Below are 112,538 nucleotides of genomic sequence, written 5' to 3' on the forward strand. Positions count from 1 at the left end.
TCGGACCGGCGGCGACAATGGCGATGCGCTGGCGCACCGACTTGCGATTGAACGCTTGTTCGAGCAGCGCAGGTGGCACATCGCCCTCGCGCTCGTCGAGCATCTTGACGTAGCCGCCCAGGGGAATCGCCGCGACTACGAATTCGGTGCCCTGGCGGTCATGCCAGCGCAGCAGCGGTGTGCCGAAGCCCACCGAGAAACGCAGCACCTTGACCCCGCAACGCCGCGCCACCCAGAAGTGGCCGAACTCGTGGAAGGTGACCAGCACACCCAACGCAATCAGGGTACCGATGATCATGTAGAGCGCAGTCATGTCCAATCTCCGGGTGACGGTCGGCGGAGCCGGCCGCTGGCGTCAGCGGCCGTGGCGCCGCAACCACTCCCGGGACAGTTCCCGGGCACGTTGGTCGGCGGCGAACACCGCCTCGAGCGTGGGCAGTGCGACCACCGGTTCCTGATCGAGTACCTGCTCGATCATACTCGCGATCTCCGGGAAGCGGATGCGCCCACCCAGGAACGCCTCCACTGCCACTTCGTTGGCGGCGTTGAGCACCGCCGGCGCACTGTTGCCTGCCTCGGCAGCCTGACGCGCCAGGCGCAGGCAAGGGAAGCGCTGTTCGTCGGGGGCCTGGAAATCCAGACGGGCGATGGCGAACAGGTCCAGCGGCGCGACGCCCGAATCGATACGCTCCGGCCAGGCCAGGGCGTTGGAAATCGGCGTGCGCATGTCCGGGTTGCCCAGCTGGGCGAGCACCGAACCGTCGATGTAGTCGACCAACGAGTGAATGACGCTCTGCGGGTGCACCACCACTTCCACCTGCGACGGCTTGGCATCGAACAACCAGCACGCCTCGATCAGTTCCAGGCCCTTGTTGAGCATGCTCGCCGAATCGACGGAAATTTTCCGGCCCATGGACCAGTTGGGGTGGGCGCACGCCTGCTCGGGCGTGACATTCAGCAACGCCTCGGCCGGGGTATCGCGGAACGGGCCACCGGAGGCGGTCAGCAGGATCCGCCGCACCCCCACGTTACCCAGGCCACGGGCGAAGTCGCCAGGCATGCACTGGAAGATCGCGTTGTGCTCGCTGTCGATTGGCAACAGCACCGAACCACTGCGGCGTACCGCATCCATGAACAAGGCCCCGGACATCACCAGGGCCTCCTTGTTGGCCAGCAGTACCTTCTTGCCCGCCTCGACTGCCGCCAGGGTCGAACCCAGGCCGGCAGCGCCGACAATGGCCGCCATCACCGCATCCACTTCCGACGCAGCGGCCACTTGGCAGAGCCCGGCCTCGCCTTCCAGCACCTCGGTGGCACAACCTGCCGCCGCCAGGCCTTCACGCAAGCGTGCCGCAGCCTCGGCGCTCGGCACCACGGCAAATACCGGGCGGTGACGCACGCACAGGGCCAGCAGTTCGTCGATGCGCGAATAGCCGCTCAGGGCGAACACCTGATAACGATCAGGGTGCCGGGCAATGACGTCCAGCGTGCTCAGGCCAATGGAGCCGGTGGCCCCAAGCACGGTTATGCGTTGCACGGCACTCACATCACACCCCACTCAGCCGCCCACAGCAGCACGGCAAACATCGGAATCGCCGCAGTCAGGCTGTCAATGCGATCGAGCACGCCGCCATGACCCGGCAGCAGGTTGCTGCTGTCCTTGATGCCTTCGCGGCGCTTGAACATGCTCTCGGTCAGGTCGCCGACCACCGAGGCCATCACCACCACCACCGCGCCCAGCAAGCCCAGCAGGATCTGGCCAAGGCCCCAGTCACGGCCCAGGCCCACGCCCAGGGTGATCAGCAGGCTGACCGCCAGGCCGCCATAGACGCCCTCCCAGCTCTTGCCCGGACTGACGTGCGGCGCCAGCTTGCGCTTGCCGAAGGCACGCCCGGAGAAATAGGCACCGATGTCGGCGGCCCAGACCAGAACCATGACCGCCAGGATCAACCAGTTGCCCAGCGGCCAGTGCTTGAGCAGCACCAGGCCCTGCCAGGCCGGCAGCAGCACCAGCAGGCCGATCAGCAGCCGGCAGGCGGCGCTGGTCCACAGTTCGTTGCTGCGCGGATAAGTCAGCACCAGCCAGGTGGCCAGCGCCCACCAGATCACCGAAGCACCCAGTACCCAGGGCGCCAGGTCCGGCATCAGGTAAAGCAGCATCAGCCCACCGGCCACCACGGCGGCGTAGGCGATACGCAGCGATTGCGCCACCAGACCGGCCAGGCGCGCCCACTCCCATGCCCCGAGCGTGACCACGAAGCCGATGAACAGGGCGAAATCCCCGCCATTGAGCAGGAAGAAACCGCCCAGCGCGATCGGCAACAGGATCAGCGCGGTAATGATGCGTTGTTTAAGCATTAAGCACGGGCTCCAGCCTCGACCTGCTCGCTGGTCTTACCGAAGCGGCGCTGGCGCGAAGCGAAATCGGCCAGCGCGCTGCGCATGGCCTCGTGTTTGAAGTCCGGCCAGTACAGGTCGGAGAAGTACAGCTCGGCATAGGCCAGCTGCCACAGCAGGAAATTACTGATGCGATGTTCGCCGCCGGTGCGGATGCACAGGTCAGGCAGCGGCAGGTCGCCGGTGGCCAGGCAGGTCTGCAACAAGTCGGGGGTGATGTCTTCCGGGCGCAGATGCCCCGCCTGCACTTCCCGCGCCAGGCGTTGCGCGGCCTGGGCGATATCCCACTGGCCACCATAGTTGGCGGCGATCTGCAGGATGAAACGGTTGTTGCCGGCAGTGATGGCTTCCGCCTCGCGCATGGCTGCCTGCAGCTCCGGGTGGAACCGCGAACGATCGCCGATGATGCGCAGGCTGATGTTGTTGTCGTTCAGGCGCTTGGCCTCGCGACGCAGCGCCGAGAAGAACAGCTCCATCAGCGCACCGACCTCTTCGGCGGGGCGCTGCCAGTTCTCGCTGGAGAAGGCGAAGAGCGTGAGCACCTCGACCTTCGCCTCGGCGCACACTTCGATCACCGCACGGACGGCATCGACGCCGGCCTTGTGCCCGGCGACGCCGGGCAGCAGGCGCTTCTTCGCCCAGCGGTTGTTGCCATCCATGATGATCGCGACATGACGCGGCACCGAGGACGGCGCCGCTGGCTTGGTCTTTTCCATTAAAGAGCAACCCTGGCCTCAGACGGCCATCAGGTCCTTTTCCTTGGCCTTGTACGCGGCGTCGACTTCGGCGACGAACTTGTCGGTCAGCTTCTGGATCTCGTCAGCGGCACGACGCTCTTCGTCTTCGCTGATTTCCTTGTCCTTGGTCAGCTTCTTCAGCTCGGCCAGCGCATCGCGGCGCACGTTGCGCACGGCGACCTTGGCGTCCTCGGACACACCGCTGGCCTGTTTGGTGTAACCCTTGCGGGTTTCCTCGGTCAGGGCCGGCATCGGCACGCGGATGGTGGTGCCGGCGCTGGACGGGTTCAGGCCCAGGTCGGAGGTCAGGATGGCCTTCTCGATGGCGGCGCTGAGATTCTTGTCGTGGGCGACGATCTTCAGGGTGCGGGCGTCCTCGACGGTGATCGCGGCCACCTGGTTCAGCGGCATGTCGCTACCCCAGGCCGGGACCTTGACGCTGTCCAGGATGCTCGGGTGGGCGCGACCGGTGCGGATCGCCGCCAGGTTGCGGGCCAGTGCCTCGAGGGACTTGCCCATGCGCTCCTGGGCGTCTTTCTTGATGTCGTTGATCATGCTTGGCCTTCCTCGATCAAAGTACCTTCAGCGCCACCCACCACGATGTTCAGCAGGGCGCCAGGCTTGTTCATGTTGAATACCCGCAATGGCATCTTGTGGTCGCGGCACAGGCAGATTGCGGTCAGGTCCATGACCCCGAGCTTGCGATCCAGCACCTCGTCGTAGGTGAGGTGATCGAACTTCTCGGCGTGTGGATCCTTGAATGGGTCGGCAGTGTACACACCATCGACCTTGGTTGCCTTCAGCACCACATCGGCATCGATTTCGATGGCGCGCAGGCAGGCTGCGGAATCGGTGGTGAAGAACGGGTTGCCGGTACCGGCGGAGAAAATTACCACATCACCGGAGTTGAGGTGACGAATTGCTTTGCGACGATCGTAATGATCGGTGACGCCGACCATGGAAATGGCCGACATGACCAGGGCGGGGATGTTCGAGCGCTCCAGGGCGTCGCGCATGGCCAGGCCGTTCATCACGGTGGCCAGCATGCCCATGTGGTCGCCGGTGACGCGGTCCATGCCGGCTGCGCTGAGCGCGGCGCCGCGGAACAGGTTGCCACCGCCGATGACCAGGCCGACCTGGACACCGATACCGACCAGCTGACCCACTTCGAGGGCCATGCGGTCCAGCACCTTCGGGTCGATCCCGAAGTCTTCCGAGCCCATCAGGGCCTCGCCGCTAAGTTTGAGCAAAATGCGTTTATAGCGAGGTTGGCGACCACTCACCTGCTGAGCCATTGCGAGTCTCTCCTGCGGCGTACTTTTAGAAAATTCCGTGCGGGCTGCTTGCAGCCTGCTAACTGTAGCGTGGCACTGCTTCAGTGCCAGCAAGGTCCGGCTCTATAAACCGTTCCTCGCTTTGACAAAGAGGCTGCGCGCGTGAGCGGGCAGCCTCTTTGGGGCGACAGACGAGTCTGTCTTACTGCTTGGCGGCAGCTACCTGGGCGGCAACTTCGGCAGCGAAGTCGTCAACCGGCTTCTCGATGCCTTCGCCGACCTTGAAGTAGGTGAAGGAAACGATTTCAGCGCCGGCTTTCTTGGCCAGTGCGCCAACTTTGACTTCCGGATCCATCACGAAGGCCTGCTCTTTCAGCGAGGCTTCGGCTTTGAACTTGGAAATACGACCGTTGATCATGTTCTCAACGATGTTTTCCGGCTTGCCGGCGATCTTGTCGGCGTTCAGCTGCAGGAAGACGTTCTTCTCGCGCTCGATGGCCTCGGCGGAGATTTCCGACGCATCCAGGAACTCTGGGTTCGAGGCTGCAACGTGCATGGCGATGTTCTTGGCCAGATCGACGTCGCCGCCTTTCAGGACAACAACGGCACCGATCTTGTTGCCGTGCAGGTAGGCACCGACAACGTCACCTTCAACGCGCACCAGGCGACGGATGTTGACGTTCTCGCCGCACTTGGCAACCAGGGCTTCACGAGCAGCTTCACGCGAGGCGATCAGCGGAGCGGCGTCGGTCAGCTTCTGAGCGAAGGCTTCTTCGAGGCTTTCGGCAACGAAGTTCTTGAAGTCGTCTTGCAGAGCCAGGAAGTCGGTCTGCGAGTTCACTTCCAGCAGGACGGCGGATTTACCGTCGGTCTTGACGGCGATAGCGCCTTCAGCAGCGACGTTGCCAGCCTTCTTGGCGGCCTTGATGGCGCCCGAGGCACGCATGTCGTCAATGGCTTTCTCGATGTCGCCGCCGGCCTTTTCCAGGGCCTTCTTGCAATCCATCATGCCTTCGCCGGTACGCTCGCGCAGTTCTTTGACCAGCGCTGCAGTAATTGCTGCCATTTCAAAATCCTCTTGGAAAGTTTTTCAACCATTCCACCCGCTCGTCACGGGCGTTAAATTCTGCAAATCGCTGCCTTTATATCAGCTCGCCCATGATGCGGGGCCGTTGCTGACAGCAGGATTTCAAGGTGGCAAAAAGGGGGCCAAGCCCCCTTTTTGCGTGCCAAGTAGACGCCAGGCGTCAATTACTCAGCAGCAGGTGCAGCCGCTTCTTCAGCGTAGACTTCAGTGCCGCCGGCAACATTGTTGCGGCCGCGGATGACGGCGTCAGCCATCGAAGTCATGTACAGCTCGATAGCGCGGATGGCGTCATCGTTACCTGGGATGATGTAGTCAACACCTTCCGGGCTGCTGTTGGTATCGACAACGCCGATGACCGGGATGCCCAGCTTGTTGGCTTCGGTGATGGCAATGCGCTCGTGGTCGACGTCGATCACGAACAGGGCATCAGGCAGGCCGCCCATGTCCTTGATACCACCCAGGCTGCGGTCCAGCTTTTCCAGATCGCGCGAACGCATCAGGGCTTCTTTCTTGGTCAGCTTGGCAAAGGTGCCGTCTTCGGCCTGGGTTTCCAGGTCGCGCAGACGCTTGATCGAGGCGCGGATGGTCTTGTAGTTGGTCAGCATGCCGCCCAACCAACGGTGATCAACGTATGGCGAACCGCAACGAGCTGCTTGCTCGGCGACGATCTTGCCGGCGGAACGCTTGGTGCCGACGAACATGATCTTGTTCTTGCCCTGGGCCAGGCGCTCGACGAAGGACAGAGCCTCGTTGAACATCGGCAGGGTTTTTTCCAGGTTGATGATGTGGATCTTGTTACGCGCGCCGAAAATGTACTTGCCCATTTTCGGGTTCCAGTAACGGGTCTGGTGGCCGAAGTGCACACCGGCCTTCAGCATATCGCGCATGTTGACTTGGGACATGATAGTTCCTTGATAAGTCGGGTTGGGCCTCCACGTATCCCAATGACCAACCCGCGCTTGCGAACAAGCGGGGCACCCAGGCCATCGTGTCGACACGTGTGTGGGTTTGAGCTTCGGAGGACCTCCCCCGAAAGCGGCGCATTTTATATCACAGACTGCGCGCGAACGGAACCCGTCAAAGCAGCTTCAAGCCGTAAGCCACAAGCTGCAAGAACAAGCGCCTGCACGCGTGCCGCCCTTTCTTGCAGCTTGCGGCTTGAAACTTGGGGCTTGCTGCCAGTTCGAGACCGCCCTCTGGTAGAATAAGACCTTTCCCGTTTGTTCGCGCCACCCGCGGCGCCGTAGAGAGCCTGTTAATGACCGTCACCATCAAGACCGCAGAAGACATCGAGAAGATGCGCATCGCCGGCCGCCTGGCCGCCGAAGTGCTGGAAATGATCGAGGAACACGTCAAGCCCGGTGTCACCACCGAAGAGCTCGACCGCCTGTGCCACGACTACATCGTCAACGTCCAGCAGGCGATCCCGGCACCGCTCAACTACAAAGGCTTCCCCAAGTCGATCTGCACCTCGATCAACCATGTGGTCTGCCACGGCATCCCCAACGACAAGCCCCTGAAGGACGGCGACACCATCAACATCGATGTCACCGTGATCAAGGACGGCTACCACGGCGACACCAGCCGCATGTACCACGTCGGCACCGTCGCGCCATGGGCCGAGCGCCTGTCGAAAGTCACCCAGGAATGCCTGTACAAGGCCATCGAACTGGTCAAGCCGGGCTGCCGCCTGGGTGACATCGGTGAAGTGATCCAGAAACACGCCGAGAAGAACGGTTTCTCGGTGGTCCGCGAGTTCTGCGGCCACGGTATCGGCAAGGTGTTCCACGAAGAGCCGCAGATCCTCCACTACGGCCGCGCCGGCACCGGCATGGAACTCAAGGAAGGCATGACCTTCACCATCGAGCCGATGATCAACCAAGGCAAGGCCGACACCAAAGTCCTGGGCGACGGCTGGACCGCCATCACCAAGGACCGCAAGCTTTCGGCCCAGTGGGAACACACCCTGGTGGTGACCGCCAACGGCTATGAGATCTTCACCCTGCGCAAGGACGACACTATCCCGCGCACCTCGGCCTGATTTTTACCCCAAAGGAACGCGACTCGATGCCCCAGGTGGATCCCGAGCTGTTCGACCGCGGCCAGTTCCAGGCGGAACTGGCCCTCAAGGCAAGCCCCATCGCTGCTTTCAAGAAAGCCATCCGCATGGCCAGCGAGGTGCTCGACAAGCGTTTTCGCGAGGGCCGGGAAATCCGCCGCCTGATCGAGGACCGCGCCTGGTTCGTCGATAACATCCTGCAGCAGGCCTGGCACCAGTTCGACTGGGGCAACCCCGATGGCATCGCCCTGGTCGCCGTCGGTGGTTACGGTCGCGGTGAACTGCACCCCTACTCCGACATCGACCTGCTGATCCTGCTCGATGCCGCCGAGCACGAGCAGTACCGCGACGCCATCGAGCGTTTCCTCACGCTGTTGTGGGATATCGGCCTGGAAGTCGGCCAGAGCGTGCGCACCGTCGATGAATGCGCCGAACAGGCCCGCGCCGACCTGACGGTCATCACCAACCTGATGGAAAGCCGCACCATCGCCGGCCCCGAGCCCCTGCGCCAGCGCATGCTCGATGCCACCAGCACCGCCCACATGTGGCCAAGCAAGGCGTTCTTCCTGGCCAAACGCGCCGAACTCAAGGCACGCCACCACAAGTACAACGACACCGAGTACAACCTCGAACCGAACGTCAAGGGCGGCCCCGGCGGCCTGCGCGATATCCAGACGGTGCTCTGGGTGGCCCGGCGCCAGTACGGCACCCTCAACCTGCACGCCCTGGCCGGCGAGGACTTCCTGCTGGAAAGCGAGAACGAACTGCTGGCCTCGTCCCAGGCCTTCCTCTGGCGCGTGCGTTATGCCCTGCACATGCTCGCCGGCCGCGCCGAGGACCGCCTGCTGTTCGACCACCAGCGCAGCGTCGCCGCGTTGCTGGGCTACAGCGACGACAACCCCAAGCGCGCCATCGAACAGTTCATGCAGCAGTACTACCGGGTGGTGATGAGCATCAGCCAGCTGTGCGACCTGATCATCCAGCACTTCGAGGAAGTAATCCTCGCCGATGACGACAGTGGCACCACCCAGCCGATAAACGCGCGCTTCCGCCTGCACGACGGCTACATAGAGGCGTCCAGCCCGAACGTCTTCCGCCGCACGCCGTTCGCCATGCTCGAGATCTTCGTGCTGATGGCCCAGCACCCCGAGATCAAGGGCGTGCGCGCCGACACCGTGCGCCTGCTGCGCGAACACCGGCACCTGATCGACGACAAGTTCCGTCACGATATCCGCAACACCAGCCTGTTCATCGAACTGTTCAAGTGCGAAATCGGCATCCACCGCAACCTGCGGCGGATGAACCGCTACGGCATTCTCGGCCGCTACCTGCCGGAGTTCGGCCTGATCGTCGGGCAGATGCAGCACGACCTGTTCCACATCTACACGGTCGACGCGCACACCCTCAACCTGATCAAGCACCTGCGCAAGCTGCAGTACACTCCGGTTTCGGAGAAATTCCCGCTGGCCAGCAAGCTCATGGGCCGCCTGCCCAAGCCCGAGCTGATCTACCTGGCCGGGCTGTACCACGACATCGGCAAGGGCCGCCAGGGCGACCACTCCGAGCTCGGCGCGGTGGATGCGCAAGCGTTCTGCGCGCGCCACCAGTTGCCCGCGTGGGACAGCCGCCTGATCGTCTGGCTGGTGCAGAACCACCTGGTAATGTCCACCACCGCCCAGCGCAAGGACCTCTCCGACCCGCAGGTGATCAACGATTTCGCCCTGCACGTGGGCGACGAGACCCGCCTTGACTACCTCTATGTGCTGACCGTCGCCGATATCAACGCCACCAACCCCAGCCTGTGGAACTCATGGCGCGCCAGCCTGCTGCGCCAGCTCTACACCGAGACCAAGCGCGCCCTGCGCCGGGGCCTGGAGAACCCGCTGGACCGCGAGGAGCAGATCCGCCAGACCCAGAGCGCGGCCCTGGACATCCTCATCCGCGAAGGCACCGACCCGGACGATGTCGAGCAGCTCTGGTCGCAACTGGGCGACGACTACTTCCTCAAGCACACCGCCGCCGACGTGGCCTGGCACAGCGACGCGATCCTCCAGCAGCCGGCCGACGGCGGCCCGCTGGTGCTGATCAAGGAAACCACCCAGCGCGAATTCGAAGGCGGCACGCAGATCTTCATCTACGCACCCGACCAGCACGATTTCTTCGCCGTGACCGTGGCCGCCATGGCCCAGCTCAACCTGAACATCCACGACGCGCGGATCATCACCTCGAGCAGCCAGTTCACCCTCGACACCTACATCGTGCTCGACAACGACGGCGGCTCGATTGGCGACAACCCGCAGCGGGTACGGCAGATCCGCGACGGCCTCAGCGAAGCGCTGCGCAATCCCGAGGACTACCCGACCATCATCCAGCGCCGGGTGCCGCGCCAGCTCAAGCACTTCACCTTCCCGCCACAGGTGACCATCCTCAACGACGCCCAGCGCCCGGTGACCGTGCTGGAGATCACCGCCCCGGACCGCCCCGGCCTGCTGGCGCGGATCGGACGGATCTTCCTGGAGTTCGACATCTCGCTGCAGAACGCCAAGATCGCCACCCTCGGCGAGCGCGTGGAAGACGTGTTCTTCATCACCGACGCCCACAACCAGCCGCTGTCCGACCCGCAGCTGTGCAGCCGCCTGCAGGAGGCCATCGTCCAGCAGTTGCAAGCCGGCCAGGCCAGCGACGCCAGCCCTACCCGCATGACCTTTTGACGATAACGAGACCTTGCGCCGATGAACCACGCCTTGACCCAGCTCCAGCCCTACCCGTTCGAGAAACTGCGCGCCCTGCTGGGCACCGTGAAGCCGGCCGCCGACAAACGCGCCATTGCCCTGTCGATCGGGGAGCCGAAGCATGAATCGCCGGCGTTCGTCGCCAAGGCCCTGGCCGACAACCTCGACAAGCTGGCGGTCTACCCCAGCACCCTGGGCCTGCCCGCACTGCGCCAGGCCATCGGCCAATGGTGCGAACACCGCTTCGGCGTGCCGAGCGGCTGGCTTGACGCCGACCGCCACATCCTGCCGGTCAACGGCACCCGCGAAGCACTGTTCGCCTTCACCCAGGCGGTGGTCAACCGTGCCGACGACGGCCTGGTGGTCAGCCCCAACCCGTTCTACCAGATCTACGAAGGCGCGGCGCTGCTCGCCGGCGCCACCCCGCACTACCTGCCGTGCCTGGAAAGCAACGGCTTCAACCCGGACTTCGACGCCGTGCCGGCCGAGGTCTGGCAGCGCTGCCAGATCCTGTTCCTGTGCTCGCCAGGCAACCCCACTGGCGCCCTGGTGCCGATGGACACGCTGAAGAAACTGATCGCCCTGGCCGACGAGCACGACTTCGTGATCGCCGCCGACGAATGCTACAGCGAGCTGTATTTCGACGAGGACGCCCCACCACCGGGCCTGCTGAGCGCCTGCGCGGAACTTGGCCGCAACGATTTTGCCCGTTGCGTGGTGTTCCACAGCCTGTCCAAGCGCTCCAACCTGCCGGGCCTGCGCTCGGGCTTCGTTGCCGGCGACGCCTCGATCATCAAGCCGTTCCTGCTGTACCGCACCTATCACGGCTGCGCGATGCCGGTGCAGACCCAGCTGGCCAGCGTCGCCGCCTGGCAGGACGAAGCCCATGTACGCGCCAACCGTGACCAGTACCGCGCCAAGTACGATGCCGTGCTCGAGATCCTGCAGCCGGTGCTGGATGTGCAACGCCCGGATGGCAGCTTCTACCTGTGGGCCAAGGTCCCGGGCTGCGATGCCGACTTCACCCGCGACCTGTTCGAAGCCGAGCATGTGACGGTAGTGCCGGGCTCGTACCTGTCCCGCGAAGTCGATGGCGTGAACCCTGGCGCCGGCCGCGTGCGCATGGCGCTGGTCGCGCCACTGGCCGAATGCATCGAGGCGGCAGAGCGCATCCGAGCGTTCCTGAGCCGCTGACACGGCAGCATTATCTACCGCACGCAGGCAGGCCAGCAGCGGAAAACTCCGGGTTTTCAACCGCGGAGTTTTCCCATGCCTGAATTGATCTTTTCCCGCCCCCTGAAGCCTGCAGACCCACATTTCGCCGAACAACTGGCGCGACTGGAGAACCCTGGCAACAGCCCCACGCGTTCCGGTGGCCGACAAAAACGCGCCCTGGCCATCACTCGTAAACTGTGGCGCCCTGGCCGCACGCTGAAGGTGTCATTCCTCGGCAGCCCCGACGCGGCCCTGAAGTCGGCGATTTTCCGTACTGCGTCGCAATGGCTGACACGTTCGGGCGCCAACCTGGCCCTGGCCCTGAGCACGGACAATGACCCACGAGCGCAGATCAGAGTCCGCACCGGCAGATCGCTGCCACGCAACGAGTCCTGCGCCGGAACCGACGCACTGGCCATGCCTGCCGAAACCATGAACCTCAACGTCGAACCCGGCGATGCCGCCTTCGAACATGTTGTCCTGCACGAATTCGGCCATGCCCTGGGGGCGGAACACGAACACCAGCACCCCGAGGCCAGCATTCCATGGAACGTGGAGGCGGTCGTGCACGCGGCCGCTACGCAAAGCGGCTGGACCCGCCAACAGGTAATCGACGAGATGATCGCCAGGCAAGCCGACGTCGGCCTGCTGAGGACCCAATACGATCCTGGCTCGGTCATGCATTACCCGGTTCCCCAGGCGTTCACTCACGGTGACTGGGAGATTGGGCTGAACAGCCACTTGAGCGAAAAGGATCTGGCCTTCATGCGCCGGGCCTACCCGTTTCAGGCAGCTACCTGACCTGGCCCAGATTGGCCTCACTCATGTCCAATTCGCCCAGCACCTGCCTCACCACCTCATCCCCCACCAGGTGCTGGCGATGCAGTTCGTAGAGTTCCAGGCGCTGGGCGCGTAGCGCGCGCACGCGCAAACGGCGTTCCAGCAGGTCCATCTGCTCAGCCAGCGCCCGCGCCTCGGCAGTGTCGTTGTAGCTGTCCAGTTCATCCCGATATTCGGCCATCAGCCGCGCCTTGAGTTCGGTCGCCAGGGTCGCCTGGGCGGCATCCTGTGGCGCGTTGGCGTCGGTCACTTCTTCAGCCTCCAGGGCATGGATGGCCGCCTCGGCGGTGCGCCGCCAGGCCTCCTGGACTTCCTGGCGCAAACGCTCATCCGGGCTCTTGGTCACGCCGCGCAGCAGGATCGGCAAGGCGATCACGGCGCTGACCAGCGACAACAGAATCACCCCGGCGGCAATGAAGATCAGCAGATCGCGCTCGGGAAAGGCCTTGCCGGCGCCCATCAGCAGTGGCACCGACATCACGCCCGCGAGGGTCACCGCCCCGCGTACGCCACCAAAGGTCAACAGCCAGCAGGAACGCGCGGTCGGCATCATCACCAAGGCCGGCTTGCCCCGCCAGCGCCGCACCAGCCCGGTCATGCGCCAAATGCTCTGTACCCAGACGAAACGCAGCATCACCAGGGTGACGAAGATCGCCAGTACATCCAGGCAACGCCAGGCCAGGGTCGGCCAGACAGTCGCCTCGTCGGTGACCACGGCCTTGATGATGTCCGGCAACTGCAGCCCCAACAACAGGAAGATCAGGCCATTGAAGGCAAACTCCAGCAACGACCAGACACTCCGGTTGAGCAGGCGGGTGCTGGTCTGCCGCGGCAGCAGGTCAAGCCAGCTCTGCATCATGCCCGCGGCCACCGCCGAGAGGATGCCCGACACGCCTAGGCGCTCGGCCAGCACGTAGGCGGCGAAGGGCAGCAACAGCATGAACACCACATGGGTGGCCGGGTCGTCCCAGCCCCGAGTGATCATCCACATGCGCAGGCGCCCCACCAGCCAGCTGAGCGCCACGCCCACCGCCAAGCCGCCAAGGGCGACCAGGACAAAGGTCAGGCTGGCTTCGGCCAGCGAGAACACCCCGGTGACGGCCGCCACCAGGGCGAACTTGAACGTCACCAGGCCCGACGCGTCGTTCATCAGCGCCTCGCCCTGGAGCATGCGCATCAATGGGGTTGGCAGGCGATCCTGGGTGATGGCCGATACGGCCACGGCATCAGTGGGCGACAACACCGCCGCCAGGGCGAAGGCCACCGGCAACGGGATGCTGGGCAACAACCAGTGGATGAAATAGCCCGCGCCCACCACGGTGAACAGCACCAACCCCACGGCCAGGCCGACCACTGGCCCGCGCAGGCGCCACAGCTCGCGCTTGGGCATGCGCCAGCCATCGGCGAACAGCAGCGGTGGCAGGAACAGGAACAGGAACAGCTCCGGGTCCAGTGCCACGTGCAGGCCCAGGGTCGGCCAGGCCAACAAGGCGCCAGCGGCGATCTGCACCAGTGGCAACGGCAGTGGCAACAAGCGCCCCACCAGTTTCGACACGCTCACCAGCATCAGCAGGATAAGAACGGTATAGGCTGACTGCATCGGCAAGCTTCCTGTGTAATCCGAAAAACGACAGCGGAGGGCGAGACATCGCCATTGAAACAATATGTTAGCGGTCAGTATCGACAACCGACCGCTGCACGAAGGTCGCAGGCGCAGGGCAAATATGTAACACAATGATACATGGCGACGGCTGCCCCCTGGGCAGCACCGGCTTGAATCACTGAGCGAGCCGCGTATACTTCACCCATAACGAATAACGTTAAGCATTCAGATCGCATGATTCGAAGCTTCCGCTGCGCCGAGACGCAAACCTTGTTCACCACCGGCAAGACCCGCCGCTGGTCGCAGATCAAGTCCATCGCCGAGCGCAAGCTGGCCATGCTCGATGCCGCCAAGGCTCTGCGTGACCTGCGCTCGCCTCCCGGCAACCGCCTCGAACAGTTGTCCGGCGATCGCAGCGGGCAACACAGCATCCGAATCAACGATCAGTGCCGCATCTGCTTCAACTGGAGCGACGAAGGCCCGGCAAACGTTGAAATCATCGACTACCACTGAGGTGCATCATGCTCACTAACGGTATGCGTCCCATCCATCCCGGCGAAGTCCTGCGTGAGGACTTCCAGAAGGAACTGGGCCTGAGCGCCGCCGCCCTGGCACGCGCGCTCGGTGTCGCTACTCCAACCGTCAACAACATCCTGCGCGAACGCGGTGGCGTGTCCGCCGACATGGCGTTGCGCCTGTCGATCTGCCTGGACACCACGCCGGAGTTCTGGCTCAACCTGCAGTCAGCGTTCGATCTGCGCACCGCCCAACAACAGCATGGCGATGAAATCATCGGCTCAGTCCAGCGCCTGGTCGCCTGAGCCCCGCCATGGGCGTGGCGCGGTAACGATCGATACCGCATAATCCAGCAATCATTTTTCGGGAGATTCCGGGGAGGATCTGGGTTGACCAAGCCTTCCCGATGCATTCAATGACGTACACTCTTTACGGCATCAAAGCCTGCGACACCATGAAAAAGGCCCGCACCTGGCTTGAAGAAAAGGCCATCGGCTACGACTTCCACGACTACAAGACCCAAGGCATCGACCGCGACAGCCTCAACCGCTGGTGCGACGAGCACGGCTGGGAAGTCGTGCTGAACCGCGCCGGGACCACCTTCCGCAAGCTCGACGACGCCAGCAAGGCCGACCTCGACCAGGCCAAGGCCGTCGAACTGATGCTCGCCCAACCGTCGATGATCAAGCGCCCGGTGCTCGACCTTGGCGACCGCACCCTGGTCGGCTTCAAGCCCGACCAGTACGCCGCGGCGCTGGCCTGATCCCGCATTACGCTCCCCCCCTTTTCGCACGAGGTAATCGCATGTCTCAATCGCTGTTCAGCCTGGCCTTCGGTGTCGGCACCCAGAACCGCCAGGGCGCCTGGCTGGAAGTCTTCTACGCGCAGCCTGTGCTCAAGCCCTCCGCCGAGCTGGTCGCCGCGATCGCGCCGATCCTTGGTTACGAAGGCGGCAACCAGGCCATCGCCTTCACCACCGCCCAAGCCGCGCAACTGGCTGAAGCCGTGAAGGGCGTCGACGCCGCCCAGGCCGCCCTGCTGACCCGCCTGGCCGAAAGCCACAAGCCGCTGGTCGCCACCGTGCTGGCCGAGGACGCCGCGCTGGCCTCCACGCCAGAGGCCTACCTCAAGCTGCACCTGCTGTCGCACCGCCTGGTCAAGCCGCACGGTGTATCGCTGGCCGGCATTTTCCCGCTGCTGCCGAACGTCGCCTGGACCAACCAGGGCGCCATCGACCTGGCCGAACTGGCCGAACAGCAACTGGAAGCGCGCCTGAAGGGCGAGCTGCTGGAAGTGTTCTCGGTGGACAAGTTCCCGAAGATGACCGACTACGTGGTTCCGGCCGGCGTGCGCATCGCCGACACCGCCCGTGTGCGCCTGGGCGCCTACATCGGCGAAGGCACCACCATCATGCACGAGGGCTTCGTCAACTTTAACGCCGGCACCGAAGGCCCGGGCATGATCGAAGGTCGCGTGTCGGCCGGCGTGTTCGTTGGCAAGGGCTCGGACCTGGGCGGCGGCTGCTCGACCATGGGCACCCTGTCCGGTGGCGGCAACATCGTCATCAAGGTTGGCGAAGGCTGCCTGATCGGCGCCAACGCCGGTATCGGCATCCCGCTGGGCGACCGCAACACCGTCGAGGCCGGCCTGTACATCACCGCCGGCACCAAGGTGAACCTGCTGGATGAAAACAACCAGCTGGTCAAGGTGGTCAAGGCCCGCGACCTGGCCGGCCAGACCGACCTGCTGTTCCGCCGCAACTCGCTCAACGGCGCGGTGGAATGCAAGACCCACAAGTCGGCCATCGAGCTGAACGAGGCACTGCACGCCCACAACTGAGAACGTGCAGGTGTGAAGTGATAAGATCGGGTCTTGCCGTTACGGGCAGACCCGATTTTTCATTCCAGGCCCCCGCGATCATGTTCCAGCCCTCCCCCTGGCGTGCCGATTTTCCCGCCATCGCCGCATTGCACCGGCAGCACCAGACCTATCTGGACAGCGCCGCCACCACGCAGAAACCACAGGCCCTGCTCGACGCCCTGAGCCACTACTATGGCCATGGCGCGGCCAATGTGCACCGTGCCCAGCATCTGCCCGGCGCCCTGGCAACCCAGGCCTTCGAGGCGACCCGCGACAAGACCGCCGCCTGGCTCAACGCCGCCGACGCTCGGCAGATCGTCTTCACCCACGGTGCCACCTCTGCCCTGAACCTGTTGGCCTATGGCCTGGAACACCGCTTCGAGGCCGGCGATGAAATCGCCGTCAGCGCCCTGGAGCATCACGCCAACCTGTTGCCCTGGCAGCAGTTGGCACAGCGGCGCAACCTGCGCCTGGTGGTGCTGCCAGTGAACGATCACGGCCATGTCGACCTGGATCAGGCCCTGCAACTGATCGGCCCGCGCACCCGCCTGCTCGCCATCAGCCAGCTGTCCAACGTGCTGGGCACCTGGCAACCGCTGGCACCGCTGCTCAGCCATGCCCGCGCCCAGGGCGCGCTGAGCGTGGTCGATGGCGCCCAGGGCGTGGTGCATGGCCGTCACGATGTGCAACAGCTGGACTGTGATTTCTACGTGTTCTCCAGCCACAAGCTCTACGGCCCGGAAGGCGTCGGCGTGCTGTATGGCCGTGCCCAGGCACTGGCGCTGCTGCGCCACTGGCAGTTCGGCGGCGAAATGGTCCAGCTGGCGGACTACCAGAGCGCCAGCTTCCGTCCGGCGCCATTGGGATTCGAAGCCGGCACCCCGCCCATCGCCGGGGTGATCGGGCTGGGCGCCACCCTGGACTACCTGGCCAGCCTGGATGCCAATGCCGTCGCCAACCATGAAAGCAGCCTGCACCAACACCTGCTGCGTGGCCTGGCCGATCGCGAGGGCATTCGTGTGCTGGGGGCGCCACAAACAGCGTTGGTCAGTTTCGTCATCGAGGGCGTGCACAATGCCGATATCGCCCACCTGTTGACCGAACAAGGCATTGCCGTGCGTGCCGGGCATCATTGCGCCATGCCCTTGCTCAAGGGGCTGGGGTTGGACGGTGCGATCCGTGTTTCCCTCGGGCTCTATACCGACAGCGATGACCTGCAACGCTTCTTCGACGCACTCGACCAGGGCCTGGAGCTGCTGCGATGAGCTTGTCGGCAGAGGCCAGCCAGGCGCTGGAAAGCTTCCAGCAGGCGCGCGGCTGGGAGCAGCGAGCGCGGTTGTTGATGCAGTGGGGTGATCGGCTGGAACCGCTGGACGACAGCGAGAAGACCGAGGCCAACCAAGTGCACGGCTGTGAAAGCCTGGTATGGCTGGTGGCCCGACAGGAAAATGGTCAATGGCATTACAAAGCCGCTAGTGATGCACGGCTGCTGCGCGGTTTGCTGGCACTACTGCTGGTGCGGGTGCAAGGCCTGGCCAGTGATGAACTGGCCGCAGTCGATCTGGGCGACTGGTTCAGCAGCCTTGGGTTGGAGCGCCAGCTGTCGCCGTCGCGTAGCAATGGGCTGCATGCGGTGCTGTTGAAGATGACCGAGTTGGCGACCGCCCACTAAAGGCAGCACTCGCCCTTGTGGGAGCGGCCTTGCGCCGCGAAAGGGCTGCAAACAGCCCCGGCGATAATGATTACTCCGCAGCAAGGCCGCTCCTAGAGGGCCTTAACCCGCTCCGCCGGTCGCCGCGCCCCGGCCACCAACTTCTCCACCGCCTTGCTCGCCGCCACCATGCCGAAGCTGGCGGTGACCATCATCACCGCGCCAAACCCGCCCGCGCAATCCAGGCGCACCCCCTCGCCAACGAAGCTCTTCTGCAGGCACACGCTGCCATCGCCCTTGGGGTAGCGCAGCTGCTCGCTGGAGAACACACAAGGCACACCATAGTTGCGGCTGGTGTTGCGCGAGAAGTTGTAGTCCCGGCGCAAGGTCGAGCGCACCCGCGAAGCCAACGGGTCGTTGAAGGTCTTGTTCAGGTCGCCGATCTGGATCTGTGTCGGGTCGATCTGCCCACCGGCACCACCGGTGGTGACGACACCGATCTTGCGCCGCCGACACCAGGCGATCAACGCGGCCTTGGCCATCACGCTGTCGATGCAGTCGATGACGTAGTCCAACTGCTCGGTGATGTACTCGGCCATGGTCTCGCGCGTGACGAAATCGGCCACCGCATGCACCGTGCAAGCCGGGTTGATGGCGCGCAGGCGCTCGGCCATCACCTCGACCTTGGCGCGTCCGACCTGGCCCTCGAGGGCATGGGCCTGGCGGTTGGTGTTGCTGACGCAGACATCATCGAGGTCGAACAGGGTGATCTCGCCCACGCCGCTGCGGGCCATGGCTTCGGCCGCCCACGAGCCGACCCCGCCGATTCCGACGATGGCCACATGGGCCTGGCGCAGGCGCTGCAGGCCATCGTCGCCGTAGAGCCGGGCGACGCCGGCGAAGCGTGGGTCTTCTGTGCTCATGGTGCTACCTCGAAAAAACCGGCGCGCATTATAGGCCAAGCCGTCTGATTCGGGGACGGCGTTGGCAAGAGTCCGACCAAGCCTGCTTTAATGTCCTATCACGCAAGAAGATCTGAACGACAATCGAGCAGGCGCAGAACTTCATCCCAAGGCGAAAATCCAACACATGGCCTGCCTTGCCAGTGTAGGACTCGCAGCCCGACGCCCCGCTCCCTCTTCGGAACCAAGAACACCTATGTCATCACGCAAATTCGGTCTCAACCTAGTAGTGGTGCTGGCCATCGCCGCGCTGTTCACCGGGTTCTGGGCCCTGGTCAACCGCCCGGTATCCGCCCCCGCCTGGCCGGAACAGATTTCCGGTTTTTCCTACTCGCCATTCCGCCTGGGGCAAAGCCCGCAAAAGGGCCAGTACCCCAGCGAGGATGAGATTCGCCAGGATCTGGAGCAGCTCAACAAGCTGACCGACAACATCCGTATCTACACCGTCGAGGGCACCCAGGCCGAAGTCCCGCGCCTGGCCGAGGAGCTTGGCCTGCGGGTGACCCTGGGCATCTGGATCAGCAACGACCTGGAGCGCAACGAGCGCGAAATCGAAAAAGCCATCGGCCTGGCCAACACCTCACGCAGCGTGGTGCGGGTGGTGGTCGGCAACGAGGCGCTGTTCCGCGAAGAGGTCACCACCGCGCAGCTGATCGGTTACCTCGACCGGGTCCGCGCCGCGGTCAAGGTGCCAGTGACCACCAGTGAGCAGTGGCATATCTGGAAGGAACACCCCGAGCTGGCCAAGCACGTCGACCTGATCGCCGCGCACATCCTGCCGTACTGGGAATTCGTGCCGATGAAGGACTCGGTGCAGTTCGTCCTCGACCGCGCCCGCGAGCTGCGCAAGCAGTTCCCGCGCAAGCCGCTGCTGCTCTCGGAAGTCGGCTGGCCAAGCAACGGCCGCATGCGCGGCGGCGCCGACGCCACCCAGGCCGACCAGGCCATTTACCTGCGCACCCTGGTCAACACCCTCAACCGCCGTGGCTACAACTACTTCGTCATCGAAGCCTACGACCAACCGTGGAAGGCCAGCGACGAAGGCTCGGTAGGTGCCTACTGGGGCGTATACAACGCCGAGCGCCAGCAGAAATTCAACTTCGAGGGGCCGATCGTGGCGATCCCGCAGTGGCGCGCCCTGGCCGTGGCCTCGGTGGTGCTGGCGATGATCGCCCTGGCCATCCTGCTGATCGACGGCTCGGCGCTGCGCCAGCGTGGGCGGACCTTCCTCACTTTCATCACCTTCCTGTGCGGCTCGGTCCTGGTGTGGATCGCCTACGACTACAGCCAGCAATACAGCACCTGGTTCAGCCTGACCGTGGGCGTGCTGCTGGCGCTCGGCGCCCTGGGCGTGTTCATCGTGCTGCTGACCGAAGCCCATGAGCTGGCCGAGGCGGTGTGGATCCACAAACGTCGCCGGGAGTTCCTGCCGGTGCAGGGCGATAGCGCCTATCGCCCCAAAGTATCTGTGCATGTGCCGTGCTACAACGAGCCGCCAGAGATGGTCAAGCAGACCCTCGACGCCCTCGCCGCCCTGGACTATCCGGACTACGAAGTGCTGGTGATCGACAACAACACCAAGGACCCGGCGGTGTGGGAACCATTGCAGGCCCATTGCGAAAAACTCGGCGAGCGCTTCAAGTTCTTCCATGTCGCGCCCCTGGCCGGCTTCAAGGGCGGCGCGCTGAACTACCTGATCCCGCACACGGCCCAGGATGCCGAGGTGATCGCGGTGATCGACTCGGACTACTGCGTCGACCGCAACTGGCTCAAGCACATGGTGCCGCATTTCGCGGACCCGAAGATCGCCGTGGTGCAATCGCCTCAGGACTACCGCGACCAGCACGAGAGTGCCTTCAAGAAACTGTGCTACAGCGAGTACAAGGGCTTCTTCCATATCGGCATGGTCACCCGCAACGACCGTGACGCGATCATCCAGCACGGCACCATGACCATGACCCGTCGCGCGGTGCTCGAAGAGCTGGGCTGGGCCGAGTGGTGCATCTGCGAGGACGCCGAGCTGGGCCTGCGCGTGTTCGAGAAAGGCTTGTCGGCCGCCTATGCCCACAACAGCTACGGCAAGGGCCTGATGCCCGACACCTTCATCGACTTCAAGAAGCAGCGCTTCCGCTGGGCCTATGGCGCCATCCAGATCATCAAGCACCATGCCGGCGCCTTGCTGCGCGGCAAGGGCAGCGAGCTGACCCGCGGCCAGCGCTACCACTTCCTGGCCGGCTGGCTGCCGTGGATCGCTGACGGCATGAACATCTTCTTCACCGTCGGCGCGCTGCTGTGGTCGGCGGCGATGATCATCGTGCCGCACCGGGTCGATCCGCCACTGATGATGTTCGCCATCCCGCCGCTGGCGTTGTTCTTCTTCAAGGTCGGCAAGATCGTCTTCCTCTACCGCCGCGCGGTGGGGGTCAACATGAAAGATGCCTTCGCCGCCGCGCTGGCGGGGCTGGCGCTGTCGCACACCATCGCCAAGGCGGTGCTGTACGGGTTCTTCACCAGCAGCATGCCGTTCTTCCGCACACCGAAGAACGCCGACAGCCATGGGCTGCTGGTGGCGATTTCCGAGGCCCGCGAAGAGCTGTTCATCATGTTGTTGCTGTGGGGCGCGGCGCTGGGGATCTACCTGGTGCAGGGGCTGCCGAGTTCGGACATGCGCTTCTGGGTGGCGATGCTGCTGGTGCAGTCGCTGCCATACCTGGCGGCGCTGGTGATGGCGCTGCTGTCGTCGTTGCCGAGACCCGAAGGCCATCCCGTGACGGACGTTGCCTGACCCACACATTAAATAAGGTGACCCGCAACTGGCAATTCTGTCAGTTGCGGATCACTTGGTGGGGCGCTTTACTAAACTGACGAAGCCTACTGAAGTTTGTAGCGTCAAGGAAAGGAAACCATCAAGAACAGCGACTTGATATAAATGCGAGTCACGCCTTGATCAGCAAGAAATACACACACCATGTCTACCTTTGCCACTTGTTTCGAGTTCAAAGGAACAAACAATGGACAGTTTAGCTAACAATATGTCTAACCGAGTAACGGCAACCAGTAGCTTTTCACTCTCAATAGAAGACAGCATACAAGGCTTCATCATGGTCGACGGTAGCGAATACATTCTTCCCGCACAGCTTCAAACCTGGGCAAAATTCGCACTTGAGTGCTGGATCTCCACCAATACAGGAACATACTTCGGCGGTGGACGCAACGTTCATTTCAATAAACCTGACATCACCGTTGAGCACGTCAACGACACAATAAGAAAAACTTACATTACAGCTAACCGAAATACAAACCACTACCCACCATATAGCGTAGAACCCTAACTACATCCAGCCTGTATAACTGAGCCCTGGCACAGGAAATCCGGCATAAACGCGACGTGATTTCTCCGTCACCGAGGCATGGCCATGATCAGATCAAACAAAAAAAACCTGACAACGGTCATTCTGCTCTCCATATTTTTCCTCCTGCCAAGTAAGCTTTCTGCTGCTTCACCCACTGGCAGTTCAATCGCACTCTATGAATTCGAGCCGGCCGTCAGCCGCAATGCCATTGAGCAGTTGCCAAGCACAGAAAAATCTCCCGAACTAACTGCCTTACTCGCTGAACCGACTACCAAGGAAATCAGTCTGGTACGGGTCAATCTTGATGCGGTAAAAGAAAATAACAAGATATTGTCCATCACGTTACCTGATCGTCAGGAAGTACCCTTCGTGCAGGACTACTTCGAGATCACCGCCGAAGGCACAACTGTCTGGGCCGGCGCCCCTCCCTCTGATCGCAGGCAGCGCTTCCCATCCCCCTCCGAAGTGAAGCGGGACCCACTGAACATGCTGTTCATCCAGCATTACGGCGATCACGTACGTGGCGAGATCCGCCTGGCCGGACAGGCCTACCGGCTTGAACCGGCAGGCGCCGGCTTGCATGCCTTGCTCAAGGTGGATCAGGGGCAGACGACCTGCGAGCCGGTCACCGAGAGCGACAACCTGCCAGCAACACCCGCGCCCACCACCAACCGCGCAGCACGCAGCACCATCACCTATCTCATCGTCAGTACCGATGAAGCACGCAAAAAAAATTCACTCATAGAAGAACGCATCGAGAACAGCATGAAGTTTGCGCAGCGGTTTCTGGATAACAGTGATATCGATATCACCTTCGAGAAAGCCGGCTACTACGCGGCCACCTACAGCGAAAATGGAAAAACCAGCAACACCGTACTGAGAGACCTCCGGGACACCTCTGCGGAACCTGGAAAGTCAGTATTGGCCGAGCGCGAACGAGTGCGTGCCGATATCGTGATCGTCGCCGCGGGACTGGTCGATGGCACCTCCTACAGGGATGCGCGCAAGGAAACGGCCTTTGCACTTGTAAAAACGAATAGCGTGGCCGAAGAAATCATCCATCAGGTCGGCCATGTCCTGGGGGCAGATCACATATGGAAAGAAGGCGATCCCGAATTCGAGCCGCCTTATAAGTTCGGCTATCTCATGAACTTCATGGGAGGTACCAAGGGGAGTAACACCTTGATGGGGCAGTACGAAAACTGTGGCGGCTGCGGCATGGCTTCTATTTTTTCAAACCCCAGAGAAACCTATGTAGGGCATCCCACAGGCACCGTTGAGCATAACGATGTCGCGCGACGCTTTAATGAACGACGCACCGAAGTAGAAAATTTTTATTGATCGGCGACTTACGCAACAATCACGAACCTTATCGACCTACCACAGGAGATAAATAACATGCCAGCTACAGAAATACTATCCGAGATGTACGCAGGCGTATTTTCCCTATCCGCTTCCGACACAACCTCAACATTGATTTTCAGATCACTCTCCATAAACCCTCCATATGAACGTCAAGTGCCTGCAGACTTAGTTGGCTGGGCAAAAACCATCTGTGAGTACCACCTAAATTTTCCCGGGAAATTTAGGATACTCGTACGATATGACACCCAAATTGTTCGCCAACTTTTCTTAGAAGTCCCCAACATCAGAGTCCTAGAACAAAACACAGGCTCGCTTTGAGTCGAACACCAAAGATAAAACTTTTCCACTCTACAGATTTTCCCTCCCAAGGGACAGACGAGCCTCACAACGTTGCCAGGCAATTTAATAAGCAAAGGGGAATCATGGATAAATTTTACTGAACTACCAAAATCAACAACACGCACCAAAATCTTCGTAGCAACACCCTACCAAAACACATACTGCCCCAGGAGAATCCAATGAGCCAGCCAACAGCACTTCAAACAACAGTAGCAAGTAAAAGCTTCTCGCTATCGATAGAGGAAGGCATACAGAGCACCATAAAGATAGATGGCATTGACTTCATAGTCCCCCAACAGCTTACAGCATGGGCAAAATATGCATTCGAATGTTGGTTAAATATATTAGACACTAACAACTCTAGCGCAACCTCAAGCAAACCAGGCATTCAAATCGAGCACGAAGGAAGAATAGTAAGACAACTATTTATCACTGCCAGGGCCAACAGCAACTACCCTAGAACCTAAATAACGATCTCAACAGTGAAATATTCGGAGATATCAACGGTAGCCCCTCTCGCGGGGGATGCTCTAAAAACATCCCCCCAATCCCCGTGCCCACTGCTGCCATTTGATATAAGATAACGCCCCTCAGTTCCCCCCGCCTTGCCTTGCCCCGGAGTCCTTCAATGACGGCCCCAGCCGAGCTTTCGCCTACCCTGCAACTGGCCTGCGACCTGATCCGCCGCCCCTCGGTCACCCCGCTCGACGCCGACTGCCAGACCCAGATGATGAACCGCCTGAGCGCCATCGGCTTTCAACTCGAGCCAATGCGCATCGAGGACGTCGACAACTTCTGGGCCACCCACGGCAACCAGGAAGGTCCGGTACTGTGCTTCGCCGGGCACACCGACGTGGTCCCCACCGGCCCCGTGCAGCAATGGCAGCATGAGCCATTCGAGGCGCTGATCGACGCCGACGGCATGCTCTGTGGCCGTGGCGCCGCCGACATGAAGGGCAGCCTGGCGTCGATGGTAGTGGCCAGCGAGCGCTTCGTGCAGGACTACCCGAACCACCGCGGCAAGATCGCCTTCCTCATCACCAGCGACGAGGAAGGCCCGGCCCACCATGGCACCAAGGCCGTGGTCGAGCGCCTTAAGGCACGTAACGAACGCCTGGACTGGTGCATCGTCGGCGAACCGTCCAGCACCACCCTGCTCGGCGACGTGGTCAAGAATGGCCGCCGTGGCTCGCTCGGCGCGACCCTGACCGTACGCGGCAAGCAGGGCCATGTGGCCTATCCGCACCTGGCGCGCAACCCGATCCACCTGGCCGCCCCGGCCCTCGCGGAACTGGCCGCCGAGCACTGGGACGAAGGCAATGCGTTCTTCCCGCCGACCAGCTTCCAGATCTCCAACCTCAACTCCGGTACCGGCGCCACCAACGTGGTCCCGGGCGAGCTGACCGCGCTGTTCAACTTCCGCTTCTCCACCGAGTCGACGGTCGAAGGCCTGCAGCAGCGCGTCGCGGCGATCCTCGACAAGCATCAGCTGGAATGGAGCATCGACTGGGCGCTGTCGGGCCTGCCCTTCCTCACCGAGCCGGGCGAGCTGCTCGATGCGGTGTCGTCGAGCATCAAGGCGGTCACCGGTCGCGAAACCCGCCCATCGACCAGCGGCGGCACCTCCGACGGCCGCTTCATCGCCACCATGGGCACCCAGGTGGTCGAGCTCGGCCCGGTCAACGCCACCATCCACCAAGTGGACGAGCGCATCCTGGCCAGCGACCTCGACCTGCTGACCGAAATCTACTACCAGACCCTGGTACGGTTGCTCGCCTGATGCTCGCCTGCCCTCTCTGCCAGGCGCCCCTGGCGCATCTCGACAACGGCGTGGCCTGCCCGGCCGGCCACCGTTTCGACCGTGCCCGCCAGGGTTACCTGAACCTGCTGCCGGTGCAGCACAAGAACAGCCGCGACCCCGGCGACAACCAGGCCATGGTCGAAGCCCGCCGCGACTTCCTCGACGCCGGCCACTATGCGCCGGTGGCCGAGCGCCTGGCGCAGTTGGCCGCCGAACGCCAGCCGAATACCTGGCTGGACATCGGCTGCGGCGAAGGCTACTACACCGCGCAGATCGCCCAGGCCCTGCCGGCAGCCGACGGCTATGCCCTGGACATCTCTCGCGAGGCGGTCAAGCGCGCCTGCCGCCGCGCCCCCGAGGTGACCTGGATGGTGGCCAGCATGGCCCGCGTGCCCATGGCCGACGCCAGCTGCGGCTTCATCGCCAGCGTGTTCAGCCCGCTGGACTGGGCCGAAGCCAAGCGCTTGCTCGCCCCCGGCGGCGGCCTGATGCGCGTCGGGCCGACCAGCGGCCACCTGATGGAACTGCGCGAGGTGCTCTACGATGAAGTGCGCCCGTACGCCGACGACAAGCACCTGGCGCTGGTGCCACAAGGCATGCACCACGCCCACAGCGAAATCCTCGAGTTTCGCCTGAGCCTGGCCCAGGCCAAGGCCCGCGCCGACCTGCTGGCCATGACCCCGCACGGCTGGCGCGCCAGCGCCGAGAAGCGCGCACGAGTGATCGACCAGCCCGAGCCCTTCGAGGTCACCGTTTCCATGCGTTATGACTATTTCGTGCGTCAAGACTGAGCACACTGGAGCCCCCATGCGTCAACCCGATATCGAGATCTACCTCAAGGACGACGACGTCGATCACAAGCAGATCGCCGACTGGCTCGCCCAGGCCCTGGGCCCGTGCAGCGAATGGAAGCAGAAAGGCCAGACCTTCAAGTGCATGGCCGGTAACATTCCGGTCACTTGGTTACCCAAGGCTGTGGGGAAATGGAACAGCCTGTACCTGGAGAGCGACCAGACCCCCTGGGACGACGACATCGCCTGCGCCCGCGCGGCGTTCGCCGCGCTCAACGTCGAAGTGCGTTGCGCGCCGGGTAGCTGGAGCGAGGAAGATGGTGAAGAAGATGCCGACCGCTGGGTCCGCATCAGCGCCGACGGTGAACAGGAAATCACCTGGCGCACGAGCTGAAGCGTCAAGTACTGAGCTGCAAGCTCCAAGTTCGATCGCATCAGGCTGCAAGCTTCACGGATAGCTTGCAGCTTGAAGCTTACCGCTTGAGACGGCGGTCAGAGACCGACGACGTCTTCAGCCTGCAGGCCTTTCTGGCCTTGCACGAGGGCGTATTCGACCTGCTGTCCCTCGACCAGGGTGCGATGCCCCTCACCGCGGATAGCCCGATAGTGGACGAACACATCCGCACCACCCTCGCGCTGAATGAAGCCATAACCCTTGGCATCGTTGAACCACTTCACATTCCCAGTCTCACGAGACGACATCTGAACTACTCCGGATTTTTATTTTGAAGATCGCCTTGCAGGCAGGGGCTCCACGCCCATGCCAACGCCGCTTGCCCGAACTATCTTGCAAGTGGCAGGCCGAGTATATGACACGAAACAAAAAAAATTCATGACGGCCTGGAGAATGGCCGAATTTTGCTGAACTTACGCAGATACGGCAGACTAACCGCCTGTAAAACACCGAAACTTCACCAGGGCCCGACCCCATGACCCGTTCCCCCCTGCGCCGTCTCATCTTCGGCGCCCTGCGTCGCGTGCTGTACCTGTGGGTGCGCTCCGAGACCATCAACCAGTCCTCGCTCACCCTCAAGCTCGACCGCAGCCGCCCGGTGTTCTACGCCCTGCCCTCGCCGTCGCTCACCGACCTGGCCGTCATCGACCACGAATGCACCAAAGCGGGGCTGCCGCGCCCAGTGTTGCCGGTCAGCGTCGGCCCGTTGCAGGAGCCGGCCGCGTTCTTCTACCTGACCCCCGACCCCGACTGGCTCGGTCGTCACGACAAGCGCGGCGCGCCGCCCACGCTCGAGCGCCTGGTCGCGGCGATCAGCCAGCACGCCGAGGAAGACGCCCAGATCATCCCGGTCAGCGTGTTCTGGGGCCAGACCCCAGCCAGCGAATCGAGCCCATGGAAGCTACTGTTCGCCGACAGCTGGGCGGTCACCGGCCGCCTGCGGCGCCTGCTCAGCGTGCTGATCCTCGGACGCAAGACCCGCGTGCAGTTTTCCGCCCCGATCCACCTGCGCGAACTGGTCGCCCACAACAAGGGCCATGAACGCACCGTGCGCATGGCCCAGCGGGTCATGCGCGTGCATTTCCGCAACCTCAAGACGGCGGTGATCGGCCCGGACATCTCGCACCGGCGCAACCTGGTCAAGGGCCTGGTGCACGACCCGCTGGTGCGCCAGGCGATCAGCGACGAGGCCGACCGCGAGAAGATCCCCTACGCCAAGGCCGAGGCCAAGGCGCTGCACTATGGCAACGAGATCGCCTCGGACTACACCTACACCGCCATCCGCTTCCTCGAAGTGGTGCTCAGCTGGTTCTGGAACAAGATCTACGACGGCATCAAGGTCAACCATATCGAGCAGGTGCAAGGCATCGCCCCGGGCCACGAAGTGATCTATGTGCCCTGCCACCGCAGCCATATCGACTATCTGCTGCTGTCCTACCTGCTGTTCCGCAATGGCCTGACGCCGCCGCACATCGCCGCCGGCATCAACCTCAACATGCCGGTGATCGGAGGCCTGCTGCGCCGTGGCGGGGCGTTCTTCATGCGCCGCACGTTCAAGGGCAACCCGCTGTACACAGCAGTGTTCAACGAGTACCTGCACACCCTGTTCACCAAGGGTTTCCCGGTCGAGTACTTCGTCGAGGGCGGTCGCTCGCGCACCGGGCGCATGCTGCAACCACGCACCGGCATGCTGGCGATCACCCTGCGCAGCTTCCTGCGCTCCTCGCGCACGCCGATCGTCTTCGTGCCGGTGTACATCGGCTACGAGCGGGTACTTGAAGGGCGCACCTACCTCGGCGAGCTGCGTGGTGCGAGCAAGAAGAAAGAATCGATCTTCGACATCTTCAAGGTCATCGGTGCGCTCAAGCAGCGCTTCGGCCAGGTCTACGTCAACTTCGGCGAACCGATCCGCCTCAACAACTTCCTCGACGAACAGCAACCCGGCTGGCGCGATCAGCCGCTCGGCCCGCAGTTCCGCCCGGCCTGGCTCAACGACACCACCACCCGCCTGGGCGAGACGGTTGCCCGTCACCTCAACGAGGCGGCGGCGATCAACCCGGTCAACCTGGTGGCCCTGGCGCTGCTCTCGACCACCCGCCTGGCCCTGGACGAACGCGCCCTGACCCGGGTGCTCGACCTGTACCTGGCCTTGCTGCGCCAGGTGCCCTACTCGCCGCACACCACCCTGCCAGAAGGCGACGGCAAGGCGCTGATCGAGCATGTACTGGGCATGGACCTGCTGGCCGAGCAGAAGGACGCGCTGGGTCGCATCCTCTACCTGGACGAAGCCAACGCGGTGCTGATGACCTACTACCGCAACAACGTGCTGCACATCTTCGCCCTGCCGGGGCTGCTGGCGAGCTTCTTCCTCAGCAGCTCGCGCATGAGCCGCGAGCTGCTGGGCCGGTATGTGCGGGCGTTGTATCCGTACCTGCAGGCCGAGCTGTTCCTGCGCTGGACGCCCGAGCAACTGAACGAGGTGATCGACCAGTGGCTGACGGCGCTGGTCGCGCAGGGCCTGCTGCGCCAGGAGGGCGAGCTGTACATGCGCCCGGCGCCAAGCTCGCGGCAATTCGTGCTACTGACCCTGCTGGCACGGACCATCACCCAGACCTTGCAGCGCTTCTACATGGCCACCTCGTTGCTGCTAAACAGCGGCCAGCACACGCTGAATGCCGAGGAGCTGGAAGAGTTGTGCGTGATGATGGCCCAGCGCCTGTCGATCCTGCACGGGCTCAACGCCCCGGAGTTCTTCGACAAGACCCTGTTCCGCCACTTCATCCAGACCCTGGTGCGCGAAGGCGTGCTGCAACCCGATGGCGACGGCAAGCTGGGCTACCACGACAAGCTCGCCGAGTTGGCCGAAGGCGTGGCCAAACGCGTGCTGTCGGCCGAGCTGCGCCTGTCGATTCGCCAGGTGGCGCTGCATCGGGATGAAACGCCCGAGCCTGAGGCCGTTGAGTGACGGATTCGCTGTAGGCTCCAGCCTTGCTGACGATGCGCCTGCAGGGTCGATCACCTCCGACGCGGCCTCTGTGCTGTACGTCAAAATCCGCTAAAGTCCATGAGGTTGGTCACAAGCCAGCCTCATGTACACCGGAGACACCATGAAAAAACTCTTGATGCTGTGTTGCGCCTCCCTGCTCGCAGCCTGCTCCAGCAACACTCCATCACCCCAGGCCAGCCTGGACGGCGAAGTCTTCTACTTGCAGCGCATGGCCCTGCCACCCACCGCCACCCTCAGCGTCGAGCTGCAGGACGTGTCGCTGATGGATGCTCCGGCCGTGACCCTGGCCCGGCAGGCCGGCCCGGTCAAAGGCAACGTGCCGCTGCCGTTCCACCTCGAATACGACCCGGCCCAGATCAAGCCCGGCCACCGCTATGCAGTGAGCGCGCGCATCGAGCTGGGCGGCAAGTTGCTGTTCATCAACACCGAGCACCACGGCGTCCAGCTCGACGGCAGCGATGCGCTGCCGCTGCGGGTCAAGGTCGACCCGGTCCGCTGAATCCGTTCGTTCCATTCTGCCCATAAGGAAATCCCATGCTTCGCACCTCCCTGCGCTTCACCGGCCTGTGCGCCGGCCTGCTGCTGTCGGCCAGCGCCCTGGCCCTGTCCCTTGGCGACCTGTCGCAAAGCGACGCCTCCGGCGGCCTGAAAGACGCCCTCACCCAAGGCGCGCAGATCGCCGTCAAGCAACTGAGCACCCCTGGCGGCTTCAGCAACAACCCTGACGTGCGCATCGAACTGCCGGGCAACCTGGGCAAGGCGGCCAAGGCCATGAAAATGTTCGGCAAGGGTGACCAGGTCGAAGCCCTGGAAACCAGCATGAACAAAGCCGCCGAGGCCGCTGTGCCACAGGCCCAGGCGATCCTGGTGGACGCGGTGAAGAAGATGACCGTGACCGATGCCAAGGGCATCCTCAGCGGCGGCCAGGACTCGGCCACCCAGTATCTGAACAAGAGCAGCCGCGAGCAGATCCGCGCCAAGTTCCTGCCGATCGTCAAGCAGGCCACCGACAAGGTTGGCCTGGCCCAGCAGTACAACAGCTTCGCCGGGCAGGCCAAGGGCCTGGGGCTGATCAAGGATGACGCCAACATCGAGAACTACGTGACCGAGAAGGCGCTGGACGGTCTGTTCGAGATGATCGGCAAGCAGGAAGAAAGCATTCGCCAGAACCCGGCCGGTGCCGCCACCAGCCTGGCCAAGAAGGTGTTCGGCGCGCTCTGAAGCGCACAGCGGCAAGCTTTAAGCTGCAAGCTGCAAGCTGCAAGCTGCAAGCTGCAAGCTGCAAGCTGCAAGAAAAAGCGGGGCCAGCGTAGCCCCTCTCTTCTTGCGGCTTGTAGCTAGTCGCTTTTCTTGACCCTGAACCACGCCGCATACAACGCCGGCAGGAACAACAGGGTCAACACCGTGGCCACGATCAGCCCCCCCATGATCGCCACCGCCATCGGCCCGTAGAACACGCTCCTGGACAATGGAATCATCGCCAGCACCGCCGCCAGCGCGGTCAGCACGATCGGCCGGAAGCGTCGCACCGTGGCCTCGATGATCGCCTGCCAGCGATCCAGCCCCGCCGCGATATCCTGCTCGATCTGGTCCACCAGAATCACCGAGTTGCGCATGATCATCCCCGCCAGGGCGATGGTCCCGAGCATGGCGACGAAACCGAACGGCTGGCGGAACACCAGCAGGAACAGGGTCACGCCGATCAGCCCCAGGGGCGCGGTGAGGAACACCATGAACATCCGCGAGAAGCTGCGCAGCTGGATCATCAGCAGGCTCAGCACCACCACGATGAACAACGGCATGCCGGCATTGACCGAGCGCTGGCCGCGCTCGGAGTCCTCGACCGTGCCGCCAACCTCCAGCAAGTAGCCATCCGGCAGCTTGTCCTTGACCTGTTGCAGGGTCGGCAAGATCTGCTTGACCAAGGTCACCGGCTGTTCCTTGTCGTAGATATCGGCCCGCACGGTGACAGTCGGCAAGCGGTTGCGATGCCAGATGATGCCCTCCTCGAAGCCGTACTCCAGGGTGGCCACCTGCGACAACGCCACGCTCTGGCCGTTGTCGGTGGGCAGCGCCAGGCTGCCCAGGTTGCCCAGCTCACGGCGCTCTTCAGGCGTGCCACGCAACAGGATCTCGATCAGCTCGTTGTCCTCGCGGTACTGGCTGACGCTGCTGCCGGTCAGCGAACTCTGCAGGAAACTGGACAGGTGCGCGGTGCTCACCCCCAGGGCACGGGCGCGATCCTGGTCGATGTCGAGGTACACCGCTTTACTCGGCTCCTCCCAATCCAGGTGCACATTGACCACGTGCGGGTTCTCGCGCACCTTGGCCGCCACTTCCCGGGCCAGGGCGCGGACCTTCTCGATGTGCTCACCGGTGACACGGAACTGCACCGGGTAGCCCACGGGCGGGCCGTTCTCCAGGCGCGTGACCCGCGAGCGCAGGTCGGGGAATTGCTCGTCCAACGTGGCGATCAACCAGTTGCGCAGGCGCTCGCGGTCTTCCAGCGACTTGGCCAGCACCACGAACTGGGCGAAGCTCGCCGCCGGCAGTTGCTGGTCCAACGGCAGGTAGAAGCGCGGCGAGCCGGTGCCGACATAAGCAACGTAGTTGTCGATGCCGTCCTGCTGCTTGAGCATCGCCTCCAGTTGCTTGACCCGCTCGGCCGTGTTGTTCAGCGAGGCGCCTTCGGCCAGCTTGAGATCGACCATCAGCTCGGGCCGCCCGGAGGCCGGGAAGAACTGCTGTGGCACGAAGCGGAACAACAGGATGCTGCCGACGAAGGCGGCAATGGTCAGCACGATCACCGTCTTGCGTCGGCGCACGCACCACTCCACCACCCGCCGTACCCGCTGGTAGAACGGTGTGCCGTAGGGGTCGGGGGCATGTCCACGGGCGGCGTGCAGTTTGGCCAGGTCCGGCAGCAGGCGCTCGCCGAGATACGGCACGAACACCACCGCCGCGACCCACGACGTCAGCAGCGCAATGGTCACCACCTGGAAGATCGAGCGGGTGTATTCACCGGTGCTCGAGGCCGCCGTGGCGATCGGCAGGAAGCCGGCTGCGGTGATCAGGGTGCCGGTGAGCATCGGGAAGGCGGTGCTGGTCCAGGCGTAGCTGGCCGCCTTGAGGCGGTCGTAGCCCTGCTCCATCTTGATCGCCATCATCTCCACCGCGATGATCGCGTCGTCCACCAGCAACCCTAGCGCCAGCACCAGCGCGCCCAGGGAAATCTTGTGCAGGCCGATGCCAAAGTAGTGCATCGCGGCGAAGGTCATGGCCAGCACCAGCGGAATCGCCAGCGCCACCACCAGGCCCGTGCGCAGCCCCAGGGAGAAGAAGCTCACCAACAGGACAATGACCAGCGCCTCGATCAGCACCTGGACGAACTCGCCAACCCCGGCCTTCACCGCCGCCGGCTGGTCGGATACCTTGCGCAGCTCCATGCCCGCCGGCAAGCTCTGGGCCAGGCGGGCGAACTCGCCTTCCAGGGCCTTGCCCAGCACCAGGATGTCGCCGCCGTCCTTCATCGACACGGCCAGGCCGATGGCATCCTCGCCCATGAAGCGCATGCGTGGCGCGGGCGGGTCGTTGAAACCGCGCTGCACCTCGGCAACATCGCCGATGCGGAAGGTGCGATCACCAATGCGAATGGGGAACTGGCGAATCTGCTCGACACTGTCGAAACGCCCGCTCACCCGTAGTTGCAGGCGCTCGCTGGGGGTCTCGAAGAAGCCCGCGGTGCTTACCGCGTTCTGCTCGCGCAACGCCTGCTGCACCGCCGTCAACGGCACGCCGAGGGTGGCCAGTTTGACGTTGGACAGCTCGATCCAGACCTTCTCGTCCTGCAAGCCGACCAGCTCGACCTTGCCCACGTCCTTGACCCGCTGCAACTGGATCTGGATACGGTCGGCGTAATCCTTGAGCACCGCATAGTCGAAGCCGGCGCCGGTCAAGGCGTAGATATTGCCGAAGGTGGTGCCGAACTCGTCGTTGAAGAACGGCCCCTGAACCTCCGGCGGCAAGGTATGTTTGATATCCGCGACCTTCTTGCGGATCTGGTACCACAATTCGGGAATGTCCTTGGAATGCAGCGAATCGCGGGCCATGAAGGTCACTTGCGACTCGCCGGGCCGCGAGAACGAGACAATCTTCTCGTACTCGCCGGTTTCCATGAGTTTCTTCTCGATGCGCTCGGTGACCTGGCGCGACACCTCTTCGGCAGTCGCCCCGGGCCACAGGGTGCGGATGACCATGGCCTTGAAGGTGAACGGCGGGTCCTCGCTCTGGCCGAGCTTGGTGTAGGACATGGCGCCGATCGCCGCCAGCAGGATCATCAGGAACAACACGATCTGGCGATTGCGCAGCGCCCAGGCGGAAAGGTTGAAACCCATCGGGACTTACTCCTTGGCCGTCAGGTTCACTTCACGGTTGCTGCGGTCCACCGGGCGGACCTGCTGCCCTTCGCGCAGCACATGGCCACCAGCGGCCACCACCCAGTCGCTGGCCTGCAGGCCTTCGAGCACCGGCACGCTGTCGGCGCCGTATGCGCCAAGGCGTACCGGGGCACGCTCCAGGCGATTGTCCTTGCCAACTCGCCAGACATAGGCCTGGCCCGCCTCGGCGGTCACCGCCGACAACGGCACCGCCAGCGGCGCGCGCTCGCTGTGGGCGATGAACACGCGCGCGCTCTGGCCCAGTTCGGCCGGGGCGCTGCTGGAAGCGAAGGCGATACGGGCGGCGAAGGTGCGCGAGCGCGGATCAGCCGCCGGGGACAGTTCACGGATACGCCCCTCGAAGCGTTGGTCCGGGTGCGACCACAGCTCGACACTGACCGTCTGGCCGACGGCGAAACGGGCGAATTGCTGTTCGGGCAAGCCAATGGCCACTTCACGCTCGCCATCGGCGGCCAGGGTGAATACGGTCTGCCCGGCCGCGACCACCTGGCCGACTTCGACCTGGCGCTTGGCGATCACCCCCGCCTGCGGCGCGCGCAGCACCGCGTATTCGGCCTGGTTGCCCGCCACTTCGAACTCCGCCTTGGCCTGCTTCAAGCGCGCCTGGCCGGCACGGTAGAGGTTCTCGGCGTTGTCGAACTGGGAATGGCTGACCATCTGCCGTTCGAGCAGTTTCTGGTAGCGGTCGCGCTCGGCGCGCACCAGGGCCAGGTTGGCCTCGGCGGCGGCCAACTGAGCGCGATTGGCCTCCAGTTGCAGGCGTACATCCTGGGGGTCGAGTTCGGCCAGGGGCTGATCGGCCTTGACCCGCTGACCTTCCTCCACCAGGCGCTTGCTGACTTTGCCGCCAATACGGAAGGCCAGTTCCGGCTCGAAGCGCGCGCGCACCTCGCCCGGGTAACTGTCGGCGGAAGCCCCGGCAGGCTGGGGCTGGATCACCAGCGCCGGGCGCGGTACAGCGGGGGCCGCGGCCTCCTGGCCGCAGGCGGTGAGCAGCACGAGGGCAGCGGGCAGAGCAAGGGACAACGCACGACGCAACATGAGGAAGGACCTTAGGCAGAGGACGCATCGAATATTTATACTGGCCGGTATATTAAGTCAGCGAAACGGGGTGGGGAAGCGGGTAACGGCAGAAAGCACGTATCATCCTTGCGACGTACGCTGCAGCCGGACAGCCCACGACCCGGTAAGATGCTCACCTTTCCCAGCAGATACGGTTCCCAATGTCCAACGACGCACCCATCGGCCCAGGCCGGCCCAAGGACCTGGCCAAGCGCGAGGCCATCCTCGAAGCCGCCAAGTCGCTGTTCCTCAGCCTTGGCTATGCCAACACCAGCATGGATGCGGTCGCTGCGGCGGCAGGTGTTTCAAAACTCACGGTCTACAGCCACTTCACCGACAAGCAGACGCTGTTCGGCATGGCGGTCATGGCCACCTGCCAGAACCAGTTACCCGACCTGATGTTCGAGTATCCCGAAGGAGTGGCGGTGGAAGAGGTGCTGCTGAACATCGCCCGTGGTTTCCAGGCGCTGATCAGCAGCGACGAGGCGGTCAAGCTGAGTCGCTTGATCATCGCCCTGGGCAGTCAGGACCCGGGCTTCGGCCAGTACTTCTACGAGGCCGGCCCAAAGCGGGTGCTGGCGGGCATGGAAGGCTTGCTGCGCGACGTCGACCAGCGGGGGTTGTTGCACATCGACCAGCCGTTGCAGGCGGCAGAGCACTTTTTCTGCCTGGTCAAGGGCGCGCCGGACTACCGGCTGCTGATCGGTTGTGCGCCGCCTTTGCAGGGCGACGCGGCCGAGGCGCATGTGCGTGAGGCGGTTGCAGTGTTTGTCAGGGCTTACCGGCGGTAGCCGATGAAGGGCTCAGCCCTTCAACGCCTTCTTGGGATAGATGTCGTAGCGGCTCGACTTGCCTTCGAGGCTATGGCTCGGCTTGGGCCCTTCGATAATCGGCGCCTTGCGCGGACGCTTGACCACCACCCGGTGCGAGGCCAACGCCAGCGCCGCTTCGAGCAATGCTGGCGCATCCAGGTCATCGCCGACCAGGGGCCTGAACACGCGCATTTCCTTCTTCACCAAGGCGCTCTTGTCCCGGTGCGGGAACATCGGGTCCAGGTAGATGACCTGCGGCGCCTCGCCTTCCCACGCACGCATGCGTTCGATGGCATTGCCGGTCAGCAAGCGCATGCGCGCGACGATCGCCCCTACCTCGGCATCACCGTGGGCCCGCGCCAGCCCATCTTCGAGCAACGCGGCAATCAATGGCTGGCGCTCGATCAGAGTCATCTGGCAGCCCAGGCTGGCCAGCACGAAGGCATCTTTGCCCAGCCCCGCCGTGGCATCCAGTACTTGCGGGCGCACGCCTTGGGCGATGCCCACGGCCTTGGCGATCATCTGCCCGTTGCCGCCGCCGTACAAGCGCCGGTGCGCCGCCTGGCCTTCAACGAAATCCACCCGCACCGGACCCGGTGCCTGGGGGCCCAGTTGTTGGATCTGCAACCCCTCGCCCCCCACCTGCACAGCAAATTCCGCAGCCTCGTCGACCAGCGGCAACCCCAGGCGCTCAGCCCATGCCACGGCCTGCGCCTGGAACTCCGGGGCCAATGCCTCGACCCTGATACCTGTGCCCTGCTGTTGCTCTGCCATCCGATCCCGCACCCGCAAAAAAATTAATGAAAACCCGGCCAACGCCGATACAAGCCATATTCCCGCTATTCTGCCAGAGCACAACGCGCGCGACTGCCATGTCAGATACTCTTCCCATCGGCTTGACCTACCTGTCGCCCGTCGGCAACTACGGTCGGCAGAATACCCAGGCACTGGGTGGCGTCAGCCACCTGTGGCAGGATTTCTTCGCCCGCGCGATGGCCGAGCAGCAAGGCGAAGTCGACACGGCCAGCCAAACCCTGGTGCAGTACGACAAGGACAGCGGCGAACCCATCGGCGGCGCCCGCGCCCTGGCGCTGATCGATGCCCAGCGCGGCCTGCCGGTGCACGACACTGAAGTGGCCCCGCCCGAGCCGCTGTTCCTGCCCAAGGCCGAACTGGAAGCACACTTGCTGCCGCCCGCGCCCGAACCCTTCAGCACCGCCGAACTGATCGAGCAGCAGCGCCAACTCGACATCAATAACAGCTGGTTGCGCCCGGTGGTGATGAACCAGGGCCAGCCTGTCCCCGAGCCAGGCCCTGGCCCCACGCCACGCCCGTTGTTCCTGCCAATCGCCGAGTTCGAGATGAACCTGCTCGACCCCGCGCCCGAGCCTTACGACGAAGCGACCCTGGCCCACCAGCAGCACGCGCTGGAGTTCGATACCCACTGGGCGCGCCCGGTGGTGCTGAACAACGTGCGCCTGCACGCCTGAGTTCAGCGCCAGGCCTGCCAGCCTTCACCCAACCCGATAAAGGACTCAGCGGCGAAACAGGTCATTGAGTTGGGCGAAAGGTAGCGCCTGCTCGCCATAAGCGAACGTGCCCTGCTCGCGGATCTCCACCGCCGCCCGCTGCAAGGCCGCCAGTGCCGCGCGGGCCAGCGATGAGCCGACACTGATGCGCTTGACGCCCAGGTCCTGCAACTGATTGACGCTCAGCGGCACACCAGCCATGCCCATCAATACGTTGACCGGCTTCGGCGCCACGGCCTGCACCACTGCACGGATTTCATCGACGCTGCGCAGCCCCGGCGCGTAGAGCACATCGGCCCCAGCCTCGGCGTAGGCCTGGAGGCGTTTGATGGTGTCGTCCAGGTCCTGGCGCCCATGCAGCAGGTTTTCCGCGCGGGCGCACAGGGTGAAGGGAAATGGCAGACCACGGGCAGCCTGTACCGCGGCACGCACCCGCGCCACTGCCAGCTCGAAGTCATAGATCGGCGCCTCGCCAAGGCCACTGGCATCCTCGATGGAGCCCCCCACCAGACCGGCCTCGGCCGCCCGCTGGATGGCCTGCGCACAGTGCTGCGGCAAGTCGCCGAAGCCGTTCTCCAGGTCCGCCGCCACTGGCAGGGGCGTGGCATCGACAATCGCCCGAGCGTTGCCCAAGGTCTCCTCAAGGGTCAACGCGCCCTCGGCATCCGGCCGCCCCAGGCTGAAAGCCAGGCCCGCGCTGGTGGTCGCCAGCGCCTCGAAACCGAGGCTGGCGAGCAATCTGGCGGAACCTGCATCCCACGGGTTGGGGATGACGAACGCGCCGTCACGCTCGTGCAGCGCCTTGAAGGCTTCGGCGCGCAGGGTTTGCACATCCATGGATCAACCTCCCGCTCTATGCTCAAAGTAACCCCAGTTGTTCGACCTCCGGGGCGCGTGGCAATTCCAGCAACGGCGCCAGCCCTGGCAGGCGCGCCATCAGACGCTGGTGAAAACGCTGGGCAAGCGCTGCGGCGAGGCGGTTGTCCGAGGTGTGCAGGAATACATAAGGGCTGCGGCCCTCTTCGATCCAGGCCGCCACCTTGTCGACCCAGGGCGTGAGGAAGGGCTCGTTGGCCGCCAGCTCCGGATGACCGATGAAGCGCACCTGGGGATGCTGGCTGAACGCAGCGGGGCGCGGCGGCACCTTGGGTTTCTTGGACTGGGCATGCAGCACTGCCGGCTCGCGGGAGGTGCAACTGAACAACGCCCGTGGATCGAGGCAGATACGTTCGACACCCCGCTCATGCAGCAGGCGGTTGAGTAGGCGCTCCTCCTCGCCGCGGGCGAAGAACGCATCGTTGCGCACCTCCACCGCCACCGGCACACCGATCTCATCGAGGAAGTACGCCAGTTCGCCCAGCCGCGCCGGGCCGAACATCGCTGGCAACTGCAGCCAGTACGGCGATACCCGCGCGCCCAACGGCGCCATCAACCGGGTGAAGTCGTGGGCCGACTCGAGTTGTTCGCGCAGGTCGCCAGCATGGCTGACATCACCAGGAAACTTGGCCGTGAAGCGAAACCCGGGCGGCATGAGTTGCGCCCAGCGCTCGACGGTGGCAGGCGCTGGGCGGGCATAGAAGGTGGTATTGCCCTCGACGGCGTTGAACACCTGGCTGTATAGCCCAAGGTATTCACCGGAGCGCGCGTCGGCAGGGTAGAGATAGTCGCGCCAGGCGTTTTCAGCCCAGGACGGACAACCGAGAAAATAAGGCAAGGGTGCTGGCGTCATGCCTCAAATGTACAGGTCAAGCCCCAGCACTTCCATCTCCCAATCGGTGAAGCCGGCGGTGGTCAGGTAACTGGCCAGGGCCGAGGAGGTGCGGCGGTCACGAGCGCGGGGGAAGATCAGGTCCTGCTGGCGGGCCGGCAGGTTCTCGCTGCGACGGCTGGCGCGGCTGACTTGCGCTTCGATGTCATCGATGATCTCGGCATCCGCCTCGTCGACAGCTTCGTCGCGCACCGGCGCCTTGCGCGGCGGGCGCTTGATGGGGTAGCTCGATGAGGAGAAGCCGTCGATACGCATGAACAGGGCACTCAGGATCAATGATGGCAATTTAGCAGCATCAGGAATCCTTCGCTAATGCCCGAACTGATAACTGGACCACAGATCGCGCAAAAGGTTTTATCGTGATCGGCGATAGCCGACGAACTGCCTTCAACGCGCCTTGGGCGTAGCCACATTATCGCGCAGGTACACCGGATGCGCCTGCTCGGCGACGACCGACTCGCCACGGGCCCAGGCGAATTCGGCCAGGGCGAGGATGTCCAGCGCGCTGGGCAGCGCGGCGACATCGCTGGCCGTGACCGGCACGGCCAGGCGCTCGGCATAGCCCCAGCCGCTGCCGGCGCCGAACCACTCGCCGCCCAGCTCCGCTGGCAGTGCCACACGCTCGGGCGGCAGCACCGCTTCCTGGCCGACCAGGCGCATTTCGCCCTGCTGAGCCTGATAGCAGCCCCAATACACCTCGTCCATGCGTGCATCGATCGCCGCCGCCACCTGCCGCACCCCGCGCTCACGCAGCGCGCCCTGGGCCAGCGCGGCAAGGTTGGACACTGGCAGCACCGGGCGTTCAAGGGCGAAGGCCAGGCCCTGGACCACACCGATGGCGATACGCACACCGGTGAAGGCACCCGGACCACGGCCAAAGGCAATGGCATCCACCGCGCTCAACGCCACGCCCGAGTCGGCCAGCAGCTGCTTGATCATCGGCAGCAGCTTCTGCGCGTGCAGGCGTGGGGCCACCTCGTAATGGCTGGTCACCTTGCCGTCATGCAACAGGGCGACGGAACAGGCTTCGGTGGCGGTATCCAGGGCCAGCAAGGTGGTCATCGAACGAGGTATCCAGGCGATAGGGAAAAAGAGCGGCAGTATAAACGACAACGGCCCGCAAGCGGGCCGTAGTGACGTATGGCGAGGATCAGCTCAGGGCGGCCAGCACCTTGGCGGTGATCGACTCGACCGAACCGACGCCCTCGATGTGGCTGTACTTCGGCTTGCCGGCGTTGGCGGCCGACAGCTTCTGGTAGAAGTCCACCAGCGGCTTGGTCTGGCTGTGGTAGACCGACAGGCGATGACGCACGGTTTCTTCCTTGTCGTCGTCGCGCTGGATCAGCTCTTCGCCGGTGACGTCGTCCTTGCCTTCCACTTTCGGCGGGTTGTACTGAATGTGGTAGGTACGGCCCGAGGCCAGGTGCACACGGCGACCCGCCATGCGGCCGACGATCTCTTCGTCGTCCACGGCGATCTCGACCACGGCGTCGATGTCGACACCGGCGGCGACCATGGCTTCAGCCTGCGGAATGGTGCGTGGGAAACCGTCGAACAGGCAGCCGTTGGCGCAGTCCGGCTGGGCGATGCGCTCCTTGACCAGGCTGATGATCAGCTCGTCGGAGACCAGCTGGCCGGCATCCATGACTTTCTTGAGTTCCAGGCCCAGCGGGGTGCCGGCCTTGACGGCGGCACGCAGCATGTCACCGGTGGAGATCTGGGGAATACCGAACTTTTCGGTGATGAACTTTGCCTGAGTACCTTTACCGGCCCCGGGAGCTCCCAGCAGAATTACGCGCATCTTGTGCTCCTCATATTTTTCTATGCAAATCAACGGATTCGGCGCACAAGGCCAACTCCGGAAAATCGGACGAGACCGCAAATTCGGTCAAAAGGCTGCTCAAGATACACAGCGCCCGCCCCCCCGACAAGCGTCCCAAAGTGGCAGGAATGCGCTAGCCACGGCCTGTCGGGGGCCTGGTTGCGCCCAGCGCAACCAGCCTGCGCGCTGTCGAGGGGCACCAGACACAATGCCCCCTCGCCTCGCCGCCCCAGGCGTTCAACCCGTATTGCGCAAGCCCGCCGCGATACCTGCCACGGTCACTAGCAAGGCCTGCTCCAATGGGCTGTCCAGAGCGGCTTCGCGACTGCGCGAGCGCGCCAGCAACTCGGCCTGCAGGCGGTGCAACGGGTCCAGATAAGTGTTGCGTAGACGGATAAATTCCAGGGTTTCCGGGCTGTGCGCGAGTAGCACCGGCTGGCCAGTCAGGCCCAGCACCACCTGGCATGACTGCGACAATAGGTCGCGCAGATGCGCACCCAGGGGCAACAGCGCGGGTTGCACCAGACGTTGGTCGTAGGCCTCGGCGATCTGCGCGTCGGCCTTGGCCAGGACCATCTCCAGCATGTCGATACGCGTGCGGAAGAACGGCCATTGCTCGCGCATCTGCGCCAGCAGTTCACCCTGGCCGCGAGACAAGGCGTTGTTCAGCGCGGTTTCCCAGCCCAGCCAGGCCGGCAGCATCAATCGCGTCTGGGTCCAGCCAAAGATCCACGGAATGGCCCGCAGGCTCTCAATGCCTCCGGCACGGCGCTTGGCCGGGCGACTGCCCAGCGGCAGGCGGCCCAACTCCTGTTCCGGTGTCGACTCGCGAAAATACTCGACGAAATCGGGGTTGTCCCGCACCACACCGCGGTACGCCTTGACCCCGTCCGCCGCCAACTGGTCCATCAGCGCGCGCCAGGCCGGTTCTGGAGGGGGCGGCGGCAGCAAGGTCGCCTCCAGCACCGCCGCCAGATAAAGATTGAGGTTCTGCTCGGCGATGCCCGGCAAACCGAACTTGAAGCGGATCATCTCGCCCTGCTCGGTGGTGCGGAAGCGCCCGCCCACCGAGCCCGGCGGCTGCGACAGGATCGCCGCGTGGGCCGGCCCACCGCCACGCCCGACGGTGCCACCGCGACCGTGGAACAACAACAGCTCGACCTGATGCTCACGACAGATGCGCACCAGGTTTTCCTGGGCGCGGTACTGGGCCCAGGCGGCGGCGGTGGTACCGGCGTCCTTGGCCGAGTCGGAATAACCGATCATCACCTCCTGCGGGCCGTGCAAGCCGGCACGGTAGCCGGGCAGGCCGAGCAGGCGCTCCATCACCGGGCCAGCGTTGTCCAGGTCGGCCAGGGTCTCGAACAGCGGCACCACACGCATGGGCCGGGTCAACCCGGCCTCCTTGAGCAGCAACTGTACCGCCAGCACATCCGAGGCGGCGCCAGCCATGGAGATCACGTACGAGCCCAGCGATGCGGCCGGGGCGCAAGCGACCTCGCGGCAGGTGGCCAGGACTTCGGCGGTGTCGGCCTCGGGCTTGAAATGCGCCGGCAACAACGGTCGGCGGTTCTTCAATTCTGCCTGGAGGAAGGCGATGCGCGCCTCCTCGTCCCAATCGGCATAACGCCCGAGCCCGAGGTAGTCGGTGATTTCCGACAGCGCATCGCGATGACGGGCGGCGTCCTGGCGCACATCCACACGCACCAGGAACAGGCCGAAGGTCACTGCCCGGCGCAGGCAGTCGAGCAACGGCCCATCGGCGATCACCCCCATGCCGCATTCATGCAGGGAGTGGTAGCACAGCTCCAGTGGCGCGATCAGCTCGCGGTTGTCGACCAGCACCGCAGCACTGGCAGGCTGAGTCGCGGCCAGCGAGGCATGGGCCCAGGCGCGGGTGGCACGCAGGCGATCGCGCAATTGCTTGAGCAAGGCGCGGTAAGGCTCGGCGCTGTCGCCGACCTGCTCGCGCAGGGCCGGGCTGGCTTGTTGCATGGACAGCTCAGCGGCAAGGTCGTCGATATCGCGCAGGAACAGGTCGGCGGCCATCCAGCGCGCCAGCAGCAGTACTTCGCGGGTCACCGCCGCCGTGACATTGGGATTGCCGTCGCGGTCACCGCCCATCCACGACGCGAAGCGCACCGGCGCCGCCTCCAGCGGCAAGCGCAGGCCCGTGGCCTCGAACAGCGCGCCATCGACCTTGCGCAGGTGATTGGGAATGGCTTGCCACAGCGAATGCTCGATCACCGCGAAGCCCCACTTGGCCTCGTCCACCGGAGTCGGCCGGGTACGGCGGATCTCCTCGGTGTGCCAGGCCTCGGCAATCAACCGGCGCAGACGCTCGCGCACCTGCTGGCGTTCGGCCGGCAGCAGGTCGCGGTGGTCCTGCGCCGCCAGTTGCGCGGCGATGGCGTCGTACTTCTGGATCAGGGTACGGCGAGCGACCTCGGTGGGGTGGGCGGTGAGCACCAGTTCGATGTCCAGCCTGGCCAGCTGTCGAGCCAAGGCGTCGTTGCCGTGGCCCGCGGCCTGCAACCGCGCCAACAGCTCGGGCAGCACCCGCGCCTCGAACGGCGCCGGCTGATCGGCGGCGCGGCGATGGATCAGCTGGTATTGCTCGGCGATATTGGCCAGGTTGAGGAACTGGTTGAACGCCCGCGCCACCGGCAGCAGGTCGTCCTCGGCCAGGTCGCCCAGGGTCGAGCTCAGTTGCTCGCCGGCCCCTCGCCGGTCGGCCTTGGCGCTGTGGCGGATATCCTCGATCTTCTGCAGGAACGCCTCGCCATGCTGCTGGCGGATGGTCTCGCCGAGCAGCTCCCCCAACAGGTGCACATCCTCACGCAAGCGCAGATCGATATCGCTCATCGGGCCTCTCCATTCCGGGAAACAGCAGGCCCCAAGAGTGCCCACCAAGGCGCGCGCCTGGCAAGTCGGGAACACCCAAAGCAACTAAAGTGAACACAGGTCATCCGCAGCAACGCCACGTTCAAGGCATTGACAGAGGTCATCATGAAAATCCGCGAACTCGCCCAGCACTGGGAACAGAATGCCGCCGGCCGCCTGAGCCCCACCGGCCATGTCCTGCACCTGGACATGGAAGCCGAAGCGCGCCTGGCCGCGCTGATCGAGATGTACCCCAAGCGCAGCCCCGAGGAACTGCTCGGCGAACTGGTGGCGGCGGCGCTCGAGGAACTGGAGGCCAGCTTCCCCTACATCAAGGGCCAACAGGTGATCGCCACCGACGAGGAAGGCGACCCACTGTACGAGGACATCGGCCCCACCCCACGCTTCCTGGCCCTCTCCCGGCGCCACCTGCAGGCCCTTGGCCGGGTGCCCGACGACCACTCGCATTGAGCCTTTGCCGATGCCGGGCCAGGCCCGGCATACCATCACGCACAGCGGAAGTTCCCTGGAAAATCCGCTGACTGATTAGTCAGAAAAAAATACCTTTAGCGTGCAAATTTTTCTGAACTATTCAAAAAACGCCTCGGTCACAGCCAATAGCCATCACGGCAAAACCCTGTAAACACGGGCCTTTGCGCCCGACGCTGGCCACAGGGGAACAGCGATAGCCAGCCTTTGGCATCGTCGTTTAACAGGAGTGACCCAATGGAGTTGACCACCATGAAGACCCGCATCGAACAACCTACTTCCACTCACCTGCGCGGGCTCAAGCTGGCCGCGCTGGCCCTGGGCAGCAGCCTGGTGCTGGCTGGCTGCGCGGGCAAGCCGCCCACCGAGCAATACGCCGTGACCCAATCGGCGGTCAACTCGGCGGTCAGTGCCGGTGGTACCGAATACGCCGCCGTGGAAATGAAGGCTGCTCAGGACAAGTTCAAGAAGGCTGAAATCGCCATGCACGACAAGCAGTACGACCAGGCCAAGCTGCTGGCCGAACAGGCCGAGTGGGATGCCCGCGTCGCCGAACGCAAGGCCCAGGCGGCCAAGGCCCAGAAGGCTGTGCAAGATGCCCGTCAGGGTATCAACGATGTCCGCGAGGAAGGCCTGCGCAGCGCTGAATGAGCCCTGCCCCGCCACTTGAGCCTTCGTTAACGATCAAAGGATGAACACTATGCGCAACTACGTCATGATTCCCGCCCTGCTGGCCCTGAGCGTGGGCCTTGCCGCCTGCTCCCACGACCCGAACGCCAACCTGGAGTCGGCCCGCACCAACTTCTCCGCCCTGCAGAGCGACCCGCAGTCGAGCAAGGTGGCGGCGCTGGAGACCAAGGACGCCCAGGACTGGCTGAACAAAGCCGACAAGGCCTACATGGACCGCGAAGACGAGAAGAAGGTCGACCAGCTCGCCTACCTGACCAACCAGCGCGTCGAAGTGGCCAAGCAGACCATCGCCTTGCGCACCGCCGAAGGCGAACTAAAGAACGCCGCCGCCCAGCGTGCCCAGGCCAAGCTGGACGCCCGCGACGCGCAGATCAAGAAGTTGCAGGACAGCCTCAACGCCAAGCAGACCGACCGCGGCACCCTGGTGACCTTTGGTGATGTGCTGTTCGACTTCAACAAGGCCGTGCTCAAGAGCAGCGCCTACCCAAACGTCACCAAGCTGGCGCAGTTCCTCCAGGAGAACCCTGAGCGCAAGGTGATCGTCGAGGGCTACACCGACAGCGTCGGCTCGGCCAACTACAACCAGACCCTGTCCGAGCGCCGCGCCGGCGCCGTGCGCATGGCGCTGGTACGTGCCGGCGTCGACCCTGCGCGCATCGTCGCCCAGGGTTACGGCAAGGAGTATCCGGTGGCCGACAACGGCAGCAACTCGGGCCGCGCGCAGAACCGTCGGGTGGAGGTGACCATCTCCAACGACAACCAGCCGGTGGCACCGCGTTCGGTAAGCCAGGTGCAGTAATCGCTGGCGCTTGAGTGGAAAACCCCGCCTTTAAGGCGGGGTTTTTTATGCGCGCCAGTCGTCAAAAACACCTTTAAAGACACCAATTAAAGCACTAACCTGATCCTGACCCTCACTCGCTCAACAGGTTGATACAACAATGACCTACCCCGTCCTCGCCGATCTGGCAGCATCCATCACCGAGCTGAAAAAAGATCCAATGGGCACTATTCGCGAAGCTCGCGGTGAGACCGTGGTGATTCTCAATCGGAACGAACCTGCCTTCTATGCAGTGCCGCCTGAACGCTATGAGGCGATGATGGAGCTGATTGACGATATGCACCTGGCCGAATTGATACGCCAGCGAAGTGGGGGGCCCACCGTGAGGGTGGATATCGATGAACTCATCGTCGAGGCCGAGCGCGACATCAAGCTACAACCTTGAGTTCGAGGTCAGGGCACAAAAGGAATATCGCAAACTCGAACCGCAATTGCGCCTGCAATTCGCCAGGAAGATCAAGGAGCGGCTGGTACAACCCAGAGTGAAAAAGACAAGCTGGCCGCCATGCCCGACTGCTACAAGATAAAGTTGAAATCGGCCGGCTACCGCCTGGTTTACCGGGTCATTGAGCATCGTGTGGTGGTCATGGTGATCGCAATCGGGAAACGAGAAAACAGCGAGATCTACTCGACGGCACGCTCCCGCATGTACTAGAAACCTCAGTCGAAGCAAGGCTGTCGCCACCCCACAGACGCCTCACTGCACCTGCTGCGGCGTCTCCTGCCCCATGCACCGCACCGCGCGCTTGCGGTTGTCCACCAACACGCCGGTCAGGCCCTTTTGCTCGGTATCGAACAGCACGAGCACACCATCGATGCACTGCGCCACCTGTGGCGCCGGGGTCAGCGAGAGCTTGTAGTCCTCGCCGGGGATGGTCTTGAGCATGGTGAAGTCCTGCAGCAACAGCGCATCCTCAGGTTTGGCGAAATGCAGGTAGCCGTAGTACCAGAGGGCTCCCACCGTCACGATGATGCTGCCGACGCCGGTCAGGATCAGGGGGATGGCGTTGCGTTCTTCACTCATTGCTTGTTCTTCTCGTCAGGGTAGTTGGGGACTTCGGCCAGGCGGCGCAGGCCGTTGAAGTGCGTGGGGTCGTCCAGAAAACGCAGCATCACCTGGCGCCAGGTCGGGTCGGCGAAGGTTTGCACATGATCGCCCCGGGTCAGCTGCAGCACCCGTGGCGGTGGCGCGTGCTGGTACAGGCGCAGGCCGTTGTCCAACGGCACCAGATTGTCGTCGATGCTGTGGAAGAACAGCTTCGGCGGGCTATCCAGGCGCTCTATCGAATGGATCGCGCTGTCGCCGTCCGGCACCAGCCACGACAACGGCACCTGTAGTGGCCAGGTCATCCAGGAAGTGCTCAGTGCGTAGCGCCCCACCGCGCGGTAACTGGCAGGCACGCCGTCGAACACCAGCGCCATGAAACGCTGCCGTTGCTCGGGATGCTGCGCCAGGTAATGAATGGCCATGGCGCCGCCGAGGCTCTGCCCGAGCAGCACCAGCGGCTTGCCTTGCACCTGGGGCGCCTGCTCCAGCCAATTCAACGCCGCGGCGATATCGCCATACACCTCTGGCAGCGTCGGTTTGCCCTGGGACAGGCCGTAGCCGTGGTAATCGATCATCAACACCTGGTAGCCCTCTTTCGGCAACCAGTAGCTGCCGCCCAGGTGCCAGGCCAGGTTGCCGCCGTTGCCGTGCAGGTGCAGTACCGTGCCCTTGACCGCGACGCCCTCGGGCACCGGCAACCACCAGCCGTGCAGGCGAGTGCCATCGGCGGCGGTGAGGGTCAGGTCCTGGTAGTGCAGATGGGCCTTTTCCGGGGTGAATGGCTGGCCTGGCTCGGGATAGAACAACAGGCTGCTGCAGCCGCTCAACAGCAGCAGCCCGAGGCCGAGGGCGAGGTGACGCCAGGCGTCAGAGAATATTCGCGTAGTCGGCTTCAATGCGATCCAGGCTCAGGTGGTTGAGGAAGTTGGAGAAGCACATCCAGGCCGACAGCGCGTTGAGGTCGCGGAACTGCTCGGGCAGGTACTTGGGCGGCTCCACCAGCCCTTCCTCGACCAGCTGGCGCAGCGTGCGCATGTCTTCCAGGGTGGTCTTGCCACAGAACAGCAAGGGGATCTGCTCCAGCTTGCCCTTCTTCACGGCCAACTGAATGTAGTTGTAAACCATGATGAAGCCCTTGAGGTAGGACAAGTCCTTGGTGAATGGCAGGCCATTGGGCACCGAGCCACGGAACACCCGGCTGGCGTTGCTGTAGCTCTGGCCCATCTCGAAGCCCTGGCCGCGGAAGAACTCGAAGACCTGCAGGAAGTCCGCGCCCTCCTCGACCATGTGAATGGCGCGGGTGCGGTTGGTGAGCTTGCGCAGGCGGCTGGGGTAGGAGGCGAAGGCGATTACCTCCATAAGGATGGCCAGGCCTTCCTGGGTCACCGTGGACGAGGGCGGGCCCTTGGCCAGGAAGGTGCAGATCGGCTGGTTGAGGCCGTTGAGGGTGGTGCCGACATGCACCAGCCCCTCATGAACTTCCAGCGCCCGCACGTCGCGGCTGTTGAACATGGCGTCGGCACGCACCTTGATATAGTCGGCACCGGCCGCGGCGTCGGCGACGATACCGTCGGACTCGAACACACGGATGGTTTCCTCGGCCTCGCCGAACACCTTGTTCAGACGGCGCTGGAGGATCGCCACCGCTTCTTTCGCCGTGAGGTTCTTCGGTTCGTCCTTGAGGTCGCCGCGGCCGTCGATGTTGTTCAGGTAGTCCGAAAGCATCAGGCCCAGGTCGGCCAGGGTCGGGTCACCGGCGTGGAAGGCGTCGGAGGCGGCGCCGTAGAGTTCCTGGGAAATCAGCCCGAAGTCCTCGGTGCCGCGTGCCTCGAGCATGCGCACCACCATGCGGTATTCCTTGCACATGCGCCGCATGATCTGCCCGACCGGATTGAACTGGCCGAGCTGGCGGGTGATGTCACGCTCGATGCTCTGGAACTCGGCCTTCAGCGCGCTGGAATCGAACGACAGCGGACGGCTCTGGTAGTAAGCCCGGTCCACCGCCGGCGGCTCCTTGCCTTTGGCCTTGAGAAAGCCCTGGCGGATGCCATCGTCCCACTTGACCGCGTCGAGCACGCGGATCGGGGTCTGCGCGGCGACGATGCGGTCGGACAATGTGCGGATGGTCTGCTGGTATTCGTCCACCGGTGGACTCCTTGTTAGCGCAAAGTACCGAGCTTTGCCGTGCCTGAACCGGCCTCTTCGCGGGCTTGCCCGCGAAGAGGCCAGCACAGGTGGCTACTTACTTGCCGGATCGCTGAAAGCGCACGACTTCAACGAACAGGTCCGAGTTTGCCGGATCGTCCAGATAGGCCAGCACCCGCTCGGCCGGGCTGTCGATGAGCACGCCCTCGCCGTTGTCCTCCGGGACCTGGGTCGTGCGCCCGGTAAGTTCTTTCTTCGCCACCGCCTGCTGCACCTGCTCGACATCGAGGTTGTAGAGCACCAGCTCCTTGCCATCGACGATATCGAAACCGCCAATCAGGAAGTTACCGCCCAGGCGCTTGGGCACCCCGGCTGACAGGTACCAGCGGTTGCCGTGCCGGGCCACGGTGAAGGCGTACTCTTCTGGCGTCTTGCCCTGGGCCCGGGCCACGGCCTTGTAGGTGTTGCCGCCGGCACGACTGATGCTCAGCTTCAACGGCTGCCCCCAGGCATCCTTGCTGCTCCACTGACCGAGCAGTGCCTTCGGCGCCGACTGGTTGGCCGGTAGCGGCTCGTCGAAGGTCACCAGACAACCGCCCAGCAGGAGGAATGACAAGGTCAACAACACCACACGCCAGGCTTTCATCAGGTTCTCCTTGAAAAGTCGTGCGCCACTCAGGTCGAAGCCAGCACCATCTGCAAGTATCGGACAAGAATAGCGAGCATCTGCTCATCGGCCCGCGTATTGGCGTCCTTGAGCAGGCCCTGATATTCCATCTGCTCGATTATCGCCGTCAACATCTGGGCGTCCTGCTCGGGATGACGCGAGCCGACCACCTGCAGGATCTGCCGCGCGCCATGCAGCAGGATCTGCTCATGGGCCTGCACCAGTTCGGCCAGGCGTCGGCACAACAGCGCCTCCTGGCGGAAGGCCTGCTCGGCCATGAGGAAGTCGCGGCGGTTGTTCAACTGGCGCAGGACATAGTCGGCCAGCATGCGCGCCACTTCATCGGCCAGGTGTGCCCGGGCCTGGGGCGTGCCATCACCCTGGGCCAGCAACTGGCGCAGCACGCCTTCGGTGTTGGCCCACAGCTTGGCCATGTAGGCGGCGCTGCGCTCGACGTACTGGGCGAAGGTGTCGGCCAGCAGGTCCTGGATGTCCTTGAAGTAGTAGGTGGTGGCCGACAACGGCACACCGGCCTCGGCGGCCACGGCGCGGTGGCGCACGCCACGCACGCCGTCGCGCACGACGATGCGCATGGCCGCGTCGAGGATTTGTTGGCGGCGCTGCTCGCTGCCCTGGCGGGCGGTCTTGCGGCCCTGGTATTGCACGCTTTCGGCAACCGCGGTGGCGATGCCGGCGGCGCCTTGGTGAGGCATGGCGGGTGTCACGATGGCTACCTCATGAATCAAATCGTCAATCACCTGTACCGGCCCTTTCGCGGGCAAGCCCGATCCCACAGGTATAGCGCTTCCCTGTGGGAGCGGGCTTGCCCGCGAAAGGGCCGGTACAGGCGAGCGGGTTCCGGGCATGAAAAAGCCGCCTCGAAAGGCGGCTTGTTCAGTTCGCTCAGGCCTGTGGGCGCATGTGCGGGAACAGGATCACATCGCGGATCGACGGCGAGTTGGTCAGCAGCATCACCAGGCGGTCGATACCGATGCCTTCACCGGCGGTCGGCGGCATGCCGTATTCCAGGGCGCGGACGAAATCGGCGTCATAGTGCATGGCTTCGTCGTCACCGGCGTCCTTCTCGGCCACCTGGGCCAGGAAGCGCTCGGCCTGATCTTCGGCGTCATTGAGCTCGGAGTAGGCGTTGGCGATTTCGCGACCACCGATGAACAGCTCGAAGCGGTCGGTCACGGCCGGGTTGTCGTCGTTGCGACGGGCCAGTGGCGAGACTTCGAACGGGTACTCGGTGATGAAGTGCGGCTGCTCCAGCTTGTGCTCGACCAGCTCTTCGAAAATCATCACCTGCAGCTTGCCCAGGCCCTCATGGCCCAGCACCTTGGCGCCAGCCTTCTTGGCGATCTCGCGGGCACGGTCGACGTCCTGCAGGTCGGCGGCGGTCAGCTCAGGGTTGTACTTGAGGATCGAGTCGAACACCGACAGGCGGGCGAACGGCTCGCCGAAGTGGAACACCTTGTCGCCGTACGGCACGTCGGTGCTGCCCAGCACCAGCTGCGCCAGTTCGCGGAACAGTTCCTCGGTGAGGTCCATGTTGTCGCGGTAGTCGGCGTAGGCCTGGTAGAACTCGAGCATGGTGAACTCAGGGTTGTGCCGGGTCGACACGCCTTCGTTACGGAAGTTGCGGTTGATTTCGAAGACCTTCTCGAAGCCACCGACCACCAGGCGCTTGAGGTACAGCTCCGGCGCGATGCGCAGGAACATGGCCATGTCCAGCGCGTTGTGGTGGGTTTCGAACGGTTTGGCCGCGGCGCCGCCAGGAATGGTCTGCAGCATCGGCGTCTCGACTTCGAGGAAGTCGCGCTCGATGAGGAACTTGCGGATGTGCGAGATCACCTGCGAACGCACACGGAAGGTGTGGCGGGTTTCCTCGTTGACCATTAGGTCGACGTAACGCTGGCGGTAGCGCTGCTCGGTGTCAGTCAGGCCGTGGTGCTTGTCCGGCAGCGGGCGCAGCGACTTGGTCAGCAGGCGCACATCGGTCATTTCGACGTACAGGTCGCCCTTGCCGGAACGGGCCAGGGTGCCTTCGGCGCTGATGATGTCGCCCAGGTCCCAGGTCTTGACCGCGGCCAGGGTCTCTTCCGGCAGGGTCTTGCGATTGACGTAGACCTGGATGCGGCCGGTCATGTCCTGGATGACCATGAACGAGCCACGGTTGAGCATGATGCGACCGGCGACCTTGACCGGGATCGCGGCTGCTTCCAGCTCTTCCTTGGTCTTGTCCGCGTACTGTTTCTGCAGGTCGTTGCAGTAGCTGTCGCGGCGGAAGTCGTTGGGGAAGGCGTTGCCTTTGGCGCGCTCTGCGGCAAGTTTTTCCTTGCGCAGGGCGATCAGGGCGTTTTCTTCCTGTTGCAGGTCTTGCGCTTCGGTCTTGAGGTCGCTCATGTCGTCATTCTTTCCATCAGGTGTTCGTTGCCCCTGTCGGGCAGGGCACGCGATACGGGCCGGCGGCCTCGTATCGCGGCGGTGATGTGCGGTTTACAGCCCCTGCTTGAGGCTCGCTTCCAGGTACTGGTCGAGGTCGCCGTCCAGGACCTTCTGGCAGTCGCTGCGCTCGACGCCGGTACGCAGGTCCTTGATGCGCGAGTCATCGAGTACGTACGAACGGATCTGGTGGCCCCAGCCGATGTCCGACTTGCTGTCTTCCAGTGCCTGCGAGGCGGCGTTGCGCTTTTGCATTTCCAGTTCGTACAACTTGGCCCGCAGCATTTTCATGGCGGTGTCCTTGTTGGCGTGCTGGGAGCGTTCGTTCTGGCACGCCACCACGGTGTTGGTCGGTACGTGGGTGATACGCACAGCCGAGTCGGTGGTGTTGACGTGCTGACCACCGGCGCCGGAGGAGCGGTAGGTGTCGATGCGCAGGTCGGACGGGTTGATCTCGATTTCGACCTTGTCGTCGATCTCGGGCGAGACGAACACCGCCGAGAACGAGGTATGGCGACGGGCGCCGGAGTCGAACGGGCTTTTGCGCACCAGGCGGTGCACGCCGATCTCGGTACGCAGCCAGCCGAAGGCGTACTCGCCCTTGATGTGCACGGTGGCGCCCTTGATGCCGGCGACTTCGCCTTCGGACAGTTCGATGATGGTGGCGTCGAAGCCGCGCTTGTCGGCCCAGCGCAGGTACATGCGCAGCAGGATGTTGGCCCAGTCCTGGGCCTCGGTGCCGCCGGAGCCGGCCTGGATGTCCAGGTAGGCGTTGTTCGGGTCCATCTCGCCACTGAACATGCGACGGAACTCGAGCTGGGCGAGGGATTCCTCAAGCCCTTGCAGCTCGGTCTCGACATCGCTGACAGCGGCTTCATCGTTCTCCTCGACAGCCATGTCGAGCAGGTCCTTGCAGTCAGCCAGGCCGTTGGAGAGCTTATCGAGGGTCTCGACCACCTGCGCCAGCATGGCGCGCTCGCGGCCCAGGGCCTGTGCGTACTCGGGCTTGTTCCAGACAGCGGCGTCTTCCAGCTCGCGGTTTACTTCGACCAGACGATCATGCTTGTGATCGTAGTCAAAGATACCCCCGAATGGACAGGGAACGCTCGGTGAGGTCCTTGATGGTGTTCAGGATCGGTTGGATTTCCATGGGCGGGCAGCTCTCGTGCGAATTCGGTGAAAAGCCCGCGAGTATAACCGAGTCCGCTGCCTGGCGGCAGACCCGCCGGGCAGTATGGACGCATTCCATGAACGCAGTGTTGCCGTTGCCGTTGCCGTTGCCGTTGCCGTTGCCGTTGCCGATCAAGAGGCTAGCGCCAAACCCAGCGAGCGACAGCTGCGTCAGCCCAGGCGCCGCCCGTACCTTCGCGACTTCAGGAGGCCGAACGCAGGTCTTGCGGAGGGAGGTGACGGGCATGGATGCCCGTCAAGCGCTGCGCCCCAGGATGGGGCGTTCAGCGCGGCCCTCCCGGGAGCAAGGCCGGAGTGAGGGAACCCGGAGCGAAGCGGAGGGCCGGATGAATGGAGCGCAGCGTTTTTTGGTTACTTTTTGTCGCGTTTGACAAAAAGTGACTCGCCGTTGAACTGACCCCCGAAAGTTGGACGCCTGACCCCAAGCGGAGGGTGTTCCATGACGAAATACGACCTAGCGCTCAAGCAAGCACTCATCGAGGAGTGTCTTTCTGCCCGGAGTGTTCATGAGGTGGCACTGAGGCATAGCCTGAGTGCATCGCTGCTGCGCCGTTGGATAAAGGGCTATGAGCAACACGGTGCTGCAGGTCTGGCTACCAAGTACAGCCACTACGACGCCCAGTTCAAGTTGAAGGTTTTGCAGTGCATCGAGCAAGACGGACTGTCAGCCCAGCAAGCCTGCATACAGTTTGATATTCGTGGCCCGAGTAGCATCAGGCAATGGAAAAGGTTGTACGATGAAGGCGGACTAGAAGCACTTCACCCGCATCGTGCCCGAGAATCCAGTATGCCCCGCAAAGCATCAGAACAACCCAACGTAAGCCCTGCTAAGCCTGCAGATGCTGAGTTGACACCTAAGCAAATGCTCGAAGAGCTGGAGTATTTACGTGCGGAGAATGCCTATCTAAAAAAGCTCGATGCCTTGATCCAAGCGGATCCACGCACTGCGCAACCAAGAAAGCGCAGGCTGTCCAAGGATTGAGGCATGAACATCGACTGGCTCTGCTGTTACGTGCTGCAGGGCTGGCACGCAGTACCTTCTATTACCAAAGCAAAGCCTTGGTGGCCGACAAGCATGCGGCCCTCAAAGAACGCATCAAGAGTGTCTATCACAGGCATAAGGGGCGGTACGGCTATCGCCGCATCACCGCCGTGCTTGGGTGCCATGGCGAGGTGATCAATCACAAGAAGGTGCAGCGGTTGATGCAGTTAATGGATCTGAAATCGCTGGTAAAAGTGAAGAAATATCGCTCCTACCGAGGTTCCGAAGGGCTTGTTGCATCTGATCTGCTCAAGCGTGAGTTCAAGGCGGAAGCCCCTAATCAGAAATGGGTAACCGATGTGACAGAGTTCAAGGTGAAAGGGCAGAAGCTGTTTCTTTCGCCTGTGATGGACCTGTACAACGGCGAAATTCTTGCCTATCAGATCAATCCGCGCCCTGAGTTCAAGATGGTGTCGGCGATGTTGGAGCAAGCTTTCGAGCGGCTGAACCCAGATGACAAACCGATATTGCACTCCGATCAGGGCTGGCAATACCGACAGCCCGCTTATCGACATATGCTGGGCAGAAAGAAAATACAACAGAGTATGTCGCGTAAGGGTAACTGCCTGGACAATGCCGCGATGGAAAGCTTCTTTGGCACACTCAAGAGCGAGTTTTTCTATTTGCAATCGTTTGAGAGTGTTGAACAACTGGCGTCAGGCCTTGAGGACTACATCGCCTACTACAACCAAGAGCGTATAAGTCTAAGACTGAATGGCTTGAGTCCGGTACAATTTCGGACCCAAGCGCTGAACCCATAGCGTACCCCGTCCAACTTTCGGGGGTCAGTTCACGTAAGGGCGAAAAGGTGACTATGCGTCGCTATCGCAAATGAATGCACTTACATCTGTAGAAACCCACGCCGACCGACTTTGACTTTGACTTTGACTTTGACTTTGACTTTGACTTTGACTTTCAGAGCGTGGGTCTTGAAAGTTATACGCTCATTCATTGGCGATGGCGACGCACAGTCACCTTTCCGCCCTTACGGCCAGCCCTTTCAAGGTGTTGAGAATTGGCGTCCGACTTAGACTCGCCGGGGTCGCTTTGCGACCCTTTCCGACCGGTCCGACGCCTCGGCAAGGCCGCTCCTACAGGTGACCGTGCCGTCCTGGAGCGACCTTGTGTCGCGAAAGGGCTGCAACGCAGCCCCGGCAATCTTGAATTGAAGCGGCCACATCCGAAAAAACGCAAAGACCTTGAAAGGGCTGGCCCTTACGGCGGGTCCCTTTTTGAAAGGATAAAAAAGGGACCAAAAAATCCTCGCTCCATTCATCCGGCCCCTACGCTTCGCTCCGGGGTCCCCTCGCTCCGTTCTTGCTCCCGTGGGGACCGCGCTGTACGCCCCATCCTGGGGCGCAGCGCTCGACGGCCATCCATGGCCGTCGCCCCACTACGCAAGAACTCCGCTCGGCCTCCTGAAGTCGCAATTGGTGGCGCCTGAACTATCGCGCGCTTAGAAGTAAAAGCAAGAACAAGAGCAAAGAGCAAAGCAATTTGGCTCTTAGTCTTTGACTGTCACTTCTTACCGGCAAACCGGCTCCCGCAGGAGGAATACAAGCCTTGAAACTTCAACCCCCTGCGGGAACACACTTAGGCAATCCCGACCTGATTACGCCCATTGTTCTTGGCCAGGTACAACCCTTTGTCCGCCGCCGAGATAAGTTGCCGGCAATGGCTGCCCACACTAGGTGTGAGGGTCGCCAGGCCAATGCTCACGGTCAGGTGCGAGGCCGCCTCGGGCACGGTGTGGGCGATGTTCAACCCCATGATGGTCTGACGCAGCTTCTCGGCAATCAGTCGCGCGCCGCCAGGCGAAGTATTCGGCAGCACCAGGGCGAACTCCTCGCCGCCATAGCGCGCCGGCAGATCAGTGGGCCGCGAACAGCAACCACGGATCGCCTCGGCCACCTGGCGCAAGGCCTCGTCACCGGCCAAGTGGCCGAAACTGTCATTGAATGCCTTGAAAAAGTCCACATCGACCATCAGCAACGACAACTGCTGCTGCTCACGCATCGCCCGCCGCCATTCCAGCTCCAGGTACTCATCGAAGTGGCGGCGATTGGACAACCCAGTGAGGCCATCGGAGTTCATCAGCCGTTGCAGCATCAAGTTGGTATCAAGCAACTGTTGCTGACTGACGCGCAACGCACGGTAAGCCTCATCCCGCTGCAACAAGGTCAGGTACGAGCGCGAGTGGTAACGGATACGCGCGACCAGCTCGATGGTGTCGGGCAACTTGACCAGGTAATCATTGGCCCCGGCGGCGAACGCCGCGCTCTTGACCAACGGGTCTTCCTTGGTCGACAGCACGATGATCGGGATATCCTGAGTAGCCGGGTTGTTGCGGTACTCACGCACCAGCGTCAGCCCGTCCAGGCCGGGCATGATCAGGTCCTGGAGGATCACCGTGGGCTTGATGCGCATGGCCTGGGCCACCGCCTGGTGCGGGTCGGCGCAGAAATGGAAGTCGATGTTCTCCTCGTGGGCAAGTCCACGCCGCACCGCTTCGCCGATCATCGCCTGATCGTCTACCAGCAGGACCATCGCCGCACTTTCGTTGATGGTCGTGAAACCTTCGATTGGTAGATCATTCATCCGTAGTCACCCGATCACTGCCGCAGCGGCGGCGTGACTCAATACATATCGTCATTTCGAAAAGATTTCCATCAGCCGACCGGCGATTCGCTCCAGCGGGCGGATCTCCACAGCGGCATTGATCGCCGCGGCGGCCTTGGGCATGCCGTACACCGCGCAACTTTGCTGGTCCTGAGCGATGGTCAGGAAACCCTGTTCGCGCATCAGCTTCAGACCCTGGGCGCCATCGCGGCCCATGCCGGTGAGCAACACGCCCACCGCGTCACCCGACCAGTAACGCGCCACGCTCTCGAAGAACACATCGATCGAGGGCCGGTAGATTTCATTGACAGGTTCGGCAGTGTAGGCCAGTTCGCCATTCTTCAGCAGGCGGATATGGTGGTTGGTGCCCGCCAGCAGCACCTGCCCCGGTTGCGGCGGTTCCCCCTCCCGAGCCAGGCGCACCGGCAGGCCAGAGGCCGTGCTCAACCACTCGGCCATGCCCGCGGCAAACACCTGGTCGACATGCTGGACCAGCACGATGGCCGCCGGAAAACTGCGCGGCAGGCCCTTGAGCAATACCTCCAGCGCCGCGGGGCCACCCGCAGAGGAGCCGATGGCCACCAGGGCCTGGCGCTGCGAGGCCTCGCGCAACGGTGTGGTGACCGCACGCGGTGCGCTGGGCCGCTGCTGGCCGATCAGCCAGCCAATATTGAGGATCTTGCGCAGCAGTGGAGCCGCCGCCTCCCGGGCATCACCGGCGCCCAGCGCCGGGGTGTCGACCACATCCAGAGCGCCGTAGCCCATGGCCTCGAACACCCGGTGCACATTCTGTTTGCGGTCGACGGTGACGATGACGATGGCACAAGGAGTCTCGGCCATGATCCGTCGGGTCGCCTCGACGCCGTCCATCACCGGCATGATCAGGTCCATGAGGATCAGGTCCGGGGTCTGCTCGGCGCAGCGCAGCACCGCCTCGGCCCCATTGCTGGCGACCCACAGCACTTCATGGGCCGGTTCGAAGGCCAACGCCCGACGCAAGGCCTCCACGGCCATGGGCATGTCGTTGACGATGGCGATCTTCATCCCTGCGCACCTCCGATCAGCTCCACCACCGCGTCCAGCAAGGCGTCGTCGTGGAAGCTGGCCTTGGCCAGATAATAGTCGGCACCGGCATCCAGGCCACGACGACGGTCTTCCTCACGGTCCTTGTAGGACACCACCATCACCGGCAGCGACTGCAAGCGCTGGTCGCGGCGGACCAGTGTGACCAGCTCGATGCCATCCATGCGCGGCATGTCGATATCGGTGATCAACAGGTCGAAGTCGTCACTGCGCAGCGCGTTCCAACCATCCATGCCATCCACCGCCACGGCCACGTCATAGCCCCGGTTGCCCAGCAGCTTGCGTTGCAATTCGCGCACGGTGAGCGAGTCATCGACCACCAGGACGCGCTTGCGCACCGCGCCCTTGCCACTGCGGCTACCCCGCTCGATACGCTCCAGACGACCGGTGCTGAGCAACTTGTCGACAGAGCGTAGCAGGTCCTCGACGTCGATGATCAGCACCACCGAGCCATCATCGAGCAGGGCCCCGGAGGAAATGTCCTGGACCTTGCCCAGGCGTGGGTCGAGCGGCATCACCACCAGCACCCGCTCGCCGATCAGGCGCTCCACCGCCACCCCGTAAAGTTGCTCCCGCTCGCGGATCACCACCACCCGCAGGCTCTGCTCATCGCCCTGGGGCGTGGGCCGGTTGAGCAACTGGCTGGCGGCGACCAGGCCGACATGCCGCTCGTCATGCCAGAAATGCTGGCGTCCTTCGATCTGCACGATGGCGTCGGCCGGCACCTCGACCGTGCGTTCGATGTGGGCCAGCGGGAAGGCGTAGGCCTCGCCTCCCACCTCCACCACCAGGCTGCGCACCACCGACAGGGTCAACGGCACTTCGAGGTGGAAGCAGCAGCCCTGCCCCGCCACCTGGGTCAGCTCGATCGAACCACGCAGCTCGCGCACCATGTGCTGCACGGCATCCAGTCCGACACCACGGCCAGACACCTCGGTCACCGTGTCACGCAGGCTGAACCCCGGCAGGAACAGGAACGTCAGCAGCTCGGCCTCGCTCATCTGCGCCACGGTCTCGGCGGGCGAAAGCGCCCGCTCGACGATACTCTGGCGCAAACGCTCGAGGTCGATGCCCGCGCCGTCATCGGACAGTTCCAGGATCAACAGGCCGGCCTGGTGCGAAGCACGCAGGCGTACCGTGCCCTCGCTAGGCTTGCCCGCGAGCAGCCGGCGCTCGGGCAGCTCGATGCCGTGGTCGACGGCATTGCGCAGCAAGTGGGTCAAGGGGGCTTCGAGCTTCTCCAGCACATCGCGATCGACCTGGGTTTTCTCGCCCTCGACGATCAGGCGTACCGGCTTGTCCAGGGAACGCCCCAGATCACGGACCATGCGACTCTGCCCAGCCAGGACATCGGCGAACGGGCGCATGCGACAGGCCAGGGCCGTGTCGTAGAGCAACTGCGCCCGCTGGCTGGCCTGCCAGCCGAACTCATCGAGGTCGGCGGCCTGCTGCAGCAGGATCTGCTGGGTTTCCGCCAGCAACTGCTGGGTCTGGGCCAGGGCCTCGAGCACTTCCGGGCCCTGGCCACTGTCCTCCAGCTGGGTCTTGAGGCCATCCAGGGCGCGCATGCCCTGCCCGTGCATGCGTTTGAGACGCTGCAAGGTGGCCAGGTAAGGCTTGAGCCGCTGGGTCTCGACCAGCGACTTGCTCGACAGGTCGAGCAAACTGTTCAGGCGATCGGCGGTGACCCGCAATACCCGTTCGCCACCTTCCCCACCACGCTTGCCAAGCTTGCGTACACTGCCTGACTCAAGCTCGGGCTCCGGCTCGCCAAGCGAACCAGGCGTGCTCACCGGCGGCGTTGGCTCAGCCACGACCGGGAGCGGCGCAGGCGGGGCCACGACAGGGGCAGCAGGATCGAGCACCGCGGCCATCTGTGCCAGGAATGCCGGTACCGAGGCCTCGCCGTCCTGATCGCCCGGCGTTGCAATGCGCATCAGCAGGTCAGTGCCCTGCAACAGCACATCGATATGCTCGGCGCGCAGCAGCAGACGCCCCTCCTGGGCTGCGACCAGGCAGTCTTCCATGACGTGGGCCACGCTCACCCCGGCGTCGATGCCGACGATCCGCGCCGCGCCCTTGAGCGAGTGCGCCGCGCGCATGCAGGCCTCGAGCTGGTCAGGCTGCGCCGGATTACGCTCCAGCGCCATCAGGCCCGCGCTGAGCACCTGGGTCTGCGCCTCGGCTTCCAGGCTGAACAACTCGAGCAGCGAGGCGTCGCGCATTTGCTCCGGGGTCATGACAAGCTCCGCTTCACGGCTGACATCAGCTGTTGTTCATCCAGCACACGCACGCTGCGACCACGCCAGCGCAGCACCGCCGTGGTGAAATGCGCCGCGTCGCGGCCATTGTCCAGGCCGGTGAGGTCGAGACGGTGAATACCGTCGATCTCGTCCACCGGCACTACCACCGGCCCACCCTCGGCGGCCAGGATCAGCATGCGCGGCATCGCCCGGCCACTGCGCTCTGCGCCGGCCTCGGCCGGCACCCCGAGCAAGTCGACCAGCGACAGGCACGGGACCAATGCCCCGCGTACATTGGCGACCCCCTGCAACACCCGCGAACGCTGGTGAGGCAGGGAATGCACCGGTTGCAAGGGGGATATCTCGCTCAGACAAGCGGTGGCCAGGGCCAGCCACTCCTCGCCCAGGCGGAACAGCAATAGCGAACGTCCAGCAACGACCTCCGGCGGCGCAGGCGCCTCGAACGCTTCGTCCTGCAGCAACGCATAGCGATCCAGCAGGCGCGTGGCCGCGTCGGCATAGACTTCGCAGTTGCGGCAATGCACATGCCGTACAAGCAAGGGGCACTGCTTGTCGCCGTGCACGCCAATCCGGTTCCAGCAATCGTCAATTGCCTGCTCGTCGTGGGCGATCAGTTGCATCTCGTGGCTCATCGTTCAGACTCCCTGCCAGCCCGCGCCGCACGTTCCTGCAGACGCCGGGCCCCCACCTCGTCGCCTTGCGAGGCCAGCAGCGCGGCCAGGTGCGCCAGGGCTTCCGGGTGCTGGGGTTCAAGGTACAGGGCCTTGCGGTAATGAGTGACGGCCTGGGCGGCATCGCCCTGGGTGTCGCTGAGCAAGCCCAGCCAATAGAAGATCTGCGCCTTGGGCGCATGCTGGCGCAGGTAGCGCTCGCAACCCTCCCGGGCCTGGACGCTCTCGCCGGCGTTGGCGTGACGGGCGATGGCCGCCAGCAACTGCGCCTCGGTCTCTGCCGCGACGCTGCTCATCGGTGCCGTGGCGCGCGGCGTCGGCACACGTGCAGGGAGCGCCACTACCCGTGGCGGCGGGCTCGGTAGCACAGGTTGGCGCACCGCTGGCGACGGCCTGCTGAGCGGGATGGGCGCTGGCGCGTCGTCCTGACGCACATAGGCGAACGACTGGGCGATTCCCAGCGGACGCATGCCCAGGCGCGCCAGCAGGCTGCCTTCGGCCGGCCCGATGAACAGCACGCCCTGGGCATGCATCAGCTGCTTGAGCACTTCGAACACCCGCTGCTGGGTCGGCACGTCGAAATAGATCAGCAGGTTGCGGCAAAACACGAAGTCGTACAGGCCTTCGCGCCCCTTGAGCAACGGGTCGAGCACGTTGCCTACCTGCAGGCTGACCTGCTGGCGCACCCGCTCGGCCAGGCGATGGCCATCACCGGTCTCGCTGAAGTGGCGCTCCCGAAACGCCAGGTGGGTGCCACGGAAGGAGTTGCGCCCATACATCCCCTGCTCGCCCTTAGCCACCGAGCTGGGACTGATGTCGATACCGTCGATGCGGAACGCACCCGGGTTGATGCCGGCATCGAGCAGCGCCATGGCGATCGAATAAGGCTCCTCGCCGGTCGAACATGGCAGGCTGAGGATCCGCAAAGGCCTGGCGCCGGCCAGCTCGGCCACGTGCTTCTGCGCAAGCCCGGCCAGGGCCGTGAAGGATTCGGGGTAGCGGAAGAACCAGGTCTCCGGGACGACGACAGCCTCGATCAGGGCCTGCTGTTCATCGGCGGATTGCTGCAGACGCAGCCAGTAGTCATCCAGGTCGACAGCGCACGCGACCGTGCAACGCTGGCGCAAGGCGCGCTCGATCATGGCAGTGCCGACCGACTCCACGTCCAGGCCGATGCGCTCCTGCAGAAAGCGGAAGAAACGTTGTTCGTTCATGCCGGCACCTGTCCGGGCTCAGGCGGATACAGCAGCGCACGCACTTCATCGCTGAGCAGGTCATCCACGCGGATCAGTTGCAGCAGCCCACGCGCATCCTGGCGCACCGGCCCCAGGTAGCGTGCCTCGCCATTGTCCAGGCCGTAAGGCTGGAAGGTATCGGGGTCACAACGCAGGGTGTCGGTGGCCTGTTCAAGGATCAACCCCAGCTGCAAGCCATGGCCATAACGCACCAGGACCAGACGCGTGCTACTGCGCGCGGCCGCCGCCGCGCCGAAACTCAGCGCCGAGAGGTCGATCACCGGTATCAGCGCGCCGCGATGGGCGAGCACGCCGGCTACCCAGGCCGGGGCCTGGGCGATGGGTTTGAGGGTACGGCGTGGCAGCACCTCGATTACCTCGCGCGCATCCAGGGCAAAGCGCTGGTCGGCGATGCGAAACAGCAGGTACAGCACACCATGGTCAGCCGAAGCTTGAGGCGCGCGGGCGGGCAAGTCGTTCATCGCCGTCAGACTTTGAACCGCGACACACCACCACGCAGGCCCGCCGCCACCTGGCTCAGCTCGTCGATGGCAAAGCTCGCCTGGCGCAGCGATTCCACGGTCTGGGTGCTGGCATCGCTGAGCTGGGCCAGCGCCTGGTTGATCTGCTCGGCGCCGGTGGCCTGGGCCTGCATGCCCTCGTTGACCATCAGCACCCGCGGCGCCAGGGCCTGGACCTGATGAATGATCTGGCTGAGCTGCTCGCCCACCTGCTGCACCTCGAACATGCCGCGACGCACTTCCTCGGAGAACTTGTCCATGCCCATGACCCCCGCCGACACCGCCGACTGGATCTCGCGCACCATCTGTTCGATATCGTAGGTGGCCACGGCGGTCTGGTCGGCCAGGCGGCGCACCTCGGTGGCGACCACGGCGAAGCCACGGCCATACTCACCGGCCTTTTCCGCCTCGATAGCGGCATTGAGCGACAGCAGGTTGGTCTGGTCGGCGACCTTGACGATGGTGACCACCATCTGGGTGATGTTGCTGGCCTTCTCGTTGAGGATCGCCAGCTTGGCATTGACCAGGTCGGCGGCGCCCATCACCTGGTGCATGGTTTCCTCCATGCGCGCCAAGCCCTGCTGGCCGGAGCCGGCCAGGCTGGAGGCCTGGTCGGCGGCGCTGGTGACCTCGGTCATGGTGCGCACCAGGTCGCGGGAGGTGGCGGCGATTTCGCGCGAAGTGGCGCCGATCTCGGTGGTGGTGGCGGCGGTTTCGGTGGCGGTGGCCTGTTGCTGCTTGGAGGTGGCGGCAATCTCGGTGACCGAGGTGGTCACCTGCACCGACGAACGCTGGGCCTGGGACACCAGGTTGGCCAGCGATTCGGCCATTTCGTTGAAGCCGCCTTCGATGGCGCCGAACTCGTCCTTGCGGTCCAGGCTCAGGCGCATGCTCAGGTCACCCGAGCGTAGGCGGTCGAGCGCGTGCACGATACGTTGCATGGGCGCGGTGATCGCGCGCATCAACAGCAGGCCGCAAACGCCTGCGGCGACAATGGCCAGCAACAGCGAGACGATCATGCTGCCCTTGGCGGTATTCACCGCGCTGACGATCTCATTGGTGGCGTTGTCGGCGGATTCGCGATTGCGCTCGATCACTTCATTGAGGTGCTGGCGACCTTCCTTCCAGGCCGGCGTCAGGACCTCCATGATCAAACGCTGGGCTTCGGCATAGTTTTTCTGTTGGTAGGTTTCCAGTACTTGGTCGACAAGCTTGACGTATTCCTGCTCCAACCGCGTGAAATCGTCGAACGCGGCCTGGTCGGCGGCGTCGCGAATGGTTGCCTGGTAGCTGGCCATGTGCTGCTTGAGGCGGTCGTCGAAGCTCTTGAACAGCTCCTTGTCGGCCGAGGTGAACTCACGGTGGTTCGACAGCCCGACCAGTTGCTGGCTATTGACGTAGCTGTCGACCCAGGCGCTGCGGATCATCGAGCTGTAGTAGACGCCGGGAATGCTGTCGGACCCCACCGCCTCCTCGCTGGACTCGATCGCCACCAGCCGCGAATAGGCGGCCACGATCATCAGCAGCATGATGGCGATGATCACGGCGAAACTTGCCAGGATCCGTTGGCGCAAAGTCCAGTTCTTCACATTCAGCCCTCAGGAATTCGATACGAGCGGGAAAATCGCCGAAGTATAGCCCAGGCTTCCTACGTATTTGCGGCTGAATGCAGCGCTATTCAGGCGTCCCTGCCTGGCGAAGTGGCCAAATGCCGGTTCATTGACCCGGCGCAAGCCTGACCTGGTTCTCCAGCTCCAGGCGCAGGGCCGGGTCGAGACGCAGCTGACGGGCCAGTTCATCGAGATAGGCGCGCTCCATGAAGTTCTCCTGGTCGACCATCATCACACTGGCCAGGTACATCTCGGCGGCCATCTCGGGTGTCTGCGCGGCGCGGGCCACCTCGGCCGGGTCCAGTGGTTTGTTCAGTTCGGCGTGCAGCCAGTGCTGCAACTCGCGGTCGTTGTCCAGGCGGGTGAACTCGCCCTCGATCAAGGCCCGCTCGCGGTCATCGATATGACCATCGGACTTGGCCGCCGCCACCAATGCCCGCAATACCGCCTGACTGTGCTGTTCGGCCTGGGCTGGTGGCAGGCGATCGAGGGTCTGCGGCTCGCGATTGCCCTCGCCCTGGCGCGCCTGCCAGTTGCCATAGGCCTTGTAGGCCAGCACACCGAGCGCGGCCAGGCCGCCATAGGTGAGGACCTTGCCGCCATACTTGCGCGCTTGCTTGTTGCCCAGCAGCAGGCCCATGGCGCCGGCCGCCAGGGCGCCGCCGCCGGCACCGGAAAGCAGGCCACCGAGGCCGCCCGCGCCTTTGCCATCGGCGCGTTTGCCCTGGTGTTCCTGCAACAGCGACTGACCGGACCTGAGCAGCTGATCGAGCAAACCGCGAGTGTTCATCTGGCGTACCTCCTGAGGGTGAGGTAGTCAGGGTAGGCCCACTCGCTGAATCCTCGCTTAACGCATTTGCATCCGGATGTTGCTCCTGTGCCTTCGGTCATCCGGCCTTCGGCGGAATCAATCGCGCAGGTCCGACTCGTGGATCGGGTTGGCTCGGCTGGTGGCCCGCTGGTACTGGGCCGGCCAGGTCGCCTTGTTGCCACCGAGGTCATCATCGGCATGCAACGGCCAGTACGGATCGCGCAATAGCTCGCGCGCGAGGAAGATCACATCGGCCTGCCCAGTGCGCAGGATGTGCTCGGCCTGGGCGGGTTCGGTAATCATACCGACAGTGCCGGTGGCGATTTCCGACTCCTTGCGCACGCGCTCGGCAAAGCGGGTCTGATAGCCGGGGCCGGTGGGGATCTCGGCGTTGACCGAGGTGCCGCCGGAGGAAACGTCGATCAGGTCGACGCCCAAGGCGCGCAGGCGGCGGGCCAGTTCTACGGTTTCGTCGGGGTTCCAGCCGTCTTCCACCCAGTCGGTGGCCGATACCCGCACGAACAGCGGCAATTCCTGGGGCCATGCCTTACGTACCGCCTCGGTGACCTGCAGGGTCAGGCGGATGCGGTTCTCGAAGCAGCTGCCGTAGTCATCGCGGCGCTGGTTGCTCAGTGGCGAGAGGAATTGGTGCAGCAGGTAGCCATGGGCGGCATGAATTTCGACGACTTTGAAGCCGGCTTTCAGGGCACGCTCGGTGGCCGTCACGAAGGCGTCGATAACGTCCTGGATTTCTTGTTGGGTCAGTTCCCGTGGAGGTGTGTGTTCGGGGTCGAACGCGATCTTCGACGGCCCCACCGGTTGCCAGCCGCCATCCTCGGGCTTCACGCTGCCGTGCTTGCCTAGCCATGGGCGATGGGTACTGGCCTTGCGTCCGGCATGGGCCAGCTGGATGCCGGGGACGGCGCCCTGAGCGGTGATGAAGCGGGTGATGCGTTGCAGGGGGGTGATCTGGTCGTCATTCCACAAGCCGAGGTCTTCAGCGGTGATGCGACCGTCGGCGGTCACTGCGACAGCCTCGCTGATCACCAGGCCGGCGCCACCTACGGCGCGGCTGCCCAGGTGGACCAGGTGCCAGTCGTTGGCCAGGCCGTCCACGGCGGAGTACTGGCACATGGGGGAGACGGCGATGCGGTTGGGCAAGGTCAGCTGACGCAGGGTGTAGGGCTCAAGCAGCAGGCTCATGAGGGCACCTCCCAGGGACTCCAATGGTTTTTTCCGGTCCGGGGTTCGTTTTTTTCGGTGGGGTGGGCTCGGATCCGGTAGTTTCAGACTAGACCATGGGGGCGGGGGTGGTTTTGGGATCGGGATCGAGTTCAATAGCGTAGGTTTTGATCTCTTTATGCGCATTCATAGATGATGTCGACATTCAGTCACCTTTTCGCCCTTACGGCGACCTACTTTTGCACGCGGGCAAAAGTAGGCAAAAACCGCTCGCTCCATTCATCCGGCCCCTGCGCTTCGCTCCGGGGTCCCCTCGCTCCGTTCTTGCTCCCGGGAGGACCGCGCTGAACGCCCCATCCTGGGGCGCAGCGCTTGACGGGCATCCATGCCCGTCACCTCCCTACGCCAGAACTCCGCTCGGCCTCCTGAAGTCGCAATTGGCGGCGCCTGAACTATCGCGCGCTTGGAAGCAAGAACAAGAACAAGAACAGAAGCTTTAATTGATTTCTGGCAGTTGTTTAAATATTGACTGCTCCGGCCCTTTCGCGGGTAAACCCGCTCCCACAGGGTTATGTATATTTTCAACTTCCACCACTCTCCTGTGGGAGCGGGCTTGCCCGCGAAAGGGCCCTGGAGATCACAGATATGCAACTAGCGACAGCTGCGCCAGTGCAGGCGCCGCCCCTAACTTCGCGACTTCAGGAGGCCGAACGCAGGTCTTGCGGAGGGAGGTGACGGGCATGGATGCCCGTCAAGCGCTGGGGCCCAGGATGGGCCCTACAGCGCGGTCCTCCCGGGAGCAAGGCCGGAGTGAGGGAACCCGGAGCGTAGCGGAGGGCCGGATGAACGGAGCGAGGATTTTTTGGTGACTTTTTGATCCTTCAAAAAGTTACCCGCCGTAAGGGCGGAAAGGTGACTATCCGTCGACATCGCAAATGAATGCGCATACAACTTTCAAAACAAACAAACAAACAAACAAACAAACAAAGGATACGCGACCTACCGCGCCTCAATATGCGCAATCATCAACTGCACACTCTCATTCCCCCGAAACTCATTAACATCCAACTTATAAGCCAACTCCACCCACCGCACAGTAGGATTCGGCCACACCTCCCGGTCAACCCCAAAGGCAATCCCATCCAACCGCACCGTCCCACATTCGCTCTTGAGCACCACCTTCAGATGCCGCTCCCCCACGACCCGTTGCTCGACCAACTGGAACACCCCATGGAACAACGGCTCCGGAAAATGCTGCCCCCAGGGCCCGGCATTGCGCAGAGCCCGCGCCAGGTCCAGGTGGAACTCCTCCACCGCCAGCGTGCCATCGGACAGCAACCGCCCTGTCAGGTCTTCCTCCCGCAACTGGCGCCGGACCTCCTCATCGAAGGCCTCGGCAAACGCCGGGAAGTGCTCGGCCGGCAGTGACAGCCCCGCCGCCATGGCATGCCCGCCAAACTTGCTGATCAGCGCCGGGTGCCGCGCCGCCACCGCATCCAGCGCATCACGAATATGGAACCCCGCCACCGACCGCGCCGAGCCCTTGAGCATGCCCTCCCCGGCATCGGCAAAGGCTATGGTCGGGCGGTGATAGCGCTCCTTCAAGCGCGAGGCAAGAATGCCGATCACCCCTTGGTGCCAATCAGCATCGAACAAGCACAGCCCATAGGGCATCGACTCCACCGGCAGGTCCTTGAGCTGGGCCAGCGCCTCACGCTGCATGCCCTGCTCGATGGACTTGCGATCCTGGTTCAGACCATCGAGCTGCTGGGCCATGTCCAACGCCAACGCCGCGTCCTCGCACAACAAGCACTCAATACCCAGGCTCATGTCATCCAACCGGCCGGCGGCATTGAGCCGAGGGCCAAGGATGAACCCCAGGTCGGTGGAAGTAATACGCCGGTGATCGCGCCGCGCCACCTCGAGAATGGCCTTGAGCCCCGGGCGGGCACGACCGGCACGGATACGCTCCAAGCCCTGGTGCACCAGGATGCGGTTGTTGGCATCCAGCGGCACCACGTCGGCGACACTGCCCAGCGCCACCAGGTCGAGCAACTCACCGATGTTCGGCTGCGCCTGTGTTTCATAGCGGCCCAGACTGCGCAGGCGAGCCCGCAAGGCCATCAGCACATAGAAGATCACCCCGACCCCTGCCAGCGACTTGCTCGCAAAGGCGCAGCCCGGCTGGTTCGGGTTGACGATGGCGTCCGCCTCCGGCAAATGCTCGCCCGGCAAATGGTGGTCGGTGACCAGCACCTTGAGCCCCGCCGCCTTGGCCGCCGCCACGCCCTCGACGCTGGAGATGCCATTGTCCACGGTGATCAGCAACTGCGGCTGGCGCTGCAGGGCCACCTCGACGATCTCCGGGGTCAGCCCATAGCCGTACTCGAAGCGATTGGGCACCAGGTAGTCGACCTGCGCCGCGCCCAGCAGGCGCAACCCCAGTACACCGACCGTACTGGCCGTGGCGCCGTCGGCGTCGAAGTCACCGACAATAAGGATGCGCTGACGCAGGTCCAGGGCCTCGACCAACAGCTCCACCGCCGCGTCGATACCCTTGAGCTGCTGGTACGGCAACAGCCGCGCCAGGCTCTTGTCCAGTTCGGCTTCGGACTGTACGCCACGGGCGGCATACAAGCGGGTCAGCAAGGGAGGCAGGTTGCCCAGCAAGGGCAAGGGCGATGGCAGGGGACGAGGCTCGATGCGCATGGGTCTTCGGTATTCCGCTTAAAGAGATATCAGCCGCGCTCACCGAGCAGCCACTGCAACTGCACTTCGTGCTGGCCACGGTCGTCGGTGACGAACACCGTGCCTTCGCTGATCATCACATCCCACTTGATCGCACGCGGCATGTCGGTGGCCAGGGTTTCCAGCACCTCCTGCGGCACGGCGGCGACGTTCAGGTTCTTCAGGCCCTTGACCGCGCCCAGCACCTTGGTCTCCCAGACGCGCAGGCTGCCGTAGGCCAGCAGGCTGGTACGTTCGGTTCGACGCGAGCACCAGGTCAACCGGTCGGCGTCGGGCTGGCCGACCTCGATCCAGTGCAGGATGCGATCATCCAGGCTCTTTTCCCACACCGCGGCCTCGTCGACATCCGACAGGCCCCGGCCGAACGCCAGGTTTTCGTTGTACCAGAGGGCATAGGCCAACAGGCGCACGGCCATGCGCTCTTCGGTTTCCGAAGGGTGACGGGCGATGGTCTGCTTGACGCTCTCGTACACGCCGCGGTCGAGGTCGGTCAGATTCAGTTCGAACTTGTAGGTGGTGGACGGCTGGGCCATGAGTGATGGGCTTCTTGCGGGGGAAAAGTCGCACAGTCTAACCGATAGCGCCGCCTCGGACGACGCCGGTATACCTGCCACCGTCGAGCTGTGATACAACCTGCGCACGCCCAGCCGTAACGGATGCCCCATGCCCACGCCCAGCAAACCCCTCGCCGGCCTGAAAGTCATCGAACTCGGCACCCTGATCGCCGGCCCCTTCGCCTCGCGCATCTGCGCCGAATTCGGCGCCGAAGTGATCAAGGTCGAATCACCGGACGGCGGCGACCCGCTGCGTAAATGGCGCAAGTTGTATGAAGGCACTTCGCTGTGGTGGTTCGTCCAGGCGCGCAACAAGCAGTCGCTGACCCTCAACCTCAAGCACCCGGACGGCCGCGAAGTGCTCAAGCGCCTGCTCGCCGAGGCCGACATCCTGATCGAGAACTTCCGCCCCGGCGTGCTGGAAAAACTCGGCCTGGGCTGGGACGTACTGCATGCGCTCAACCCGCGCCTGGTCATGGTGCGCCTGTCGGGCTTCGGCCAGACCGGGCCGATGAAAGACCAGCCGGGCTTCGGCGCGGTCGGCGAATCCATGGGCGGCCTGCGCTACATCACTGGCTTCGAGGACCGCCCGCCGGTACGCACGGGGATCTCCATCGGCGACTCGATCGCCGCGCTGTGGGGCGTGATCGGCGCGCTGATGGCCCTGCGTCATCGCGAGGTCAACGGCGGCCAAGGGCAAGTGGTGGACGTGGCGCTGTACGAGGCGATCTTCGCCATGATGGAGAGCATGGTCCCGGAGTTCGACGTGTTCGGTTTCATCCGCGAACGCACCGGCAATATCATGCCGGGCATCACCCCCTCCTCCATCCACACCACCGCCGATGGTCGCCACGTGCAGATCGGCGCCAATGGCGATGCGATCTTCAAGCGCTTCATGCAGGCCATCGGCCGCGCCGACCTGGCCAACGATGCCACGCTGTCCACCAACGACGGCCGCGATGCTCGCCGTGACGAGCTCTACGGGGTGATCGACCGCTGGGCCAACAGCCTGTCACTGGCCGAGGTGATGCAGGTGCTCACCGACGCCGAGGTGCCAGCCAGCCGCATCTATTCTGCCGAGGACATGCTGGGCGATCCGCAATTCCTCGCCCGCGAGATGTTCCTCCACGCCCGCCTGCCGGATGGCAAGCCGTTCAAGATGCCCGGCATCGTGCCCAAGCTGTCCGAGACCCCAGGCAGTGCCGAATGGATCGGCCCGTCCCTGGGTGAACACACCAATGCGCTGCTCACCACGCTGGGTTACGACACAGCCGCCATCGCCCGCTTGCGCGCCGACGGCGCGGTCTGAATCCAAGCGGCTGCCTGGCTCATGCGTATCGCGCACCTGCCTGCCCTGCTCTGCCTGCTGCTTGCCAGCGTGCACATCGCCGAGGCCAAGGAACGCCTGCTGTGGCTGGTGCGCGACCTGCCGCCCTTCACCATCTTCGAAGGGCCGGCCAAGGGAAGCGGTGTGATCGACCAGTTGCTGCCGCAATTGATCGCGCAGATGCCGGAGTACGAGCACAGCATCATTCGGGTCAACCGCGCGCGTGGCATCCAGATGCTCCAGGAGCGCAGTTTCACCTGCGATCCGACTCTGCTGTGGACCCCCGAACGCGCCCGCTACGTGCACTTTTCCACGCCTTCACTGGGTGTGCTCAGCAGTGGCCTGGTAATCCGCAAGCAGGACTTGGCTTTGCTCAGCCCCTACCTCGAAGGCCAACAGGTCGACTTGCAACAATTGCTGGCGCAGACCCAGTTGAAACTCGGCATCGTCGCCGAACGCAGCTACAGCGTGCAGGTCGATCAGGTCCTGCGCCAGTTGCCCGATAGCGCCTTCAGCCGCCATTACGGCAACGATGCCACCGCCAACCTGCTGCAGATGCAGCGACTGGGGCGCCTGCAACTGGTACTGGGCTATTGGCCAGAGGTGCGTTACCTGATCCAGCAGCAAGGTGGTTCGCTGGATGACTACAGCTTCCACCCGATCCGCGGCGTCGACCGCTATCAGTTTCTTCATGTCGGCTGCTCGGACACCGCCCAGGGACGGGAGGCCATCGCCCATATCGATCGATTGTTACCCGCGTTGCGCGAGCAGACCCTGCCCGAGCTGTATGCCGGCTGGCTGGACCCGGCGCTGCGGCAGGACTACCTCGAACAAGCCCGGTATTTCTTCGAACCCAGGCATTGAAGCACCAGCCACCGACAGTGGTTCGCCAACAAGGCTGGAACCTACAGGCCGTGGTCGCCGGCAAGCAAAAAGAAACCCCGGCCGCTGGGGAAGACGACCGGGGTCAAACGAAAGCCCTTGGGACTTCCAGTGGCAACCTGGGCGATACCGGAGCAAAGCATCGCCAGACTGCCCTTACTGTGTCTGATAAGAGCGTCAGGCAAAGGTTCCCTGCGGCTGCTGACGCTGTTGCAACGCCGCGATCATGCAAGGTTGCAGACGCCCTTCGGCGATCTGCAGATCGCGGTGCAAGCCATCCACCAAGTCCACCAGCAACTGTTGCTCCAGCAACTGCCGCGCGCACACCTTGCGCTGCAGAACCTGTGCGCCATGCGTGTCATACAGGGTCAATTGGCGATGGCCACTGGCATCGAGCGCGCCGAGCGCGGCCTGGTAGGGAGTCAAGGCATCGTTGAGCAGTCTGCAGATCGTTTCCATCCGGATCACTCGCTGGCTAGGGACATGATTGAACTGACCGCCGACCATGATGGAAAGTTCGCATCCGGGCCGTTCCAGCGAGCATGCGCGGTCAACATGACAGCTTCGATAACCGCCCTTGCCGGCCCATCGCCAAGCAGTCGAGAGCCCGCCCCAAGGCCACCGCCAGCCTGGCCCAGGGCACATCCACCAGCACCCACAGGCCATGCCGACGCGCCTCGTGCGCCAGGCTCGCCCCGGCTTGCGCCTGACCGACGAACAGCAACGCCCGCACCAAGGGCGCACAGGACAACCGCGCGAACAACGACAACGCCTCGTCGCGTGGCATCCGGTGGTCAAGGACCAGCAGGTCCAGGGACAGCCCGCACTCCAGACCACGGATCACGTCGGCTATGTCATCACTCAAGCGGATGTTGTAGGCGCCCTGGGCATTGAAGGCCTGGTGCAGGCGAATCTGATGGAAGGCACGCGTCTGATGGATAAGCACATGGAGATTGTGCATGGGCCGGCTCCTGGGCAATGCGCCGCGAAAGACATGGCCGCCACTGTAGGAAGGAGGACGCAGGCAGAGCTATAGGAAATGTCCGAAAACGACGAGGACCGCAAAGCGGCCCTCGTACGATGGATGCAAACGCCTGCGCCTTACAAGGGCTTGCCGCGATTGCCATGCTGGCTGACGAAGGCCTGCACGGTCTTCAGGTCGTTGGCCAGCACCGTGCAACGCTCTTCACGGCTGAACAGATCGCTCAGGTGTGCCGGCAGCTCCAGGGCCTTGTCGACCCCGGCCTTCTCGACCGCCTCGGGGAACTTGACCGGGTGCGCGGTGCCCAGCACCACCATCGGCGTGTCCAGGCTGCGGCGGCACTCGCGGGCGGCCTTGACGCCGATCGCGGTGTGCGGGTCGAGCACTTCGCCAGTGCTGGCGAACACCTCGGCGATGGTCTCGCAGGTCTGTGCGTCGGTCACCGCCAGCGAGTCGAACAGTTTGCGCGCCTCGGTCCAACGGTCCTGCTCGACGCTGAAACCACCGCCCTGCTTGAAGGTGTCCATCAACTGCGCAACCGCCGCGCCGTTGCGCCCGTGCAGGTCGAACAGCAGGCGCTCGAAGTTCGACGACACCATGATGTCCATCGACGGCGACAGGGTCGGGTGCAAAGCATCCTTGACGTACTGGTTGCCGCTCATGAAGCGATGCAGGATGTCGTTGCGGTTGGTCGCGACCACCAGCTGGCTGATCGGCAGGCCCATGTTGCGCGCCAGGTAGCCGGCGAAGATGTCGCCGAAGTTGCCGGTCGGCACCGAGAACGCCACCGAGCGCGCCGGGCCACCGAGCTGCAGCGCAGCATGGAAGTAATAGACGATCTGGGCCATGATCCGCGCCCAGTTGATCGAGTTGACCGCCACCAGGCGAGTGCCCTTGAGGAACGACTGGTCGGCGAAGCTGGCCTTGACCATCTCCTGGCAGTCGTCGAAGTTGCCCTCGATGGCAATGTTGTGGATGTTGTCACCGAGGATGGTGGTCATCTGCCGGCGCTGTACTTCCGACACGCGCTGATGCGGGTGCAGGATGAAGATGTCGACGTTGTCGCAACGGCGGCAGCCTTCGATGGCGGCCGAGCCGGTGTCGCCACTGGTGGCGCCGACAATGACCACGCGCTCGCCGCGCTTGACCAGCACATGGTCGAGCAGGCGCCCGAGCAGTTGCAGGGCGAAGTCCTTGAAGGCCAGGGTCGGGCCGTGGAACAGCTCCATCACCCACTCGTTGCCATTGAGCTGGCGCAGCGGCGCCACTGCGACATGGGCGAAGTTGCCGTAGGTCTCTTCGAGAATTTTCTTGAAATCAGCGTCGGCGATGCTGCCGTCGACGAACGGGCGCATCACCCGGAAGGCCAGTTCGTGGTAGGGCAGGCCGGCCCAGGAGGCGATTTCCTCCTGGGTGAAGCGTGGCAGGTTCTCGGGCACGTACAGGCCGCCATCGCTGGCCAGGCCAGCCAGCAGGACGTCTTCGAAGTTCAGGGCCGGAGCCTGGCCGCGGGTACTGATATAGCGCATGGGTACAAACCTTTGGTTTGAGCGGCAAGCTTCGAGCTGCAAGCTACAAGTCAAAGCCGATTGGCGTTGCTCTCGCGCTCTGCGTCTCACCTTGCCGCGAATGTATTCTATTCAAGCCCCAACACCGCACTGCCTTTACTTGCAGCTTGCAGCTTGAAGCTTGCCGCTTAGTTGAGCTGTTCGACGCGGATGCGCACGACGTTGCCGACTACATCCTGCAAGCCTTCGAGGGCGACGATGGCATCGTCGATGCGCTGCTCGACCACACGGTGGGTCAGCAGGATCATCGGCACCAGGCCATCCTGCTCCTCGGCTTCCTTCTGCATGATCGACTCGATGTTGATGCCGCGTTCCGAGAGGATGCTGGCGACCTGAGCCAGCACGCCCGGGTGGTCCTTGGCCTGGATACGCAGGTAGTAGGCACTCTCGCAGGCTTCGATCGGCAGGATCGGGTGGGCCGACAGCGCGTCCGGCTGGAAGGCCAGGTGCGGCACGCGGTTCTCTGGATCGGAGGTCATGGCACGCACCACGTCGACCAGGTCGGCGACCACCGACGAGGCGGTCGGCTCCATGCCGGCACCGGCGCCGTAGTACAGGGTCGAGCCTGCGGCATCACCGTTGACCATCACCGCGTTCATCACGCCGTTGACGTTGGCGATCAGGCGATCATTAGGGATCAGCGTCGGGTGCACGCGCAGCTCGATGCCTTCGGCGGTGCGACGGGCCACGCCCAGGTGCTTGATGCGGTAACCCAGGGCCTCGGCGTAGTTGACGTCGGCGGTGGTCAGGCGGGTGATGCCTTCGGTGTAGGCCTTGTCGAACTGCAGCGGAATACCGAAGGCGATGGACGCCAGGATGGTCAGCTTGTGCGCGGCGTCGATGCCTTCGACGTCGAAGGTCGGATCGGCCTCGGCATAGCCGAGCGCCTGGGCTTCGGCCAGCACATCGGGGAAGGTGCGGCCCTTGTCGCGCATTTCGGTGAGGATGAAGTTGCCGGTGCCGTTGATGATCCCGGCCAGCCAGTTGATGCGGTTGGCCGACAGGCCTTCGCGGATCGCCTTGATCACCGGGATACCACCGGCCACCGCGGCTTCGAAGGCAACGATGACGCCCTTCTCACGGGCCTTGGCGAAGATCTCGTTGCCGTGCACGGCGATCAACGCCTTGTTGGCGGTGACCACATGCTTGCCGTTTTCGATGGCCTTGAGCACCAGGTCGCGGGCGATGGTATAGCCGCCGATCAGCTCGATGACGATATCGATCTCGGGGTTGCTCGCGACTTCGAACACATCAGCGGTAATGGGGGTACCGGTAATCTGGCAGTTCGGGTTCGACGAGCGCATGGCAATCTGTGCCACTTCAATACCGCGCCCGGCACGGCGGGCAATCTCCTCGGCGTTGCGCTTGAGTACATTGAAGGTTCCGCCACCGACGGTCCCCAACCCACAGATGCCTACTTTGACCGGATTCACAGTGAACTCCCCATTGAACGGCCGGCACCTGCGCCGACCGTGAAACATGCCGTCACCCCATGACGACGGCGTACTGAATAGATTACTTGGCGGCTTGCTGCTGGCCAGCCAGGGCCAGCTTGGCCACCTGGGGCGCCGGCTGGTAGCCCGGAATCACCTGGCCGCTTTCGAGCACGATCGCCGGCGTGCCGCTGACACCGATCGACTGGCCCAGGGCGAACTGCTTGCTCACCGGGTTGGCGCACTTGGCGGCCTTGATCTCTTTGCCATCGACCATTTTGTCCAGTGCCGCGCGGCGGTCGCTGGAGCACCACACCGCCTGCAACTGTTCGTCACCCGGCGAACCCAGGCCCTGGCGCGGGAAGGCGACATAACGCACTTCGATGCCACGACGGTTGAGCTCGGGCACTTCGGCGTGCAGCTTGTGGCAATACGGGCAGGTGGTGTCGGTGAACACGGTGATGTGCGACTTGGTTTCGCCCTTGGCCGGATAGACCACCATCTCCCCTTGCGGGATGCCATTGATCAACTTGGCGACACCTTCGCGCTCGGTCTTCTCGGTGAGGTTGACCGGCTTGCCGTCCTGGATCTGGAACAGGTAGCCCTGCATGACGAACTGGCCGTCGGCGCTGGCGTACAGCACGCGACCGCCCTGCAACTTGACCTCGTAGAGGCCATTGAGCGGGCTGCTGGCAACGCTCTCGACCGGTACTTCCAACTCGAGGTTCTGCAGCGATTTGCGGATCGCCTGCTCGGCGCCGGCGTTGGCGTCGCTCGCGGCGGCGACAGCAAAGGTACTGGCCAGCGCCAAGGCGGCGGCGGCGAAAATCTGGGTCACGCGCATGGGGTACTCCTGAAGGCGGACGGGGCCGTTGGGACATCGCTCGCGCGTGGCGCACGGCGAACAACAGGCCCTTGCAACAAACCGTCCAAGCCTACCACAACCGACCGGCGCAGTAGGGGTCCTCAGGCACCGGTCGGCGGAACATGAAAATCATTCATCCTCGCGGATGGTGCTGGGCGTGCAGCTGTTGCAGGCGGGCCTTGGCGACGTGGGTGTAGATCTGCGTGGTGGAGAGGTCGCTGTGCCCCAGCAGCATCTGCACCACGCGCAGGTCGGCGCCGTGGTTGAGCAGATGGGTGGCAAAGGCATGGCGCAGCGTGTGCGGCGACAGCGCCTTGCCGATCCCGGCGACCTGGGCGTGGTGCTTGATACGGTGCCAGAAGGTTTGGCGGGTCATCTGCTCGCCACGCTGACTGGGGAACAGCACATCGCTGGGCCGGCCATTGAGCAGTTCGGCGCGGCCATCACGCAGGTAGCGCTCGATCCATACCACGGCTTCCTCGCCCATCGGCACCAGGCGCTCCTTGCTGCCCTTGCCCATCACCCGCAGCACGCCCTGGCGCAGGTTGACCTGATCGAGGGTCAGGCTGACCAGCTCGGTGACCCGCAGGCCGCAGGCATACAGGACCTCGAGCATCGCCCGGTCACGCTGGCCGATGGCCTCGCCTAGCTCCGGCGCCTGCAGCAGGGCTTCGACGTCGGCCTCCGAGAGGGACTTGGGCAAGGGTCGACCCAACTGCGGCATGTCGACCTGCAGGGTCGGATCGACCGCGATCATCCGTTCGCGCAGCAAATAGCGAAAAAAGCCACGCACCCCCGAGAGGAACCGCGCCGTGGAACGCGGCTTGTAGCCCTGGTCGAAGCGCCAGGCCAGGTGATCGAGGATCAACTCGCGGCCAGCGTCGGGCAACAGCACGTGCTTTTCCTGCAGCCAGCCGTTGAACAGCGCCAGGTCGCTGCGGTACGAGGCGCGCGTGTTGTCCGACAGCCCCTTCTCCAGCCACAGGGCGTCGAGGAACTGGTCGATCAGGGGGTGGTCCAGTGCAGGCATGAAGACTCGATGGCAAACGACGAAAAGGCGCTTAGTCTTTCATAACCAGGCATGCAGAGGGAGCCCGCGTGAACGAACAGCAAATTCTTTTGAGTGTCGGCGGCATCGGCGCGGCCGCCCTGCTCTGCCAATGGCTGGCCTGGCGCCTGAAATTGCCGGCGATCCTGTTCCTGCTGCTGTGCGGCATACTTGCCGGGCCGATTCTGGGCTGGCTGCAGCCCCAGGCCCTGTTCGGTCCGCTGCTCATGCCGCTGGTTTCCCTGGCGGTGGCGCTGATCCTGTTCGAAGGCAGCCTCACCCTGCACCTGTCGCAGTGGCGCGAGATCGGCAGCGTGGTGCATCGCCTGGTCACCCTCGGGGCGCTGAGCACCTGGCTGGTGATCGCCCTGGCCACCCATTGGCTGCTGGGTTTCGATTGGCCCCTGGCAATCCTGTTCGGCACCCTGACCCTGGTCACCGGCCCCACGGTGATCGTGCCCATGCTGCGGGTGGTGCGGCCGAAGGCGGCGATTGCCAACATCCTGCGCTGGGAAGGCATTGTCATCGACCCGATCGGCGCCTTGCTGGCGGTGGTGGTCTACAGCTTCATCATCGCCAGCGCCGCCGACAATGGCCTGAGCCAGAGCCTGGTGACCTTCGCCGGGGTGATCCTCTGCGGCAGCGCGCTCGGCGCCGCGGGTGGCTGGGTGCTGGGGCAGGTGATGCGCGAGCAGTGGCTGCCGGAATACCTGCACAACCTCGCCTCGCTGGCAGCGGTACTGGGCATTTTCATCGCCGCCAACCAGATCGTCCATGAGTCAGGGCTGCTGGCAGTCACCATCATGGGCATGTGGCTGGCCAACATGCCCGGCGTGGATGTGCGGCAGATCCTGCACTTCAAGGAAAACCTCAGCGTATTGCTGATCTCCGGCCTGTTCATCCTGCTGGCGGCGCGGCTTGACCTGCATGCGTTGCTGGCCCTGGGCCCGGCGGTGCTGGCACTGCTGCTGGTGATCCAGTTGCTGGCGCGGCCGCTGAACGTCTGGCTGTCGACCCTGGGTTCGCCATTGAACTGGCGCGAGCGCGCGCTATTGGCCTGGATTGCGCCACGGGGCATCGTCGCCGCGGCGGTATCGGCGATCTTCGCCATCCGCCTGGACGAGGCCGGTCATGAAGGCGCGCTGCTGCTGGTGCCGCTGACCTTCGCCGTGATCATCGGCACCGTGGTACTGCAAAGCGCCACGGCAAGGCCCCTGGCTCGCCTGCTCAAGGTTGCGGAGCCGGCACCCAGCGGGTTTCTCATCGTGGGCGCCAACCCACCCGCGCGCGCTATCGCCAAGGCGCTGCAACAACTCGGCTGCCGGGTGCTGCTGACCGATTCGAGCTGGGAGAACATTCGTGCCGCGCGCATGGATAACCTGCCGACCTACTTTGGCAACCCCGCCTCGCAGCACGCCGATGCCCACCTTGACCTGGTTGGCCTGGGCCATCTGCTCGGGCTGTCACCGGCGGGCGAGCTCAATGCGCTGGCCTGTGCGCGCTTTCGCCATGACTTCGGCCAGGCCCGGTTGTTCGTGCTGGCCAGCGGTCTGGAAAAACAGCGCAGCGACAAGCACCGGGCCAGCGAGGAACACCGTGGGCAATTGCTCGGATCGAGCCCGATGACCTATGGACAACTGGCCAAGCTGCTGCACCAGGGTGCCGAGCTTTACAGCACCACACTGACCGAGGCCTTCGATTGGGGTGACTACCAACAACTGCATGGCTCGCGGGCCACGCTGCTGTTCGCCCGGGACGGGCAAGGCTGGGTGCATGTGGCCAGCCCGGACAATCCGCTCAAACCGCAGCCTGGGTGGACACTGGTGGCGCTGGTGGAGCCGGAGCTGACCGAGCAGCCTGTGGCGCATTGATCCATGTATGGCGCGGCAATCAGGCCAACGGCAGCACCGGCACCGGGCGCTTGTCTTCGTCGATGGCGACGAAGCTGAACACGCCGTGAATGGCGCGCTCGCGGCCATCCAGGTACATGTTCTCGACGAACACATCCACCTGTACCTGCAAGCTGGTGTTGCCAACCTTGACCACGCTGCCGACCAGCTCGACGATCGAACCGGCCGGAATCGGGTGCTTGAAATCGATGCGGTCGGTGGACACGGTCACCAGCGGCAGACGGCAGAAGCGCGTAGCGGCGATGAACGACACTTCGTCCATCCAGGCCAGCGCCGTGCCGCCGAACAGGGTGTTGTGGTGGTTGGTGGTGTTGGGGAACACCGCCTTGGTCACGCGGGTCACCGACAACTCGGTGCGGCGCTGGATTTCCTGGTCTCGGGACGTCGTCATGAGGTTCACATCGCTAAGTCTGAAAACAAGGTCACCTGCTTCGCGGGTAAACCCGCTCCCACAGGTTCATGATGCTCTGCGGGTGTACCCGCGAAGCAGCCAACACAAAACGCAAAATGCAAAAAAGCAGCCCGAAGGCTGCTTTTTTCTCGCATGGGGCCTCAGGCCGCCAGGCAAACTGTACTCAGGACAGTTTTTCCTTGATGCGAGCGGCTTTGCCGGACAGGTCGCGCAGGTAGTACAGCTTGGCTTTACGCACGTCACCACGACGTTTCACGGCCAGGCTGTCGATCTGCGGGCTGTAGGTCTGGAAGGTACGCTCTACACCAACGCCGCTGGAGATCTTGCGCACGGTGAAGGCGCTGTTCAGACCGCGGTTACGCTTGGCGATAACGACGCCTTCGAACGCCTGCAGACGCGAGCGGTCGCCTTCCTTCACTTTAACCTGGACGACAACGGTGTCGCCTGGTGCGAAGGTCGGGATCTCTTTGCTCATCTGCTCGGCTTCGAGCTGCTGGATGATCTTGTTGGTCATGCTGTGCTCCTAAGATGGATAACGCGATCCACCATCGATACGTTTAACTATCGTCCCGCTCGCGAAGGTATTCGTCGAGCAGCTTCTTCTCTTCTCCAGAAAGCGAGCGACTTTCCAGAAGATCGGCGCGTCGTTCGAAGGTCCTACCAAGGGACTGCTTCATCCGCCAACGCCGGATATGTGCATGGTTGCCACTTAGCAACACGTCGGGAACACGCTGATCCGCATACACCTCAGGTCGGGTGTAGTGCGGGCAATCCAGCAGACCGTCGGTGAAAGAATCTTCCTCCGCCGAGTCCACATGCCCTAAAGCTCCGGGCAGCAGCCGTGTAACCGCATCGATCAGTACCATGGCCGGCAGCTCGCCACCGGAAAGCACATAGTCGCCAATCGACCACTCCTCATCGACATGAGCCTCGATAAAACGCTCGTCGATGCCTTCATAACGACCGGCGATCAGGATCAACGATTCCTGTTCGGCCAGGCCTTTGACCGCTTGCTGAGTCAGCTTGCGGCCTTGCGGCGAAAGGTAGATCACCTTTGCCGTTGCTCCGGCGACCTGCCTGGCGTTGACCAGGGCGTCTTCCAGAGGCTTGATTTTCATCACCATGCCCGGACCACCGCCAAACGGCCGATCATCTACCGTATGGTGACGATCTGTGGTGTAGTCCCGCGGGTTCCAGCAAGTCACCTGAAGCAACCCCTGTTTCACCGCACGGCTGGTAATGCCGTACTCCGTGATGGCCGAGAACATCTCGGGGAACAACGTGATGACGTCTACGCGAAGGTTACCCATCGTTTAGAAGTCCGCGTCCCACTCAACCCGCATCACGCCTGCTTCCAGGTCGATACCGAGCACGCATTGCGCCGTATAGGGCAACAGACGCTCGCGATCATCCAGGCTGCCTGCGCAGGGCTTGACCACCATTACATCGTTCGCGCCGGTCTCCAACAGGTGATCGATCGTGCCGAACAGTTGTTCGTCCTGATTGATGACCTTCAGGCCCACCAACTGGTACCAGTAGTACTCGTCGGCTGCCAGGTTGGGCAAAAGGCTCCGCGCAATGCAGATTTCGTAACCGCTCAGAAGACGGGCTTCATCACGATCATCGAGGCCTTTGAGCTTCACGACCAGGCCCTTCTGGGAGCCACGACCGCTGACCAGCTCGACCTGCTTTACCTTGCCTTCATGCCGAAGCATCCAGCGCGGATAATCCAACAGGTTTTCAATCGGATCGGTAAAGGAGTACACCTTCACCTCGCCGCGAACGCCGTGAACCGAAAAAATCTTGCCAACGACGATGAGGTCGTCAGCCTTTTCTGGCGTCGCGTTCATACTGCTCAGGCTGCAGCCTTGGCAGCTTCCTTCAGCAGCTGAGCAACACGCTCAGACGGCTGTGCGCCCTGGCTCAGCCAGTAGGTGACGCGCTCTTGGTTGACCGACAGCTTGACTTCGGCGCCCGATGCGATCGGGTTGAAGAAGCCAACGCGCTCAACGAAACGGCCGTCACGGGCGTTACGCGAGTTGGTCACGGTCAGGTGGTAGAATGGGCGCTTTTTCGAGCCGCCACGGGCCAGACGAATGGTTACCATGTGAACATCGTTCCTATAGTCGGTGCTGCAAAACTGAATGCCCAATGGGCACACGGGTGCCCAAAAGGCCGCATATTCTCGGGGAATACACGGACATTTGCAAATGCCTTTTTCGGCAAGCCGTTGGCCCACCGTTCAGTTCCGCCGGTTTCAGCCGCCTCGCGGCGGCCATGTTCCCGCTTGAGCGGGGTCTGGCCAGCCTCCTTGATACAAGGAAGCCGGCCGGATTCGTTTACAGTTTCGGCATGCCGCCGCCTGGCAGCATTCCGCCAAGGCCGCGCATCATCTTGGCCATGCCGCCCTTGGCGGAGAATTTCTTCATCATCTTCTGCATCTGTTTGTGCTGCTTGATCAGCCGACCGATGTCCTGCACCTGGGTGCCGGAGCCCAGGGCGATACGGCGCTTGCGCGAACCGCTGATCAGGTCGGGGTCGCGACGCTCGGCCGGGGTCATGGAGTTGATGATCGCCTCCATCTGCTTGAACTGCTTCTCGGCAGCGCCCTGGGCATTGCCCATTTGCGACAGGTTGACGCCGCCGATGCTCGGCAGCTTGTCCATCAGGCCGCCGAGGCCGCCCATGTTCTTCATCTGTTGCAACTGGTCGCGGAAGTCCTCGAGATCGAAGCCCTTGCCCTTCTTCAGCTTCTTGGCCAGCTTGTCGGCCTTGGCCTTGTCGATGTTCTGCTCGGCCTGCTCGATCAGGCTGAGCACATCGCCCATGCCGAGGATGCGCGAGGCAATACGATCAGGGTGGAACGGCTCGAGGGCCTCGGTCTTCTCACCCATACCGATGAACTTGATCGGCTTGCCGGTGATAGCACGCACCGACAGCGCGGCACCACCCCGGGCGTCACCGTCGACCTTGGTCAGCACCACGCCGGTCAGCGGCAGGGCATCGCCGAAGGCCTTGGCGGTGTTGGCGGCGTCCTGGCCGGTCATGGCATCGACCACGAACAGGGTTTCGATCGGCTTGACCGCGGCGTGCAGGGCCTTGATCTCATCCATCATGTCGGCATCGACGTGCAGGCGACCGGCGGTATCGACGATCACCACGTCGATGAACTTGAGCTTGGCCTCGCGGATCGCCGCCTCGGCGATGGCCACCGGCTTCTGGCTGATGTCGGACGGGAAGAAGGTCACGCCGATATCGTTGGCCAGGGTCTCGAGCTGCTTGATCGCCGCCGGGCGGTAGACGTCGGCGGACACCACCATCACGCTCTTTTTCTTGCGTTCTTTCAGGTGGCGCGCCAGCTTGCCGGCGGTGGTGGTCTTACCAGCACCCTGCAGACCGGCCATCAGCACCACGGCGGGCGGGGCGGCATTGAGGGCCAGCTCTTCGTTGGCCGCGCCCATCAGGCTTTCCAGCTCGGCCTGGACGATCTTCACGAACGCCTGGCCCGGAGTCAGGCTGCGCGACACCTCGGTGCCGACCGCGCGCTCCTTGATGCTGTTGACGAAATCCTTGACCACCGGCAGGGCGACGTCGGCCTCGAGCAGGGCCATGCGCACTTCGCGCAGCGTGTCCTTGATGTTGTCTTCGGTCAGCTTGGCCTTGCCGGTGACATGGCGCAGCGTCTGTGACAGGCGGTCGGTCAGGTTTTCGAACATGGTGATCCTTACAGGCCCAGTGAAGCCGAGGTTTTTCAGGTGCCCGGGGGAAAGTACACGCGCGCCGGGCACAGCAAGGCGGCGATTATAGCGGAGAGCGGCGGCGGCGCACACCTTGGAGCAGACCCTGTGGATATTCGGTGACCAGGCCGGCCTGATTCGCGGGTAAACCCGCTCCCACAGAGATCATGCACGCCCCTGTGGGAGCGGGTTTACCCGCGAAGTGGCCGGCATATAAGGTACAAGTCGCTCGCCAGGCACCGGTGCAAGGCTTCCCGGTCTTCCTTGCCCACCGCGATCTATGCCAAACTTCGTCCCTTTAGGGCTTGCCTGCCAGGACTTATGTTCTCTTCACCCAGCCTCATTCCCAATCTGATCGCCGCCTTCCTTTATCTGGCTGCGACCGTCTACCAGGCCACCGGCCTGGCCCGTGGTGCCCGAGCCGACAAACGGCTGCTCGGCGTGCTCGGCGCCCTGGCGGTCGTCGCCCAGGGCGGCGCCCTGTTCTTCCAGCTGATCACGCCGCTGGGCCTGAGCCTGGACTTCTTCAGCGCGGCCAGCCTGATCGCCGCGGCGGTCATCGGCCTGACCTTGCTTGCCTGCCTGAGCATCCCGGTGGAAAACCTGCTGGTGCTGCTGTTCCCGCTTGGCGCCGTCACCGCGCTGCTGGCGCAGTTTGCCCCACCCGGCACGGTGCCGCTGATCAACGAAGAGCCCGGTATCCTCGCGCACATCCTGCTGTCGATCCTGGCCTACGGCCTGTTCACCATCGCGGTGTTCCAGGCGTTGCTGCTGTTGCTGCAGGACCACCAACTGAAGAACAAGCACCCATCCGGGCTGATCCGCAACTTCCCGCCGCTGCAGACCATGGAAAGCCTGCTGTTCGGCTTCCTCTGGGCCGGTTGGGGCCTGCTGTCGCTGTCACTGGTTTCCGGCTGGTTGTTCCTCGACAACCTGTTCGCCCAGCACCTGGTGCACAAGACCCTGCTGGCCTGCGTGGCCTGGGTGGTGTTCAGCGTGCTGCTGTGGGGCCGCACCCGCCTCGGCTGGCGCGGCCACAAGGCAATCCGCTGGACCCTGGCCGGTTTCTGCCTGCTGATGCTGGCCTATTTTGGCAGCAAGCTGGTCCGCGAATTCATCCTGCATATCTGACGGCCAACCATGGACAGCCTGCCGTACGCCCCGCTGCTCGGCATCATCGCACTGGCCCTGTTGTGGTCGGCGCTGTTCACCGCAGTGGACGTCGCCCGCCAGCACCTCAACGGCCATGGCGAACCGCCCCTGCCCGCCCAAGGCCTGGTGCTCGGCGCCAGCTTCGGCAAGCTGTTGGTGCTGGGCCTGGCCTGCCTGGTCGGCCAGCGCCTCAGCGGCGAGCACGGTTTCTGGCTGGCCGGCCTGGGTGCCGCGCTAGGCCTGCTGGTACTTGCCGAATACCTGCCACGGCGCCTGGCCCGGCGTAATCCACAAGCGTTCATCAGCCTCGGCGCCAGCCTGCTCAAGCTGCCGTTGGCCATACTGCAGCCGTTGGGCTGCGTGCTCGACGGCTGCGCCCGGCTGATCCTGCGCCCGTTCCGCGTGCAGCCCATGGCCGTGGCCGTGCATCCGCTGCAGGAAGAGGCACATGACGAGGACGAGTCCGGTGACAACAATCGCCATGGCCTGCTCGACGGCTTGCAGGCGCTGGACAAGATCACCGTCAACGACATCCTGGTGCCGCGCAACGAAGTCGATGGCATCAACCTCGACGACGCCATCGAGCGCATCATCGAGCAGTTGATCGTCAGCCGCCACACCCGCCTGCCGGTCTATCACAGCGACATCAACCAGGTAGAAGCGGTCCTCAACACCAAGCTGATCAGCCACCTGCTGCCACGGGGCGAACTGACCCTGGAGAAACTCCAGGCGGCCTGCTATGAGCCCTACTTCGTCCCCGAGAGCACCCCGCTGCAAGTGCAGTTGCTGAACTTCCACAAGCAGCAGCGGCGCATGGGCGTGGTGGTCGACGAGTACGGCGAAGTGCTGGGGATCGTCACCCTGGAAGATATCCTCGAGGAGATCGTCGGCGAGTTCGAGGACGAACACAGCCTGGACAACCCCCATGTCCACCCCCAGGCGGATGGCCGTTTCATCATCGAAGGCACCGCCTCGCTGCGGGAAATCAACCGCACGCTCGGCTGGCACCTGCCCTGCGATGGCGGGCCGAAGACCCTGAACGGCCTGGTCACCGAAGCCCTGGAAAGCATCCCCGCCAGCGCAGTTTGCCTGAGAATTGGCAGATATCGGCTGGAAATCCTCGAAACCGAGGATAATTGCGCAAGCAAGGTACTGGTCTGGACAGTAACTCGGTAGCTATACTCGGACCACGCTTACCCAGCCCTGCCGTCCCGCCTGCTACCCGCACCCGGCGCCCCACGGCCAATGTGCACCACTGACACGCCCCGTGGCCCTGCTTCAACACCCCGAACAGCGCCCGCTCCCGCCTACCCCTTGGGCTATCGTCAGTCACGCGACTCATAACAATTCGCTCCGGCTCCCGTGTGCCCGCCACATGGGCCGTGCCCCATGGAGCAACGACTGTCAGGGACCTTTGCATGACTACCAGCAGCACCTACGCCGAACCTGCCACGGCCACCCCGGTCAATTCACCTGCCCGGGTGGCCACCGCCAGCTTTATCGGCACCGCCATCGAGTTCTACGATTTCTATGTCTACGCCACTGCCGCCGCGCTGGTGATCGGCCCGGTGTTCTTCCCCTCCGGCTCCGGCACCGCGCAAATGCTCGCGGCCTTCCTCACCTTTGGCATTGCCTTCCTCGCCCGGCCTCTGGGCTCGGCGCTGTTCGGCCACTTCGGCGACCGCATCGGGCGTAAATCGACCTTGGTTGCCTCGCTACTGTTGATGGGCGTCTCCACCACGCTGATTGGCGTACTGCCCGGCTACGACAGCATCGGCGTCTGGGCGCCGATCCTTCTGTGCCTGCTGCGCTTCGGCCAAGGCCTGGGGTTGGGTGGCGAATGGGGTGGCGCGGCGCTGCTGGCCACCGAGAACGCCCCTGAAGGCAAGCGTGCCTGGTTCGGCATGTTCCCCCAGCTTGGTCCATCGATTGGTTTTCTCGCCGCCAACGGCCTGTTCCTGACCCTGGCCCTGGTACTCAGCGACGAACAGTTCCGCGAGTGGGGCTGGCGCATTCCCTTCCTGCTCAGCGCCGCGCTGGTCCTGGTCGGGCTCTACGTGCGCCTGAAACTGGAAGAGAGCCCAGTCTTCGCCAAGGCCGTGGCGCGCCACGAGCGGGTGAAGATGCCGGTGATCGACCTGTTCGCCCGCTATTGGCTGCCGACCCTGCTCGGCGCCGCGGCCATGGTGGTGTGCTATGCGCTGTTCTACATCTCCACGGTGTTCTCGCTCAGCTACGGCGTGACCACGCTGGGCTACAGCCGTGAAACCTTCCTTGGCCTGCTGTGCTTCGCCGTGGTCTTCATGGCCCTGGCCACGCCGCTGTCGGCCTGGCTCAGCGACCGCTACGGGCGCAAGCCGGTGCTGATCGTCGGCGGCCTGCTGGCCATTGCCTCGGGCTTCACCATGGAGCCGCTGTTGACCTCGGGGTCGACCACCGGGGTGGCGCTGTTCCTGGCCATCGAACTGTTCCTGATGGGGGTGACCTTCGCGCCGATGGGCGCGCTGCTGCCGGAGCTGTTCCCGACCCATGTACGCTACACCGGCGCCTCGGCAGCCTATAACCTGGGCGGCATCGTTGGCGCCTCGGCGGCACCGTTCTTTGCCCAGAAACTGGTGAGCATGGGGGGATTGAGCTGGGTGGGCGGGTATGTATCGGTGGCGGCGGTGATCAGTCTGATTGCCGTTTTGTGCCTTAAAGAGACCCGCGATACCGCGCTTTGAAACCTTGGGGCTGCTTTGCAGCCCTTTCGCGGCACAAGGCCGCTCCTACAGGAGATTATGCGATCCCTGTAGGAGCGGCCTTGTGCCGCGAAAGGGGCGCGAAGCGCCCCCAGCAGTATCAGGTCAGAACTCGACTTTGACGGCTTGCGAGGCACGGGTCGCCTTGGCCCGGGCGGCCTCGACCGACTCGTCGCGGGCCAGGCACACGCCCATGCGACGGGTGCCGTTGATCTCTGGCTTGCCGAACAGGCGAATGGCGGTATCCGGCTCGCTCAGGGCGGCGCCAAGGTTGGCGAAACTGGTCTGCTGCGACTGGCCTTCCGGCAGGATCACCGCCGACGCCGACGGGCCGAACTGGCGCACCACCGGGATCGGCAGGCCGAGAATGGCCCGGGCATGCAGGGCGAACTGCGACAGGTCCTGGGAAATCAAGGTCACCAGGCCAGTATCGTGCGGGCGTGGCGAGACTTCGCTGAACCACACCTGGTCGCCCTTGACGAACAACTCCACGCCAAACAGGCCACGCCCGCCCAGCGCATCGGTGACCGCCTGGGCCACCCGCTGCGACTCGGCCAGCGCCTTCGGGCTCATGGCCTGGGGCTGCCACGACTCCTGGTAGTCGCCCTTCTCCTGGCGGTGGCCGACCGGCGCGAGGAAGGTGGTACCGCCAACATGGCGCACGGTCAGCAGGGTGATTTCGTATTCGAAGTCGATGAAGCCCTCGATGATCACCCGCCCCTTGCCGGCGCGGCCGCCTTCCTGGGCATAGTCCCAAGCCTTTTGTAGATCGTCGGCGCTACGTAGCAGGCTCTGGCCCTTGCCCGAGGAACTCATCACCGGCTTGACCACGCAGGGGTAGCCGAGGTCGGCGACGGCCTTGCTGTAATCCTCGAAGGTGTCGGCGAAGTGATACGGCGAAGTGGGCAAGTCCAGCTCTTCAGCGGCCAGGCGGCGGATGCCTTCGCGGTTCATGGTCAGCTGGGTGGCACGGGCAGTGGGCACCACGTTGAAGCCTTCGTTTTCCAGCTCCACCAGGGTAGCGGTGGCGATGGCCTCGATCTCGGGGACGATGTAGTGCGGCTTCTCCGCCTCGATCACCGCACGCAGGGCGACGCCGTCGAGCATGTTGATCACGTGGCTGCGGTGCGCGACCTGCATGGCCGGAGCATTGGCGTAGCGGTCCACGGCGATGACCTCGACACCCAGGCGCTGCAACTCGATCACCACTTCCTTGCCCAGCTCGCCGCAGCCGCACAGCAGTACACGGGTCGCAGTGGGCGACAATGGGGTTCCGATACGGGTCATTTCAGGTCCTCGAAGGCGTCCGGGGCCGCGCCACGCTGGCTGCCGCCCGCTGAAAAATGGACCGGTATTCTACATCAGGATGTGGCCACCGCGCGCCGTGCGCGCCAGGCCATGATCAGCCAGACCGCCGTGACCCCGGCGAACTTCGAGGCCAGCGCGGTGCCGACCACCGCGGGCGTCAGCGCGCCGATCATGCCGAAGAAGATGAAGGTGTCCACCGGGATGCTCAACGCCGAACTCAGCCACAGGCGGTCCCGCAGCGGGCGGCGGGTAACACTGAACACCAGCCAGTCGATCAGCTCGGAGACAAAGAACGCGGTGGCGCTGGCCAGGGCGATGGCCGGCTCCGAGGTGGCATAGGACAACACCAGCGCCATCAGCATCGCCAGCAGCGCGCCGTGGCCGTAGCGGGTCTGCACCATGTCGCGCAGGATGAACACCAGGCCGCCCCAGGCGGACCAGATAACGTCCAGGTGCGGTGCGCTGGAGAAGGCGTAGTTGATCAGCACCACGCTGCTGATGTAGGCGATGAGATAGAACATGGTTTGTGTGTTCGGTGGGCCAGCCACACAGAGTACTTGAATTTGCAGTCAGCGCCAGACTCTTCGCGGGTAAACCCGCGCCCACAGCAGGGGTGCGATCCCTGTGGGAGCGGGTTTACCTGCGAAGATGCCCGCGCAGATTCTACGATCCGATGATCAGCCCGGCCGCCAGCGCCCGCTCATGGCACTTCTTCAGCACCTCTCGGCGCTGCTCGTTGTCCATCCGCCCCCAGCGGGTGATCTCGTCGACCGTGCGCTGGCAGCCGGTGCAGATGTCCTGCTCGTCCAGCGCACAGACGCTGACACAAGGCGAGGCGACCGGCTTTTCATCACTCATCGTCAAGCACCAGGTCGCGGGCGTAGCGCTGGGCGTTATGCACGTAATGGGCGGCGCTGGCCTCGAGCATGCGTTTCTGCTGCTCGGTCAGCTCGCGCACCACCTTGCCCGGCGAGCCCATCACCAGCGAACCGTCGGGAATTTCCTTGCCCTCGGGAATCAACGCATTGGCGCCGATGATGCAGTACTTGCCGATACGCGCGCCGTTGAGAATCACCGCATTGATGCCGACCAGGCTGTAGTCGCCCACATCGCAGCCATGCAGCATGGCGTTATGGCCGATGGTCACGCCCTTGCCGATGTTCAGCGGCGCGCCCATGTCAGTGTGCATCACCGTGCCGTCCTGGACGTTGCTGTCCTCGCCGATGTCGATCAGCTCGTTGTCGCCCCGTAGCACCGCGCCGAACCAGACGCTGGCCCCGGCCTGCAGGCGCACCTTGCCGATCAGAGTAGCGTTGGGTGCGGCCCAACTGCTGGGATGGGTCTCGACGCGCAGGTCGCCCAGGCGGTATTTCATGTGTTGCTCCTCACGGTGAAGGCGTTGGCGGGGTCGGCCCCGCTCAGTTCTTGATGAAACGCTCTGGGGGTTGGTGCAGGCTGATGCCGGCATCGAACAGCAGGTTGACCAGCTCGACGATCATGATCGCCGACAGCCCCCAGATCTTGTAGTCGCCGTAGCGATAGCTGGGCACGTACCAACTGCGACCCTGGTAGTCGATACGGTGGGTATGGTCGCGGGGGTCCTGGCGGAAGAACTCCAGCGGTACGCTGAAGACGGCGGCAATTTCCGCATCGTTGGCCCGGTATTCGACATAGTCGGGAATCAAGCCGACGAACGGAGTCACCTTCAGCCCATGCAACGACACCAACGGACTGAGCGGCCCGACGACCTCGACCAGTCCAGGCGGCAGGCCGATTTCTTCTTCGGCCTCGCGCAGGGCGGTGAACACCAGGTCCGGGTCTTCCGGATCACGCCGTCCGCCGGGGAACGCCACTTCGCCACCATGGGTGGACAGCCCCTTGGCGCGCAACGTCAGGACCAGCTCCGGGTCTTCGCTGCGGGTAATGGGCAGCAGCACCGCCGCTTCGGGGAAACGGCGATCCGTCTCCAGTGACGCGGGGGTATGGTTGCTCATTCGGCGAAGAAGCTCGTCCAGCATTACGCACTCTCGATTCCAAGGCCTGCCCCGCATGATGCACCAAAGCCGCCAAGCACCCAAGCCCCGCCCGGGGGCGCTTGCGGTGGCCGGGCCAGGCACGCCAAGATAACCCGATCCCACAGGAATGAATAAAGCATGAAATTCTGCAGCGCGTGCGGCCAACCGGTTACCCAACGGATCCCCGAAGGCGACAGCCGCCTGCGGTATGTCTGCGACCACTGCCAGACTGTCCACTACCAGAACCCCAATATCGTTGCCGGGGTGCTGCCCACCTGGGGCAGCCAGGTGCTGCTGTGCCGCCGCGCCATCGAGCCACGCCGAGGCTTCTGGACCCTACCCGCCGGTTTCATGGAGAACGGCGAGACCCTGGACCAGGCCGCCCGTCGCGAAACCGTCGAGGAAGCCTGCGCCCGGGTCGGTGAAACGCACCTGTACCAGCTGTTCGATCTGCCGCACATCAACCAGGTGCACGTGTTCTTCCGCGCCGAACTGGCCGACCTGGACTTCGCCGTGGGGGTCGAGAGCCTGGAGGTGCGCCTGTTCGAGGAACATGAGATCCCCTGGGGCGAGCTGGCTTTCCGCACCGTCACACGCACACTAGAATGCTATTATCGCGACCGCATCAGGCAGCACTACCGGATAGGCCATGAATACCTGCCGCCGATGAACGTTTCGTCGCCCACCATTTAAGTCTTCAGGGATACGGTTTCATGCGCTGGTTGCTTGCCCTCTTCTGCCTCAGTGTCGCCTCGGTGTCGCAAGCCGCCTTCACCGAGACCATCATCCGCAAGACGCCGTCGGCCGCGCCTTCGCCGGTCCAGCCCGCCGCTGGCAGCGCTCAGCAGGAACGGCTGATCGACAAGGTGCTGGTAATCAAGTCGGAGCGGCGCCTGCAACTGATCAGCCGCGGCGAACCGCTCAAGACCTACCGCATCTCCCTTGGCAAGCAGCCCAAGGGCGCCAAGGAACGCGAAGGCGACAAGAAGACCCCCGAAGGCCTTTATTGGCTGGACTGGCGCAAAGTCAGCGACCGCTACAACCTGGCCATGCACATTTCCTACCCTAATATCAGTGATGCCGCCAAGGCGCGCAGCGAAGGAGTGCCGGCCGGCAGCATGATCATGATCCACGGCACGCCGATCAACGAGGAATACCCGGAGTGGTACTTCCACACCCTGGACTGGACCGAAGGCTGTATCGCCATGCGCAACGACGACATGCGCGAGGTGTGGAGCATGGTCAAGGATGGGACCATGATCGAGATTCGACCCTGATGGTCAATCACGCCTCGATGAGGCAGCCCCCCTCGGCATAAGCGCCAGCACGCCCTTTACAGCGCCTTCAACCGTCAAAAGGCTTGCCTGGAACTGAGGCGAGAAAATCATCAAGGTACTGCTTGTTGCTTGCCGCTTGCTCCCGCTCGGCGGGCGAGACCCAACGGTACTGGGGCGGTGTCGTGGGCCGCGCCACCCCCGGCGGCAAATCGAAGCGTCTGAGCCAAGCATTGCTGAGAAACTGATTCATCCGTAGCTCCCCCCACGACCGAACCATAGTGCATCGCCCCCAGATCCATCACCCGCAAAGCCTTGATGGTCTCGTTGACGCTTACATAATGCTCGGGCCGCGTATCGACGCCCACTTTCCACAGTGCCGGCCAATCGCCTGCGCGCAACAACGTCCCCGACGCTAACGGCCAAACGCCAATCCTTACATCATTCAGCGCCTGCAACAGCTCGTCATGGCTACCTAGGCTCTGTATGAAAAGTCTTGAGACGAAGGTCAGGCAAGGCGAAAACAGCCGAGGAACGGTCGGAGTCGCGCACGACTTTACGGGTTGTAAATGAGCATTCCGAGGCTGTTTTCAACGCAGCATCACCGAGTACCAAGGCTTTTCGTACAGAGCCTAACTTCCGCATCCACGCGCTATTGATATAGGTATACCAATTCAAATTGCTGTACCCCAACCGCCACCCCGGATGAGCCCGGGGTCGAGCGATATCCAGGCCCTGGTAAGCCGTCGCTAGTTCAAATTCAATATGTTGAAAGTCTTCCCATTGGTAGGTGTGTTGTATGCCCAGGCCTGCCGCCGCATGCAAAGGCTCAAGCAGGCTGCACATCTCCTTGAACAACCCTTCGAAATGCGTCTTTCGTCCGTCGAGGATTTCCTCTACAGGCAGGTAGAAACGCAGGGGCGTCAAGGTACCGTGGATATCTTCCATCCAACCTGCTGGTGAATAGCCGTCGATCATGTAGCTGGGTACTGCGCCAAACCCCTTCACAAAGGCCCAACGGAAGGCCAGGGGCTCAGCGACACCGTCCCCCGCCAGGTACACCAGCGTTGCCTTTGCAGTCTGAGCGCTATAGTCATGCACCTGCAGCTCATCGGCACCGATATACCCCCATTACAGATGGCCACCGTATTCACGGCAAAATACCTCCACAGCCTGCACAATGCGTCGCCGTCCCTCTGGGGTATACGCGCGTGCGATATGAAAGGCTGCCACCAGCCCAACATTGATGACCACGCATTCTTCATCCAATTCATCGTAATAAACGAAGTCTTCACGCCAGGCCTCGAACGCCTCAACAAACGTATTTTCATTCATCGAGATTCACCGTTGCATTCTCCCAAAGCACATAGGTTGTTGCAGAGGTCGATGATTGATAGTCACGCCATGAAGGTGCTCACGAAACCGTGTACATGGCGCAGGGGACGCTCACCGGCGTAGAGGGTGAACAATGCAGGCTTATCGAGCACAAGGCCAAAATCGATATTATCTTCATGGCTGACCAACTGCAGAGTCAATGTGAACGGTGCGCTGATCGCTTCGACCAGCGTGAATGAGACCACCTCGAACTCGATCGGCCCAGCCAAGGGTTGGAAGCTGAAACGTAGACCTGACTGTCTGTACATAGACTTTCTTCCGGCCAGGGTTCGCAAAAGAGAATGTTTCACAGACTAAGCAGACGAAGGGCTCAGTTAAACAAACCATTTGATCACTAAAAATTGCAAACCCCAGGAAAAACCTAACACCCACTCAAGAAAAATCGTTCAACTACAAACTTCAGCCCCTTCCGATTAAACGTCCACATACACCTTTGCCCTCGCCAATCATATTTAGACCCATGCTGCCCCGTTCAAGGCCAAGCCCACAAACCTTTGAGCGCAATCAAGTTTTCTTGCGATTTCCAGCCCTGCTTACAGACTTTTCCCACGTAGCACGCCAATACCCTCCCACATCCAAGGTGGGAATTTGAGACATTCAAATGAATGTTTATTTTTTTAGAGTGCTCGCAAGTTCTACGTAGCTTCCTACATATATTTGCGAGGTTCCTAGATGTTGTCGTGGGAAATCCCCCACAGGGTAATCCTGTGCGCCGCTATGGCACTGCTCCCCCTCACCAGCCTCAAGGCCGATCCAGCCAGCCAGCAACTGCGTGAGCAACAGCAGGGGCTGCACCAACAGGAACGCCTGCAACAGCTGGAACGCTGGCAGCGTGCGCCGCTCATCGAGCCCCATGCTGACTACGACACCGCCAACCCTCGGCGTGGCTCGCGCTGCTGGTCGATCACCGGCGTGCGACTGGACGGCAATCGACACCTCGGCCAGGCGCAGTTACAGCCTGTGGTCCAAGCCCTTTCACAACCTTGCATGGGTGTCGCCGACATCCAGCGGCTGCTCGTAGGGCTGACCCAGCGCTATGTCGAGGCAGGCTACCCCACTGCCCGCCCGTACCTGGCCCGCTACCCGGAGCACGGCCAACCACTCGATATCACCCTCGTCGAGGGTTTCATCGAGTCGATCGAACTGGCAGACCCCGACCTGCCCCTGTCGCTACGCGGTGCCTTTCCCGACATACCGGGCAACGCCCTGTACCTGCCCGACCTCGAACAGGGGCTTGATCAGCTCAATCGGCTAAGGGCGTACGACCTGGGTATCGAACTGCTGCCCGGCACGCAATTGGGTGGCACCCGGGTGATCGTCGAACCACGCCGGGTAAGCGCACCCTGGCACCTGGACGCGCGCTTTGACAACCGCGGCAGCGCACTGACCGGACGCCATCGCCTGAGCCTGGGCTTGGGCCTGGACAGCCCGCTGGGCCTGAACGACGACCTGCGCCTTTCACTGGTTTCCACGGTGTTCGATGCCCCCGGTCGAAGCCAGGGCGCCAGCCTTTACTACGGCCTGCCCTACGGCCCCTGGACCTTCAGCCTCAATGCCAGCCAGATGCGTTATCACGCCCCGCTGGCGCAGACCCGCTTCACCAGCAGTGGCCAAAGCGAACTCTTCGCCCTAGGTAGCGAGCGTGTGCTCTGGCGTAACCAACGGGGCATGCTCAGCGCCAGCGCACGGGTGGAACATAAGCAACTGACTAACCACATCGGCCGCACGCTCATCGCTCTGCAAAGCCCCACCCTCTCCAGCGTGGAAGCCGGCCTCAACCTGCTGTGGCTCGACCATGGCCTCTGGAGCGCCTACGCCGGCGTCAGCCAGGGCGTGGACTGGTTCGGCGCCGACCAGCCACTGCCAGATGCCAGGGCCCCTCGCCCAGACTTCACCAAGTACCGCGCCAACCTGTTGCACCTGCGCCAGGGCTCCGCTCAATGGCCCTGGCACTGGCAGAGCGAGCTGGCCCTGCAATACAGCCGCGACCTGCTGCCCGCCGTAGAACAAGTGCAACTCACCGACCACACGGCGGTGCGTGGTTTTCGCCAGCACACCATGGCCGGTGCCAGCGCCGCCGTGTGGCGCAACACCCTCAGCCAGCCACTGCCGCTGGATTGGGCCCGGCCTCTGCAAATGCGCCCAAGCATCGGCCTGGACATAGGCTGGACCCGCTTCAGCCAAGACAGCCCTTCACAACGCCTGGCCAGCGCCAGCGCGGGGCTCGAACTGACCCTGCCACCGACCAGCCGACTGCGCCTCGACTACCAGCAAGCCCTGTATGCCAGCGATCGTCCAACCAAGACCTTGGAAAAAGGGTTCTGGGTCATGGAGTGGACCCTCGCGCTCTGAATCCCCTTCCCTCCCATCATGAGAACTTCGTCATGACTCGATCAACCTGTACTTACACCGCCACCAAACCCAACAAGCTGCGCTGGGCAATCGCTCTCGCCATCCTGGGTAGCACCCACGCCCAGGCGGAAGTTCTGCTCAGGCCAGAAACCGATAATCCACAAATCATCGACCACAGCCATGCCGCGCCTGTGGTCAACATCGCCGCCCCTGATGCCAATGGCCTGTCCCACAACAAATTCCTCGACTACAACGTCGGTCAGGTGGGCCTGGTCTTGAACAATGCCCTGGGGAACGGGCTGTCGACCCTGGTCGGTGAGCTGTCCGCCAACCCCCGATTCCAGAGCCAGGCGGCCTCGACCATCCTCAACGAAGTGGTCGGCCACAGTGCATCGCTCATCGCAGGGCCTCAGGAAATATTTGGCCAGCGCGCCGACTACCTGCTCGCAAACCCCAATGGCATTGCCGTCAACGGTGGGCACTTCATCAATACCGCCACCGCCAGCCTCGTGGTCGGCACGCCCGTCTTCCAGGACAATAAACTGCACCGTCTTTCGACCGAACACGCCAAGGGAGCCCTGCAAGTACAAGCGCGCGACAAGGACAATCCCGGCCTACGCAACATGGAGGGCGCCCTGCACTTGATCGCGCCGCGCCTGGATAGCACAGGACAACTCGCGGCGAAGGATGAACTACAGGTCGTCGTGGGGCGCAATCGTGTCGACAGCGCCACAGCCGAGATCGCTGAAATCTTCCAGCCCGAATCGGTCAGTATCGATGCACAGCTGCTGGGCGCGATGAACGCGGGCCGCATTCGCCTGAAGAGCACGGCCTTGGGCGCGGGCGTGCGCATGGGGCCGACCTGGGTCACCTCGGGCAGCGACATCAGCCTCGAGTCTGCCGGGGCGCTGGACATCGTCGGCGAGCATGATCGCCCGGTATACCTCGATGCCAAGCACGGCGCGTTAAGCCTGAGAAGCGTCGATGATATGCAATTGACGTCTGTCGGCGCCCGTGCCCAACACATCGCGATAGAATCGGGCAATAAGCTGAACGTGAATGCGTCAGGACTGAATCTCCCTACGCAATCGCCTCCTGACCACATCACAAAGTATGAAGCCAACAAGCTTCGAAGCGCTGGCGACGTTACGCTGACATCCGCTGACCACATGAAATTGACAGGCGTCCAAGTGGTCGCTGCGGGGACGCTACACCTCGAAAGCAACGACAGCGTGGAGATTCTTGCCGGCCTGTATGAAGGACAATCCGAACAGGACGCTGAAGACCATCACAGTATCCATACCAGGCAAACCGCGATCAGTAGCCGACTACAAGCACAGGACATAGACATTGAGGCGGCTGCAGATTTGATTGTCCGAGGCAGCGCGCTCAACAGTTCCGGCGCCCTGAAGGCCAACGCCAAAACGGTTACCCTGGAGCACCAGACGCTGTTTGAACGCTCAGACACAAACCGTCAGAGCGGGCACCTCAATAGCACGTATACATGGAGCGCCGCCGCCAGTGCTCTACAAGGCCAATCCCTGGATATCAGAGGCGAAGACGTCAGAATCACCAACAGCCATCTGACCAGTTACGGCGACGCCCATCTGGAAGCCAGCGCGGGCCCACTGGTGCTGGAAAGCGCTGAAACGACCACGAGGTCTAGTCAGTTCACGCCAGGCTTGACATTCTTCGACAAACCGATCGGTCACGAGAGTACGCAGACCACGAGCAAGAAGGCTCGCCACAGCACTGTCACCTCACAAGGCAACCTTGCGCTGAAGAGCGCCGGCGAGTTGCGGATACACGGCGCCGACCTCAAGGCTACACGTGATCTCAGCTTGCGTGCCGGTGGTGAACTGACCCTCGACAGCAGTACGTCGAGCCTCGCAAGCACCCAATCGATTCTGGACCCTGGCTTCGCCGCAGGCATTCGAGAAACGCTGGATCCGCAGGATGGCAAGCCTGGCTCCCGCCAGTGGGAATTTTATGTGGGTATCGAGCGCCCCGAGCAGACCACCGAGAAATCAGAGACCACACAAAACGCCAGCACGGTGAAGGGCGCAACCGTGAGCCTCGAAAGTGGCAGCCTCGTACTGGCCAATGGCGCCCAGATCAGCGCCAGCCAGGGTGATCTAACCCTGAAAGGCCCGACCGTTTCCATTTCCGCCGCCTATGACAAAGCAGAGGGCAAACTGCAGCTCTCCAACCTCGGCGCAGGCTTGTCATACAGCGCGGGCGTCGAGCGAATCGGCAGCGCCTGGGAGGGCAGCCGCGAAAATCAAATGTCGCATGCCACCATCAGCAAAGCGTTGCTCAGTGAGCTCTCGGCTAACGGCAACATTACTATCACCAGCGACAGGCTGCTCACCGAAGGCGCCCGGGTCACGGCTGGCAAGGCTCTGCAGATCGATACCGGCAACATCAGCAACCGCGCCGCCAAGGAAGTCGTCGAGCGCACCAGCCTGATCGACAGATGGCGAGCCAGCATCGGTGTCAGCTTGGAGTACTTCGGCTGGACCAAACCAATAATCGAAGTCATTGACAACAAGCCCGCCGATCGCTTCCAGCAGGCCTCCATAGAGGAAGCGCTTTCGCCGCCTAGCATCGGCGTAGATGTAACCTGGCGCATGAAGGACCGCGTCGAGTCCGAGCATGACTCCAGGGCCAAGGTAAGCGAACTGAACGGCGCGACGATCAAGGTCAATGCGGATGTCATCGATGACCAAGGCACCGTCTGGCGCGCGAACACCGGCACACTGGACATCACTGCCAGACAGCACCTCCACCTGGCGGCCGAGAACAGCAGCGAACGCCACGTGAAAAATCTGGATGCCAGTGCCGACCTGCGCGTGGACACGACTACCGGCAAGGATGTTGGCATTCGCATCGCAGGCAAGAGCGAGGCACTCGACAGCCTGCAATCGACCAGCACCGCCGTGCGTGGCCATCTTGACGGGCATGGAGGGGTGTCACTGAAGCTCAGCGGTGATGGCCTTTACAAAGGCAGCCAGATCACCTCGAAAGACGGAAAGGTAACCATACGCGCCGGCGGCGATCTTGCCTTTACCCCAGGCACCGACGTCAGCGGTTCGACCGAAGAGCAAGTGAAGCGCAACGGCCGGATCAAGCTCAGCACCAAACCGGGTGAGAAAGGCGGCGAAGCTCGCGGCTACGTGGACCTGAACAATAAGTACACCACGCAGACCACTGCCCAGGTGGCGCAAATCGACAGTAAAGGCGAAGTCATGATCAGCAGTGGTCTCGAGCAATCACACGAAGGCACACGCATCAACAGTGAACAAGGCATCAGTCTGTACAGTGGCAAGCGCCTGAGCATTACGGAGGCGCGCAATGTCCAACAGGTTGACGGCAACCGCTATGACGGTGGCTTCGAGCTGGTCGCCAAGCTGGGCGCCACCCGGGGCGGTGGACTTGGCGGCCACCTTGGTACAGGCACCCTGGATGAGAATGACAGCCAGGCCGTAGGGGCAATATTGAGTACCGAGGGCAAGCTGACGCTCAGCAGCCGTGCACAAGATGACCAGGCCCTGCACCTGCGTGGGGTGCAGGCCTCAAGCGGCCTTCTGGACCTGCAAGCAGGCATGGGTGGCATGCTGATCGAAGCATCGGACGACCGCGAGCTGCATGACAGCCTCGATGTGACCGGTGGCCTGGGCGTGATCAGCACCAAGGGCGGCACCGATACCCGAGGCATCTTCGCTCGCGCCAAGGTCGAACTGGATCGACGCGACAACCAGACCTGGAATGCCAGCACCCTGAAGGCCAACCATATCAATCTGAACAGCCTAGGCGATACGCGCCTGGAAGGCGTAAGCCTGCAAACCGGGACCCTCGACGCCAAGATTGGCGGTGATCTGCACATTGCCAGCCGCCAGGACAAGGTCAATACCTTGACGGTGAAGACCGACCTGGGCGGCAGTCATGAAAGAAACCCTCAAGGTTTCCTGACCGCCGTCAACGCTGTGGGTGGACGTTGGGGCAAGGAAGCCAAGGAGCAATTGGGCGACCTGCACAAGCAGAGCGAGCATGGCACGTTGATGGTCGATGTGTTGCGCGAGGTGCGCGATGATGTGCAGCACCAAGCCGTCATCGCGGCCAGCGAAGGTATGAATCTGAAGGTCGGCGGCACCACGCGCTTGGTAGGCGCCCGCCTGGAATCCGCCGCAGGTGATGTCAACCTCGAGACGGGCGAGACCTCCACTGAAACGTTGAACGGCAGCAGCTACCATCGCGCGGTAGCGGTCAACCTGACCAACTACCTGCCCGAACTGGTCATGATGGTGGGCCGTAGCGCGCAGAATCAGGACCCTCTCAAAGGCGAAAATCCGGTGGATCTGCTTCTGCTCAAGACCAGTGGTCATGCTGTCGAAGGGCAGTGGACGCCCTATGTCAAAGGTCAGATTGACTGAAACCCGTACCGCCGGCTCCCGCAGCACTTGAGGCCTGCCTCGACCTGCAGGAGCCAGCCTTGCTGACGAATCAGGCGACGCGGGGCCTGGCACCGGCTGCGCCGGTGTTCGCGGGCAAGCCCGCTCCCACAGTGGGCGTGCCAGATTGAAAGATCCAGCAAGACAGTTGCTACCACCTGACGGTCTTGCGCCCCGCCCGGCTGTCCTCACCCAGCCATTGACCCGCGCGCAGCACAGGGATCAATGCCGCATCCGCCTGCAACTCGAGGTCGACCTGCGCCGAACGCCTAGCCAGGTCGGCCTCCAGGCGCAGCTGGTGCTGCCCGTCCTGACTCAACTGCGCAATGGCGTGCACACCCTTGGCACAAGCCACGACCAGCGAACCATGGCCCAACGCCAACGACCATGGCTCGCGCATGGCCAGGTCGGTCACCATGATGCTGCCCGTTGCCCGTTGGCAGCTAAACCCTGCGCCCTGCACATCAATCCTCCCCTGCCACTGGCCAGCCAAACGGTAACCCGCCGCGACACTGTGCTGCGCGCCCAACGCCTGCAACTCGGCCTGCCAGCGCCAGGGCCAACCGCCAAGGCCCAACTGCCAGGCCTGGCCCTGGAAGCCCAGGCGAATGTGCAGGTCCCGCTGCCAGGGACGCCAGTGCCATTGAATCGGCCCGACATCAGCGACCTGCAACACCTGTCCCTGCCACAGCGTGCCTGATACGCCCTGGGCAGGCAGCCGCATGCCGGCGGCCAGCCAGCTTGCCGGCAGTTCGGCCAACAGGGTCAAGCCAAACACCAGGCTCACCCAACACAGCGCGCGCCGCTTCATGGCCGTACCCGCACATCGAAGCGCAGGCCATCGGTTTCCCGCGCCAGCGCCCACTGCAAGGGTTGCGCGCCCTCCTCGGCCAAGGCCTGAAGCCAACCTTGCAGGGCCTGCGCCTGGGCAACCTTGCCACGCACCTGCCACCCCTCGCCTTCTGGCTGTACATCATCCAGGGCGATACCGCGGGCCTGGGCCGACTGGCGCAGGCGCTCCAGGCTCATGGGTGCTCCAGGCTCAAGCGTAGCCACCGACTCAGCCAGGCTCCGCCACTGGCCCTGCTCCCGCCACCAGGCCATGCCCTCGCGCAATGCCAGCACGGCGAGCAACAACCCCACCAGCCCCCAGGCCAGCGACATGCGTTTGCGCTGCAACCACTCGCCCCGCATCACGCGCCCTCCAAGTCGAACGATGCCTGGCGTGAGGTCATGTCGACCGTCACCTGTGCCCCCTGCGCCGCCGCCATGGCCTGCCACGGCGGCGCTTCGCCGTCACCCTCCAGTTCCAGGTGCCAACGTTGGCCATCGAAGCGCACTGCGCGCAGTTGCCAACCGGGATGTTCGCTCAACCAGTCTTGCAACTGCGCTTGCAGCCCATCGAGCCGCTGCAGGCGCACCTGGTGTTCCTGTTGCGCGCCACGTAGTCGCCGCAGCGCCTGGGCGGCCTGCCCGGGTGAGGCCTGGACGCCGGTCACGGCCACGACTTGCTCGCGGTAGAGCTGTGCCTGGCGCCACTGCTGGATACCCCACACGCTCCCCCAGGTCGCTGCCAGCAACAGGCAAGCAGCCATCAGACGCCGCTGGGCCAGCGAAAGCCGAATGCTGGCTCTGGCCCGACGGGTCTCGAACAAGCCCGGCAAGTTTTCGAAGTTGGCCAGGGTTTCTGGCCATCGCCCTTGCACACGGTGCAGGGAGCCTTGCAACCCAGTCAATGCTGGTCTGAAGGTCGCTTGCCTCGGCCAGGCCAACCAGCGCGTCCTGCCCGTCGGGTCGCGCCCCTGAAAGAGGTCCATCTCCCCACGTTGCCACTGCCAGGCCTCACCCTGCCCAAGCTCGGGCAGCAACTGGAACTCGGCCCAGCAGCGCTCCACCAGCAACCCCCATTGGGCACATTGCTCCCGCCAGCGCGCCAGTGCCTGCTGACTGACCACCCAAAAGCGCAGCTCGCCCGCTTGCCGGCCCAGGCCGGCACACACCACCTCATCGCAGGCTTGAGCCAGACGATCCTCGAGCAATAACGGCCACTCCTCGCGCTTGAGCCCAGGTGGCGCGGTCAACTGGAAATGGCTGCAATGTTCCCCCGGCACAACCAGAGCAACCCGTGCATCGAGCCCGGTCGGCGGCGCCCCGGTTCCTTCACGCACAGGCAAGCCGTGCTCGACCAGCAACCAGCCCCAGGCTTCGCCGGGACGGACCAGCAACCAAGGCTGGCGCGCTGCGCGACGCCACCACTCACGCTTCATGAGCGCCCCCACGGCAGAACGAAAGTACAGGCATAAGGTGCTCCATCACGCACAAGCTCCACGCGCACGCCACGCCCAGGGTGCGCGGGTTGATCGGAAGGCCAGGCCAGCCAGCGGCCTGCCTGGTGGTAAAGCACACGCAGGTCACTGACCCGCTCCAGGCGCTCGCGCACCACCCATTGCGGCAGCGCTGCCGCATAGAGATCGGCTGAGCTTTCCAGCAGCAGGCGCTGTTCACGAGCCTCGAAACGCAAACGCTGGCGTTGCAGGCGCGAACCGCCCTCGGCCTCGGGCCAGGCCGCAGCGGCCACCCACAGCAGCTGCTGGCGGTCGGGCTGCCAGTCAAGCCAGCGCACCGCCAATGGCAGGCGCTGTTCGTACAGACGCCGCAGCACTGGGTTGTCGAAGCGCCGCTCCAAAGCCAGGCAGAAATCCAGCACACCGGTTTCCCGCACCTGCTCATCAAGGCGCTCCCGCACCTTCAGCCAGCCATTGACCAGCGCGGCCAGCATCACGCCCAGCAAGGCGGTCAAGGCCAGGGCCACCAGCAACTCGATCAGGGTCATGCCCACCTGACGTCGTTTCATGGCCGCTCCAGGAAGACCTTGTACTGCCCCAGCGGCAAGCGCTGGTCACGGTCGGCATACAGCAACAGCTCGCCCCGACGCAGGTCACGCACACCGGTGCGGCGCAACTGCAGTTGCCAATGGCAGTCCTGGCCACCCTCGGCCAAGACGCCACGGTCCTGGTCGGCTGCCGGCCAGTACTGCTCGACCACGAAACGCGCTTGCAGCTCCCGCGCGCACAACAGGCCCAGGCGATGTTGCTGCACGGTGTCCTGCACCGCCAGGCGCTGGCGCAGGACCTGGCTGGTGATCACCGCGAGGACTGCTGCAATGCCGAGGGCAACACTCACTTCGAGCAAGGTAAACCCGCGTTGCCTGCGCTTCATGGCATCACGCTCACGCGTAATTGCCCGCTGCGCTCCCAGTCCCAGCGCCGGCCGCCCTCGGCCCAGCGCCAACGCACCGTGCCCGGGCGGGCCCAACCATCGGGGGTGAACAGCAGCGCGGGTGTCTGGCTGGCTGGCCAGTCGGGGCGCAGGCCTTTTGGCCAATCGCCCAGCGCCACGGCCTCTACCTGCCATCGGTCACCCTGCCGACGGACGAACTCGGGGCGCTGGCCGTTCCAGCGCAAGCCCCGCAGGTGCCCGGCATGCCGGGCCAGGTCTGCCTGAGCCAGTGTGCTGGCGGCCAGACGGTCAAGCGCTTGGTCGACGCTGCTCCTGCCGCTGTCGAGCCAGGCCACGGCCAAGCTGGTCATCAGCGCGGCGATGGCCAGTACCACCAGCAGTTCGAGTAGGCTGAAGCCGCGCTGGAGACACAGTGAAGCGGGGGCTGCGTTGCAGCCCTTTCGCGGCACAAGGCCGCTCCTACAAGAGAACGCGATCGCCTGTAGGAGCGGCCTTGTGTCGCGAAAGGGCCGCGAAGCGGCCCCGGCAATGCCAAGCCAGGCACCCATTCCAGTCACCTCAAAGCGCCCAGTTGCCCAAATCGGCATCCAACCCGTCACCACCGGGCTGGCCATCGGCGCCCAGCGAATACACATCGACCCGCCCATGCTCACCCGGCATGCGGTACTGGTACGGCGTCCCCCACGGATCTTCCGGCAAACGACGGATGTAACCATCACTGCGCCAACTGCGCGGCAGCGGTTCCTGGGTCGGCTTCTTCGCCAGCGCCGCCAGCCCCTGTTCGTTGCTGGGGAAACGCAGGTTGTCCAGACGATACATGTCCAGCGCCTGCTCCAGGGTCGCAAGGTCGGCCATGACCTTCTGCTTCATGGCCTTGTCCTGGTTGCCCAGCACGCTGGGCGCGACCACCGCGATCAGCAGGCCGATGATGAAGATCACCACCATGATTTCCATCAGCGTGAAGCCACGTTGGCGGGTAGGTCGTCGTTGCATGAAAGGTCTCCTGGTCACAGTTGCAATCCCTGGTTGAGCTGCATGATCGGCAGCAGTACCGCCAGCACGATGAACAGCACTACCGCGCCCATCAGCAGAATCATCAACGGTTCGAACAACGCCATGGCGGTGTCCACCTGGCGGGCGAAGCCGCGCTCCTGGTCATCGGCCACCCGTTCGAGCATGTCAGCCAGGGTGCCGCTGGCCTCGCCGCTGCCGACCATGTTCACCAGCAGCGGTGGAAACTGCCGGGCGTTGTCCAGCGCCCGGTGCAGGCTGGCGCCGCCCTGCACCTGCTGGCGCACCTGTTCCATGGCCGCGCGGATGCGCCGATTGCCGACCGTCTCGGTGGCCACCTGCAAGGCTTCGAGCAGGGCCACGCCACTGCCGCAGAGAATCGCCAGGCTACGCGCCAGGCGGGCGCTCTCCAGCACCTGCAACACAACGCCGACACGTGGCAGGCGCAGCAACAGCTCATCGCGGCGCAGGCACCAATGCGGTTTGCGTAGCAGCCAGCCGCCGAACACAGTCAGGCCGATCGCCAGCGCCAGCAGGTACGGCCCGGCATGCACCAGCCCCTGACTGATGCCGATCAGCAGCGCGGTAATGAACGGCAGGCTCTGCCCGGAATGGGCGAACTGCTCGGTGAGCTTAGGCACCACGAAGGTCATCAGGCCAACCACCACGGCCAGGGACACGCCCATCAGCACCGCCGGGTAGATCAGCGCGGTGCGTGCCTTGTGGCGCTGGCGCTGGACCTGTTCAAGATGATCGGCCAAGCGGCTCAGCACCTGGCCCAAACGCCCGGAGCGTTCCCCGGCCTCGACCAGCGCGCAGTACAACCCGGTAAACGGCGCCCCCTGGCGGGCCAGGCTACGCGCCAACCCAAGGCCTTCGGCAAGCGAACCGCGCAGCGTCACCAGCACCGCATGCAAGGCCGGCTGGCGCAGTTGCCGCTCCAGGGTGGCCAGGGCATCGACCAGGGGGATGCCGGCGCCGACCAGGGTCGCCAACTGACGGGTCAGCTCGCACAGTTGAGCGCGGCTCAGGCGCTGGCGACGGGGCTGATCGCCGTCATGGCGCTGCATCTGCCGGGCGAACAGCCCCTGCTCGCGCAACAACTGCCGCGCATGGCGTTCGCTGTCGGCCTGCACGCTGGCCTTGCGCGTCTTGCCGGCCAGGTCCACGGCCTGGTAGCGATAGGTCGGCATGCTCAGCCCTGCACCACGCGCAGCACTTCGGCCAGGCTGGTCTCGCCCCGTGCCAGGCAATCGCTGGCCATCGCCACCAGGCTCTGCCGGCGGCCATCCAGATAAGCCTGCATGGCCAATTCGCTTTCGCCGGCGTAGAGCAGCGCCACCAGCCCGGCATCCAGTTCGATGAATTCGTACAGCCCCAGTCGGCCGACATAGCCGCTGCCCTGGCAGTGCTCGCAGCCAACCGGATGGTAGCTCTCGCGCAGGCTGCCCAGCTCGGGCCACAACTCGCGCTCGGCGCGTTGCAGAGGCTGCGCCACGGCACAGGCACATAGGCGGCGCACCAAGCGCTGGGCCAACACGCCGCGCAGGCACGAAGCGATCAGAAAGGGTTCGATGCCCATATCGCGCAAGCGAGTCACCGCGCCCACGGCGCTGTTGGTGTGCAAGGTCGACAGCACCAAATGCCCGGTGAGGCTGGCCTGCACGGCAATCTGCGCGGTCTCCTGGTCGCGAATTTCGCCGAGCATGATCACGTCCGGGTCCTGGCGCAGGATGGCGCGCAGGCCACTGGCGAAGGTCAGCCCGGCACGCGGGTTGATGGCGGTCTGGCCGATGCCGGCGATGGCGTATTCCACCGGATCCTCGACGGTCAGGATATTGCGGCTACCGTCATTGAGACTGTTGAGGCTGGCGTACAGCGTGGTGGTCTTGCCCGAACCGGTGGGGCCAGTGGACAGCACGATGCCGTTGGGCCGCGCCAGGCATGTGCGCAGGCCGCGCAGCACGGCGGCGGGCATGCCCAGGTTGTCCAGCGCCAGCAGGCTGGCCTGTTTGTCGAGCACACGCATCACCACCCGCTCGCCATGGATGCCGGGCAGGGTCGAGACCCGCACATCCACCTCGCGCCCAGCGGCGCGCAGGGTGATGCGCCCATCCTGGGGCTGGCGCTTCTCAGCGATATCCAGCCGGGCCATGACCTTGATCCGCGACACCAGCATCGCCGACAGCGCCCGTGGCGGGCGCAGCACCTCGCGCAGGTGGCCATCGATGCGCAGGCGCACCAACAGGCTCTGCTCGAAGGTCTCGATATGAATGTCCGAGGCACGCAGGCGCAAGGCCTGGCCGAACAGGCCGTTGATCAGGCGGATCACCGGGGCTTCGTCATCGCTTTCCAGCAAGTCCTCGATGCGTGGCATCTCGCTCATCAGGCTGTCCAGATCGACCTGCTCGCCAATACCCTCGATCAACGCCTCGGTCGCCGCTTCGCCGGCCTGGTAGAGCTGGCCGAGGCGCTCGTCGAAGCGCGCGGCGTCGAGCTGCTCGACAGCAACCGGCGGCCCCTGCACGCGCAACAGCTCCTGCAACTGATCGCTGTCGGCATCGCTGCGCAGCCACAGCTGCCAGCCACCTTCGGCCGGCGCCATGGCCACGCCGCTCTGGCGTGCCAGGCGATAGGGCAGCATCACCAGTCACCGCCTTCTAGGCGCGCACGGCTGGCGGGGAACACCTGCAACAGTGGCAGCCCCTCGGCCAGGGCCGGCACCTTGAGCGGGGTGTTCTGCTGCAGGCTCTGGTACTTCTGCTGGCTCAGGCCGGCCAGGCTCTCGCCGTCGCGCAGGATGCGCGGGCGGATGAACACCATCAGGTTCTGCTTGGTGTTCTTGCTGGCGTCGGAGCGGAACAGCCGGCCCAGGTAGGGAATATCGCCGAGCAACGGCACACGCTGGTTGCTGGTGGCAAGCTCGTCGCTGATCAGCCCGCCGAGGATCACCAGGCCGTTGTCCTCGACCATCACCTTGGTCTTGATCTCGCGCTTGTTGGTGATCACATCGCTGGCGGCGCTGGAGTCGGCGATCGACGACACCTCCTGGACGATGTCCAGGCGCACGCTGTTGTCGATGTTGACCTGCGGCTTGATGCGCAACTTCACCCCGACTTCCTTGCGCTCGATGGTCTGGTAGGGGTTGGCGTTGTTCTGGGTGACGGAGCCGGTGACGAAGGGCACCTCCTGGCCGACCAGGATCGATGCCTCGGCGTTGTCCAGGGTCAGCAGGGTCGGCGTGGACAGCAGGTTGAAACCACTCTTGCCCTTGAGCGCGTTGACCAGCATGGCGAAGTTAAAACCGCCCCCGAAGTGGCCGATGCCAGCGGTGGCGCCGGAGGTGGCCGAGAGCAGCTTGCCGAGTTTTTCGTTGTCGCCGCTGCTGGCGGCCCCGGCGATGCTGGCGATGTTCACCCCGTTGCTGCCGAAATTGACGATGCCGGCGCCGAACTTTTCGTCGGCGAACAGCCACTGCACCCCCAGCTCCTGGGCGCTGCTGTCGGACACCTCGGCGATGATCGCCTCGACCACCACCTGCGCCCGACGGATATCCAACTGCTCGACAATGCTGCGATAAGCCGCCAGCTCGCTGTCCGGGCCGACCATCACCACCGCGTTGGTGCCCTCCTCGTACTCCAGGCGAATACCCGAGTCGCTGGCCGCCTGCACCGGCGCCTCCTTGTTTTCGCCCTCGGCGGCCGGCACCGTGCCAGCCTGGCTCAGGCCGCGCAGCACCTTGACCACTTCGGCGGCGTTGGCATGGCGCAGGTAGATGACCTGGGTGTTGCTGCTGCGCAGGTTGTCGCTGGGCCGGTCGAGCTGGGCCAACAGCGCCCGCACCCGCTCACGGCTGTCGGCACTGCCACGCACCAGCAGCGCGTTGCTGCGTGGGTCGGCGACCACTTGGGCGGCATCGCTGCCCTGCTCGCGGGCCAGCAACCGGGTCACCAGGCCAGCGGTGTCGGCGGCGCTGGCATGCTTGAGCGGCATCACCTGCAACGGCTCGTCGCTGACCTGGTCGAGCTGGCGCAACAGGCTGTCGATGCGCTCCAGGTTGCTGCGCCAGTCAGTGACCACCAGCAGGTTGGCCGCCGGGTACGGGGTGATCACCCCGACCCGCGGATCGATCAACGGTTTGAGAATACCGAGCATCTGCTCGCTGGCGGCGTTGCGCACATTGAACACTCGGGTGGCCACGCCGTCGCTGCCTTCAGCCTTTTTGCCCGCGGTTTCCACCGGCACCGGCTCCAACCGCGCGGCCTGGTCGGGGACGATCTTCACGCTGCCATTGGGCAGGTCCACCGCGGCGAAGCCCTGGGCACGTAACTGGGCGAGGAAGATGTCGTAGATGGCATCGGCGTCGTGGCGATCGACCGTGCGCACGGTGACCTTGCCCTGCACCCGCGGGTCGACGATGAAGGTGGTGCCGGTGATGCGCGACACACTGTCGATGAACTCACCGAGCTCGGTGTCGACGAAGTTCACCTCGTACAGCGGCGTGCCATCGTCGGCGAACACCTCCGGCTCTTCGGCCTGGACCAGGGATACGCCGAACATCAACAGCCCGGCCAGACAGTACCTTGCGATCATCATTCATCCTTGGCGCTTGAAGCCGGTCACGGCGGGGCGCGGCGGCCAGGGCAGGCGCTCGCGCCGGCCGTTGTTGTCGAAAACCAGGCCATCGCCGTCGATGTCCTGCAGCACGATGCCCGGCGCCAAACGCTGGCCACGGCCAAGGGTGCGCACCTGCTGGCCGTGGCGCAGCACCACCACGCTGGCCGACAGCGGCTGGGCCTTGAGCCCGCCCAGGTAGACCAGGGGCAATCGGGTGAGCGGGATACGGCCATCGTCCAGCGGTGCCTGCCAGTGCTCGACCAGCAAGCCGGGCAATGCTGACGGCACCGGCAAAGGCGCGCTGGCCGGCTGTGGCTGGCGGCTGAGCAGCAGCATGCACTGCGCCGCCAGCCAGCCAGCCAGGGTCAGCAGGGCGAAGCTGAACAGCCGCGAGGTCACGCGGCCACCTGGTGCGGGTGCCAGCCGGGGTGCCCCTGCACGTAGCGCACGGCTGGCAGTTGCAAGGGCGCCAAGGCCCAGCCCGGAGTCTGTCGGCTCAGCCAGGCTTCCAACGTCTGCCACAGCGGCGCACCGGCCTGGGCATCGAAGTGCAGGCCGAAGGTACGGCACAGCCCTTCGACCGGTTGCAGGCCGATGATGCGTTTGCCGTTGGGGCTGTAGCTCACCTGCCAATCCTGGCTTTGCCAGCGCGGCAGGTCCTGGCTGTTATCCAGCAGCAACGGGTCGCCGAACAACTGCTCGGCGGCGTTCTCCAGCACCTGCTCGACCTGGCGCGCCGGGGCCTCGACCACCGGGGCGGCGTAACCACCAGTCAGGCTGATCAGGTGTTCGCGGGTGATCGGCTGGCCGGCTTGCAGAGGGTAGTCGTAACGCAGGCCGGGCAACAGCACCGGCATGCTGGAGTCATCGGCCAGGGCCTGATGCAGCAGGCGGTCCCAACTGCCGCCACGGGTATCGCGGCGCCACAGCGCCTCGGGAGCGTGCGCCAACGGCTGGTCGAGCCAGGCGGCATGGCCACTGCGTTGGCGTTGCAGCTCGCCACGCAACTGACTGGCGCGAGCCATCGCCTGAGGCCCGAGGCTGTGCTCGAAGGCCGGGAAGAAGCGCGCCTCGAACTGCCACTGATCACCCGCCTGGCGACAGCGCAGGCGAAACGCGCCGCTGGCCCGGCAGCCAGCGAACAGTACCGGCACTCGGCGACCGCTGGCCTGGGTGGCCTGCACGGGCGCCGGCCACAGGTCCTGGCCACGGGCACACAACAGCACATCCACCTCCGGCACGCGCTCGGCCAGCCACAGCCCAGGGCCGGTGCCGACATCCGCCAGCGCCACCACCAGGTCGGCCTCGCGCCGGGCTTGCTCGAAGCTCGGTTGCAGGGATTGGTACCACTGTTTGAGCGAAGCTTTCTGGTCCTGGGCATAAGGGTCGGTGACGCCGACCACGGCGATCCGCACGCCGCCGCGCTGGAATACTTTAAGCCCCTCGACCCCCAATGCCTTGGCCTGGCCATCGGCCAAGCCGGCGCCGAGGGTAATAGAACAAGACTGGCGATAAAGCCCGGTACTGCGCTGCGGCCACAACACCCGCTCGTCACTGCTGACCCGCACCTCGCTGCCGAGCAACTGGCTGCCCTGCACACCGCTTTCACCCTGGGTGAGATAGGCCAGGCCGCTGCCATTCCAGCACTGGCCATTTTCCAGGGTCAGGTATTGCTCGCGGCCTGCCTCGAGCCGCAGTTGCTCGAGCAGCGCCGCCAATACCGCATACCCACCGGTGCGGGCTTGCCCGGCAAGGCCGGCATCGAGCAGCGGCGCCAGCTCGGGCTGCCCGGCACTGGCGTTCGGCCCGCTCATCCACGGCGCGCGGCCCAGGTGGCTGACCGGCCCCAAACGCGTCGCCGGTACCACCGCCAGGCCCGGCTGGCGGGCATCGAGGGTATCGGCGACATACAGCAGGTCCACCGCCCGCTCGCCGCCACCGCGGGGCATGGGCAAGGCCGAGCAGGCGCCGAGCAACGGTGCCAAGGCACCGACACCCATCCAGCTGATCACTTCGCGCCTGCTCGCCATCGACTCCGCCATCCCTGTTCTCGTTGGGCTCCGGATATTGCGGCGCTTGCGTGACAGTTTGATGGCAGAAAACCGACGGTAATTCCAAAAGCAACTTGATTAAGCCTTTAGTAATAGCCGTGAGTTTTAAACGCGCGTTAACAATTCTGACAATCAATCATCATACTTGCCGTCTACAGTCGCGGTTTCCTTCAACTCAGCCAAAAAAGGACACCCTGATGAGTCGAGACAGCGGCGATAACCTGGACCGCAACCCGAGCGGCAACCTGCCGATGGCCAGCGTCATGGACGCCTACCTGAGCCGTCGCGCCGTGGTCCGCGGCAGCCTCGGCGCCGCCATCGCCATGATCGCCGGTACCGGCCTGAGCGGTTGCTTTGACGGCGGCGGCGGCTCCAACCACGACGACCCGGCACCGCCCACCACGCCGGAGAAACCCAAACTCAAGCTGGGCTTCAACTCGATCACCGGCTCGCGCACCGACGCCTGCGTGGTCGCCACCGGCTACAGCGCCTACGTCCTGGCGCCCTGGGGCACGCCGCTGAACGCCACCGCCAACCC

108 protein-coding genes and 3 pseudogenes (2 of these 111 only partly in view) are annotated in these 112,538 nt (G+C 63.7%); 38 read left to right on the top strand and 73 right to left on the bottom strand.

Annotated elements, in window-relative coordinates:
* The 8 genes from rseP to rpsB form a co-directional block, all read right to left on the bottom strand.
* On the bottom strand, positions 1-313 hold the 5' end (the start) of the coding sequence (rseP, locus tag HU772_RS18955; RefSeq protein WP_186660050.1) for a sigma E protease regulator RseP. The gene continues 1,040 nt to the left of window position 1, outside the view; only the first 313 of its 1,353 coding nucleotides appear in the window; the start codon lies at positions 311-313; its stop codon lies beyond the left edge, outside the window.
* Positions 314-355: 42 nt separating this feature from the next.
* The gene (ispC, locus tag HU772_RS18960) at positions 356-1,546 is read right to left on the bottom strand and encodes a 1-deoxy-D-xylulose-5-phosphate reductoisomerase (protein WP_186660049.1); all 1,191 of its coding nucleotides are present in this window, start codon (positions 1,544-1,546) and stop codon (positions 356-358) included.
* Entirely contained in the window at positions 1,543-2,358 is an 816-nt protein-coding gene (locus HU772_RS18965) for a phosphatidate cytidylyltransferase (RefSeq protein WP_186660048.1), read from the bottom strand. Before HU772_RS18965 ends, ispC begins: the two co-directional genes overlap by 4 nt.
* Entirely contained in the window at positions 2,358-3,113 is a 756-nt protein-coding gene (gene uppS / locus HU772_RS18970; protein ID WP_186660047.1) for a polyprenyl diphosphate synthase, read from the bottom strand. Before uppS ends, HU772_RS18965 begins: the two co-directional genes overlap by 1 nt.
* Positions 3,114-3,131: 18 nt before the next feature.
* The gene (gene frr, locus HU772_RS18975; RefSeq protein ID WP_186660046.1) at positions 3,132-3,689 is read right to left on the bottom strand and encodes a ribosome recycling factor; all 558 of its coding nucleotides are present in this window, start codon (positions 3,687-3,689) and stop codon (positions 3,132-3,134) included.
* Positions 3,686-4,429, bottom strand: coding sequence for a UMP kinase (gene pyrH, locus HU772_RS18980; RefSeq protein ID WP_003252294.1), 744 nt, complete (start codon positions 4,427-4,429; stop codon positions 3,686-3,688). Before pyrH ends, frr begins: the two co-directional genes overlap by 4 nt.
* Before the next feature lie 181 nt (positions 4,430-4,610).
* Positions 4,611-5,474, bottom strand: coding sequence for a translation elongation factor Ts (gene tsf, locus HU772_RS18985; RefSeq protein WP_028690677.1), 864 nt, complete (start codon positions 5,472-5,474; stop codon positions 4,611-4,613).
* Between the two features lie 185 nt (positions 5,475-5,659).
* Positions 5,660-6,397 carry a 30S ribosomal protein S2 gene (gene rpsB / locus HU772_RS18990; RefSeq protein ID WP_028690678.1) on the bottom strand — a complete coding sequence of 246 codons (738 nt, stop codon included), beginning with the start codon at positions 6,395-6,397 and terminating at the stop codon, positions 5,660-5,662.
* Between the two features lie 356 nt (positions 6,398-6,753).
* Here rpsB and map point away from each other — a divergent pair, with 356 nt between their 5' ends.
* The 4 genes from map to HU772_RS19010 all read left to right on the top strand — a co-directional run bounded on the left by map (position 6,754) and on the right by HU772_RS19010 (position 12,302).
* Positions 6,754-7,536, top strand: coding sequence for a type I methionyl aminopeptidase (gene map, locus HU772_RS18995; protein WP_186660045.1), 783 nt, complete (start codon positions 6,754-6,756; stop codon positions 7,534-7,536).
* A gap of 26 nt (positions 7,537-7,562) precedes the next feature.
* Positions 7,563-10,265, top strand: coding sequence for a [protein-PII] uridylyltransferase (locus HU772_RS19000; protein WP_186660043.1), 2,703 nt, complete (start codon positions 7,563-7,565; stop codon positions 10,263-10,265).
* 21 nt (positions 10,266-10,286) lie between these two features.
* Positions 10,287-11,480 (top strand): succinyldiaminopimelate transaminase, encoded by a 1,194-nt coding sequence (gene dapC / locus HU772_RS19005; protein ID WP_186660041.1) that lies wholly within the window; start codon positions 10,287-10,289, stop codon positions 11,478-11,480.
* Between the two features lie 75 nt (positions 11,481-11,555).
* Positions 11,556-12,302, top strand: a complete 747-nt coding sequence (locus HU772_RS19010; RefSeq protein ID WP_186660040.1) for a M12 family metallopeptidase — start codon at positions 11,556-11,558, stop codon at positions 12,300-12,302.
* Here HU772_RS19010 and HU772_RS19015 read toward each other — a convergent pair.
* Positions 12,295-13,941, bottom strand: coding sequence for a Na+/H+ antiporter (locus HU772_RS19015; RefSeq protein ID WP_186660038.1), 1,647 nt, complete (start codon positions 13,939-13,941; stop codon positions 12,295-12,297). The two genes, HU772_RS19010 and HU772_RS19015, sit on opposite strands and share 8 nt — an antisense overlap.
* 237 nt (positions 13,942-14,178) lie before the next feature.
* Between HU772_RS19015 and HU772_RS19020 the strand changes: the two genes are divergently transcribed.
* The 6 genes from HU772_RS19020 (at position 14,179) to HU772_RS19045 (ending at position 17,992) form a co-directional block, all read left to right on the top strand.
* Positions 14,179-14,457, top strand: coding sequence for a type II toxin-antitoxin system RelE/ParE family toxin (locus HU772_RS19020; RefSeq protein ID WP_186660036.1), 279 nt, complete (start codon positions 14,179-14,181; stop codon positions 14,455-14,457).
* 8 nt (positions 14,458-14,465) lie between these two features.
* On the top strand, positions 14,466-14,765 hold the full coding sequence (locus HU772_RS19025) for a HigA family addiction module antitoxin (protein ID WP_186660034.1): 300 nt from the start codon (positions 14,466-14,468) through the stop codon (positions 14,763-14,765).
* Positions 14,766-14,875: 110 nt separating this feature from the next.
* A complete protein-coding gene (locus HU772_RS19030) occupies positions 14,876-15,223 on the top strand; it encodes an ArsC family reductase (protein ID WP_186660032.1) in 348 nt (115 codons plus the stop codon).
* Between the two features lie 41 nt (positions 15,224-15,264).
* Positions 15,265-16,299 carry a 2,3,4,5-tetrahydropyridine-2,6-dicarboxylate N-succinyltransferase gene (gene dapD / locus HU772_RS19035; RefSeq protein ID WP_186660030.1) on the top strand — a complete coding sequence of 345 codons (1,035 nt, stop codon included), beginning with the start codon at positions 15,265-15,267 and terminating at the stop codon, positions 16,297-16,299.
* Between the two features lie 80 nt (positions 16,300-16,379).
* Positions 16,380-17,585, top strand: a complete 1,206-nt coding sequence (locus tag HU772_RS19040) for an aminotransferase class V-fold PLP-dependent enzyme (protein ID WP_186660028.1) — start codon at positions 16,380-16,382, stop codon at positions 17,583-17,585.
* Positions 17,582-17,992, top strand: a complete 411-nt coding sequence (locus tag HU772_RS19045) for a SufE family protein (RefSeq protein WP_186660027.1) — start codon at positions 17,582-17,584, stop codon at positions 17,990-17,992. The genes HU772_RS19040 and HU772_RS19045 overlap by 4 nt, the downstream gene beginning before the upstream one ends.
* Before the next feature lie 92 nt (positions 17,993-18,084).
* On the opposite strand, the gene tcdA is transcribed toward HU772_RS19045, so the two are convergent.
* Positions 18,085-18,894: a tRNA cyclic N6-threonylcarbamoyladenosine(37) synthase TcdA gene (tcdA, locus tag HU772_RS19050; RefSeq protein WP_186660026.1), complete on the bottom strand. Its 810-nt coding sequence runs from the start codon at positions 18,892-18,894 to the stop codon at positions 18,085-18,087.
* A gap of 235 nt (positions 18,895-19,129) precedes the next feature.
* Here tcdA and HU772_RS19055 point away from each other — a divergent pair, with 235 nt between their 5' ends.
* The 6 genes from HU772_RS19055 to HU772_RS19080 all read left to right on the top strand — a co-directional run bounded on the left by HU772_RS19055 (position 19,130) and on the right by HU772_RS19080 (position 26,976).
* The gene (locus HU772_RS19055) at positions 19,130-21,718 is read left to right on the top strand and encodes a glycosyltransferase (RefSeq protein WP_186660025.1); all 2,589 of its coding nucleotides are present in this window, start codon (positions 19,130-19,132) and stop codon (positions 21,716-21,718) included.
* A gap of 226 nt (positions 21,719-21,944) precedes the next feature.
* Positions 21,945-22,265: a hypothetical protein gene (locus HU772_RS19060; protein ID WP_186660024.1), complete on the top strand. Its 321-nt coding sequence runs from the start codon at positions 21,945-21,947 to the stop codon at positions 22,263-22,265.
* Between the two features lie 84 nt (positions 22,266-22,349).
* Positions 22,350-23,627, top strand: a complete 1,278-nt coding sequence (locus tag HU772_RS19065) for a hypothetical protein (RefSeq protein WP_186660023.1) — start codon at positions 22,350-22,352, stop codon at positions 23,625-23,627.
* A 991-nt stretch (positions 23,628-24,618) separates the two neighbouring features.
* Complete coding sequence (gene dapE, locus HU772_RS19070; protein ID WP_186660022.1) at positions 24,619-25,770, top strand: succinyl-diaminopimelate desuccinylase; 1,152 nt, start codon at positions 24,619-24,621, stop codon at positions 25,768-25,770.
* A complete protein-coding gene (locus HU772_RS19075; RefSeq protein ID WP_186660021.1) occupies positions 25,770-26,582 on the top strand; it encodes a putative RNA methyltransferase in 813 nt (270 codons plus the stop codon). The genes dapE and HU772_RS19075 overlap by 1 nt, the downstream gene beginning before the upstream one ends.
* Positions 26,583-26,598: 16 nt before the next feature.
* The gene (locus HU772_RS19080) at positions 26,599-26,976 is read left to right on the top strand and encodes a hypothetical protein (RefSeq protein WP_186660019.1); all 378 of its coding nucleotides are present in this window, start codon (positions 26,599-26,601) and stop codon (positions 26,974-26,976) included.
* 98 nt (positions 26,977-27,074) lie between these two features.
* On the opposite strand, the gene HU772_RS19085 is transcribed toward HU772_RS19080, so the two are convergent.
* Positions 27,075-27,284, bottom strand: coding sequence for a cold-shock protein (locus HU772_RS19085; protein WP_011535295.1), 210 nt, complete (start codon positions 27,282-27,284; stop codon positions 27,075-27,077).
* Positions 27,285-27,511: 227 nt separating this feature from the next.
* Here HU772_RS19085 and plsB point away from each other — a divergent pair, with 227 nt between their 5' ends.
* From plsB to HU772_RS19100, 3 genes are all read left to right on the top strand, one after another.
* Positions 27,512-30,001, top strand: coding sequence for a glycerol-3-phosphate 1-O-acyltransferase PlsB (gene plsB / locus HU772_RS19090; RefSeq protein ID WP_186660017.1), 2,490 nt, complete (start codon positions 27,512-27,514; stop codon positions 29,999-30,001).
* 142 nt (positions 30,002-30,143) lie between these two features.
* Positions 30,144-30,542: a YbaY family lipoprotein gene (locus tag HU772_RS19095; protein WP_186660015.1), complete on the top strand. Its 399-nt coding sequence runs from the start codon at positions 30,144-30,146 to the stop codon at positions 30,540-30,542.
* A gap of 35 nt (positions 30,543-30,577) precedes the next feature.
* On the top strand, positions 30,578-31,264 hold the full coding sequence (locus HU772_RS19100) for a DUF4197 domain-containing protein (protein ID WP_186660013.1): 687 nt from the start codon (positions 30,578-30,580) through the stop codon (positions 31,262-31,264).
* Between the two features lie 116 nt (positions 31,265-31,380).
* Here the strand turns inward: HU772_RS19100 and HU772_RS19105 are convergent, their stop codons facing one another.
* Positions 31,381-34,437, bottom strand: a complete 3,057-nt coding sequence (locus HU772_RS19105; RefSeq protein ID WP_186660011.1) for an efflux RND transporter permease subunit — start codon at positions 34,435-34,437, stop codon at positions 31,381-31,383.
* Between the two features lie 6 nt (positions 34,438-34,443).
* Positions 34,444-35,541 (bottom strand): efflux RND transporter periplasmic adaptor subunit, encoded by a 1,098-nt coding sequence (locus HU772_RS19110; RefSeq protein ID WP_186660009.1) that lies wholly within the window; start codon positions 35,539-35,541, stop codon positions 34,444-34,446.
* Between the two features lie 182 nt (positions 35,542-35,723).
* Here HU772_RS19110 and HU772_RS19115 point away from each other — a divergent pair, with 182 nt between their 5' ends.
* Positions 35,724-36,353 (top strand): TetR/AcrR family transcriptional regulator, encoded by a 630-nt coding sequence (locus HU772_RS19115; protein WP_186660007.1) that lies wholly within the window; start codon positions 35,724-35,726, stop codon positions 36,351-36,353.
* A gap of 12 nt (positions 36,354-36,365) precedes the next feature.
* Here HU772_RS19115 and HU772_RS19120 read toward each other — a convergent pair whose 3' ends face one another.
* Entirely contained in the window at positions 36,366-37,148 is a 783-nt protein-coding gene (locus HU772_RS19120) for a class I SAM-dependent methyltransferase (RefSeq protein ID WP_186660005.1), read from the bottom strand.
* A gap of 98 nt (positions 37,149-37,246) precedes the next feature.
* On the opposite strand from HU772_RS19120, the gene HU772_RS19125 reads away from it, so the two are divergent.
* Entirely contained in the window at positions 37,247-37,864 is a 618-nt protein-coding gene (locus HU772_RS19125) for an energy transducer TonB (protein ID WP_186660003.1), read from the top strand.
* 45 nt (positions 37,865-37,909) lie between these two features.
* Here HU772_RS19125 and HU772_RS19130 read toward each other — a convergent pair whose 3' ends face one another.
* The 6 genes from HU772_RS19130 to ppc form a co-directional block, all read right to left on the bottom strand.
* Positions 37,910-38,740, bottom strand: coding sequence for an isocitrate lyase/PEP mutase family protein (locus tag HU772_RS19130; protein WP_186660001.1), 831 nt, complete (start codon positions 38,738-38,740; stop codon positions 37,910-37,912).
* Between the two features lie 22 nt (positions 38,741-38,762).
* The gene (locus tag HU772_RS19135) at positions 38,763-39,632 is read right to left on the bottom strand and encodes a DUF72 domain-containing protein (protein ID WP_186659999.1); all 870 of its coding nucleotides are present in this window, start codon (positions 39,630-39,632) and stop codon (positions 38,763-38,765) included.
* Positions 39,633-39,635: 3 nt separating this feature from the next.
* The gene (locus tag HU772_RS19140; RefSeq protein WP_186660132.1) at positions 39,636-39,926 is read right to left on the bottom strand and encodes a hypothetical protein; all 291 of its coding nucleotides are present in this window, start codon (positions 39,924-39,926) and stop codon (positions 39,636-39,638) included.
* 132 nt (positions 39,927-40,058) lie between these two features.
* Positions 40,059-40,733: a tRNA (adenosine(37)-N6)-threonylcarbamoyltransferase complex dimerization subunit type 1 TsaB gene (gene tsaB / locus HU772_RS19145; protein ID WP_186659997.1), complete on the bottom strand. Its 675-nt coding sequence runs from the start codon at positions 40,731-40,733 to the stop codon at positions 40,059-40,061.
* Between the two features lie 88 nt (positions 40,734-40,821).
* The gene (gene adk / locus HU772_RS19150; protein WP_186659995.1) at positions 40,822-41,472 is read right to left on the bottom strand and encodes an adenylate kinase; all 651 of its coding nucleotides are present in this window, start codon (positions 41,470-41,472) and stop codon (positions 40,822-40,824) included.
* 258 nt (positions 41,473-41,730) lie between these two features.
* Complete coding sequence (gene ppc / locus HU772_RS19155; protein ID WP_186659993.1) at positions 41,731-44,358, bottom strand: phosphoenolpyruvate carboxylase; 2,628 nt, start codon at positions 44,356-44,358, stop codon at positions 41,731-41,733.
* A 144-nt stretch (positions 44,359-44,502) separates the two neighbouring features.
* On the opposite strand from ppc, the gene HU772_RS19160 reads away from it, so the two are divergent.
* The 5 genes and pseudogenes from HU772_RS19160 to HU772_RS19180 all read left to right on the top strand — a co-directional run bounded on the left by HU772_RS19160 (position 44,503) and on the right by HU772_RS19180 (position 47,048).
* Positions 44,503-44,847: a pilin assembly protein gene (locus HU772_RS19160; RefSeq protein ID WP_186659991.1), complete on the top strand. Its 345-nt coding sequence runs from the start codon at positions 44,503-44,505 to the stop codon at positions 44,845-44,847.
* Between the two features lie 255 nt (positions 44,848-45,102).
* Positions 45,103-45,516 carry a DUF4398 domain-containing protein gene (locus HU772_RS19165; RefSeq protein ID WP_186659990.1) on the top strand — a complete coding sequence of 138 codons (414 nt, stop codon included), beginning with the start codon at positions 45,103-45,105 and terminating at the stop codon, positions 45,514-45,516.
* Between the two features lie 49 nt (positions 45,517-45,565).
* Positions 45,566-46,354, top strand: coding sequence for a lipotoxin F family OmpA-related lipoprotein LptF (gene lptF, locus HU772_RS19170; protein WP_186659989.1), 789 nt, complete (start codon positions 45,566-45,568; stop codon positions 46,352-46,354).
* A 139-nt stretch (positions 46,355-46,493) separates the two neighbouring features.
* Complete coding sequence (locus HU772_RS19175) at positions 46,494-46,778, top strand: type II toxin-antitoxin system Phd/YefM family antitoxin (protein ID WP_186659987.1); 285 nt, start codon at positions 46,494-46,496, stop codon at positions 46,776-46,778.
* A pseudogene (locus tag HU772_RS19180) lies at positions 46,732-47,048 on the top strand (type II toxin-antitoxin system RelE family toxin). The gene HU772_RS19175 and the pseudogene HU772_RS19180 overlap by 47 nt, the downstream one beginning before the upstream one ends.
* A 42-nt stretch (positions 47,049-47,090) precedes the next feature.
* Here HU772_RS19180 and HU772_RS19185 read toward each other — a convergent pair.
* The 8 genes from HU772_RS19185 to HU772_RS19220 all read right to left on the bottom strand — a co-directional run bounded on the left by HU772_RS19185 (position 47,091) and on the right by HU772_RS19220 (position 54,115).
* On the bottom strand, positions 47,091-47,417 hold the full coding sequence (locus HU772_RS19185) for a PA3694 family proteiin (protein ID WP_186659985.1): 327 nt from the start codon (positions 47,415-47,417) through the stop codon (positions 47,091-47,093).
* Positions 47,414-48,337: an alpha/beta hydrolase gene (locus HU772_RS19190; protein WP_186659983.1), complete on the bottom strand. Its 924-nt coding sequence runs from the start codon at positions 48,335-48,337 to the stop codon at positions 47,414-47,416. Before HU772_RS19190 ends, HU772_RS19185 begins: the two co-directional genes overlap by 4 nt.
* Entirely contained in the window at positions 48,309-49,586 is a 1,278-nt protein-coding gene (locus HU772_RS19195; protein ID WP_186659981.1) for a flavohemoglobin expression-modulating QEGLA motif protein, read from the bottom strand. Before HU772_RS19195 ends, HU772_RS19190 begins: the two co-directional genes overlap by 29 nt.
* 97 nt (positions 49,587-49,683) lie before the next feature.
* The gene (locus HU772_RS19200) at positions 49,684-50,232 is read right to left on the bottom strand and encodes a hypothetical protein (RefSeq protein WP_186659979.1); all 549 of its coding nucleotides are present in this window, start codon (positions 50,230-50,232) and stop codon (positions 49,684-49,686) included.
* A 29-nt stretch (positions 50,233-50,261) separates the two neighbouring features.
* Positions 50,262-50,966: a TetR/AcrR family transcriptional regulator gene (locus HU772_RS19205; RefSeq protein WP_186659977.1), complete on the bottom strand. Its 705-nt coding sequence runs from the start codon at positions 50,964-50,966 to the stop codon at positions 50,262-50,264.
* Positions 50,967-51,156: 190 nt separating this feature from the next.
* Positions 51,157-52,659: a lysine--tRNA ligase gene (gene lysS / locus HU772_RS19210; protein ID WP_186659975.1), complete on the bottom strand. Its 1,503-nt coding sequence runs from the start codon at positions 52,657-52,659 to the stop codon at positions 51,157-51,159.
* A gap of 93 nt (positions 52,660-52,752) precedes the next feature.
* Positions 52,753-53,848, bottom strand: a protein-coding gene (gene prfB / locus HU772_RS19215; protein ID WP_186659973.1) for a peptide chain release factor 2 whose coding sequence is annotated in 2 segments (ribosomal slippage) — positions 52,753-53,775 and positions 53,777-53,848 — 1,095 coding nt in all. Because the reading frame shifts where the segments join, the coding sequence is not laid out codon by codon here.
* Complete coding sequence (locus HU772_RS19220) at positions 53,774-54,115, bottom strand: hypothetical protein (protein ID WP_217858796.1); 342 nt, start codon at positions 54,113-54,115, stop codon at positions 53,774-53,776. The genes prfB and HU772_RS19220 overlap by 75 nt, the downstream gene beginning before the upstream one ends.
* Positions 54,116-54,328: 213 nt before the next feature.
* Between HU772_RS19220 and HU772_RS19225 the strand changes: the two genes are divergently transcribed.
* Positions 54,329-55,692 (top strand): IS3 family transposase gene (locus tag HU772_RS19225; protein ID WP_437182400.1). Its coding sequence is split into 2 segments (ribosomal slippage): positions 54,329-54,794 and positions 54,794-55,692, totalling 1,365 coding nucleotides; the frame shifts between segments, so codons are not numbered across the junction.
* Positions 55,693-56,524: 832 nt separating this feature from the next.
* On the opposite strand, the gene HU772_RS19230 is transcribed toward HU772_RS19225, so the two are convergent.
* The 11 genes from HU772_RS19230 to HU772_RS19280 all read right to left on the bottom strand — a co-directional run bounded on the left by HU772_RS19230 (position 56,525) and on the right by HU772_RS19280 (position 70,208).
* A complete protein-coding gene (locus HU772_RS19230) occupies positions 56,525-57,529 on the bottom strand; it encodes a response regulator (protein WP_186662825.1) in 1,005 nt (334 codons plus the stop codon).
* Between the two features lie 51 nt (positions 57,530-57,580).
* Positions 57,581-58,594, bottom strand: coding sequence for a chemotaxis response regulator protein-glutamate methylesterase (locus HU772_RS19235; RefSeq protein ID WP_217858731.1), 1,014 nt, complete (start codon positions 58,592-58,594; stop codon positions 57,581-57,583).
* On the bottom strand, positions 58,591-60,873 hold the full coding sequence (locus tag HU772_RS19240; RefSeq protein ID WP_186662771.1) for a hybrid sensor histidine kinase/response regulator: 2,283 nt from the start codon (positions 60,871-60,873) through the stop codon (positions 58,591-58,593). The genes HU772_RS19235 and HU772_RS19240 overlap by 4 nt, the downstream gene beginning before the upstream one ends.
* Positions 60,870-61,517: a chemotaxis protein CheW gene (locus tag HU772_RS19245; RefSeq protein WP_437182448.1), complete on the bottom strand. Its 648-nt coding sequence runs from the start codon at positions 61,515-61,517 to the stop codon at positions 60,870-60,872. Before HU772_RS19245 ends, HU772_RS19240 begins: the two co-directional genes overlap by 4 nt.
* 8 nt (positions 61,518-61,525) lie before the next feature.
* Positions 61,526-62,782 (bottom strand): CheR family methyltransferase, encoded by a 1,257-nt coding sequence (locus HU772_RS19250; protein ID WP_186662769.1) that lies wholly within the window; start codon positions 62,780-62,782, stop codon positions 61,526-61,528.
* On the bottom strand, positions 62,779-63,285 hold the full coding sequence (locus HU772_RS19255; RefSeq protein ID WP_186662768.1) for a chemotaxis protein CheW: 507 nt from the start codon (positions 63,283-63,285) through the stop codon (positions 62,779-62,781). The genes HU772_RS19250 and HU772_RS19255 overlap by 4 nt, the downstream gene beginning before the upstream one ends.
* A 5-nt stretch (positions 63,286-63,290) precedes the next feature.
* Entirely contained in the window at positions 63,291-64,913 is a 1,623-nt protein-coding gene (locus HU772_RS19260; protein ID WP_186662767.1) for a methyl-accepting chemotaxis protein, read from the bottom strand.
* Between the two features lie 127 nt (positions 64,914-65,040).
* The gene (locus tag HU772_RS19265; protein ID WP_186662766.1) at positions 65,041-65,724 is read right to left on the bottom strand and encodes a tellurite resistance TerB family protein; all 684 of its coding nucleotides are present in this window, start codon (positions 65,722-65,724) and stop codon (positions 65,041-65,043) included.
* 117 nt (positions 65,725-65,841) lie between these two features.
* Positions 65,842-66,948 carry an NADH:flavin oxidoreductase/NADH oxidase gene (locus HU772_RS19270; protein ID WP_186662765.1) on the bottom strand — a complete coding sequence of 369 codons (1,107 nt, stop codon included), beginning with the start codon at positions 66,946-66,948 and terminating at the stop codon, positions 65,842-65,844.
* A gap of 978 nt (positions 66,949-67,926) precedes the next feature.
* Positions 67,927-69,636 (bottom strand): single-stranded-DNA-specific exonuclease RecJ, encoded by a 1,710-nt coding sequence (gene recJ / locus HU772_RS19275; protein WP_186658616.1) that lies wholly within the window; start codon positions 69,634-69,636, stop codon positions 67,927-67,929.
* Between the two features lie 29 nt (positions 69,637-69,665).
* Positions 69,666-70,208 (bottom strand): YaeQ family protein, encoded by a 543-nt coding sequence (locus tag HU772_RS19280; RefSeq protein WP_134694035.1) that lies wholly within the window; start codon positions 70,206-70,208, stop codon positions 69,666-69,668.
* A 130-nt stretch (positions 70,209-70,338) separates the two neighbouring features.
* On the opposite strand from HU772_RS19280, the gene HU772_RS19285 reads away from it, so the two are divergent.
* Together HU772_RS19285 and HU772_RS19290 are read left to right on the top strand one after the other, a co-directional pair.
* Positions 70,339-71,538: a CaiB/BaiF CoA transferase family protein gene (locus HU772_RS19285; RefSeq protein ID WP_186658614.1), complete on the top strand. Its 1,200-nt coding sequence runs from the start codon at positions 70,339-70,341 to the stop codon at positions 71,536-71,538.
* 21 nt (positions 71,539-71,559) lie between these two features.
* Positions 71,560-72,420: a TIGR02285 family protein gene (locus HU772_RS19290; RefSeq protein WP_186658612.1), complete on the top strand. Its 861-nt coding sequence runs from the start codon at positions 71,560-71,562 to the stop codon at positions 72,418-72,420.
* A gap of 195 nt (positions 72,421-72,615) precedes the next feature.
* Here the strand turns inward: HU772_RS19290 and HU772_RS19295 are convergent, their stop codons facing one another.
* The 6 genes from HU772_RS19295 to xerD form a co-directional block, all read right to left on the bottom strand.
* On the bottom strand, positions 72,616-72,897 hold the full coding sequence (locus HU772_RS19295) for a DUF3509 domain-containing protein (RefSeq protein ID WP_186658610.1): 282 nt from the start codon (positions 72,895-72,897) through the stop codon (positions 72,616-72,618).
* A 91-nt stretch (positions 72,898-72,988) separates the two neighbouring features.
* A complete protein-coding gene (locus tag HU772_RS19300) occupies positions 72,989-73,399 on the bottom strand; it encodes a histidine kinase (protein ID WP_186658608.1) in 411 nt (136 codons plus the stop codon).
* A gap of 140 nt (positions 73,400-73,539) precedes the next feature.
* Positions 73,540-74,949: a threonine synthase gene (gene thrC / locus HU772_RS19305; RefSeq protein WP_186658606.1), complete on the bottom strand. Its 1,410-nt coding sequence runs from the start codon at positions 74,947-74,949 to the stop codon at positions 73,540-73,542.
* A 167-nt stretch (positions 74,950-75,116) separates the two neighbouring features.
* Positions 75,117-76,421, bottom strand: coding sequence for a homoserine dehydrogenase (locus HU772_RS19310; RefSeq protein WP_186658604.1), 1,305 nt, complete (start codon positions 76,419-76,421; stop codon positions 75,117-75,119).
* 82 nt (positions 76,422-76,503) lie between these two features.
* Positions 76,504-77,265 (bottom strand): thioredoxin fold domain-containing protein, encoded by a 762-nt coding sequence (locus HU772_RS19315; RefSeq protein WP_186658602.1) that lies wholly within the window; start codon positions 77,263-77,265, stop codon positions 76,504-76,506.
* A gap of 154 nt (positions 77,266-77,419) precedes the next feature.
* Complete coding sequence (gene xerD / locus HU772_RS19320) at positions 77,420-78,316, bottom strand: site-specific tyrosine recombinase XerD (RefSeq protein ID WP_186658600.1); 897 nt, start codon at positions 78,314-78,316, stop codon at positions 77,420-77,422.
* 68 nt (positions 78,317-78,384) lie between these two features.
* Between xerD and HU772_RS19325 the strand changes: the two genes are divergently transcribed.
* Positions 78,385-80,205, top strand: a complete 1,821-nt coding sequence (locus HU772_RS19325) for a cation:proton antiporter (protein ID WP_186658598.1) — start codon at positions 78,385-78,387, stop codon at positions 80,203-80,205.
* A gap of 19 nt (positions 80,206-80,224) precedes the next feature.
* On the opposite strand, the gene HU772_RS19330 is transcribed toward HU772_RS19325, so the two are convergent.
* From HU772_RS19330 to ffh, 6 genes are all read right to left on the bottom strand, one after another.
* Complete coding sequence (locus HU772_RS19330; RefSeq protein WP_186658595.1) at positions 80,225-80,635, bottom strand: acyl-CoA thioesterase; 411 nt, start codon at positions 80,633-80,635, stop codon at positions 80,225-80,227.
* Positions 80,636-80,819: 184 nt separating this feature from the next.
* Positions 80,820-81,170, bottom strand: coding sequence for a 50S ribosomal protein L19 (rplS, locus tag HU772_RS19335; RefSeq protein WP_011535315.1), 351 nt, complete (start codon positions 81,168-81,170; stop codon positions 80,820-80,822).
* Between the two features lie 43 nt (positions 81,171-81,213).
* Positions 81,214-81,966, bottom strand: coding sequence for a tRNA (guanosine(37)-N1)-methyltransferase TrmD (gene trmD / locus HU772_RS19340; RefSeq protein ID WP_186658593.1), 753 nt, complete (start codon positions 81,964-81,966; stop codon positions 81,214-81,216).
* A gap of 3 nt (positions 81,967-81,969) precedes the next feature.
* Positions 81,970-82,506 carry a ribosome maturation factor RimM gene (gene rimM, locus HU772_RS19345; protein WP_186658584.1) on the bottom strand — a complete coding sequence of 179 codons (537 nt, stop codon included), beginning with the start codon at positions 82,504-82,506 and terminating at the stop codon, positions 81,970-81,972.
* A 5-nt stretch (positions 82,507-82,511) separates the two neighbouring features.
* Positions 82,512-82,763, bottom strand: coding sequence for a 30S ribosomal protein S16 (gene rpsP / locus HU772_RS19350; protein WP_011535318.1), 252 nt, complete (start codon positions 82,761-82,763; stop codon positions 82,512-82,514).
* 232 nt (positions 82,764-82,995) lie between these two features.
* A complete protein-coding gene (gene ffh, locus HU772_RS19355; protein ID WP_186658580.1) occupies positions 82,996-84,372 on the bottom strand; it encodes a signal recognition particle protein in 1,377 nt (458 codons plus the stop codon).
* Between the two features lie 342 nt (positions 84,373-84,714).
* Here ffh and HU772_RS19360 point away from each other — a divergent pair, with 342 nt between their 5' ends.
* The 3 genes from HU772_RS19360 (at position 84,715) to HU772_RS19370 (ending at position 88,268) form a co-directional block, all read left to right on the top strand.
* Complete coding sequence (locus HU772_RS19360; RefSeq protein WP_186658577.1) at positions 84,715-85,524, top strand: cytochrome C assembly family protein; 810 nt, start codon at positions 84,715-84,717, stop codon at positions 85,522-85,524.
* A 9-nt stretch (positions 85,525-85,533) separates the two neighbouring features.
* A complete protein-coding gene (locus HU772_RS19365; RefSeq protein ID WP_186658575.1) occupies positions 85,534-86,721 on the top strand; it encodes a transporter associated domain-containing protein in 1,188 nt (395 codons plus the stop codon).
* 242 nt (positions 86,722-86,963) lie between these two features.
* The gene (locus HU772_RS19370) at positions 86,964-88,268 is read left to right on the top strand and encodes an MFS transporter (RefSeq protein WP_186658557.1); all 1,305 of its coding nucleotides are present in this window, start codon (positions 86,964-86,966) and stop codon (positions 88,266-88,268) included.
* Between the two features lie 123 nt (positions 88,269-88,391).
* Here the strand turns inward: HU772_RS19370 and purT are convergent, their stop codons facing one another.
* The 5 genes from purT to HU772_RS19395 form a co-directional block, all read right to left on the bottom strand.
* Positions 88,392-89,573 carry a formate-dependent phosphoribosylglycinamide formyltransferase gene (purT, locus tag HU772_RS19375; protein WP_186658554.1) on the bottom strand — a complete coding sequence of 394 codons (1,182 nt, stop codon included), beginning with the start codon at positions 89,571-89,573 and terminating at the stop codon, positions 88,392-88,394.
* A gap of 74 nt (positions 89,574-89,647) precedes the next feature.
* Positions 89,648-90,115 carry a VUT family protein gene (locus HU772_RS19380; RefSeq protein WP_186658552.1) on the bottom strand — a complete coding sequence of 156 codons (468 nt, stop codon included), beginning with the start codon at positions 90,113-90,115 and terminating at the stop codon, positions 89,648-89,650.
* Between the two features lie 142 nt (positions 90,116-90,257).
* On the bottom strand, positions 90,258-90,452 hold the full coding sequence (locus HU772_RS19385) for a DUF1289 domain-containing protein (protein ID WP_186658549.1): 195 nt from the start codon (positions 90,450-90,452) through the stop codon (positions 90,258-90,260).
* Positions 90,445-90,969, bottom strand: a complete 525-nt coding sequence (locus tag HU772_RS19390; RefSeq protein WP_186658546.1) for a gamma carbonic anhydrase family protein — start codon at positions 90,967-90,969, stop codon at positions 90,445-90,447. The genes HU772_RS19385 and HU772_RS19390 overlap by 8 nt, the downstream gene beginning before the upstream one ends.
* A 43-nt stretch (positions 90,970-91,012) precedes the next feature.
* Positions 91,013-91,612 (bottom strand): CoA pyrophosphatase, encoded by a 600-nt coding sequence (locus HU772_RS19395; protein ID WP_186658543.1) that lies wholly within the window; start codon positions 91,610-91,612, stop codon positions 91,013-91,015.
* A gap of 135 nt (positions 91,613-91,747) precedes the next feature.
* On the opposite strand from HU772_RS19395, the gene HU772_RS19400 reads away from it, so the two are divergent.
* Positions 91,748-92,302, top strand: coding sequence for an NUDIX hydrolase (locus HU772_RS19400; protein ID WP_186658540.1), 555 nt, complete (start codon positions 91,748-91,750; stop codon positions 92,300-92,302).
* Between the two features lie 20 nt (positions 92,303-92,322).
* A complete protein-coding gene (locus HU772_RS19405; RefSeq protein WP_186658538.1) occupies positions 92,323-92,886 on the top strand; it encodes a L,D-transpeptidase family protein in 564 nt (187 codons plus the stop codon).
* A gap of 67 nt (positions 92,887-92,953) precedes the next feature.
* On the opposite strand, the gene HU772_RS25035 is transcribed toward HU772_RS19405, so the two are convergent.
* From HU772_RS25035 to HU772_RS19425, 5 genes and pseudogenes are all read right to left on the bottom strand, one after another.
* Positions 92,954-93,136, bottom strand: a complete 183-nt coding sequence (locus HU772_RS25035; RefSeq protein ID WP_225923055.1) for a hypothetical protein — start codon at positions 93,134-93,136, stop codon at positions 92,954-92,956.
* A gap of 82 nt (positions 93,137-93,218) precedes the next feature.
* Positions 93,219-93,341 (bottom strand): annotated as a pseudogene (locus HU772_RS25135) (type VI immunity family protein); the annotation flags it as partial.
* Positions 93,342-93,354: 13 nt separating this feature from the next.
* Positions 93,355-93,984: a type VI immunity family protein gene (locus HU772_RS19415; RefSeq protein WP_186658535.1), complete on the bottom strand. Its 630-nt coding sequence runs from the start codon at positions 93,982-93,984 to the stop codon at positions 93,355-93,357.
* Between the two features lie 30 nt (positions 93,985-94,014).
* Positions 94,015-94,218, bottom strand: a complete 204-nt coding sequence (locus HU772_RS19420) for a hypothetical protein (protein ID WP_186658533.1) — start codon at positions 94,216-94,218, stop codon at positions 94,015-94,017.
* A gap of 71 nt (positions 94,219-94,289) precedes the next feature.
* Positions 94,290-94,526, bottom strand: a pseudogene (locus HU772_RS19425) (type VI secretion system Vgr family protein); the annotation flags it as partial.
* Between the two features lie 469 nt (positions 94,527-94,995).
* On the opposite strand from HU772_RS19425, the gene HU772_RS19430 reads away from it, so the two are divergent.
* Both HU772_RS19430 and HU772_RS19435 read left to right on the top strand, forming a co-directional pair.
* On the top strand, positions 94,996-96,630 hold the full coding sequence (locus HU772_RS19430; RefSeq protein WP_225923056.1) for a ShlB/FhaC/HecB family hemolysin secretion/activation protein: 1,635 nt from the start codon (positions 94,996-94,998) through the stop codon (positions 96,628-96,630).
* A gap of 32 nt (positions 96,631-96,662) precedes the next feature.
* Positions 96,663-101,063: a hemagglutinin repeat-containing protein gene (locus tag HU772_RS19435; protein WP_186658524.1), complete on the top strand. Its 4,401-nt coding sequence runs from the start codon at positions 96,663-96,665 to the stop codon at positions 101,061-101,063.
* 169 nt (positions 101,064-101,232) lie between these two features.
* On the opposite strand, the gene gspN is transcribed toward HU772_RS19435, so the two are convergent.
* The 12 genes from gspN to HU772_RS19495 form a co-directional block, all read right to left on the bottom strand.
* On the bottom strand, positions 101,233-101,892 hold the full coding sequence (gene gspN, locus HU772_RS19440) for a type II secretion system protein N (RefSeq protein WP_186658522.1): 660 nt from the start codon (positions 101,890-101,892) through the stop codon (positions 101,233-101,235).
* Positions 101,889-102,275 carry a type II secretion system protein GspM gene (gspM, locus tag HU772_RS19445; protein WP_186658519.1) on the bottom strand — a complete coding sequence of 129 codons (387 nt, stop codon included), beginning with the start codon at positions 102,273-102,275 and terminating at the stop codon, positions 101,889-101,891. Before gspM ends, gspN begins: the two co-directional genes overlap by 4 nt.
* A complete protein-coding gene (locus HU772_RS19450) occupies positions 102,275-103,348 on the bottom strand; it encodes a GspL/Epsl periplasmic domain-containing protein (protein ID WP_186658516.1) in 1,074 nt (357 codons plus the stop codon). Before HU772_RS19450 ends, gspM begins: the two co-directional genes overlap by 1 nt.
* Positions 103,345-103,935, bottom strand: a complete 591-nt coding sequence (locus tag HU772_RS19455; RefSeq protein ID WP_186658514.1) for a prepilin-type N-terminal cleavage/methylation domain-containing protein — start codon at positions 103,933-103,935, stop codon at positions 103,345-103,347. Before HU772_RS19455 ends, HU772_RS19450 begins: the two co-directional genes overlap by 4 nt.
* Positions 103,932-104,300, bottom strand: coding sequence for a type II secretion system protein (locus tag HU772_RS19460; protein ID WP_186658512.1), 369 nt, complete (start codon positions 104,298-104,300; stop codon positions 103,932-103,934). Before HU772_RS19460 ends, HU772_RS19455 begins: the two co-directional genes overlap by 4 nt.
* Positions 104,297-104,770 carry a type II secretion system minor pseudopilin GspH gene (gene gspH, locus HU772_RS19465; RefSeq protein WP_496198485.1) on the bottom strand — a complete coding sequence of 158 codons (474 nt, stop codon included), beginning with the start codon at positions 104,768-104,770 and terminating at the stop codon, positions 104,297-104,299. Before gspH ends, HU772_RS19460 begins: the two co-directional genes overlap by 4 nt.
* Positions 104,771-104,879: 109 nt before the next feature.
* Complete coding sequence (gene gspG / locus HU772_RS19470) at positions 104,880-105,314, bottom strand: type II secretion system major pseudopilin GspG (RefSeq protein ID WP_186658504.1); 435 nt, start codon at positions 105,312-105,314, stop codon at positions 104,880-104,882.
* A gap of 14 nt (positions 105,315-105,328) precedes the next feature.
* Positions 105,329-106,525 (bottom strand): type II secretion system inner membrane protein GspF, encoded by a 1,197-nt coding sequence (gene gspF / locus HU772_RS19475; protein ID WP_186658492.1) that lies wholly within the window; start codon positions 106,523-106,525, stop codon positions 105,329-105,331.
* Between the two features lie 2 nt (positions 106,526-106,527).
* On the bottom strand, positions 106,528-107,976 hold the full coding sequence (locus HU772_RS19480) for a GspE/PulE family protein (RefSeq protein WP_186658652.1): 1,449 nt from the start codon (positions 107,974-107,976) through the stop codon (positions 106,528-106,530).
* Positions 107,976-109,892 carry a type II secretion system secretin GspD gene (gene gspD / locus HU772_RS19485; RefSeq protein WP_437182449.1) on the bottom strand — a complete coding sequence of 639 codons (1,917 nt, stop codon included), beginning with the start codon at positions 109,890-109,892 and terminating at the stop codon, positions 107,976-107,978. Before gspD ends, HU772_RS19480 begins: the two co-directional genes overlap by 1 nt.
* Positions 109,893-109,928: 36 nt before the next feature.
* Positions 109,929-110,285, bottom strand: a complete 357-nt coding sequence (locus tag HU772_RS19490; protein WP_225923165.1) for a pilus assembly protein PilZ — start codon at positions 110,283-110,285, stop codon at positions 109,929-109,931.
* A 59-nt stretch (positions 110,286-110,344) separates the two neighbouring features.
* Positions 110,345-111,991, bottom strand: a complete 1,647-nt coding sequence (locus HU772_RS19495) for a bifunctional UDP-sugar hydrolase/5'-nucleotidase (RefSeq protein ID WP_186658479.1) — start codon at positions 111,989-111,991, stop codon at positions 110,345-110,347.
* Positions 111,992-112,197: 206 nt separating this feature from the next.
* Here HU772_RS19495 and HU772_RS19500 point away from each other — a divergent pair, with 206 nt between their 5' ends.
* On the top strand, positions 112,198-112,538 hold the beginning of the coding sequence (locus tag HU772_RS19500) for a PhoX family protein (RefSeq protein WP_186658477.1). It continues 1,711 nt past the right edge of the window; only the first 341 of its 2,052 coding nucleotides appear in the window; it begins with the start codon at positions 112,198-112,200; its stop codon lies beyond the right edge, outside the window.

The organism is Pseudomonas xantholysinigenes, from assembly GCF_014268885.2.
In the GTDB taxonomy this organism is placed as follows: Bacteria; Pseudomonadota; Gammaproteobacteria; order Pseudomonadales; family Pseudomonadaceae; genus Aquipseudomonas; species Aquipseudomonas xantholysinigenes.

What these genes read in the sequence shown, in the direction of transcription:
- HU772_RS18965 (WP_186660048.1), bottom strand. Translation starts at nt 2,358, where the DNA reads ATGCTTAAACAACGCATCATTACCGCGCTGATCCTGTTGCCGATCGCG.
- uppS (WP_186660047.1), bottom strand. Translation starts at nt 3,113, where the DNA reads ATGGAAAAGACCAAGCCAGCGGCGCCGTCCTCGGTGCCGCGTCATGTC.
- frr (WP_186660046.1), bottom strand. Translation starts at nt 3,689, where the DNA reads ATGATCAACGACATCAAGAAAGACGCCCAGGAGCGCATGGGCAAGTCC.
- pyrH (WP_003252294.1), bottom strand. Translation starts at nt 4,429, where the DNA reads ATGGCTCAGCAGGTGAGTGGTCGCCAACCTCGCTATAAACGCATTTTG.
- tsf (WP_028690677.1), bottom strand. Translation starts at nt 5,474, where the DNA reads ATGGCAGCAATTACTGCAGCGCTGGTCAAAGAACTGCGCGAGCGTACC.
- rpsB (WP_028690678.1), bottom strand. Translation starts at nt 6,397, where the DNA reads ATGTCCCAAGTCAACATGCGCGATATGCTGAAGGCCGGTGTGCACTTC.
- map (WP_186660045.1), top strand. Translation starts at nt 6,754, where the DNA reads ATGACCGTCACCATCAAGACCGCAGAAGACATCGAGAAGATGCGCATC.
- HU772_RS19000 (WP_186660043.1), top strand. Translation starts at nt 7,563, where the DNA reads ATGCCCCAGGTGGATCCCGAGCTGTTCGACCGCGGCCAGTTCCAGGCG.
- dapC (WP_186660041.1), top strand. Translation starts at nt 10,287, where the DNA reads ATGAACCACGCCTTGACCCAGCTCCAGCCCTACCCGTTCGAGAAACTG.
- HU772_RS19010 (WP_186660040.1), top strand. Translation starts at nt 11,556, where the DNA reads ATGCCTGAATTGATCTTTTCCCGCCCCCTGAAGCCTGCAGACCCACAT.
- HU772_RS19015 (WP_186660038.1), bottom strand. Translation starts at nt 13,941, where the DNA reads ATGCAGTCAGCCTATACCGTTCTTATCCTGCTGATGCTGGTGAGCGTG.
- HU772_RS19020 (WP_186660036.1), top strand. Translation starts at nt 14,179, where the DNA reads ATGATTCGAAGCTTCCGCTGCGCCGAGACGCAAACCTTGTTCACCACC.
- HU772_RS19025 (WP_186660034.1), top strand. Translation starts at nt 14,466, where the DNA reads ATGCTCACTAACGGTATGCGTCCCATCCATCCCGGCGAAGTCCTGCGT.
- HU772_RS19030 (WP_186660032.1), top strand. Translation starts at nt 14,876, where the DNA reads ATGACGTACACTCTTTACGGCATCAAAGCCTGCGACACCATGAAAAAG.
- dapD (WP_186660030.1), top strand. Translation starts at nt 15,265, where the DNA reads ATGTCTCAATCGCTGTTCAGCCTGGCCTTCGGTGTCGGCACCCAGAAC.
- HU772_RS19040 (WP_186660028.1), top strand. Translation starts at nt 16,380, where the DNA reads ATGTTCCAGCCCTCCCCCTGGCGTGCCGATTTTCCCGCCATCGCCGCA.
- HU772_RS19045 (WP_186660027.1), top strand. Translation starts at nt 17,582, where the DNA reads ATGAGCTTGTCGGCAGAGGCCAGCCAGGCGCTGGAAAGCTTCCAGCAG.
- tcdA (WP_186660026.1), bottom strand. Translation starts at nt 18,894, where the DNA reads ATGAGCACAGAAGACCCACGCTTCGCCGGCGTCGCCCGGCTCTACGGC.
- HU772_RS19055 (WP_186660025.1), top strand. Translation starts at nt 19,130, where the DNA reads ATGTCATCACGCAAATTCGGTCTCAACCTAGTAGTGGTGCTGGCCATC.
- HU772_RS19060 (WP_186660024.1), top strand. Translation starts at nt 21,945, where the DNA reads ATGGACAGTTTAGCTAACAATATGTCTAACCGAGTAACGGCAACCAGT.
- HU772_RS19065 (WP_186660023.1), top strand. Translation starts at nt 22,350, where the DNA reads ATGATCAGATCAAACAAAAAAAACCTGACAACGGTCATTCTGCTCTCC.
- dapE (WP_186660022.1), top strand. Translation starts at nt 24,619, where the DNA reads ATGACGGCCCCAGCCGAGCTTTCGCCTACCCTGCAACTGGCCTGCGAC.
- HU772_RS19075 (WP_186660021.1), top strand. Translation starts at nt 25,770, where the DNA reads ATGCTCGCCTGCCCTCTCTGCCAGGCGCCCCTGGCGCATCTCGACAAC.
- HU772_RS19080 (WP_186660019.1), top strand. Translation starts at nt 26,599, where the DNA reads ATGCGTCAACCCGATATCGAGATCTACCTCAAGGACGACGACGTCGAT.
- HU772_RS19085 (WP_011535295.1), bottom strand. Translation starts at nt 27,284, where the DNA reads ATGTCGTCTCGTGAGACTGGGAATGTGAAGTGGTTCAACGATGCCAAG.
- plsB (WP_186660017.1), top strand. Translation starts at nt 27,512, where the DNA reads ATGACCCGTTCCCCCCTGCGCCGTCTCATCTTCGGCGCCCTGCGTCGC.
- HU772_RS19095 (WP_186660015.1), top strand. Translation starts at nt 30,144, where the DNA reads ATGAAAAAACTCTTGATGCTGTGTTGCGCCTCCCTGCTCGCAGCCTGC.
- HU772_RS19100 (WP_186660013.1), top strand. Translation starts at nt 30,578, where the DNA reads ATGCTTCGCACCTCCCTGCGCTTCACCGGCCTGTGCGCCGGCCTGCTG.
- HU772_RS19105 (WP_186660011.1), bottom strand. Translation starts at nt 34,437, where the DNA reads ATGGGTTTCAACCTTTCCGCCTGGGCGCTGCGCAATCGCCAGATCGTG.
- HU772_RS19110 (WP_186660009.1), bottom strand. Translation starts at nt 35,541, where the DNA reads ATGTTGCGTCGTGCGTTGTCCCTTGCTCTGCCCGCTGCCCTCGTGCTG.
- HU772_RS19115 (WP_186660007.1), top strand. Translation starts at nt 35,724, where the DNA reads ATGTCCAACGACGCACCCATCGGCCCAGGCCGGCCCAAGGACCTGGCC.
- HU772_RS19120 (WP_186660005.1), bottom strand. Translation starts at nt 37,148, where the DNA reads ATGGCAGAGCAACAGCAGGGCACAGGTATCAGGGTCGAGGCATTGGCC.
- HU772_RS19125 (WP_186660003.1), top strand. Translation starts at nt 37,247, where the DNA reads ATGTCAGATACTCTTCCCATCGGCTTGACCTACCTGTCGCCCGTCGGC.
- HU772_RS19130 (WP_186660001.1), bottom strand. Translation starts at nt 38,740, where the DNA reads ATGGATGTGCAAACCCTGCGCGCCGAAGCCTTCAAGGCGCTGCACGAG.
- HU772_RS19135 (WP_186659999.1), bottom strand. Translation starts at nt 39,632, where the DNA reads ATGACGCCAGCACCCTTGCCTTATTTTCTCGGTTGTCCGTCCTGGGCT.
- HU772_RS19140 (WP_186660132.1), bottom strand. Translation starts at nt 39,926, where the DNA reads ATGCGTATCGACGGCTTCTCCTCATCGAGCTACCCCATCAAGCGCCCG.
- tsaB (WP_186659997.1), bottom strand. Translation starts at nt 40,733, where the DNA reads ATGACCACCTTGCTGGCCCTGGATACCGCCACCGAAGCCTGTTCCGTC.
- adk (WP_186659995.1), bottom strand. Translation starts at nt 41,472, where the DNA reads ATGCGCGTAATTCTGCTGGGAGCTCCCGGGGCCGGTAAAGGTACTCAG.
- ppc (WP_186659993.1), bottom strand. Translation starts at nt 44,358, where the DNA reads ATGAGCGATATCGATCTGCGCTTGCGTGAGGATGTGCACCTGTTGGGG.
- HU772_RS19160 (WP_186659991.1), top strand. Translation starts at nt 44,503, where the DNA reads ATGAAAATCCGCGAACTCGCCCAGCACTGGGAACAGAATGCCGCCGGC.
- HU772_RS19165 (WP_186659990.1), top strand. Translation starts at nt 45,103, where the DNA reads ATGGAGTTGACCACCATGAAGACCCGCATCGAACAACCTACTTCCACT.
- lptF (WP_186659989.1), top strand. Translation starts at nt 45,566, where the DNA reads ATGCGCAACTACGTCATGATTCCCGCCCTGCTGGCCCTGAGCGTGGGC.
- HU772_RS19175 (WP_186659987.1), top strand. Translation starts at nt 46,494, where the DNA reads ATGACCTACCCCGTCCTCGCCGATCTGGCAGCATCCATCACCGAGCTG.
- HU772_RS19185 (WP_186659985.1), bottom strand. Translation starts at nt 47,417, where the DNA reads ATGAGTGAAGAACGCAACGCCATCCCCCTGATCCTGACCGGCGTCGGC.
- HU772_RS19200 (WP_186659979.1), bottom strand. Translation starts at nt 50,232, where the DNA reads ATGAAAGCCTGGCGTGTGGTGTTGTTGACCTTGTCATTCCTCCTGCTG.
- HU772_RS19205 (WP_186659977.1), bottom strand. Translation starts at nt 50,966, where the DNA reads ATGCCTCACCAAGGCGCCGCCGGCATCGCCACCGCGGTTGCCGAAAGC.
- lysS (WP_186659975.1), bottom strand. Translation starts at nt 52,659, where the DNA reads ATGAGCGACCTCAAGACCGAAGCGCAAGACCTGCAACAGGAAGAAAAC.
- HU772_RS19220 (WP_217858796.1), bottom strand. Translation starts at nt 54,115, where the DNA reads ATGCCCGTCACCTCCCTCCGCAAGACCTGCGTTCGGCCTCCTGAAGTC.
- HU772_RS19230 (WP_186662825.1), bottom strand. Translation starts at nt 57,529, where the DNA reads ATGAATGATCTACCAATCGAAGGTTTCACGACCATCAACGAAAGTGCG.
- HU772_RS19235 (WP_217858731.1), bottom strand. Translation starts at nt 58,594, where the DNA reads ATGAAGATCGCCATCGTCAACGACATGCCCATGGCCGTGGAGGCCTTG.
- HU772_RS19240 (WP_186662771.1), bottom strand. Translation starts at nt 60,873, where the DNA reads ATGACCCCGGAGCAAATGCGCGACGCCTCGCTGCTCGAGTTGTTCAGC.
- HU772_RS19245 (WP_437182448.1), bottom strand. Translation starts at nt 61,517, where the DNA reads ATGCAACTGATCGCCCACGACGAGCAGGCAATTGACGATTGCTGGAAC.
- HU772_RS19250 (WP_186662769.1), bottom strand. Translation starts at nt 62,782, where the DNA reads ATGAACGAACAACGTTTCTTCCGCTTTCTGCAGGAGCGCATCGGCCTG.
- HU772_RS19255 (WP_186662768.1), bottom strand. Translation starts at nt 63,285, where the DNA reads ATGAACGACTTGCCCGCCCGCGCGCCTCAAGCTTCGGCTGACCATGGT.
- HU772_RS19265 (WP_186662766.1), bottom strand. Translation starts at nt 65,724, where the DNA reads ATGAACACTCGCGGTTTGCTCGATCAGCTGCTCAGGTCCGGTCAGTCG.
- HU772_RS19270 (WP_186662765.1), bottom strand. Translation starts at nt 66,948, where the DNA reads ATGAGCCTGCTGCTTGAGCCCTACACCCTGCGTCAGCTGACCTTGCCC.
- recJ (WP_186658616.1), bottom strand. Translation starts at nt 69,636, where the DNA reads ATGCGCATCGAGCCTCGTCCCCTGCCATCGCCCTTGCCCTTGCTGGGC.
- HU772_RS19280 (WP_134694035.1), bottom strand. Translation starts at nt 70,208, where the DNA reads ATGGCCCAGCCGTCCACCACCTACAAGTTCGAACTGAATCTGACCGAC.
- HU772_RS19285 (WP_186658614.1), top strand. Translation starts at nt 70,339, where the DNA reads ATGCCCACGCCCAGCAAACCCCTCGCCGGCCTGAAAGTCATCGAACTC.
- HU772_RS19290 (WP_186658612.1), top strand. Translation starts at nt 71,560, where the DNA reads ATGCGTATCGCGCACCTGCCTGCCCTGCTCTGCCTGCTGCTTGCCAGC.
- HU772_RS19295 (WP_186658610.1), bottom strand. Translation starts at nt 72,897, where the DNA reads ATGGAAACGATCTGCAGACTGCTCAACGATGCCTTGACTCCCTACCAG.
- HU772_RS19300 (WP_186658608.1), bottom strand. Translation starts at nt 73,399, where the DNA reads ATGCACAATCTCCATGTGCTTATCCATCAGACGCGTGCCTTCCATCAG.
- thrC (WP_186658606.1), bottom strand. Translation starts at nt 74,949, where the DNA reads ATGCGCTATATCAGTACCCGCGGCCAGGCTCCGGCCCTGAACTTCGAA.
- HU772_RS19315 (WP_186658602.1), bottom strand. Translation starts at nt 77,265, where the DNA reads ATGCGCGTGACCCAGATTTTCGCCGCCGCCGCCTTGGCGCTGGCCAGT.
- xerD (WP_186658600.1), bottom strand. Translation starts at nt 78,316, where the DNA reads ATGCCTGCACTGGACCACCCCCTGATCGACCAGTTCCTCGACGCCCTG.
- HU772_RS19330 (WP_186658595.1), bottom strand. Translation starts at nt 80,635, where the DNA reads ATGACGACGTCCCGAGACCAGGAAATCCAGCGCCGCACCGAGTTGTCG.
- rplS (WP_011535315.1), bottom strand. Translation starts at nt 81,170, where the DNA reads ATGACCAACAAGATCATCCAGCAGCTCGAAGCCGAGCAGATGAGCAAA.
- trmD (WP_186658593.1), bottom strand. Translation starts at nt 81,966, where the DNA reads ATGGGTAACCTTCGCGTAGACGTCATCACGTTGTTCCCCGAGATGTTC.
- rimM (WP_186658584.1), bottom strand. Translation starts at nt 82,506, where the DNA reads ATGAACGCGACGCCAGAAAAGGCTGACGACCTCATCGTCGTTGGCAAG.
- rpsP (WP_011535318.1), bottom strand. Translation starts at nt 82,763, where the DNA reads ATGGTAACCATTCGTCTGGCCCGTGGCGGCTCGAAAAAGCGCCCATTC.
- ffh (WP_186658580.1), bottom strand. Translation starts at nt 84,372, where the DNA reads ATGTTCGAAAACCTGACCGACCGCCTGTCACAGACGCTGCGCCATGTC.
- HU772_RS19360 (WP_186658577.1), top strand. Translation starts at nt 84,715, where the DNA reads ATGTTCTCTTCACCCAGCCTCATTCCCAATCTGATCGCCGCCTTCCTT.
- HU772_RS19365 (WP_186658575.1), top strand. Translation starts at nt 85,534, where the DNA reads ATGGACAGCCTGCCGTACGCCCCGCTGCTCGGCATCATCGCACTGGCC.
- HU772_RS19370 (WP_186658557.1), top strand. Translation starts at nt 86,964, where the DNA reads ATGACTACCAGCAGCACCTACGCCGAACCTGCCACGGCCACCCCGGTC.
- purT (WP_186658554.1), bottom strand. Translation starts at nt 89,573, where the DNA reads ATGACCCGTATCGGAACCCCATTGTCGCCCACTGCGACCCGTGTACTG.
- HU772_RS19380 (WP_186658552.1), bottom strand. Translation starts at nt 90,115, where the DNA reads ATGTTCTATCTCATCGCCTACATCAGCAGCGTGGTGCTGATCAACTAC.
- HU772_RS19385 (WP_186658549.1), bottom strand. Translation starts at nt 90,452, where the DNA reads ATGAGTGATGAAAAGCCGGTCGCCTCGCCTTGTGTCAGCGTCTGTGCG.
- HU772_RS19390 (WP_186658546.1), bottom strand. Translation starts at nt 90,969, where the DNA reads ATGAAATACCGCCTGGGCGACCTGCGCGTCGAGACCCATCCCAGCAGT.
- HU772_RS19395 (WP_186658543.1), bottom strand. Translation starts at nt 91,612, where the DNA reads ATGCTGGACGAGCTTCTTCGCCGAATGAGCAACCATACCCCCGCGTCA.
- HU772_RS19400 (WP_186658540.1), top strand. Translation starts at nt 91,748, where the DNA reads ATGAAATTCTGCAGCGCGTGCGGCCAACCGGTTACCCAACGGATCCCC.
- HU772_RS19405 (WP_186658538.1), top strand. Translation starts at nt 92,323, where the DNA reads ATGCGCTGGTTGCTTGCCCTCTTCTGCCTCAGTGTCGCCTCGGTGTCG.
- HU772_RS25035 (WP_225923055.1), bottom strand. Translation starts at nt 93,136, where the DNA reads ATGAATCAGTTTCTCAGCAATGCTTGGCTCAGACGCTTCGATTTGCCG.
- HU772_RS19420 (WP_186658533.1), bottom strand. Translation starts at nt 94,218, where the DNA reads ATGAATGAAAATACGTTTGTTGAGGCGTTCGAGGCCTGGCGTGAAGAC.
- HU772_RS19430 (WP_225923056.1), top strand. Translation starts at nt 94,996, where the DNA reads ATGGCACTGCTCCCCCTCACCAGCCTCAAGGCCGATCCAGCCAGCCAG.
- HU772_RS19435 (WP_186658524.1), top strand. Translation starts at nt 96,663, where the DNA reads ATGACTCGATCAACCTGTACTTACACCGCCACCAAACCCAACAAGCTG.
- gspN (WP_186658522.1), bottom strand. Translation starts at nt 101,892, where the DNA reads ATGAAGCGGCGCGCGCTGTGTTGGGTGAGCCTGGTGTTTGGCTTGACC.
- gspM (WP_186658519.1), bottom strand. Translation starts at nt 102,275, where the DNA reads ATGCGGGGCGAGTGGTTGCAGCGCAAACGCATGTCGCTGGCCTGGGGG.
- HU772_RS19450 (WP_186658516.1), bottom strand. Translation starts at nt 103,348, where the DNA reads ATGAAGCGTGAGTGGTGGCGTCGCGCAGCGCGCCAGCCTTGGTTGCTG.
- HU772_RS19455 (WP_186658514.1), bottom strand. Translation starts at nt 103,935, where the DNA reads ATGAAACGACGTCAGGTGGGCATGACCCTGATCGAGTTGCTGGTGGCC.
- HU772_RS19460 (WP_186658512.1), bottom strand. Translation starts at nt 104,300, where the DNA reads ATGAAGCGCAGGCAACGCGGGTTTACCTTGCTCGAAGTGAGTGTTGCC.
- gspG (WP_186658504.1), bottom strand. Translation starts at nt 105,314, where the DNA reads ATGCAACGACGACCTACCCGCCAACGTGGCTTCACGCTGATGGAAATC.
- gspF (WP_186658492.1), bottom strand. Translation starts at nt 106,525, where the DNA reads ATGCCGACCTATCGCTACCAGGCCGTGGACCTGGCCGGCAAGACGCGC.
- HU772_RS19480 (WP_186658652.1), bottom strand. Translation starts at nt 107,976, where the DNA reads ATGCTGCCCTATCGCCTGGCACGCCAGAGCGGCGTGGCCATGGCGCCG.
- gspD (WP_437182449.1), bottom strand. Translation starts at nt 109,892, where the DNA reads ATGTTCGGCGTATCCCTGGTCCAGGCCGAAGAGCCGGAGGTGTTCGCC.
- HU772_RS19490 (WP_225923165.1), bottom strand. Translation starts at nt 110,285, where the DNA reads ATGCTGCTGCTCAGCCGCCAGCCACAGCCGGCCAGCGCGCCTTTGCCG.
- HU772_RS19495 (WP_186658479.1), bottom strand. Translation starts at nt 111,991, where the DNA reads ATGGCGGAGTCGATGGCGAGCAGGCGCGAAGTGATCAGCTGGATGGGT.